We start from the raw sequence: 115,343 nt of genomic DNA on the forward strand, positions 1-115,343 counted from the left end.
TAATAGGCCTGAGGTGTAAGTGCAGTAATGTATTCAGCTGACAGGTACTAATAGGTCGAGGACTTGACCTAGAGATAGTTTTTTACGAAGTAAATGTCGAAGTTATATGCAATTTTGAGTGTGTAGAAACTATCGCGAAGGCGAAGTTAATATATACGAGTGTGATGAAGTTTTCTTCAAAACACGAGATCCAGTGATGATGGCGGAGGGGCCACACCTGTTCCCATACCGAACACAGAAGTAAAGTCCTCCAGCGTCGATGGTACTTGGCGGGTAGCTGCCTGGGAGAGTAGAACGTTGCTGGTTTTAAGAAAAGCTTAGTCATTTGACTAAGTTTTTTTTATGTTATAAAAGTAACTGGTAACTTTATATTATTATAATCATTGAATAAGATTTAATTTATTTGACACTCATCTATATTACCGATAGAATAATAATGACAGACTGTGCTCATATCTCATGAAATCAGGCTTCAATGAAAAACTCGGAGGAAACTATGGATCTTTTTGATCAGAAAAAAGAGAATAAATCTTTAACATCGCTTATTTTCGAGAAAATTCGTGAGGACATTCTCAATGGAAGATATGTGTCTGGTGACAAATTAGTTGAAATTAAATTAGCCGATGAACTTGGTGTTAGTAGAACGCCAGTTAGGGAAGCTCTAAAACAATTAGAACTTGATGGTCTTGTAGATAATATACCCAATAGAGGTGTTGTAGTAAAAGGAATCAGTAAAAAAGATATTGATGATATCCTAACAATTAGACTTTGTATCGAAGGATTGGTAGGACAATGGTCAGCGGAAAGAATCTTAGATCATGAAATTAAAGAGCTAGAAGAAATTTATGATTTGATGGAATTCTATTCACAAAAAGGTGATGTTGATAAAATTTTTGAACTTAATACTAAATTCCATGAAACTTTGTATCAAACTACAAAAAGTAGGTACTTAGAAGGTGTTCTTAATGATTTTCAGTTATTTATAAAAACTGCAAGAAATAGTTCTCTTAAATCTGAAGGTAGAATTGAAAGTGCATTGAAAGAGCACAAACAGATAGTTGAAGCACTAAAAAATCATGATGTTGAAGCGGCGAGAAATGCACTTGTTAATCATATTGCTAATTCTAATATGAATATAAAGAGCATTGTTCAATTAGAAGAAGAAAAACTAAAAAATGAAGCAAAGGTTTAAGATTTATATATGGAGGATTTATGTCTGAAGAAAGAAGACGTTTTATTGTAGAGAAGCTCTCTACAAGTGGAACGCCAATTATTGGTTCAGAATTAGCGGAAATGTATGATGTTACAAGACAAGTTATTGTTCAAGATATAGCAATAATAAGAGCTTCAGGAATTCCTGTGATTGCGACCTCAAGTGGTTATATGATACAAAGGCATCTAAGTTCAAATAAATTAATTCGTACTTTTGTTTCTAAGCATGAAGGCTTTGATCGAATGGAAGAAGAACTTTCTATTATTGTTGAGTATGGTGGCAGAATTATCGATGTTATTGTTGAACATCCCGTCTATGGAGAAATAGTTGGAACGCTTCATATTGAGAATCTAGAAGATATAGAAAGTTTTGTTCATAAAGTAAAATTATATGATGCTAAACCACTTTCGGTATTGACGAAAGGTGATCATATTCATACAATTGAAGTACCTAGTGAAAAAGTATTTCAATTGATTATGGAAGAACTGAAATTAAAAGGATTTGTAGATTAGTAAACGAGGAGTTTAAACTCCTTTTTTTACGGCACGTGCTGACAAGACACATGAATATTCATAACAGGAAGGTGACTATGAAAATCAGAAATTATTTAACTAAAACATTAAATGGTATGGCGTTAGGTTTATTTTCATCGTTGATTATTGGATTGATTTTAAAGCAAATTGGGGAATTAACAGGCATTGAGACTTTGATGAACTTTGGTAAGTTTGCTCAAGTATTGATGGGACCAGCGATTGGCGCGGCTGTTGCGTATAGTGTCAAAGCTTCGCCATTAGGTATATTTGCTTCAATGGTAGCTGGTGCAATAGGAGCGGGGAGTATCAAATTTTTAGAGACAGGACAAATGGCAATTGTTATTGGAGAACCAATGGGAGCATTTGTTTCTGGTTTAATTGCAGCTGAATTTTCAAAATTGATATCAGGTAAAACAAAAGTTGATATTGTGCTTGTACCTGCGGCTACAATTTTAGTTGGTGGACTAGTAGGGATATCTATTAGTCCTGTTATTGCACAAATGATGAAAGCACTAGGTCAAGTTATAAATACTGCTACTGAGTTGCAGCCAATTCCTATGGGAGTCATAGTTGCGGTATTAATGGGAATTATATTAACTTTACCAATCAGTAGTGCTGCGTTGGCAATATCTTTAGGACTATCTGGTATTGCAGGAGGTGCATCTTTAGTTGGGTGTTGTTGTAACATGATTGGTTTTGCTGCAATTAGTTATAGAGAGAATGGCTTAGGTGGTGCTATTGCTCAAGGTTTAGGCACATCTATGCTTCAGGTTCCTAACATAATTAAAAATCCAAAGATTTGGATTCCGCCGATTATTGCAAGTGCAATACTCGGTCCAATTAGCACAACTTTATTGAAAATGGAAAGTAATAGTGTGGGTGCCGGTATGGGAACTAGTGGTTTAGTTGGTCAATTTGGTGCATATGCTGAGATGGGAAGTAAAGTTAGTTCCACTTCGTTTTTTATTATGATCGCAGTGATGCATTTTATTTTACCAGCGCTCATATCGCTTGTAATCAGTGAATGGATGCGGAAAAAAGAGTGGATTAAGTTAGGTGATTTAAAATTAAATGAAAACAATTAGTTAAATAATAATTACTGAAATAAAAGAAGAAATTACTAAGCTATTGCTCAGTAATTTCTTCTTTTTATTACAAATATTCTAGCTTATAACAAAGGTTTTTAATTTGAAGGCTCTCTTATATCAACTGAAAAAGAACCATCATTATACTCAGTAAAGATTAAAATTGCACCTTGACTGATTCTTTCTAGATTTTTTTCAAAATCAATTTTATCTTGTGATAGCTTTTTTTGTAAATATAGTCCGTCTTCTACCATTTCTTCCAGTTCTATAAATTTTATATCCATAATACTTTGATAATCTTCTGATTTTGTAACGCGTGTAACAGTTATTTCTTCAATAGAATCATGATATTCGTCTAAGAAATCTAAGGGGTTATCTGTTGAATTTGAAAGATCTTCCATAGGAGTGCTGTCTTTATTCCAAAGGTTATCAAGGTATATTTGCGCTTTTTCATGGTCACTACGTTCCGTGCTTATAGGAAGATCAAAGATAAGATTGAGACCATTATAATTTTCGTTTGGAATAACAAGTCCAGTTGTTTGATCGTAATCAAAGGCATTAATATCATAGAATACAGATGAGATTACAACTAGGCTAAGTCCTCTATCCGCAAATATCTCAAGTTCATCACATTCAATTAGGTGATAGAGAATACCATCAGATACAATCTCATTGTAGCCGCCATTCATACTTGCAATATTGTATAACCAAGGCTTTTGCCCATTAATAAGTGGAGATATAAAGAAAGAATAATTATTAAAAGCCATATCATTTAATGCAGGGAAGTTTTCACTATCCATTTTAATTGCTACAACTGCATATGTTTTTAAAGTATCAAGTGTTTTATCTAAATTTGTCAGTTGATTACCAGAGATTAAACCAAGTAAAGAAACGGTAAATCCATTTTTTTGTTGCGTTTCATTTATAATTATAGCGTTATCACTAGTAAAAGCCTCTGCAAGAAGTGGAAAATCAAATTTATCAGCGACCTCTTCTGAGGATAAATACTGCCATGCTGCAAATGCAGAACCAGATAAAATTACAAATAGCATAATTGTAACAAATGAAATCCTAAACGTATGTCTGAGACCAGGCTTTTTATTTGGATTTTCCTTTGATGCAAGTTTTAATCTTAAATCTTGTAGGAGATCACTATCAGGCATAGCATTACTACTTAATGCATTTTTAAGTAGTATTTCTATTTTTTTATCTTTATTTTTCATGCTGAGTATCCTCCAGTTCTTTTTCGATAATTTTACGTGCTTTGAATAATCTGCTTTTGACTGTTCCAACAGGAATTTTCATAACTTTCGCAATTTCACCAACACTTAAATCAATTGTATAGTATAGAAGGATAGGGACTTTATATTTTTCAGGTAAGAGTGTAACTAAATGTCTCACCATATCAATCTCTTCTTGCTTAATAAAATCATTTTCAGTGTTTAATGTACTGATTATGTTATCTTGTACAGGTTCAAAAGGTGCGATTTTATTTCTTCGAGCATATTTTCGTTTGATACTTTTCCATAAATAGAGTGTTATACAAAATAGAAAACTTTGAGGATTATCTGATTGAAGCAGCTTAGTTTGTTGTTCAAAAGCACTCAAAAAAGTTTCTTGGAATAAATCATCAGCATCTTCTTTGGAATAAGTTAGACTTCGACAAAATTTGTATACAGGTGGACTGCACTTTTCCACTAATTTTGTAAAGCTGTACTGGGACTCAGATTGATCAATTTCTTCTTTAGACAATAGTTCCACATTAGCCTCCTTTTATAATCTCTTACAACAGTAAATAGTCATGAAATTATAAATGGTTCATTTTTTTATTACCTATAAAGAAGCACTCTATTTTCAAAATTGAATTTAAAAATAGAGTGCTTAGTGTAGATATGATTCTCATCATAAAAATTAATTGCAAATAGCCATTTCTTTAACTGTTTTTTATTGTTACTTTTTCTTCAAAACCGTTACAAATATCTCCTGAAGATTGATATACTACATCCGAAGGCTGTAACCGTGTTTTAAAACCAAATTTCTTACAACCGTTTGGATTATTAGGGTCCCATGTAATATAAAAGTATCTACATTTGCGACAATCAATACGTGTATAACTCAAAAAAATTCACTCCTTATCCACAGCTTTGAGTTTATTATATCACTTTTATTAATTCAATTGAAGAAATTGAAGTGATTGAACATAGTGAAAATGCATGTGTTTATGCTATAATGTAGTATACACAGAAAGATGGTGGTGCACAATTTGGATAAGTATAGTAAAATTGGTATTTTTGATTCAGGTTTAGGTGGTTTATCTGTCCTAAATACGTTAGAAGGTTTATTATCAAAAGAAGGATTTATCTATATAGGTGATTCTTTAAATGCTCCATATGGAACAAGATCAAAAGAGGAAGTATTTGAGTTATCAAAAAAAATTTGCGATGATTTAGTATCGAAAGATGTTAAAGCGATAGTTATTGCATGTAATACGGCAACTAGTGCTGCTGTATTAAAGCTTAGAGATATGTATGATATACCAATAGTTGGTATGGAACCAGCAGTTAAGCCAGCTTTAAGACAATCTGAAGGTCAAGTAGTTGTTCTCGCTACAGAAATGACATTAAAAGAGGAGAAGTTTTTAAAGTTAGTTGATCATATAGATGATGGATACCGTGTTGCAAAGATGCCTGCTCCTGAATGGGTTGATTGTGTAGAAAATCACTTACATGATGAAGATTTTGTTAAAAATTGTGTTGATAGTTTTTTAGATGAAAAACTACCTTCAGCTCAGAATCTAGTGCTTGGTTGTACTCATTTTATTTTTTTAAGTGACTATATAAAGAGGTATTACAATGACAAAATAGAGCTTTTCGATGGCAATATGGGTACTGCATTGCAATTGAAGAATACGCTAGAGAGTATGAAATTATTGCTTGATGAAGACATTTATCAAGCAAGTGAATTAGAGCGAATAGAAATTTATAATTCGAAATCAGATGAATATGTAGAAAAATCAAAAGATTTATTGAAGACATTAAAGAGAGGGAAATAAATGGATGCTAAGCTATTAGAGTTAGTTAACGAAAAGTTGAGACTTATTCTTGATGAAGCAGTTTTTGGAGAACAGTCAGAAAATATCTTTAAATTGCATTATGGAATTGATTGTAAAAGGTTGGAACCTAAAGCAATTTCAAAAGAAGTAAAGCTTCCAATGAAAAAGTTAAAAGTTGAACTGACTAAAATAGATAATCGTGTATTTAATATACTCAAAAAGCATGACTTGTTTGATGAGATGTACTCGTCAAAATAGAAAATGTTAGAAGAGTCTTATGATAAATTCAAAATCCTGCTTTCCTTTGCACATCATAGTACATTAGGATAGCAGGATTTATCTTTTATTTTTTTATGAAACTAAGAAGCTCTTGGATCCTATGAAGTCCCTCAATTACAAGTTCAATTTTAGTAGCATAGGAAATTCTAATATAATCATCATTTCCAAATGCAATACCTGGAACAACTGCAACTTGGTGTTCATCTAATAGTTGATTGCAAAAGGCAATTGAAAATGAATCGTGATTATTATAAAACTTTTTATATGCGCTGAGGTCAAGAAATAAGTAGAAAGCGCCTTGAGGATTTACATAACCAACATTTTCAAGCTGATTTAGTATAGGAAGAATAGTGTCCCGTCTATTTTTGTAAATGGATACCATATGTTTCATGTCTTCAGAACCTTCTTTTAAGGCACCATATCCAGCCCACTGTGCAATGGTACTTGGATGAGATATAAGATGACCTTGAAGTGTTGAGATGGCTTTTGATATCTCTATATTCGATGCAGTATAACCAAGTCTCCAACCGGTCATCGCAGCAGATTTAGAAAAGCCATTCACTAAAATAGTAATTTCCTTTGCTCGTTCAGATATTGATGGAATGGAAACAAAAGGATGATCATAACAGATACGTTCATATATTTCATCTGCCAATATAATTAGGTTATGATTAATACAAAATTCAATTAGAGGTTCTAACTCTTCTTTTGAATAAACTGCACCAGTAGGATTTGATGGATTATTAATAAGGACAATTTTAGTTCTATCAGTTATAGCTTCACTTAATTGCTTTACTGTGAGTTTAAAGTCATTTGATTTATCCGTTTGTACGATTATGGGAACACCATAGCATAGTTTAACCATTTCAGGGTAGCTTGTCCAATATGGAGCAGGAATAACGACTTCATCATATGGATCTAAAATAGCTGTTAGGGCATTTGTAATTGCATTCTTTGCACCTGATGATACGACGATTTCTGAAGTGCTATATTTAACATGATTTTCTAATTCTAATTTTTTAACTATGGAATCACGTAAAGGTATAAGGCCAGGAACCATATCGTATTTAGTTTTGTTGTGATCGATGGCCTCTTTCGCTGTGATTTTACCTGCGTTTGGCGTCATAAAATCTGGCTCACCAATGCTAAGATCAATTATTTCCTTTCCTTCGGATTTGAGCTTAGCAACTTTTGCGCTGATGTTGATTGTAAATGATGGTGTAATTGATTTTATTTTCTTTGAAACCATTGTTTCACCTATCTTTCATAGTATAATAAGAGTAAAATTTACAAATGCTTAATGAATGTAAACGTTGATTGTGTTAAAATTATTATAACAAGGAATTTAAAAAACTCAAGGACGAGGTATAAAATGTCTGTATTAGAATGGTTTTTTATTGGAGTGATCATTCTTTTTTTTATGGGAATTATGTTTTTTTCATTATCAGATTTGAAAAAAGATTTGATTTATTATAAAAAAAAGCAAAAAAATGTAAAACATATGAATCAATATCAAAAACAAAAAAAAATATCGAATAACACTTCAAAAAATATTTCCAAACCACATAAACATAAAAATGGTGATTAAATGAGCTTGATAGAAGCATTAGAAAAAATAAAATCGGAAAAATTGGTATCTTTTCATATGCCAGGACATAAAAATGGTAGGCTTGTCCCCAAAGAATTTATGGAGATATTGAAATATGATATAACTGAAATTCCAGGAGCGGACCATCTTCATGATGCAAATAATTGTATATTAGAGACAGAACAAAAAATTTCGAATTTATATAATAGTGAAATTTCAAAATTGCTTATAAATGGTAGTACTGTAGGCATATTAAGTATGATTATGGGCCTTACAAAAAAAGGAGATAAGGTCTTGGTTAATAGAAATGCACATAAGTCTATCTATAATGCGATTGAAATGAATGAACTTGAACCAATGTATATTTATCCAGAAGTAGACGATTTTTTAGGTATTCCAATAGATTTAAAACTTGACTCAATAGACGATGTTAAGATTTGTATATTAACCTATCCAACATATGAAGGTTTGTGTTATTCTATAGAGGAAATCATTGAAATGTGCCATAGTAGAGGGATTCCAGTAGTTGTTGATGAAGCCCATGGAGCACATTTATTCTTGCATAAAGAGGGACCTAAATCTGCTTTAGAATTGGGTGCAGATTTAGTTGTTCAAAGCTTTCATAAAACGTTGCCTACAATGACTCAAACAGCATGTATTCATATTTCTAAGAGAAATATATTGACTGGTTTTCAGCTCGACAGGTTGAACTGGTATCTGAAGTCACTTCAAAGTAGTAGTCCTTCTTATGTATTGATGGCTTCAATAGATGCTATGATAACATTAATTAAGTCAGATGGTACTCAATTGAGTGAATGTCTTGAAGTGAATATTAGTTCATTTTATAAGCGCGCAAGCTTACTTAAACATCTAAGGTTTATTAGGTTAAGTAATGGTGATGTAACTAAACTGCTGTTATCGATTCCTTGCGACGATTACGTTCCAGAGGTTTGGGACGGTAATATCATTTCTAAAATGCTTAGAGAAAATTATGGTATTCAGTCAGAGTATGATACTTCAACGCTTGTGTTATTCATGACGAGTATATCAAATTCTAAAGAAGATTTTGAGGCGTTAAATCTAGCACTGGAATTATTGGATCAATGGTTTGAGATTAATCTAGCTAATATGTCTGTTTATAAAGATCGACAAAAGTCACAGATTGATTTGATTGATATGAGCGATAAATACAATAGAGTGTATCATTCAATTAGCACTGAGAGTTCTTTTGTTTATAAAGCTTCTGATGCTGTTTTATTGAAATACAAGTTATGTAGCCTGGAAGAAGCAATTGGTGAAGTTTCTGCTGAATATATAACACCTTATCCACCTGGTATACCTATTTTAGTCCCAGGTGAACGCATTTCTAAATCAATAATTGAGATGATTCCAAAAGACGTTTGCAATGTGAAAATAATTGAAGAAACAATAAATGAAAAAATAGAGGTGTATAATGAATAATGTTAAACATGAAGTTTTAGAGTGGGTTCAAGCGATATTGATTACGCTTGTTATATTTTTGATTTACAACTTTTTCTTTGCAACAACAACAGTATATAATACGTCGATGTATCCAACTTTAGTAGAAAAAGATATGCTTTTTATGGTCAAACTAGGTAAAATTGAACAGGGAGATATCATTTCTTTTAAATCAGAGTTAACGCTTTCAAAATCAGATTATGAAAGTCTAAATGTGATTCAAAAGTTACTGCATAAAGAAGGCGAAAGAAAAAATTTGATTAAAAGAGTTATAGCTGGTCCCAATGATTCGATTGAGATTGAGAATGGTGTTGTAAAAGTTAATGGCGTCGTTATAGATGAACCTTACATTAGTACACCGACAAATAAAAACGTGGCATTACAGACTGTTCCAGAAGGTAAGTATTTTGTAATGGGAGATAACCGGAGTGTAAGTTACGATAGTCGTGATTTAGGATTTATTAGTCAAGATGATATTATTGGTAAAGTGATTTTCAGGTTTATGCCACTTAATAAAATTGGAAATGTGAATTAACGATTCAATTTGTGGTATAATTAAAGTAATAACAAATAATTAATGAACAGGAGGGAACTTATGAAACTGATCATTGCTATAGTGCATGATGAAGATGCACATTCACTTGTAAAAAAACTTACTGCTTCTGATTTTGGAGTAACTAAACTTGCATCAACTGGAGGCTTTCTTAAATCTGGGAATACAACACTAATCATAGGAATCCCTAAAGAGCGTGTTGATAACGCAATAAAAATTATAGAAGAAACATGTAAAACACGAAAAGAAATCACTACAACTACATCTCTGATGGGGGATAATAGTGTTATGGGGATGCCTTTAGAAATCTCTGTAGGCGGAGCGACAGTATTTGTCGTTGATGTTGAGAATTACTTGAAATTATAACTGAAGTTTGATTTAAAATTTTAAAATATTAATAGTAGGTTTAAATGAATAACGTTTTAGATTTTTTTGATGATGTCATAAAAAAAGGACATCTTTCGCACAGTTATCTTTTAGCTGGAACAGAAGATGTTGATATGGCAAAGACAATCGCACAGAGAATTTTATGCAAACAGGAACACACAGGTTGTGGTTCCTGTTCGTCATGTTTAAAGCTTGCATCGGATAATCATCCTGATTACATGATGATTACACCGGATGGTGCTTCTATTAAAAATGCACAGGTGGAAAGTTTCCAAGAGTTTGTCTATATAAGACCTTTTGAGAGCATTCACAAAATTATAATCTTTGATGATGCGCATTTAATGACAGACCGTGCTCAAAATAGGATTTTAAAAGTACTAGAAGAACCTCCCGCTTATGCAGTTTTTATTTTTTTAACGCATCAAGTAGAATCCATGTTAGATACGGTTAAATCAAGATGTCAAATTGTACAAGTGAAGGAAGACCAAGTTAAACTAGTTGATAGTGAGATGTCTGAAAAAGCGATAGAATTGATAAGAGGTATCGAGAAACAAGATGCTGGTCGTGTTTTAGAGTATGGGTCCTATCTTAAACAGATTAAACCGCAAATAAGTGAATTTTTGAATTTATTGTCTTCAATTTTAAGAGATATCATGATTTTTCGAGAAACAAGTAATTATCAATTGATTACTGTATCAAATTTATCTATACTAAACTATAAGGATTTGATTTTCAGAGTATCAAGTTCTTTATCACGAGGAAAAAACGTTGAGCTGATTGAGTTGATTGAAGAAGTTGACCAGAAGCTTAAGAGCAATATGAACTATGATTTGACAGTAGATAAACTGTTATTTAAATGTATAGAAAGGGAGGCATAAATGATCACAGTTGTAGGTGTGAGATTTAAAAAAGCCGGTAAAATATATTATTTTGATCCATTAGAAGTTCCTGTTAATCAGGGTGACCATGTAATTGTAGAGACAGCACGTGGGATTGAATATGGAGAATGTGTCATTGGCAGAAGAGAAATTTCTGAAGAACAGATTGTGAGTCCTCTTAAACCTGTACTTAGGGTTTCAACGGAGGAAGATGACGCTAATCATCAAAATAACAAAGTAAAAGCACAAGAGGCAATGAAAATTTGTCATGAAAAAATTAAAGTTCATGAATTAGATATGAAATTAATTGATGTGGAATATACATTTGACAATAATAAAGTGATTTTCTATTTTACGGCGGATGGTCGAATTGACTTTAGAGAGTTGGTTAAAGATTTAGCAGCAATTTTCAGAACTAGAATTGAACTTAGACAAATTGGTGTAAGAGATGAATCAAAAATGGTTAAGGGCTTAGGTCCTTGCGGTAGAGAAATTTGTTGTGGCAGCTGGTTAGGTGATTTTGCACCTGTATCAATCAAAATGGCCAAAGACCAAAATTTATCATTAAATCCTGTGAAAATTTCTGGCTTATGTGGTAGATTAATGTGTTGTCTTAAATATGAATATGACACTTATGTTCAAATTCGGGTTGGTATGCCGAACCGAGGTGATAAGGTTAAAACTCCTGATGGGATGGCAGTAGTTGTAGATACTAATATTTTACTTGAGCAAGTTAAAGTTAGACACATGGTTAAGGACAAGCAAAATGAGCTGAGCGAAGATATAGTTGCCTATACAAAGAGTGAAATAAAAGTTATTGAAGTGAATAGAAACGCAACTCAAGCGGCACCAATCGTTCCAGATGCTGGTCCAATTGATTATAAAGAGCTGAAAAAACTAGAAGATTAATGACAAAACGTTTTGGAGAAGATTCTTCAAAACGTTTTCTTTAAGTGGAGTTGAATAGGCGAGAGGTATAAATGGAAAATCTAAGTGAATTTATATATGAATATGAAAGAATTGATGACTTGCAATTAAATGGTCTTAGAATTATTCAAAACCCGAAGGGGTTTTGTTTTGGAATTGATGCTGTTCTTCTCAGTAATTTCGTAAAGATTAAACCAAAGGAAGTTGCTGTAGAATTTGGAACAGGTACTGGAATTGTACCAATTTTACTTGCAGGAAAAACCAAGTTTCAGAAAATACATGCTTTTGAAGTTCAAGCTGAAGTAGCTCATATGGCGACGAGAAGCGTAAAATTAAATGAACTCGAAGAGAAAATAGAGATAATACATGATAATTTAATAAATGTTTTTGATCATATTGCCCCTAGTAGCGTGGATGTCGTATTTACGAATCCTCCGTATATGTCAGGTAATGGCGGCATTAAAAATGATGATGTATTAAAAACAATTTCAAGACATGAAATAATGTGCAGTCTTGAAGATATTATTAAAAATGCATCTAAGCTCTTGAAATTTAGAGGTCGTTTTTATATGATTCACAGACCTAATCGAATGGTGGATATCCTTACGTTATGCAGGCAATATAAGCTTGAACCAAAGGAAATTCGGTTGATTCAGCCGTATAGTGATAAAAAACCTAATATATTTTTAGTGATGTGTTCCAAAGGTGGTCAATCTGATCTTAAATTTATGGATCCACTAATTGTTTATAACAAAGACGGTTCATATACAAATGAAATTTATGAAATTTATCAAAATGAAAAAATCACAGTATTTTCAGAAGATAGTAAAACACTATAGAGGAGGCATATCATGAATGGCAAATTGTTTTTGTGTGGTACACCAATTGGAAATCTAGAAGATATTACTTTTAGAGCACTGGAAACCATAAGAAATTGTGATGTTGTCTATGCTGAAGATACAAGGCATTCTTTGAAGTTGCTTAATCATTTCGAAATTTCAAAACCGCTTCGCAGTTACCATGAACACAATCAAAGTATTGCGGGGCCTGAAATTATTAACAAGCTTAAGCAAGGTGAACAAATCGTACTTGTTACAGATGCAGGTATGCCGGGTATATCAGATCCAGGTGAAGCATTAGTAAAGTTATGTATTGAACATGAGGTGCCTTTTGAAGTTGTTCCTGGTGTGACAGCTTTTTCTATGGCACTTGTAGGATCTGGATTATCTACTGAACGATTTGTATTTGAGGGTTTTTTAAGTCGAGATAAAAAGCAGAAAAAAGTAGTTTTGGAAAGAATTAAAAAGGATACGAGAACACTTATTTTTTATGAATCTCCTCATCGTTTTAAAGAGACAATCAAAGTAATCTTTGATATCTTTGGTGATAGAAATGCTGTAGTTGCAAGAGAATTAACAAAACGATACGAAGAATTCAATAGGGCAAAGTTATCAGATCTTATCACATATTATGAGACACATGACATAAGAGGTGAGATTGTGCTGATCATAGAAGGCTATGTAGAAACCGAAGAAGATCTTCAAACATATGATAAAAGCGAAACGATTAAGTCTCATGTACTCAGATATATGGATTCAGGAGTGGATAAAAAAGATGCTATGAAAAGAGTTGCGGTCGAAAGAGGCATAAAAAAAACAGAAGTATATGCAGCTTTGATTGAGTAAAATAAAAATCCCAGAAATTTAATTTCTGGGATTTGTTAATTACAATACTTTAATTTCATCTACACAAGCTGGGCAGATATTTTTACCTTTTACATTTTTAACACCCTTTGCTTGACCACAGAAGATGCAAGCTGGCTCGTACTTTTTAAGAATAATTGTTTCGCCTTCAGTGAAAATTTCAAGTGCATCTTTTTCACCAATTGTTAATGTTCTTCTTAGCTCGATTGGAATAACCACTCTACCAAGTTCATCAACTTTTCTAACAATACCTGTTGATTTCATAATAAGATACCTCCTAAGACATTTTATGACATTTCCATAGAATCATCATAGACTATCTATTTCCAATTGTCAACGGAAGTTCCAAAAAAAAGAAATACTGTAAACTTCAAAATATTATATTTAAACAATCATATTTAAACAATTAAATTAAAGTTGCTCCTCCCCTTGAGAAGTCTTGTCTTCAAAGGTTTCATTTACTTCATCAATTGTCTCTTTGATATCTTTCATCTTGCCACCAAAGTACTTGTCGTATAAAGCTTTTCCAATCGACATGGTGTGTAAGAATGAAGATAAACCACTAACAAAACTCTGGTTTTCTTTAATCGTGCCTGAAACAGACTCTGTAGTTCCTGCGATATTATCAATGGTAGTTCTAAACGATTGCACATCGTGTGCAACTTCTCCAGTGATAACTTCTATGTGCTTTGACAAATCTGGGACTACATTTAAAGTAGAATCAATGTTTTCACGATTCTCATCTATCACTTTGTTAACACTCTTTACAATTTTTAGTGCTCGTCTTAGAATTAAAATTAAGTAAACGAAAAGCGTAACCAAAGCGCCCCAAAGTACAAATAGTAATAAATCTTTAACCGTAATGACTAATTGATTGTCCATACTGCCTCCTAAGTACAAGATATTACAAATATTATACATCAAAAGACTTTGAAATCAAAGTTAAAGGGACTATCATATCAAAATTGATTGAATGAAAGTCCCTTTTTTAAAGTAATAATTATTAAATTGTACGAATATTATCTCACATTGAATTCTTGCTTGTTTATGGTGATTTTGTGAGCATCTATGAATAATGATGAATCGTTGATACTTACAGCAAAATTAGGGATCGACACAAATATTTCGTCATCAGCAGGGGCGTTTGCAGCAGAAAATTCTCCAAAACCATAATGGTCATAAGAAATTGTGTTGAGATTCTCGCCTTTGATCTGAAGATCGGTAGGTAAATCATGGTCGATATAATAAAATGCTTTTATATCTTCGAAAACTATTTCAGCAGCATCAGTAGCGTTTGCATTGCTGATTGCAACTGATATTTTATCAAAATCCATGTCAAAATGAATAGAATTAATGGTTCCTTTAGCATAGTTGTCTAATATGGGATGAAAACTATTTGACATTAAACACCTCTTTCGTATAAACGTTGAAAATCGACTATCTTCAAACTAGTATATTAATATCACATTATGATTAGGTAAGCAACACATTTTTTAAATGTTACAAATATTTTAGGTTGCACTTTTTTCGATGCTATGTTAGAATTTCAGTATTAAATAACAAAGGTGAAGATAGGAAGAGTAATTACTGAAGCATTTTTAGAGAGTTTGCGGTTGGTGAGAGCAAATATTGTGACAGTGGTGAAGATGGCCCTTGAACCGAAAATGTGAATTTATTTAGCATTTTCCGGATTTGTACACGTTAACGTACAGTTGATTGTTTGATCAACATGAGGAAATCATAGTGATGTGATTTTGAATTAGGGTGGTAACACGAACTGACTTCGTCCCTTTGAGGGTCGAGGTTTTTATATTTTTTGATAGGAGGAGATTTTTATGTCTAAGGGTACTTACTATGTAACAACACCGATTTATTATCCAAGTTCTAAACTCCATATTGGGCATACTTATACGACTGTAGCAGCAGATGCTATCGCAAGATATAAGCGTGTTACAGGATATGATGTTATGTTCTTAACAGGTACAGATGAGCATGGTCAAAAGATTCAAAATGTCGCTAAAGAAAAGGGACTTCATCCTAAAGAATTTTTAGATGGTGTAGTATCTGAAATTCAAAATTTATGGGAAACCATGGAGATTTCATATGATAAATTCATTCGTACAACAGATGATTATCATGAGAGACGTGTTTCAGAACTTTTTAAGATATTATATGATAAAGGTGATATATATAAAGGAGAGTACGAAGGTCTTTATTGTACACCGTGTGAGTCGTTTTGGACTGAGTCACAACTTAAAGATGGCAAATGTCCTGATTGTGGTAGAGCGGTTCAAAGTACAAAAGAAGAAGCTTATTTCTTTAAATTATCTAAATATCAAGATAGATTACTTGAACTATTTGAGTCAAATCCAGATATTTTAGAACCGAAATCTAGAATTAATGAAATGGTAAATAACTTTATAAAACCAGGATTAGAAGATTTATGCGTTTCTAGATCTACATTTGACTGGGGAATACCAGTACCAATAGATGAGAAACATGTCATTTATGTTTGGCTTGATGCACTTAGTAATTATATTACTGCACTTGGCTATCCTGAAGAAAAAGATGGAGATTTTGCTAAATATTGGCCAGCAGATGTCCACCTTGTGGGAAAAGAAATTGTTAGGTTCCATACAATTATTTGGTTTGCAATCTTAATGGCGTTGGATGTACCAGTGCCGAAAAAAGTTTTTGGTCACGGATGGATTTTACTAGAAGGTGGAAAAATGTCAAAATCTGTTGGTAATATCGTTGACCCTGTTGTCTTAATTGAAAGATATGGCGTAGATGCCCTTAAATATTTCTTGTTAAGAGAATATACTTTTGGACAGGACGGACTATTTACTAACGAAGTTTTACTCAATCGAATCAATGCAGACCTTGCCAATGATCTTGGCAATCTCGTTTCAAGATCAATTTCTATGGTTGAAAAATACCGCGGGGGTGTAGTGCCTGCTGCAAAAACAGCAACAGATTTTGATGAAGATTTGAAAAACATCGCTACTTCGGCTAGTAATCTTGTAGACAAGCGTCTAGATAATTTGGATTTTTCAAATGCGCTTGAAGAAATCTGGAAAGTTATCAGACGTACGAATAAATATATAGATGAAACGATGCCATGGGCGCTTGCTAAAGATGAAGCTAATGCAGGTGTTTTAGATAGTGTACTTTATAATTTAATTGAGAGTATCCGTATTATATCTGTATTAATCCAACCTTTTTTAATACACACTTCGAGAAGTATATGGAATCAAATTAATGTAAATGAAGGCGATGCAACTGCTTGGGATACTTCTGTAGAGTTTGGTATTTATCAGCCTGGTACAATAGTGAAGAAAGGTGAAGCCTTATTCCCTAGAATAGATATTAAAGTTGAACTTGAAGCTTTGGAAGCACTTGCTCGTGAAAATAATGCTGCACCTAAAATCACTTATGCACCAATTAAGCCGGAGATTACGATAGATGATTTTTCAAAAGTTGATTTAAGAGTTGCTAAGATTATAGCTTGCAAAGCGCACCCTAATGCTGATAAATTATTGATTTTATCATTAAAAGTGGGTGACGAGGAAAGGCAAGTTGTATCTGGAATAGCGAAGCATTTTAATCCAGATGAACTTATCGGAAAAGAAGTGATCATCGTTGCTAATTTAAAACCGGTAAAATTACGAGGAGAATTATCTCAAGGTATGATTTTAGCTGCAACCAGTGGCGAAAAACTTGCACTTGTAAGTGCAGAAATAGAAGATGGTAGTTCTGTTTCTTAAATTCTGATTAAATTGACTGAGAATACTCTGTACAGATGTGCAGGGTATTTCTTTTTTTATGAGAATAAGGCATAATATAAGAAGAGAAGTTATTTTTTATGGTATACAAAGGAGGCGCAACGTGTTTTTTGATTCACATTCACATATAGATGCAAGTCAATTTGACCACGATAGAGACTTAGTGATAAAAAGAGCTGAGCTCAATGGTGTAAAGTATATACTAAATCCCGGTGCGGATTTTGATTCAAGCGTTAATGCGGTAGCCCTAGCAGAAGAAAATGAATTTGTTTATGCAGCTGTAGGGATTCATCCACATGATGTGGAAACTATGGATGAGGTAATGCTAGATGCACTTGAAAAAATGACAGCGAGTCACAAAGTAAAAGCAATAGGTGAGATCGGGTTAGATTATTATAGGGATTTATCTCCTAGAGATCTTCAAAAAAAATGGTTTAGAAAACAACTTCAACTGGCAAAAAAACTTGATTTACCGGTGATAATTCATGATAGAGATGCAAATGAAGATGTCTTAACTATTTTAAAAGAAGAAAAGTCTTTTGATACAGGTGTTTTAATGCACTGTTATTCTGGTAGTAAAGAGCTCGCCATGCAATATATTAAACTTGGCGCGTATATTTCAATAGCTGGTCCAGTCACATACAAAAACGCGAGAAAAACAGTGGAAGTTGTCGAAGCTGTTCCACTTGATCGCTTAATGATTGAGACAGATGCACCTTATCTCACACCAGAACCCAACAGAGGTAAGAGAAATGAGCCTATGTTTGTAAAACACACATGCCAAAGAATGGCAGATATTAAAGGTCTGAGTTTAGAGGAGATGGCAGAGGCAACTTTAAATAATGCTAAGATGTTCTTTAAAATTACGGAGTAGATGTTATTATGTCATTTATTTGTGAGCGCATTAAAAATATATAAATATTGAATAGAAAAGAGAAAAAATGGAACGAGTAAAAGAGACGATTGTCGTTGAAGGAAAAGATGATGAAGCTGCAGTGAAAAAGGCAGTCCAATGCGAAATTATTATCACTAGAGGATTTGGTTTAAACGAGGGGATATTTAAACGAATTGAACATGCTGCCAAAACGACTGGCATTATCGTTTTTACTGATCCCGATTTTGCAGGTGAACGCATCAGAGAACGTATCGCTAAGAGGATTCCTAATTGCAAACATGCTTTTCTAAGTAGAGAAGACGCTGAGTATAAAGGTAATATTGGAATAGAAAATGCTACACCTGAAAGTATTATCGAAGCACTTGCAAAGGTGAGAACACTTAAAACGGTTAGCGAAATGATTTTTACAAAACAAGACTTATTTGAATTAGAACTTGAAGGGTATCCTCATTCAGCTCAACTGAGAAATAAACTTGGTAAAATTCTAGGAATAGGTTATTGTAACGCTAAGCAATTTTTAAATAGACTGAACCATTATGGTGTATCCAGACAAGAATTTATAGATGCGTATGAAATCTTGAGTTTAAGTATAAAAAAATAATAATGAAATATGAAAAGAGGCAAATATGGAGCGATTAACATCGCCAAGAACAATAAAATACATCATGGAGAAATATGGGTTTAGGTTTAGCAAAGGACTTGGACAAAATTTCATCATCGATGAGAATGTTTTAACACGTATTATTGAAGGCTCTGAAGTCACTAAAAATGATATGATTTTAGAAATCGGCCCTGGGATTGGTGTATTAACTGATGTGCTGTGTGAAAATGCTTCAAAAGTAGTTTCCGTCGAAATTGATAAATCGTTAATTCCGGTTTTAACAGAAACAGTAGGACATCATGAAAATTTAAAAGTAATCAATAGTGATGTGTTGAAAATAGATGTAAAAGCATTGATCGCGGAAGAATTTGGTGATGTAAAACCTAAATTAGTTGCCAATCTTCCTTATTATGTGACGACACCCATTATCATGATGTTTTTAGAAGAGCGTATCCCTATAAGTGATTTAGTAGTTATGATCCAAAAGGAAGTTGCAGATCGAATTGTAGCGAAGCCTTCTACCAAAGCTTATGGTGCTTTATCGGTAGTAGTACAATATTTTACAGAGCCTTCTATTGTGACGAGAGTATCAAGAGGGTCTTTTATGCCAATGCCCAATGTCGACTCAACAGTGATAAGGTTAAAAGTTAGAGATGTTTCTCCTGTACAATTGGAGGATGAAGCAATATTTTTCTTAACCATAAAAGATGCATTTGGCAAGAGAAGAAAAACGCTACTAAATGCATTATCTTCAGGTTTTTTAAAGATTAGTAAAGATCAAGCTAGAGAAGCACTTGAGATCGCAGCAATAAATGAAAATACTAGAGGTGAAGCTTTAGATATAAATACATTTGCTACGCTTGCAAATGCAATCTATAAAGTAAGAAATAAGGAAGAGAAATGAAATCAGTGATTAAAACACCAAGACTCACCTTGAGCGTATTAGATGCAAAGTGGTCAGAAAAAATATGCCAATATTATATAGACAATAGGGACTTTTTAGAGTCTTGGGAACCCTATAGGCATAATAGCTTTTATACTATTGATACACAAAAGATAGCATTAGAACTCGATTATCAAGGGATGATTAGAGGCGAGATGATAAGATTTTGGATTATTGAAGATGAAACTGAAGAAATTATAGGCTCAGTTGCACTTACAAATATAATTAAAGGCGTTTTCAAGTCTTGCTATCTTGGGTATAAGCTATCTAAGAAGCATATCAATCTAGGTTATATGACTGAATCGATACAAGCAGTTATAAATTATGCATTTGATGAGATGTATCTACATCGAATAGAAGCTAATATCATGCCCCGTAATTTTGCATCAATAAGAGTGGTTGAAAAATTAGGATTTGAATTTGAAGGCTGCTCAAAGCAATACCTTAAAATCAATGGAATATGGGAAGATCACAATCGATACGCTCTTTTAAATACAAGTTTGAGTGATTGACGATCTATGGAGGCAGAAAATGAATATAAAAATTGTTACAGATAGTGCATCTGACTTACCCAAAGCTGTGATAGATGCATCAAATGTAGAAGTATTGCCACTAATTGTTTATTTAGATGGAAAAGAATATTTAGACAATGTTACAATTGAACCAGATACTATTTATAATGCTATGAAAAAGGGAAGTGTTGTTAAAACAGCTCAAATCCCACTTGTATATTTTATAGAGAAATTTGAGAACTATGCACAAAGCGAAGATTATTACATTTATTTGGCCTTTTCTTCTGTACTTTCAGGGACTTACCAATCAGCAGTTTTGGCATATGAAGAAGTTAAAGAAAAATACCCTGAGTTTGAGATGACAATAATTGATACTAAGTGTGTCTCACTTGGTTTGGGTATAATTGTAGTAGAAGCGGCTAAAATGGCTGAAGATGGTGCAACGCTTGATGAAATATTAGATTATATACAAAAGACAACCTCGCATATGGTGCATGTTTTTTCTGTGGATGATATGGAATATTTGCTTAGAGGTGGTAGAGTAAGTCGCTCCCAAGCAATCATAGGTAATATACTTAATATTAAACCGATCCTCCATGTTCAAGAAGGCGCACTTGTTCCTTTTGATAAAGCCAAAGGTAAGAAAAAGCTTCTTTCTAAGTTGTATGAGTATATTGCAAATCGCGGAACTAAACTAGATCAACAAATTGTTGGGATAGCACATACTTTAAATGAAGAAGAAGCTTTAGAAGTAAAAACCCATTTTGAAACAGTATATGGAACACGTAAATTTATAATTACTCAACTTGGCTGTGCAGTTGGCGCGCACTGTGGACCAGGTATGATTACCATTTTCTTTAAAAGTGAAGTCTAATGAGTAGTATGAAATAATCTTATACTTATGTATAATAGAAACAAGCAATATGTGAATAAAATAAACTCTTATTTTAAGAAAGCTGATGGTGACTATAGTGAGAAAAGTAGAATATAATCATTTAGAAGAGGGCATGATTTTAGGAGCGCCTATAGTAGATGCTGAAGGAATAGTAGAATTATTAAGTAGAGGCACAAGATTGACTCAAAGACATATTGCATTGATCAGTAAGATGGGTTTGATGGATATCTATGTCCTTGATGATGAAAACGAGCCTTTTGAAGAAACCTCTTTAGATCTTGAAAAGATTATTAACACAGCTAAAGTCTCATCTAGCAATTTTGACATGAATAAACTTAAAAGTGATTTAGATGAGATCGAAGCTCAGATATATGAACCTACTATTCGTAGTGTGGTCAATCGAAATATGGAGATTCACGTTTTAACTGGTGAGGGCAATATTCCGATTGATGTAAAACATGAAAAGTCTATTTTAGATACCAAATCAGTTTTTAATAAAATTCGAGATGAAGGTGAATTGGATTTAGAGCGCATAAGACGTAATGTAGAAGAAACTTTACCAGATATGATCCGAAATAACGATGTCTTAATGAGACTTAATCAACTGAAAGAAAATGATGATTATACTTTTCAGCATTCAATTAGAGTTTCGATTTTAGCAACAATGATTGGCAAGTGGTTAGGGTATTCACATGTTGAACTGATTGAGTTAGGCGAAGCAGGTCTCTTGTTTGATATTGGCAAGTTAAATATCCCTGATTTTGTGCTTCAAAAGCCAACCAATGTAACCCTGGATGAGTATGAACTTATTAAAAAGCATGCTCAATTTGGATATAGTATTTTGTTAAAGACAAAAGGAATTTCATCGAACATTAAGTATGCAGCACTTCATCACCACGAAAGATTAGACGGTTCTGGTTATCCTCTTAGATTGGGTGAGAATCAAATTCATGATTTTGCTAAAATTATCATGGTATGTGATGTGTTTGATGCATTAATTACAGATCGACCATATAAAAAAGGAATTTCACCACTGCTCGCAGCTGATTATATCTTGTGGTCAAGTGGAAAATTGTTTGATTCAGAAGTTTGTTATGTATTCATCAAGCGACTTTCAGAATACTTCGTGGGAAAACACGTTAAATTATCAGACGGAAGAGAAGGAACCATCGTTTATGTGGATACTAACTATCCAACACGACCAACTGTTCAAGTTGGTGATTTGTTTGTTGACCTTATTAAGAATAGAGATTTAAACGTAGAAGTTTTGATGTAGGAGTTACTTTATTAAAAGATGCTTGACATCTTTGTGAAAATTATTTATACTTTACAATAATTAAACAAGAGCGTTGAATGGGTTAAGTAAAAGTATATGTGTGACATTAGAGACTGGATGTTTGGTGCAAATCCAGCACAGTATATTTTGAATTATGCCCCAGGAGCTATAGTGAGAAATCACTACGTACCAGGCGATAACTGGTTTGAGGTGCTGCTTATCTAAGTAGCATGAAGTAAGGTGGTAACACGGGTTCTCTCGTCCTTTGATGGGAGAGCCCTTTTATTTTTTGAAAAAATAGTAGAGGTGAGATGATGAAAAATATCTATGATGTATTAATGGAACGTGGCTACATTGAACAAGTGACACATGAAGAAGAAGTTAAAGAGTTACTCTCGAAGGAAAGTACAACTTTCTATATTGGTTTTGATCCAACTGCTGATAGTTTACATCTTGGTCATTTTATACAAATTATGGTCATGATGCACATGCAACGTGCTGGTCATAAGCCAATCGCTTTAATTGGTGGTGGTACTGCAAAAATTGGAGATCCTTCAGGCAAAACAGATATGAGAAAAATGCTTACACCAGAAGATATCGTAAGCAATGGTGAAGGGCTTAGAAAGCAAATGGAGAAGTACTTAGTATTAGATGGTAAGTCAGGCTATATCGCAAACAATGCTGTCTGGCTAGATGAGCTTCAGTACATTCCTTTTATTAGAGAAATTGGAAGTAAGTTTTCAGTGAATAGAATGCTTACGGCAGAATGTTTTAAACAACGCCTAGAAAAGGGATTGAGTTTTCTAGAATTTAATTACATGATTATGCAAGCTTATGATTTTCTTGAACTTGAAAGAAGACTTGATTGTCAGATGCAATTTGGAGGAAATGATCAATGGTCGAATATCATAGCTGGTGTAGATTTAGTTCGAAGAATGGACAGTAAACAAGTGTTTGGATTAACCTTTAAATTGCTTTTGACCAGTGATGGAAAGAAAATGGGAAAAACTGAGAAAGGTGCAATTTGGATCGATCCAGAGAAGACATCTCCATATGAGCTATTCCAATACCTAAGAAATGTTGAAGATGCAGATGTTGATAATTGTTTAAGACTTTTAACATTTTTACCTATGGATGAAGTGAGGCGTTTATCGGCACTTGAAGGGTCTGAAATCAATAAAGCAAAAGAAGTACTTGCTTTTGAGTTTACAAAAATCGTTCATGGTGAAGAAGAAGCAAATAAGGCTTTAGAAGCTGCCCGTGCTTTGTTCGCAGGTGGTGGAGAGTCATCCAATGTACCTTTTACTGAGATGAGTCGAAAAAAGTTTGTCGATGGAGTTTCTCTATTAGATTTACTTTTAGAAATTGGTCTAATCCCATCAAAAGGTGAAGGCAGAAGATTGGTTCAGCAAAATGGCATACATGTTCAAGATAAAGTTGTTGCTGATTTTGGCCTAGTTGTAGACTTAGCACAATTTGAAGATGATAAACTTATGATTAGAAAAGGCAAAAAAGTATTTCACAGAATACAGTTAATAGATTAAACTAGAATTAAGAAAACTTAAATAGTCTTACAATTCCAGTGAAAAAAATGATAAGATCGCTAGTAAAATGTTGCTATTTAAGGATTTTGAACTTAAAGTGTAAACTGTAAACACTGTGTTGGATCAATAAGGACAGGTGCGAGTTTGGAGGGTAAAATGGAGATTTGGGAAGCCATTGAACAAGAAATTTTCAAAAATGATCGATTAGACATCTATGAAAAGATGTGTTTGCTGGTTTTAATGAGTCAAGGAGAAGAAGCGCATTTAACCTCTATACAACTTGCAAATTATATGGGGTGTGGTTTAAATACAGCTAAACGTGCTTTTGATTCTCTGAGAATTAAAGGGTTTTTAGCGAAAGATTATGAAGGTGAAACACTAGTGCGAAGAGAGAGTAATGTTGTAAGAAATGAAGAAGCAATAGAAATTTCTCGACCAATTAATGAAGAGTCTGATGACTTTAAAGCAGGCTTTTTTAAACCAGTGGAAGATCATCCTGTTAATCGTGAAGATAAATCCAATAAGGAATCAAGTGACTTCAACCATTCATATTCTGAAAATCCTGAAGCTGATCGAAGACGACAAATGGCTGCTTATCTTCTTGGTGGAGATGATGAACCCAAGCAAGGGTTTGTGAGCAAAAAGGAATCGAATCAACCTTTAATTGATCAAGTGATTGATCTAATAGACGAAAAAATTAGTTTTAAAGAAGCAAATATAATTTTAGCTTTTGCATCTGGGGATATGGATAAAATTCGTAGAAAATATAAAGTTGCAAAGCAATCACAAGTAAGCGATACCATTAGCGTTTTGATCAATGAATTACAAAAAAAAGAGTCTACAGTAATTAAAAGCGAAGCGCAATCAGTAGAAAATACTCAAATTGATACAAATAGACTGCAAAAAATGCAAGCTTATCAAAATAGTAGGTTTAAACCTTGATGACCTTAAATAGCAAACGGGGAAAAAAGCGACTTTCAATGTTATTCATTTTATGCATAGTGCTTACACTTTCAGCATGTGGCGCTTCTGATTCAAAGGTTAACCCTAAAGTTGAAATTTCTTCGGAAGAAACATTGGAACTTGAAGTGCCAACACCAACTGAAGAAATGGACTTGGTAAGGGCAAGAGTTATGGAGGAAATGCGTGTTTTTGATGTGAATGTACATCATGAAGCCATCTATTCTGAAATTGAAAATTTGCCTGAAAGCCTTGATTCAGAAGAGCTGAAGAGAAAAATAAATGAAGCTGTATCCAGTTATATGGATGAATATTTTAAAGAAATTATTGGAAATATTCTATTGGAGTATAATGATACATACATGGCAGAAGACGTGGAAACCATTTTTGAAACTACCTCTCGATCCGCATTATATGAGTTAATTGTCCTATATGAGTATACTTTTTATGAAAATAACCGTTAAAAAAGCATAAAATGCCACTAAATTTAGCGAGCTTTTGACATCCGTCAAGCTCGCTTTTTTCATGGCTTTAGAGGCGAATTGGAACAATATGGGTTTTCGTTTGTATGATGTTGACAATACAATTGTGTGCATTTTAGCAACCGTATGTTCTAAATGACTAAATACAACGTTTTCAAGCGTGGTAAATAAAGGAAAAATCAAAAGCTGTTTAGTGGTTAACAACATAAGTTACATTTTCTTAATTGACAGTTCAAAAGCTTGTGATATAATTTGTAAGTCATGATGGAACATAGCGCATTTGCTATGTTCATATTATTTTTAAGAAAGGTTGAGATCATGAAGTCAATTAATAAGATTTTTTTAGGAGCCGCGGTATGTCTATTTATGGTTGTAGGTATACTGTGTATAAACCAAATTGAAGCGAATAAAAAAATAGAAGCTTATGAAAATCAAATTCAACAATTAAATGCGCAAATAAACTCTCAAGAAGAAGAAATAAATAATTTATCAACAATGCTAAAAGTTGCAAATCAAACATTAGAAAATCAAAAGCCAATGGTTGATGATTATATGGAAATTTCAAAATTCGTAGATTTTGATGCGATTGAATCACCACAACTTGAAAAGGCAAGAGAAATTTCAGAAGCAACTCCACTTGATTATGAAAGTGCATTGGTATTAGTTAAGTATGCGGATATGTATGATATTCCATATTCATTGGTGCTTGCGATTATCGATGTTGAGAGCAATTTCACTAAAGATTCAGTGGGTAGTTCACAGGATAGGGGTTATATGCAAATTATTCCTGTCACAGAAAAGTATTTAGCCACTCAATTTGGTGAAGAGCTGGGCTTGACCTATGATCCGGAGCGTATATTTGAACCAGAGTATAATTTAGCCTTGGGCATCAAATACTTGGATGAGCTTATGAATACGTATGGTGCAAACTATGATAGAATCCTATCGGCATACAATAGAGGTTCTGGAAATTTGAGTAAATACTATGAGGCTTATAAAACGTATAGTACATCGTATTCAAGAAAAGTTCTTAATAACGAAACACTCTATGTCGCTTTAAATGATTAATAAGAAATTAAGACGAAACAACCATATGAAGAGCTTTTACTGGCTCTTTTTTCTTTTTTTTGATACAATGAATTTACGAACATACGTTCACAAAGGATGACGATATGAACTCTCAAAAATTTCAAATATCAGTAAGAGGACTAGTGGAATTTGTTTATAGATCAGGTCATTTAGATATGCGGTTTCAAAGTAAATCTAAGATGGCAGATGGTATAAAAATTCATCAAAAAATTCAAAAATCACAAGGCATAGACTATCAAGCTGAAGTAACACTTCAAAAGAATATATTAATAGAGGATAATTCTGGATCCGTAGAACTTTTAGTTAATGGAAGAGCAGATGGCATTCTTGAAACAGATGAAGGTTTTATTATCGATGAAATCAAGGGTACTTCTCAGTTCCTTGAAGAAATAGAAGTGGATACGCACCCCCTTCATTGGGCTCAAGCTAAGATTTATGGTGCAATTTATTCCGAACAAAATGACTTAGAGGAAATTCAGATTCAACTTACTTATGCCCATTTTGAAAGCAATGAGATCAAACGGTTAAGACAGCGATTTACTAGGGATGAGTTGATGCAGTTTTTACATGACACTGTAAAACTTTATAAAAAATGGCTGTTTTTCAAAAGAGATTGGAAACTCAAGCGAGACTCAAGTCTGGATACACTTGAATTTCCTTTTGATAACTACAGAGCCGGCCAAAGACCACTTGCTGTATCTATCTATAACACGATTAAAGACGGTGGCGTGCTATACGCTGAAGCCCCGACCGGTACTGGAAAAACGATGTCTACTTTGTTTCCGAGTATTAAAAGTATGTCACAGGGCTTTGTAGATCGTATTTTCTATCTCTCCGCAAAGACAATAACCAAAGTAGTTGCAGAAGAAGCCATTGAACTACTTTATAGTTCATCTGCTGGAAAGATGAGGCTCAAAGCGTTAACCTTAACAGCTAAGGAAAAGATTTGCCTAAATGAAAAAGTGACTTGTTATCCTGAAAAATGTCCGTATGCTCTTTCATACTTTGATAAAAGCCTAGATGCACTTTGGGATATTATTGTAAATGAGCGTACATTTAATAAAGATATAATTATTAAGTATGCTGAGAAACATAAGGTATGCCCATATGAATTCTCCCTTGATTGTGCACTTTTTTCGGATGTTATTATCTGTGATTATAATTATGCCTTTGATCCTCGTGTGTACTTAAGGCGATTTTTTGAGTTCCCTACAGAAAACTATGTCTTTCTTGTTGATGAAGCTCACAATTTGGTAGATCGTGCGAGAACGATGTATTCAGCTGAAATTCACAAAGACAAATTCTTTGATGTGAAAAAGAAATTGCAAAAAAACGATAAATCAATTTCTAAAGCATTAGATGGAATTAACAAGATGTTTCTAAATGTACGCAAAAAATGTGATGAAAAAGGAATCTATGTTCATGACGATGAAATATCCGATGTGTATGAACAGGTTAAGAAGAGAGCTGCAGTTTTTGAAAAATGGTTATCAGAAAATCATCAAGCTGAATTTTATGATGATATCCTCGAACTTTATTTTGATATAATTGGTTACATGCGTATAAGTGAACTTTATGACCATGGTTATAGTTTTTATATGGTAGAAGGGGATAAACCCAGTACAGTGGTGAAACTTTTTAATGTTAATCCATCTTCACAACTAAAGAGGTTTATCGATAATTCAAAAGCTACGATTTTCTTTTCTGCAACACTGTCCCCTTTAAAGTATTACAGCACGCTGTTAACCGGTGAGATGGAACCAAAAGCTTTAGCGCTACCTTCGCCATTTGATACTAACAGAAGAAAGCTTATGTTTGCGACTGATGTTTCTGTTAAATTTAAAGATCGAACGGATGCAATTCCTAAAATTGTAGAATATATACATCAAATGGCCAGTGCTAAGTGTGGCAACTATATGGTTTTCTTTCCTTCTTATTCTTATATGCAACAAATCCATGAGCTGTTTCAAGCGCTTTATGGCTTCAAATATGATATAATAAGACAAAGACGTGAACTTAATGATGAAGAAAAAGCTGATTTTTTAAATGAGTTTGAACTTGGTGCAGCACGTCATACTTCGCTTGATTCACAGTCATTAATCGGATTTGCAGTACTAGGAGGTCATTTTTCTGAAGGCATCGATCTAAAAGGAGATCTATTAATTGGTGTGATGGTCATCGGTGTTGGATTACCGATGATTAGCTTTGAAAATAACCTTATTAAAAATTATTTCGATTATGAATTAAGTAATGGTTTTGAGTTTGCTTATCAATATCCTGGAGTAAACAAAGTGATGCAAAGTGCTGGTAGAGTTATCAGAAGTGAAGAAGATAGAGGTGTTGTAGTCCTAATAGATCAAAGGTATCAAACGCCTTATTATAGAAGGACACTACCGAGAGATTGGGGTAAATGTTTTACCGCTATTGATTCATTTGAAAAACAACTAAAAGTATTTTGGGAGGACTATTCATGAAAGTAAAAAAAGCAGTTATACCCGCAGCAGGTTTTGGTACGCGTTTTCTTCCGGCAACAAAATCCACACCGAAAGAAATGTTAACCATAGTTGATCGACCTGCGATTCATTATAATGTAGAAGAATTAATTGAAGCAGGCATTGAAGATATATTGATAATTATCGGTAGAAATAAAGAAGAAATAGCGAACTATTTTGATCGTTCGCCAGAACTTGAATTGTTTTTGAAAGAAAACGGAAAAGAAGAGTTATACGATCTTACTGAGCGGATTTCTAACATGGCGAATATCCATTATGTTAGACAAAAAGATGCACGCGGTCTAGGCCATGCAGTGCTTTGTGCGAAAACTTTTGTTGGCAATGAACCTTTTGCCTTGCTTTTAGGGGATGACTTGGTATATTCTTCAAAACCATGTATACAACAACTTGCGGAAATGTATGAGCAATATGAAAGTACAATTATAGGTGTCCAAGCTGTTGATAAAAATCAAGTTAACAAATATGGGATTATCGATGGTATGAAAGTCGGAGATAGTTTATATGAAGTTAAAGACCTTGTAGAGAAACCCAATGTTGAAGAAGCACCATCAAATATCGCAATTATGGGTAGGTATATCCTAACACCTGATATTTTTGAGATGATTGAAAATACAGAACCTGGAAAAGGGAATGAAATTCAACTTACCGATGCATTGAAGAAACTTAATGAACAGAAAGAAATCTATGCATATGAGTTTGAGGGCAAGAGATATGATACAGGGGATAAACTGGGTTATTTAATAGCCACTGTAGAGTATGCACTTAGAAATGAAGAATTATCAGAAGACTTTAGAGATTATCTTAAGAAATTATTATAAATAAAAAAGCTGCACAAGGTATAATATTCCTTGTGTAGCTTTTGTTTTAGTGTTAACTTGATTGTTTTATTCGCTTAATTTTTTAATTGCTAAAGTGAAGATATCTGTCATTTTATATAGATCATCAATTACAATGTATTCATCTTTTTGATGCATGGTATCTACTGCTCCTGGAAATAATGCGCCAAAAGCAACTGCATTGGGCATCGATCTAGCATAGGTGCCCCCACCAATAGTAATTGGTTTTGAATCTATATCACCTGTTTTCTCACGGTATACGTTCATGAGTGTTTCTACTAATGGATGCGATGGTGGAAAAAATAAAGGTGGTGCACATTTCCAATTTTTCATTTCTATATAGGTGCCTCTAACTGTGTTATCAATTCCAAGTTTAATCTTGAGTTCTTTCAATGTGATTGGATATCTGATGTTGATAGTAACTTTGCCAGAATTTTGATCCAAGTCGATCATGCCAAGATTGAGAACCAGTGCATTATATGCATCGTCTAATCCAACGCCCATATTTTTTCCATCTGTATCCATGCCAATGTGATTTGCCAAAAAACGGATGAAATTTGATTGGTCACCTATTTGAATGTCAATTAAGTCAAGCAGTCCAACCAACTGAGAGATGGCGTTGACACCTTTTTCTGGTGTTGAGCCATGTGCTGAAATACCATGCGATTTCAAGATGGTATATTCGCCTTCTTTTGTATAGTCAATATGTGCATTTCTAGTAGCATTGTATGCTTCAACGATTTCCTTGATAGGTTTTGTTTCAAGTAGTTTTGCTTCAGCGTAATCAGGAACCATATTTGGTGCATTACCACCTTTTAGTGAAAGGATTTCTATACCTCCGTCTGGATCTGCATCTTCAAAAGTGCGTTCTAGATCAAAAACAATGATACCCATTTCACCATGAATAACAGGAAAGTCAGCATCAGGACTAAAAGCCACACTTGGTTTTTCTTCTTTACTGAGATAATGTTTAATACAAGCACTGCCACTTTCTTCATTTGTTCCGAGAATTAGTCTTATTCGTTTCTTTGGAATGAAACCGGAATCTTTTAAAGTTTTCATGGCATATAAAGAAGCAATTGCAGGTCCTTTATTATCTAAAGTTCCTCTACCATACAGTTTGCCTTCACTGATTTCGCCACCGTAAGGGTTAAAAGTCCAGTTGTCTCCTTCTGGGACAACATCGAGATGGCATAGAACACCAATCATTTCTTTTCCTTCCCCAAATTCAATATAACCAGCATAGTTGTCAATATTTTTGGTTTTAAATCCCATTTTTTCGCCAAGCGCCAAAATATACTCTAGAGATTTTTGAATACCTTCACCAAAGGGCATATCACCTTTTGCTGGTTCTCTTACACTTTTGATTTTAATGAGTTCCTGAAGTGACTGAATCATACTATCTTTGTTTTGCTTTAGTGCTTGATCGTACATAATCTTGTGCCTCCCCTAAAAAATCAAATTTTATGAATCTATCTATAAATGTTGTAATGGAAATTTGTTTTGATATGACCTCATCTAAAGCAGATAACGCCAATACTGTTTCTGAAATGCCAAGTTCATAATGCGTAATAAATTCGTCGTATTTGCGATTCATCTTCAAGTTTTCGTTCTTGACATCTGGGAAACGCAAATTATCTAGATCATAATGTAAAATTTTGCTGATGCTATTTGTAAAAGGCAATTTATCAATAACACCTTTCACAAGTAAAGACTGAACTTTTAATAAGTCAAAGTGACCTTTACTGATAAATTTTGGTGGGATTTGAGCATCGTAACACAACGGTAAGATTTTTTCCCAAAGAGAAACAAAACCTATATGCAAAGTTTCATGAGAACAAGTCAATGAAGATACTTCTAGTGCATCAAATGTCAGGTGCCAATAGTTATAGAGACAAAGTGCATCTAAATCCATTTCTACGCGTTTGTGACTATCAGGCTTGGGGCCAAGTGCACAGATCAATGGATGACAATGAACATCTAAGATATAATGACTCATAAATCCACTGATATAGGCAATCCATTCTTGAGATGGATTATCTAGTAAAAGGGTAAGCATCTCAAAAAAAAGCCCTGCTATGTTTTCTTCATGAACTCTATTTCCCATGACTGAAAAGTGATGTTTAGTGAGCGGATTCATTTTGTTAATGTAGTAAAAAAAATCTGGGCCCTGTGAACCGAGTGCGTATAAGTTGTTTAAATCATCTGGCCATGTAACGAAAACAAGTTGTTTTTCGGCTAGTCTTTCCTTTGCTTTCAAAGCAGCAAAATGATGACTCCAAAAATCTGGCATAACATACCTCGCGATTAACAAATAGGTTTTCTTCTATTATACAATGCAAACGAGGTCAGATACAATGTAAGTTAAGTGATAATTATATTAAAGATGCGCCTTTTATACAAAGACTTGTCATAATATGTTTAAACAGATAAAATAAACATGCAACAATTCGGAATATAAAGTGAGGCAAGAAAATGGGTGCATATAGCGATAAAATTTTAAAAGATACAATCGACGCAGGAGAGTTAATTTACGCAGTTTTTAGTAATGTTAAAAAAGGCGTTGAAAAATCATTTATAAAATTAGATATTAAACCGGTTGAAATAAAAGGTGAAGTTCTCTATCAGTTAAGTTATCAATATGAACAAAAGGTTTTACATGAGAACTTAAATCAAGATGCATTACTGGCTAAAGTAGAGGCACTTTTAGGTGCTTATTTTAAACAAGCTCAAATTTTCACTGTTAAAGCGGATCTTCAGATCCTTTTTAATAAAAAGGGTGTTGGTACGGTTATTCAAAAAGTACCTACTAGATTTAAAGTCGACATCAGTCACAATAGGAAAAAGAATTACTTGATTCCCGAAGGTGTTCCTTGTGATTTTATGCAATTTCTAGGGGTAATGGATGAACACGGAAAAGTTGTGAAAAAGAGATATGATAAGTATAGACAGCTCAACAAATATCTTGAATTTGTTGAAGATGCTCTTCCATATCTTCCGGAAGTACCAACAATCATAGATTTTGGTTGTGGAAAAGCATATTTAACATTTGCACTTTACTATTATTTAGTGAAGATCAAGCAAAAAAAAGTAAAGATCATAGGGCTTGATCTGAAAGAAGATGTAATTGAATATTGTAGTCAAGTTGCAAGTACATTGAAATATGATGGGCTAAGTTTTCAAAAGGGTGATATCAAAGATTTCAGTATAACGGATCAAGTTGATATGGTTGTTTCGCTTCATGCGTGTGATACTGCTACTGATGAGGCGATTGCTAAAGCGGTAGGTTGGAATGCCAAAGTGATCTATGCTGTGCCTTGTTGCCAACATGAATTGTTTGGTCAATTAAATAATCCGACAATGATACCGCTCTTAAAGCACGGCATCGTTAAAGATAAACTAACGACAATTGTAACCGACACACTAAGAACATGTGCGTTAGAGGCAGTAGGTTATAATGTTCAAATGGTAGAATTCATCGATCTAGAACATACACCTAAAAATATATTGATTAGAGGTTTCTTAACACAAAAAACACATGAGCAGAAATGTGAAGATTACGCTAATTATAAGGCATTCAAAGAATCTTGGAGCGTAAAGCCTCGCATTGATGCAGTATTAAAAGGATATTTCCCAGTAAACACGAATGAAAAATGTTAACATTTAAAAATAATTCGGACATTTGTTGACATTACTATAGGAGTCTGTTAATATGACTATGGATAAAAATGTAGTAAGCTTTGCTTGTCAAAGTTAAATATAGCTTGAAGAGGAGTGTTTATATGTCAACAGTTGTAATCGTAGGTGCTCAATGGGGTGACGAGGGAAAAGGTAAAGTGATTGATTATCTTGCCAAAGAAGCAGATGTTGTTGTTAGGGGTCAAGGCGGAAACAATGCTGGCCATACAGTTGTTGTTGGTGATCAGAAGTATGCGCTACACCTTATACCTTCAGGAATTTTAAATGAAAATACTGTGAATGTGATTGGAAATGGCGTTGTATTTGACCCAGAAGGTTTTTTAAATGAAATAGAAGGCTTAAAAAACAAAGGAATTTCAATTGATTCAATCAAATTATCAGATAGAGCACATGTTGTTTTTCCATATCATAGAGAAATTGACCGTCTTGCAGAAGAAGCAAGAGGTGCGGATATGATTGGTACCACTAAGAAAGGTATCGGTCCAAGTTATATGGATAAAGTTGAGAGAAGCGGCATAAGGGTCTGTGACTTTGTAGATGAAGAAATCTTTGAAGGTATCTTTAGAAAACAAATAGCAGCAAAAAACAAAATCATCACAAAAATCTATAATGGAACTGCACTCGATGCAGACCAGATGGTTGCTAAGTATAAAACTTTTGCTAAGTTGATTAAGCCTTTTGTAACTGATACATCAGTTGTAGTTTACGATGCACTGCAAGAAGGCAAGAAAGTTTTACTTGAAGGTGCCCAAGGTACACTTCTTGATCTTGATTACGGTACTTATCCATATGTGACAAGTTCACATCCAACTTCAGGTGGATTTACAATTGGCTCTGGTATTGGTCCAAATCAAATTGGTGAAGTAGTAGGAATAACAAAAGCGTATACAACGCGTGTTGGAAAAGGTCCATTTGTAACTGAACTTGAAAATGAAACGGGCGATCGTATCAGGGTTGCTGGTCATGAGTTTGGTACAACAACTGGAAGACCTAGAAGATGTGGATGGTTAGACACTGTTATCGTGAAATATTCCGCAAGAGTAAACGGGATGACTTGTATCGCACTGATGCTACTTGATGTTTTAACTGGATTTGAAACAGTTAAGATATGTAAGGGGTATAAGTATGGAGAAGAAACAATTGTTAACTTCCCTGCAAGCCTCAATGTACTTGGAAAATGTGAACCTATTTATGAAGAGTTACCAGGCTGGACTGAAGATATTTCTGAGTGCACAAGTTATGATGCGCTTCCTGAGAATGCGAAAGCATACATTGAAAAAATTGAAGTATTAACGGGAATACCAGTTAAAATAATATCTGTAGGTCCAAAACGTTCACAAACGATTATTAGAGGTAATATTTATTAATTAGGTGAATGATAAAAAAGAGTGATTATAATGGGTTTAGAAGTCGATACTTCGTATGTCCACTATAATCACTCTTTTTTAATGTTCCCAGCGTATATCAGGACCATAAAATTTTAACATTTGATAATGACCTTTTAATCTGGAATCTATACGATCGTTGTAAAAACTTACGATTTCAGACAACTTTATATTGGTAGAGATAATAGTGCTTTTTTCTTTTAAGATTCTAGAATTGATGATGTTGTAAAACTCACTTATGGTAAAGGTGTTTGCTGATTCAGTACCTAAATCATCAATGATTAATAAATCAACTTCAAAAAGTTGTTCATACGCCATTTGAATAAAAGGATTGTTTTTATCTGTGAACGTTTTCTTTTCAAGTATATTAATGATTGAAAACGGCGTCTGATATATAACGGAATATCCCTTATCGAGCAAAGACTTTGCGATACAGTTACACATAAAGGTTTTACCAAGTCCACTAGAACCAAAAAACAACATGTTTTTACCATTTGGAAAAGTAGATACGAAAGATTCTGCTTCAGAAAGAATACGCATCATATTTTCTCTTTGAGACAATTTTTCTTTCGGAAGAATTTGAGTGGAAAAAACATCTAATTTGAATTGGTCAAAATTTTGTTTTTCAAGTTGCTGTTCAATACCTGACATTTCGTAGGCTTTGCTGATAAGTTTCTGAGTAAAGCAAGAACATCTCATGTTGTCTTTTGTAAATCCGGTATCTTTACATTTTTTGCAGTTGTACTGAATATCAAGATAGTCAGCTGGTATATTGTGATCTGTTAGTAAAACTGCTTTTTCACTTTTTAGTCCATCAAGCTGTTGTTTGAGGTTGGATAATAAAGCTTCGGTATTTCTAGGTGACTTTAAAATATGTTTACTAATATCCGCACTTAGTTGGCTCATTTGTAAGTCTATCTGAGCAAGGCGAGGAATTTTATCATACAGTAGTTGTTTGCGGTATTTTCGGTCTGCTTTGTTTTTATCTTGAACCCTGCGATAGGCCTCCAATATATCATGATAAGTATTATTCATTGTTGACCTCCTTTATTTTTTTCTGCCGAGTAGAATTTGTTCTAACTCCTCCTCAGAATAAGTGTTTTCTTTTTCAATAGTAAAGTTTTTTCTCTTGTTGGGTTTAGATTCGCTTTTCTCTGGAGTAGCTTTACTTGAACTATATGCTTCAAATGTAAGGTTTCCAGATTGAAACTGTGTAGTTAACACTTTATCGATAAAGTTAAAGTTGATATTAAGTGTTTTTTTGGATAGATCTAAGACAATTTGCATAAGTTGGCTTTTTTCAAAACCATATTGATCTAACCATTTATCCATAAAATCTTTTTCAGCTTGATTAGGTTGTCTAAAACCGATACCTAACATTTTTAAAATATCCTTATAAAGGGATTGGCGTTCTTCGGAAGCGTTTAGCCATGTATCGATAGCTTCAATAGAGTTAAGCCCCTGATCTAGCCATTGTAACAAAGTTGACTTTACAAGTTTCAGACTTCTTATACCTCTATCTTTATAGCAATGTGAAAAGGCTTTACATATAATCTGAGGATTACGTGTGTAATGTTCGTAATAATCACCAATTTCGCGATAGTCCTTATAAGTTAGAGGATGACCGATGATTGTTTCAATCTCTTTGGTTAGTTTTTGAAAGGATTCATTTTCAGATTTAAATGTGTTGTTAGGTTCTTTTGGTTTTTGTTTTGCCTTGCTTGAAGTGTTATTTTTGTGAACATAGTTGTTATCAATATATAGTCCACGTAACGATAGAAATTCTATATCATAATCTGCGCTTTCCTCATGTGGATGTTTGTTAACAAGACCGAGTTTTTCCCAATAGTTCCATGCCTCGTGAACATCTTGAACAGGAAGCGAGAGCATACTTGCTAATGTACGGTTATCATAGTGAAATTTTGTATTTTCATCACGAGAAAACAATTGTGCCAAAAGATATATTTTAACAAAAGTACCACTTGCTGATGGCATGAAATCGGTTATGAAAATATTTTCTATGTTTAATTCGCCCAAATCAAAATCAGGCGTTTTTTTATAAAAACCCATTAAATCACCTCATATTTCTGTGTACATTCAGTACAAATTATTATAACATTGTTTCAAGTGATGTTTTAGTCAAATTTTGGACTTGGTAAAAAAGTCCTATAAAAAGTGTGGCAAATTAAATTTTTTTTAAACAAAAACATACAATATGTAGATGAAATGGTGTAAAATAGCCTTAGATATTGTATTTACAAGATGTGAGAAAGTTAAAAATAAAATTTTTAATTTATAATTTGTTTATCTTATGCTATAATTAAGAAGGTATTTTTAACTAAGGGTTAGAACCATTGAAATAGCCATTACTAAAGGAGTATAGGATGGGGAAAAAAAGACAAAGTGTTTCGAATAAGCACGTTTATAAGAAACCCAATGCGAAATACTATGTGAAAAACGACTCCAAGAAAGAGAGAGTTGGAGAAAACGCGGCTAAAGTAATTGCCGTCGCTTTGTATCCGTTTTTTTACGTAGGCGGTAAGGTTAACGGGCTTGTAAAAGGCGAAAAGACTCAATTTCAGACAGGTTCAAATCGTAAACACAATAATAAATCACAGCAGTTAAATATAAAAACGAATAAGTTAGAACCTATGATTCAGAAAGTGAAAGCATCTACTCAAAAGAGTATGTCTTTTATTAAACCTTATAGGTATTATGTAGCTGGAGCGGCAGCGTTGGTAGCGATATCAGTTGTTGGCTTTAATGCAATTGATGCAATGGGAGCTGAAAAAGAAGCTATAATTGAACCAACAACACAACATATGGTTTCAATTCCTAAAAGTGAAGTTGCTTCTGAAGAAACAAATGTTTCGACAAATGCAGTTGCTAGCTTAGATGCTGGTCAAACTGAAGTTGTATCAGCACCAGAATTTAAAGTTTTAAATTTTGCTTCGGTTAAAGCGTATCAGCTTACAGTAAACAATAAAGTTATAGGTAACTTTAAAACAGAAGAAGAAGCAAACCAGGTAATTGAAAATTTAAAAGCGATGTTTACGAATGTTGAAGGATCTGTAATCAAAGATATTTATTTTTCAGAGGATGTAAAAGTTGAAGTGGGTCAAATTGACATCATGGACTTTACAGCATATGACAATGTCGATGATACATTAGCTTATATTGTAAAAGGAACAAAAGAAGAGAAGAAACACGTTGTTCAAAAAGGTGAAAACTACTGGGTAATTGCTCAATATTATGGAATTTCACCATATGATTTAGAAAAAGCTAACCCGGATGTTAAAGCAGAAACGATACAAATTGGACAGGAAATTAGCTTAGTTGTACCAAAACCACTGATTAGTGTTTGTACTGTAGAAGAAGCAACATATAATGATGCGATAGCATTTGAAGTTCAATATGAAAATTCAAGTTCGCTTTATAAAGGTGAAACTAAAACAAAAGTTAATGGCGTTTACGGTGAGAGAGCTGTTGTCGCTGAAGTTATAAAAGAAAATGGTCGTGAGATTGGAAGAACAGTTCTAACTGAACAAGTTGTCTCTGAACCTCAAACCAAAGTAGTTTATAAAGGAACTAAAGATCCACCTCCTAAAATGGGATCAGGTATACTTAAGTATCCAGCCGCTTCAAGAGGAATCATTACATCAGAATTTGGCGTATGGAGATCTTATAGAAGACATACCGGGATTGACGTTGCTATGAGTGTAGGATCTAGTATCAAAGCAGCAGATGGTGGTGTTGTCACTTATGCTGGTTATTCAAGTTCGTATGGCAATTATATTATTATCGATCACGGTGGTAATATGACAACGTTATATGCTCACAATAGCAAACTATTAGTAAGTAAAGGTGAGAAAATATATCAAGGTCAAACAATCGCATATAGTGGAAACACTGGAAATAGTACTGGTCCACATCTTCATTTCGAAGTGAGAATCAATGGTGTACCACAAAATCCAAGAAATTATGTTAATTTTTAATGATAAAGCGAGTCTAAGACTCGCTTTTTTTTTATTTTTCAGATAGAATAAGTATGATGTCATATCTATAACTATTGAATAATAGATTAATTTAGTTGACTGGGGAGGCAATATAATGAATAAGAAAATACTTGTTGTCGAAGATGAAAAGCCAATATCAGATATAATAAAATTTAATTTAATTAAAGAAGGTTATGAAATAGAGACTGCTTATGATGGTGAAGAAGCACTTAAAAAAGTATATCAATTTCAACCTGACTTAGTATTGCTTGATGTTATGCTTCCAAAATTAGATGGATTTCAGGTTTGCAGACGTATAAGAGAGTCTTTTAATATGCCGATTATTATGCTAACTGCTAAAGAAGAAGAAGTTGATAAAGTGCTGGGATTTGAGTTAGGAGCTGATGATTATATCACAAAACCTTTCGGTATGCGTGAGCTTGTTGCACGTGTTAAAGCTAATATCAGGCGACTTTCTTTTGCAGATACAGATTCAAGTGGTAATAATGTAATCTATGCTGGTAAATTGACGATAGATTTGGATCGTTATGAAGTCTTAAAAGAAGAAAAGACAATTGAATTAACACTTAGAGAATTTGAACTCTTAAAATTCCTAGCGACTCAAGCAAACCAAATATTCACAAGAGAGCAACTGCTCAAGGATGTTTGGGGGTATGAGTATTTTGGTGATATAAGGACTGTAGATGTTACAGTAAGAAGACTTAGAGAAAAAGTTGAAGATGATTCAAGCGAACCAACTTATATTATGACTAAGAGAGGCGTAGGATATTATTTTAAACGCAATTAGTGGAGGCTTATGTTAAGAAGCATTCGATCTAGGTTCACAATCATATATTTTTTGCTTGTGTTTATTGCGATGATCATTGCTGGTATATTTATCGTACAATCACTTGAAGACTATAATTTAAATGTTGTATCTAAAAGGCTTGATGATATTTCACAGATTATGATGTCAGAGCTTGCTAAAGTAGAAACAGATGATTTATCCGAAGTAAAGGTTGAGCTTCAAGAAACTTTAGACAGGCATGTAGATATAGGTCTCAGAGAAGAGATGTTTATCATAGATAGCAAGACGCATGATATCATAGCCACCAGTACTGAAAATATCAATAGAGATGTCACCGAGATACTAAACGATAATTTAGTGATAGAAGGCCTAATAGGGAACACAATTGAGAAAAATATAGAATTAAGCCAATCCGTTAAAACCAAGGATAAAGTCTATCCAATTTTCAAAAATAATAAACAACTTGGCGTTATCTACCTTAGATATGATTTAAATGATATTTATGAATCTATCAGCATGGCGCGGATGATTATTTTTAGAGCGATTGTAACGTCTCTTTTGGTGACTATTGTTATCGGATTTATTATTTCAAAGAGCATAACGGACCCAATCAATGAAGTGACGAAAAAAGCGACTTTACTAGCTGAGGGAGATTTTAATCAATTTGTTGAGATTAAATCTGAAGATGAGATTGGGACGCTTTCAAGTACATTTAACTTTCTAGCAGGAGAGTTAAAGCGAGGCATAAGTGAAATTACAAGAGAAAAAAGCAAATTAGAAGCAATCATTAATTATATGGAAGATGGATTGATTGCGATCAATGCTGAAGGTAAAATAATACATTCTAATCCTAAAGCGATCAAAATGCTTGCTAATGAGGATCAGTTTGATGATGATCTTATAGGCGATTTGTTGTCGATTTACAATTCTGGAAGAGTTGAATCTGGAGTTGGTACTAAAACCATCACTGCCAAAGGACTTGTTCTGAAGGTTAATTTCGCTCCCTTTTTAGATGAAGAATCAAATAGAGTAGGCATTGTTTTTGTACTACAAGACATTACAGAAGCGCAGAAGTTAGAAAATATGCGCCGGGAATTTGTAGCTAATGTTTCTCATGAGCTGAAAACCCCGATTACGAGTATAAAGAGTTATACAGAAACCATACTAGAGGGGCGAGTTGATGATCCTGAGCTTCAAAAGGTTTTTCTAGAAGTAGTCAACACAGAAGCGGATAGAATGTCACGCCTCGTAAGTGATTTGCTAGAACTTAGTAATTTTGACTCGAACTCCACTAAGATAAAAAAAAGCGTCCAAAATTTAGATGTGTTAATAGACAATTGTATCTTAAAACTACAAGTTACTGCTGATCAGAAAAAGCAGGTATTTACTAAACATTACAGTATACCTCCGATTGTGGCGAATATTGATAAAGACAAGATAGAGCAAGTGATATTAAATATTTTATCAAATGCAATTAAATACTCGGTTGAAGCTGGGACCATAGATATAGAATTACGACTTGGTGAAGATGAAACAGAGTTTGATATTGTCATAAGGGATACTGGTATGGGGATTCCTGACGAGGATTTAGGCAGAATTTTTGAACGCTTCTACCGTGTAGATAAGGCTAGAACACGAGCGCATGGAGGTACAGGACTTGGACTTTCCATTGCAAAAGAAATTGTAGAAGCACATCAGGGAAGAATTCGTATTGAATCGGAAGTGAATTATGGTACGAAAGTTACAATTTGTCTCCCTTTTGATATGAAAAATGTGTAATGTCATTTTAAAAACCGTGTAATGGTATTGTAACACGAGGTGTGTATAATAATAGTGTGGGTTGTTGTAACCCTAAATTTTGTTTTTTGGAGGCAGCGTATGTTACGCAAAAGTGTAGGCTTATTATTGGCTATGATTATAATTATAAGTGGTCAAATGGGATTTGCAGTATCTAATCATCCAGTGGATTCTAGCCAAATCATCATTGCAGAACCAACATCAGAAAGAATAACCAATGATAAACAGATTTTCGTTACTGTTAACATTACAAATGTTATGGTAATAGATCATCCTATTACGATGTCTTTGGTAAGAATAGAGAATAGGCTCCCTTTTGCAGATGCGTTAGGAGAAGATTTAAATGTTTCGTTTATGAAACTGTCTTCAAATGCTGCAGGTGATATTGACCGTAGTTTGCTTTACAATACAACCTATAGTACAACGGCTCCTGAATATTCAGAGGGTTATGTTAAAGAAACTCAAGTGATTAATCGGTTTTTTGAATTAAAAGATTTGATTTTGGCACATAATTACGAGATTGCCACAATTAATAAAAAATACCGCTTTGATTTAATCGTGGGAAATACAGTTGAAATTGCAAAGTTAACACCGGAAGTAGACGATTTATTTAAACAATGGACAAAGCTTAAAGCAAATATTGCTGAGTATAAAAAAGAGTACGTTCAGTTACAACTCCAGTACTCAAAATATTTTGAAAATCAGATTATGGTCGATAAAATTAGCAACTTAAGTTTTTATAAAATTATTGGTAAATTGCCAAATGGTACTTATAAAATTAGATTTTTAGATGATGTTTCTCAATTGATAAAAGAGTTTACCTTTGAAGTAGTGGATAAAGAGAATACTATCCAGTTGATTGATCCTATGGCTACAAAAGCAAACTAGAAAGGAAACATAAGCTATATGAATGTGGTTAAGGAACGGATGAAAACTGTTCTGCTTATTACTTTAGTTTTATCCTCACTGTTTTTAACTCAAGTCAATTTGTTTGATGGGCTTTTAATTAGTGAAGGGGTAACTGAGGAAATAGAAGTGCATTCCACAAAACTATCAATGTATATTAACCCCCAAAGTTATTTTGTTAGCTTTGGGGGTCTATCATATACAAAAGTATATGATTTAAAAATGCAAGATAATTTGTGGTCTGAAATAAGACCTTTTATTTTGAGCAGTTTTTTAAACTATGAATCGATTGAAGAGATCGATCGAGAAGATTACATCAAGGCATTTTCGGATCGTAGTTTACTCGTGAGGATGCCTGTTGACTTGTCGGTTTCACAATTTTATAGTATATTTTCTGATAAAGTTTTATCTGATGGAGTTGCAGATATTACACCTAGAGAATTCTTGCTAAGAGAGGGTAATGTACGCTCTCTATATGTATTTGATGCACTAAGTTCAAAATACTACTTGATGAAGCACAAAACGATGCAACATGATGTTGGTGCATTAATAGATGCTGTTAGAAATATAGAGATTGTAGATTACCGAAAATTAAGTGATCGTTTTAGTTTGTCTAGTACTTTAGAAGGTGAAGATGATAAACTAAATTATGAGCTAATCCCTTACCAATATGATTTTATTGTTTCAGGAATAAAAGTTCAAAATGAAGTGAGAATGGATGATACCTATTTTAATCAAGATGTATCATCCATTTCTGGGGCTGTATTTGGAAATCGATTGGATTTTGTTAAGAAACTTAAAGATGTAAACGATTCAATAGTTTTGATGTATGGTTATGGAGACAAATCTTTGACGGTCTCAAGAACGGGAAATATTGCTTATAGACAAAAATTTAATCCTCAAAATTCAAAGTCTTTGACTTTTAAAGAAGCATTTTCTATAGCTGCAGGCAAACTTGAAAACTTTGGTTTGATGCCTGAAGGGATATATTTATCAAATTATGAATATGATCAAAGCTCAAAGACATATACGTTTAATTTCAACTACAAGTTAAACTCGTTATCAATAGCCGAACTTGATCAAAGTCTAGATCCAATAAAAATTAAAGTAAAGGAAAACCAAGTTATTGCAGTTGATAAAAATATAAAAAGTTTTGCTGGTGAATATACACCTGAGAAATTTATGAATTCAGGACGTATGTTTACAATTGATGAGTGTATCACCAATAATATTGTTGAAATCAATGTCTACTACTTACAAGACAATGGTATACAAGATAGTACGTTGGAAAAATACAAGTATTATTATAAAATTGTAAGTGAAATCAAAAGTATTGATTTGAAATATTTTGAAGAATCAGATGGGAATGATTCGTATATGATTCCAGTTTGGGAAGTTAAAATTAGCAATAGAGTTTATTTGTTTAATGCATATGATGGCAAACTTATAAAAACCTATATTAAATGAGTTGAAAAGAGGTAATATGGATTGGCCAAAAATTAAAACCATCTTGATTATAGTTCTTGTTTTAACAAACCTTATGTTGGGATATACGTATATTCGTGAGCAGCAAAGATTTGAAGTTGAGCGTGAAAACAATCTTGACGATGTGCTGCAGCTGTATGAAGTCAAAGGGATTGGTGTTATACCTCAAAAGTTAAAATTTCCCAAATCAATCAAATCCGTAAATATAGAATATATGACATTTGATCTATCATATGTTGCTTCTTTTTTAGGAAGTGACTATAGTTTTGATGGTAATTTTTTTGTAAGTGAAGATCACAGTTTATATCTTGACGATACACATCTGTTATATGCAGATAAGGCGCATTATAATCGTGTCGTACAAGATGAGCTACCAAGTTTGGTACAATTTGACGTTGTTTCAGATGAAACAATGAGGTCAAACATGAAGATTGAGATTGATACTTTTTTAGAGCGCGTAAATTATGAGCTTGCTTATACAGATTATGAAGTTTTAAAATTAGGTGAATATACACTGGTTAAGCTTTATCAGAAACAAGATGAGATGTTATTTGCAGAGTCAAAAACACTTATATGGTTTTACAATGACGAAATTGTTGGTTTCAGAGGTGAGAATGATGTGAAGATCACAGCGACTCCTGGAATTAAGTATGATATAATCTCTGTAGATAGAATCTTATACGGCCTACTTCCAAAATTAAAAAGTGGAAATGTTATAAAAAACATTTCATTAATCTATAAGTTGAATGATGAAAGTCTTTTAGTTTCAGATTTAATTTTAGGAGAAGCATTACCATATTATCAAATTACTTTAAGTGATGGAGAAAAATTTCATCTAAGAGCCGTTAACGAAATTATGAATTAGTTTGAGGAATTTATGCCATTATCATTTTGTTCTTTAGCCAGTGGTAGTTCTGGCAATTGTCAGTTCATAGAATCTGAAAATACACGATTACTTGTAGATGCAGGTATGAGTGGTAAATATATTAAATTATCATTGGAAACGATAAATGTAAAAATCGAATCGATTGATGGAATATTATTGACTCATGAACACGCAGATCATATTAGTGGTCTGGGTGTTTTGATGCGTAAATTTAAAATTCCTGCCTACATTACTTATAAGACCTGGGAAGCTGTTTCTAGTAAGATAGGAGAAGTTTCACCTGATTTGCTACATCTATATGAAACAATCGATGATATAGTTATAGGAGATATACGCGTTAAAGGCACTAAAATCACGCATGATGCAGTTGATCCGCTTTGCTATACATTTACCCACGATGATTGTAAAATAGGTATAGCGACGGATTTAGGCGCGATTACTGATGATGTTATCGAGCAATTCAAGGATTGTGATCTTTTGATGATTGAATCCAATCATGATATTGAGATGCTAAAAGTAGGTCCTTATCCGATGTATCTAAAAAGACGAATTTTAAGTGAGCTTGGACATTTGAGCAATGAAGATGCAGGCTATATTGCAAAAGAAATCGTAAGGTATGGCACTGCTAAGAATATCTTGCTCGCCCATTTAAGTAAAGACAACAACTTTCCTGATTTAGCATTTGAGACTGTTAGAGGAATTCTTGAAGCTGATGATATTATCGTCGGTACAGATGTGAATTTAGATTTAACCTATCGTGATAAAGTTGGAAAGCTATATAGAATTATCAAAGAGAGGTGATTGACTATGAAAAAATGGATTAAAATAGTACTACTGCTTTTAGCTTTCATAGTTTCAATACCATCTTTTGCAGAGGTAGATGTTGATGAACTAGCTCACAGAATCAATGTTGAAATGGTGAATCACAATGTACCAGGTGCAATGGTAACTATCGTAAAGGACGGAAAGCTATATTATAAAAATGCATTTGGTGAAGCTAATATATATTCGAAAATACCGATGAATACTGAAATGACAATTGTTCAAACGGGTTCTATCTCTAAAGTATTAACCACTTATGCACTTTTGACGCTATTAGAAGAAAAAGGAATAGATGTAAATGCTTCAATAATGCCTTATCTACCTGATTACCTTAAGAGCAATAAGTATATCTCAACATTAACGTTTAAAAATTTATTAACCCATACGACGGGCCTTGCGATGTTGAAGGCAGATTCAGCAACACTAGAAGACCCGATAAAAAGTATCAGTTTAAACTTTGGTGAACAAGCAGAATCTTTTTTTGATAAATATAAGCTTAAGCCCATTATTGAAAAAGATAATTATACGATTTTTTCAAATGTAGGTTATATTTTATCTGGTGTTTTACTCGAGTCAATATCGGGTGAGAGATATGAGTATTACATGGCTAAAAATGTGCTCGAAACGCTCAAAATGAATTTTTCTAGTGATATTTTACTTAATAAAACTATAGAAGGTACAACCCTTATGCAAGGGTATTCTGTGTATGGCGGAAAAAGAACGCCAACTTCTCCTTTTAAAACTAAATTTTTGGCTTCCGATGACTTTTTAACGACAACAGATGACATGACACAATTGATGAAGTTTTTGACATCTAAAAATTTACCTAAAGACATATATGATGCTATGTTTACAAGGCAAGTTGCCAATAATGCGCTTGTTTCAGGGAGAAGTTTTGGGTTTACAGTCGTACATTATGGAGATTATGATGCTTATATCCATGATGGGGGCATACCAGGTTCCAATTCAAGATTGTTGTTTATACCTGAACTGAAATTAGGACTTTTTATAACTTATAATTCAAATGATCTACAGGCAAGAGAAAGTATTACAAATGCTGTCTTAAGTAATATAATTGAAGATTTGGATCAAAAAGATACTTTTCAACCGTTCATAATTGATGATTTATCCAAGTTTGAAGGCGCGTATTCACCAATTAATGCATCTGATGAAACTTTGGAAAAATTGACAAGAATAATTCATCAAATACGAATTAGCAATAATACAGGTGGATTAAAAATATCGGGAGATAATTATGTCCCTATTAGTGATACAGTATTTTATAGTGAAGCAACTGACAACTATGCTGAATTTAAAACAGATCCAAATGGTCAATTAGAGTACTTGATAATTGGAAATACAATTTATGTGAGGACACCTTTTTTCCAAAGCGTAATTTTAGAAGCAGCGCTACTTGTGCTAATGGGTATCTGTAATTTGATTGCACTACTATTGCTACTTTTTAGATGGAACAATATGAAAGTGAATAGGATTCATGATACACCTAGGATGGTATTGTTACTTCATAGTCTTTCGATTACAGGAGTACTTGTGTTTATCTTTATTATTTCAACTTCATATGATATTTGGGATATAATCTATGGGATTAACACAGCCGTAAAAGGGACTAGACTTTTTGGTATATTAACGTTACTTTTGTCAGTACCAACTTTATTAATGATCAATAGAGCAAAACAAGATTACAGATGGTCAAACTTTATGATCAGTGTATATCAATTGCAGTTGATTCTTGGTGTATTTTTAGTAATCTGGATGTTTATATATCATTTAATTTAGGACTTTATCCATTTTCTGTGGATAACCTGTGCATAAGTCCTGAGATATCCACATTTTATCCAAAATCAATTATGAAAAGCATTGTGAAAATTGCTTAAAAGCTTTGATTTTACTGAAAAATGTTATACACAGTATTGTGTATACAATATAAGGTAGGTCTAGAGAATTATCATAATAGGAGGAACGATAATGGGACTTAAAAAATATGAAGGATTAATTATTGATACTCATAATGACACAATGATGAAGGCAGTTGATCCAGTTACTCAAGTTCCTTGTATTGATATTGGTCAAGATACAAATTTTAATATTGATTTGACGAAGATGGAAAAAGGGAATGTCAACATCGCATACTTTGCTGCTTTTACAGAGGACTATGGAGACGTTGAAACCAATAACCACAGAATCCTCGCTTCTATAAATGCACTTTTTCATGTTGAAAAAATGAATCCAGGTCGATTTGCCGTAGCAAAAAGTTTTTCACAAATGATGCATGATATAACTTTGGGGAAAAGAATTGGTGTTGCCACTATAGAAGGTGCCTATTCTATTAATGCTGCTAATATGGCTGGTTTGATGAAGCAATATGCTGATCTACATGTAAAAGCGATTGCACCTGTCTGGAATCATTCTAATTTACTAGGTGAAGGTACTTATAGTAAATTTGTGGATGAAACAGACTCAAGTAATGGTTTAACCACACTTGGTGAGGCATTTGTTAAAACTATGAGTGAACTGAATATGATGGTTGATGTATCACATATGAATGAAGCGACATTTTGGGATGTTGTTAAACATACTAAAAGGCCGATTATCGCAAGTCATTCTGGTGCCTCGGGAATTAAATCACATCTTCGTAATTTAAAGGACGACCAGCTTTTAGCAATAAGAAATACGGGTGGTGTGGTTAATGTTGTGTTCTGTCGTTATTTTTTAGGGGATGAATTTGCTGATCTCTCCGTGCTAATTGATCACATTGAATATATAGCGGCACTAATCGGGGATGAACATGTTGGTTTAGGTTCAGATTTTGATGGTGCGACTATGCCTGTTAAACTTGAAGATATCTCAAGAGTACCTGAAATCATAACAGGTCTAAGGGAAAGAAATTTTAGTGAAAATGCGATAGCAAATATTATGGGTAATAATAATTTGAGGTTGCTTAAGTCTTTTGATACACAAGACCAAAATAGAAAAAGATTAGAGCTGTTAACAGTACCAGTGATTTTAAGCAATGCACAAACCATCGAATGGTCCTTGGATTCGGATATGGTGGGAATTATTACTGAAAGCATAACCTTTCTTTGGGATGGGATTTTATTGAAATGCCACTACAATGATTTGGATAAAAAAATAGTTGCACAGAGCAACTTCATAATTAAACAAAGATACCATGTAGCAACGATAGAATTTAAAGATCAAGAAAATAATATTTATTTTTGTACATCTATATCTGAACTTAAGTAATCAATCAGCTGCTCAGCCAGCTGTTTTTTTATGCTGATTTCTGCTGAAAGATGAGTTAGCATTTCCTTAGCACTCTCTTTAGTAAGTGATTTGGGAATGACTTCGAGTAAGGATTCTCTAATTGCACCTTGGATTTTAATGAAGCTTTCATAATACTCAGGATCATTCTTAATAGCATTAAGTATAATTGTTGTATCGGGTATTGAAAATGCACGCTTTAAATGATAAACAAGTACTAAATCACATATTGTTTCATGAGAATACTTTTTTTTATCAGGTGCATTAATTAAGTTTGATTTTACGTAATTGTTAACCATCGTTTTTGTAAAGACAGCATCTTCATTTTGACGCTTTAAATCTCCAAGGGTGTGATCAAAGTATTCTAAAAGTTGATCCATATACAGGTTAATATTGGGTATTTGAGTCCCTATTGGATTTTTAAATGAAATAAGTGAATCAATTGTTTTCATAAGATCTCCTTATATTTTTATCTAATTATATCATTTTATAAAGTTTTTATAAAGAGGTATTGAAATGATTCGAATCAAGTGATATCATGTAGATACAACGATAAGTGGTATTTAATACTATGTCAAATAAATTGTGTATCTTAGATAACTTTAAGGAGAAAAATATGAGAGAACCTATCAATACAATAACCCATTTCATCGGTGTTTTTCTTGCGCTAATAGGACTTGGTGTCATGATTACAAATTCGATAATTAAAAATAATATGAACTATTTAGTCGGTGGTATAATTTTTGGAGTTAGTATGATTATGCTGTACAGTGCATCAACTATTTATCATTGGTATGTGGGTAAAGACTCTAAAATACTAAAGTTAAGAAAACTAGATCATGCCATGATATTTGTCTTAATTGCCGGGACCTATACACCTATATGCTTGACGGCTTTAAAAGGGACTCTAGGATATGTATTACTTATACTTGTTTGGGCGCTTGCAATTATTGGTACAATATCTAAAGTGATGTTCATCAACATGCCAAGGTGGCTATCAGCAGGGATGTATTTGTTTCTAGGTTGGTTAAGTATATTTTTTATAGTGCCTTTATTCAAAGCCTTACCGACAGGTGGATTTGTATGGTTGGTTACGGGAGGTATTCTATATACTATTGGATCAGTATTTTATGCTTTTAAACCTAAACTCAATATAGCTGGATTTGGATTTCACGAGATTTTCCATCTATTTATTTTGGCAGGTAGTTCGGCGCATTTTATACTTGTAAACCAATATATATTTAATATGTAGTCAATCTGAGTTATTAGTGGAATTGAGGAAAGCACTTTGGCATACTGTAAAAGGTATGCCAGGGTGCTTTAATTGTATGTAAAATATAAAATGAAATAGTATAATTGGCATGAAAATTGCGTGCAATTTATTTGTAATACATCGTGCAATTTTTATAGAATTCATAATTTTTGCGTGATATAATTGTTAAAACTCTTAAGTAGAATGGAGGTCGCTGTGGTTGAAGATAGAAAAGTAACAATGATAATGGAGAAGCATCTTGAGGCCATAGACTTAGCTTTGAATAGTATGGTCAGTGCGCAATATGATCATGAGAGTATTCATATGTTCAGAGAAAGCATTCGACAGTTTAGAGCATTGATGTATTTTTTTATGCCTAATATTAGGCCAAGTGATTATAGAAAGATTGAGCAAATCTCAAAAAAATATTTCATGATGACATCACTAATTAGAGAAATCGATGTATTTGAAATTGGCTATAAAGAGAATATGAATGAAGCAGCACTTGAAAAGTTAAAAGAAATAAAAGAGCCTTTAATGATAAATCTAATTAATGATTTAAATGAAACAAATGCTTTTAAATTTCAACAATTAAAAATCGTGATAAAGCCATTTCAAGAAAGTGAAAAAAAGGGAAATTGCTTGATGAAAAGACAATGTGATTTATTGCGTGTTTTTATCAACAGAGAAGAAGAACAATTTGGTGAAGAAAAATATATACATGCGAAGCGAATGTTGGCAAAAAAATTAATATACATTCATAATATACTTTTACCAAATGACCCTAAATTAGAGATGATCAACAAAGAGCTTGATTTGTTTCAAATCATGGCCAAACAAGTTCACGATGCATGCGTTAATCTTAGATTTATTGGACATTATCAATTTGATGATCAAGAGTTAGTAACGAAAATCGTACATGATCATGCACTATTTACAGCTCAAGCAGCAGATCAATACAACACCACGTGTAATGTAATTGAACAATTTTTAGAAAAATAAAAGCGCCTTATAGGCGCTTATTATTTTTCGTTTTCATCTACCCACTCTTTGGCATTTTCAACAGCTGCCTCTGATGGTAAATTAATATGTGTGTCTTTTTCATATTTTTTTGCATCAGCCCAAGCTTCAGTTTGACTAGAACCTAGCTTCGCTTTGTCTTTTTCTAAATTAGCTTTCATATAATCCTCCTTTGATGTACTGTTAATAAAAATATACCCAAACATTTTTGGTTTAAACGAGAATCTTTATCATCTATAATGCCATCTATTTTAACCCCAAAAATATGTTATACTATGTTTATATGACTGATTTTTGGACAAGGAATAAAATATGACTTTTTTGACTGAACTACTTAAGATATTATCAGCAGAATTTAAAACAGCTTTTATAGCAGCTTTACCAGTTATAGAATTAAGGGGCGCTATTCCATTTGGTATTTCATTTGGTTTATCGCCATTTCATGCTTTTGTTGTTAGTTTTATTGGTAGCATGATACCTGTACCGATACTTTTACTTGGTATTAGACCCGTATTTAGATTTATTAGCCAACTTCCAAAGCTTAAGAGATTTGTTGACCATATTAGTGTAAAAAGTATTAGAAAAAGTACTAATATTAAGAAATATGGGTTTTGGGGGTTATTGATATTTGTTGCGATACCACTTCCAGGTACTGGTGTATGGAGTGGCACCCTTGCAGCAGTTTTGCTTGATATTCGATTTAAAATAGCTTTTCCTGCTATTTTAATTGGGAATTTTATAGCAGGTATACTTATAATGACTTTAAGTAATGGTATTTTAAATGTATTTATGTAAAAGAGGGGAAGGCAATTAACGTGGTAAAGCAAGATACGTATGATTCGGGAAGTAAAGCAGCGCGTTATGAACGCATTGCACTAGATATTGCTTATAGCATACTCAATGAAGAGTGGAAAATAGGCGAGATGATCAAGGGAAGGTCTACACTATCGGGTAAATATAGCGTGTCACCTGAAACGATAAGAAGGGCACTTAAATTACTTGAAGAACTAAACGTTGTAGAAGTGGTTGAAAAAAAGGGGATTTTAATAAAATCCAGAACGGCAGCGGATGCATTTATAAAAGAAAATCATTCTAAAGATCGCGTCCTTTCCATGAGAGAAGACATTGCAAAAATGATACAAGAAAAAAGAGCAATAGAAGATACCATGATTGAAACACTGGATACTTTAATTGAACAAGCACTTATTATGAAACATGTAGGAATTATACATCCCTTGGAATTTAAAGTAACTGAATCCAGTTATCTAATTGGTAAGTCAATTGGTGAAGTGAAGTTTTGGGAACATACTGGCGCTACTATAATTGGTATAAATAGGACGGGACAGTTGCTCCTATCTCCAGGACCTAAGTTGGTTTTTTTTGCTGGAGATATAGTGTTTTACGTCGGAAATGCTACTGAAAACAGTGAAAGAGTAGAAAAATATGTCAATAAGAAGGTTGGGGAATGATGATACTCGAATTGTCATTTGGATTACTTGAGCGACTTGGTTTGATTGTCATATTCGCATTTATAATGTCGAAGACAATGTTCTTCAAAAAATATGTTGTCAGTGATTCGCCTAGTTTAGCTGAGAAAGTCTTATATGGTCTCTTTTGGGGGTTGCTTGGAATTTTAATGACTTTACTTGGTACACCTGTGTCAGGGGGCGTTGCAAATTCAAGGACAATTCCTGTTTTACTCTCAGGTATCATAGGCGGCCCTTTTGTAGGTGTTATTTCGGGTTTGATTGCAGGACTACATAGGATGTTTTTTTTCCAAGGCGGAGATTTGACTGCGTTTTCTTGTGGTGTATCTACTGTGATTGCAGGCGTTATTGGAGGCTACTCTAAGGCAAAATTAGATTCAAAGAAAAGTAAATATTTTTATGGATTTTTATTGGGTATTTTTGTTGAAGTGATCCAAATGGCTTTGATTTTGATCCTTGCAAGGCCCTTTGAAGAAGCATATGCGTTAGTGGAAATCATCTTTTTACCAATGACGTTTCTCAATGCGCTTGGAATTGGGATGTTTCTACTTTTCATCCAGCAAATATATGATGAAAATGAAAATGCTTCTGCAAGAATGGCTCATCTTTCGTTACAAATTGCAAATAGTACGTTACAGTTTTTAAGAAAAGGTTTAAATGAAGCATCTGCAAAGGCAGTTGCTCAAATCATATACAAGTTGACAGATTATGATGCAGTTGCAATTACTAATAATGATCAAATATTATCTCATATTGGTGTTGGTGAAGACCATCATATTGTTGGTGGTCATATTTGGACTGAAAAAACAAGAAAATCGATTGAATTGGGTGAAATACAATTCGGACAAAATAGATCTGAAATTGGTTGTAGTGAGTCACATTGTAAATTAAGTTCTGTCATCGTAGTTCCGCTTAAGGTTAATGAAAAGGCTATTGGTACTTTGAAAGTGTACCGTATCAGAGAAAATACAGTGTTAAAAACAGATATCGAACTTGTTAAAGGTCTTGGTGCTTTGTTTTCAACGCAATTAGAACTTGGACTAGTTGAGAAACAAAAATCCTTAAGGGCAAAAGCTGAACTCAATGCACTTAGAGCTCAAATAAAACCACATTTTTTGTTTAACGCTTTAAATGCAATTATGTCCTTAACTAGAACTGATCCGGATAAGGCGAGACTATTACTACAAGAATTAAGCATTGTCCTTAGAAACGGTTTTAAAAACAATGAGCCATTTGTTCCTTTAAGCGAAGAATTAAGATTTATCGAAGCTTATTTAAACATTGAAAATGCTAGATTTCCAGATAAACTGAAGGTTGAAATGTATATTGAAGATGGAATTGACTTGCTGTTACCACCTTTAATATTACAACCTCTTGTTGAAAATGCTGTCAAGCATGGTATTCAGAAGAAGCAGGGGGTAGGAACACTGAAGCTAAATATACATCGAGTTGAAAACGACGTCCAGTTTAGTGTTATAGATGATGGTGTTGGTATGTCCTCTCAAAATCAAGATGATCATCATAAAGATGTTGAAAAAAACAAAGGAATTGGACTTGCAAATGTAAAAGAACGACTAATGAGTATATATAATAGAGAGTTAACAATAGAAACTTCTAAAGACAAAGGCACCGCAATAACTTTTACAATTCCGGGACAAGCTAGGAATTAAAGTCAAATTTTTGAGGGGTAGATGTGATTAAGATCGTAATTGTTGATGATGAACAGCTAGCAATTCAAGAGCTCACATATATTTTAAGTAAGGTTAGTTATGTCGAAATCATTGGTTCTTTTACCGATTCAAAAAAGGCGCTTCAGTTTGTTTTGATGGAAGAGGCGGATGTTGTTTTTCTAGATATAAATATGCCTGTATTAAATGGGATTCAGTTTACAGATCAATTAAGGCAGTATGGGATCAGAACTCAGGTTATTTTTGCTACTGCATATGACGATTATGCAATTAAAGCTTTTGATCAAAATGCACTAGACTATATTTTAAAACCATATGAACCTGAAAGAATTTATCGGTCTCTTCTTAAAGTAAAGAGAAATATTGCACCCGAAAATCCAATAGAGCTTGAAAAAGCAAAGTATAATATGACTAAGTACCCTGTTTGGCGTGGGGACAAAATGCTCTTGGTGGATATAGATGATATCTTATATTGTGAAGTTGAGAATAATACAGTTACGCTTCATACGTCTTTGGATGTTTTTGAACTAAAGGATTGCCTAGCAGATTTAGAAGAGCAACTGCCAAGTGATAAGTTTTTTAGAACACATCGCTCCTATTTAGTGAACTTGTCTAAGATTATAGAAGTAAGCCCTTATTTTAACAACACATTAATTATTAGGTTAGAAAAGTGCAAATCTGAAATCCCAGTAAGTCGAAAATATTTAAAGCATTTTAAAAGTGTTTTGAATATTAAATGATGATTTATGTATTTTAGAAGCATATTTTTGTATTTCAACTCTAAATGTGATTAAAAACCAAAAAAAGTGATACCATGAGATGATTCTAAATTAAGAATAGGGGGAATCTACAATGGTATCTTTTTTATTGTCACTTTTTGCATTATTATTGGGGTATCTATTATACTCAAAGGTAGTTGAAAGAATTTTTGGTATTAACGATGGCACTGAAACACCTGCTAAATCAAAAGCAGATGGTGTCGATTATGTTGAAATGGATTGGAAACGTGTATTTTTGATTCAGTTCCTGAATATAGCGGGACTAGGTCCGATTTTTGGGGCTATAGCAGGGGCTTTATGGGGGCCGGTGGCATTTATTTGGATTGTTCTTGGTTCGATATTTGCAGGTGCAACACATGATTACTTTTCAGGAATGCTATCTGTTAGACATCAAGGAGAGACAATTGGTGAGATTGTCGGCAGATATCTTGGTGTAAGTGCAAAAGCAGTTATGAGAGTCTTCTCAGTCGTATTGCTTGTTCTTGTAGGTGTTGTATTTATCAGTGGACCTGCAGGGCTTTTGGAAACAATGACAGGTATTAATAAGTATTATTTCTTAGGAATTATTATTCTCTATTATATCTTCGCAACTATTTTACCAATTGATAAAATCATCGGTAAAGTTTATCCAATATTTGGTGCAGCACTTATTATCATGGGTGTTGGAATCATGGGTGGAATTCTTATAGGTGGGTATCATATTCCAGAAATTACACTTCAAAATTTTCATCCAGCAGGAAAATCAATTTTTCCATTTTTATTTATAACAATTGCTTGTGGTGCTATTAGCGGATTCCACGCAACGCAATCACCTATTATGGCAAGATGTCTTAAGAGTGAAAAAGAAGGTCGTCGTGTTTTTTATGGTGCTATGATTGCCGAAGGTGTAATTGCACTGATCTGGGCTGCTGCTGCAATGAGTTTTTATGGCAGCACTGAGGCACTTGCGGCTGCAGGACCTGCTGCAGTTGTCGTCAATGATATATCAACAACATTGCTTGGCGCGTTTGGTGGAATACTTGCAGTTTTAGGTGTTGTTGCAGCACCAATTACTTCAGGTGATACTGCATTTAGAAGTGCAAGACTAGTAATAGCTGATGCTATGAATTTTAAACAAGACAAGTTAATGTCAAGATTTGTAATTGCAATCCCTTTGTTTGCAGTGGGAATAGCGCTTTGCTTCATTGATTTCACTATAATCTGGAGATATTTTGCTTGGTCGAATCAAACTTTAGCAACAATTGTACTTTGGACTTCAGCGACTTATCTATACAAAACTGGAAAACCTCACTGGATTACATCTTTACCTGCAACTTTTATGACAGCAGTTGTAACAACATACATCATTGTTGCGCCGGAAGGACTTAAAATGTCTGAATCAATTGGCATACCTGTAGGAATTGTGGCTGCTATTGTTTCATTTGCTTTCTTCTTATATAAGGCTACTTCATTTGCTAAAAATGAAACCGTTGGTAAAGAAGCGTAAAATTAACAATGCTATAACTATAATATAATAAAAAAGCTATCTCAGATGTGATATGATGCATCAAATGAGATAGCTTTTTTTATGATGTTATATCTTTCTTATAATTCCTAAAGGTGTTTGCTCGTGATCTTGACCAAGTGGATTGTCTTTTAGAATTCTAACGACAAGTTCTTTATTAATAGAAGCGTGAGATACGCCTAAGATTGCACCACTTAGGTCATTGATATCAACAACCGCTACTTTAACGCCATCTAGCGCCTCACTGATTTCTAGTGCTACTTGGTCAGGTTTATCTGGTCCCAAAACGACATACTCGTTGTAAGGCGGCAGTGTGTTGGGTGTGGGCCCATCTATAGAGGATGCTTTATAGCCAGCAATATCATAGAATACACCACGTTTACCAAATATTTTAGTGACTGCACTGGCAGCAGATGCAAATAATATCCTTGGTATACCACATTCACGCAGTGCCATTTCCATGGTTTCGGGCATACCGAGACCTATACCAGCAGGTGTTTTTGTTACATATTTCGCCAAAAGTGTCGCCAAAGGTCTAGGAGTAATGTCCTTTATGGGAATTGCTCTTCCTTGTGTAATGCCAACGATTTTTTCTGTAACAAAAAGGATATCATTTGGCATAAGCTCAGAATGCGCATACTTTTTAATCACTTCAATGAGTTGATCATCTCTCATAACTACGTGAGTCTTGATCGGAATTCTTAAATATTTAGTACCTTCTATTGTCACTTCAGGATGCTTAACCCTTCTTGCGTTTTGCTCGCTCATGAATACCTCCAAATGCACGGCAGTGCTTAGTTTACAATATATTATATCACCACTTTGAGAAGACTGAAATAGAAATACTAACAACCTTGTTGACTTGCATGAGTTGTTAGGGTATAATTGTAACAACTTACATAATGGGGCAAGTTGTCAGACAAACAGAATAGCCCAACAGCACTGAATTAGAAAGGAGGACTTTTTATGATTTTAGAACAAGGTTATATTATTAAGAGAAAAGCCACTATCAGGCAAGAAGAAAGTTATACGATGAGATTAGTTGAAGCAAAAGAGATCAATGCGATCATGAATTTACAACACAAGGTATACGAAGGTCTTCCTAATAAACAAGTGTTGTATAAAGATACAAGGCAAGAAATGTTAGAAGATTTATCAAATGGTGCAATGGTTATAGGTGTATATAATTCACAAGAACAATTGATATCATATAGATATATAAGTTTTCCAGGTCATTCTCTTAAAAATTTAGGAAATGATATACACTTAGATAACTCGGAACTTGATCGGGTTGTTCATTTGGAGACTACCTTAGTTAGTCCTGATTATAGAGGAAATAAACTTCAAGCAATTACACTTTCAAAGGCTATCGAATTAATAAAGCCTCTGGAGATGAAACATCTAATTTGCACGGTTTCTCCATATAATTTATTTAGTTTATATAATATTATGTCTGCGGGACTTAATATAAAGTCTCTCAAACGAAAGTATGCGAGTAAAGAATTAGATGGTATGTGGCGGTTTATTTTACACAAAGACATGTCAAAATCATTTAGTATTGAGAACTCGGAGTTGAAAATGCTTAAGATGGATAAAATTTTTGAACAAAAGAATTTGATTGAAAAAGGATATGTCGGATATAACTTAATTAAGGATTCTCAAATGATTCAATATTCTTTAAGCCAATAATTTCTCATATAAGTTCATATATTCCTCCATTTATTTAAACTTACATTGATTACAATGTAAGTTTTTTTTATTTAGTCACAACTACCTTGTGACAGAATCTTCGGGCTCGATGTCCGAAGATTTTATTATTTGTGGTATATACAGATTTAAGTCAACCATTTACACTTTTAAAAGCACTTGGTATTATATTATTATGTCTTAGTAGATGAAGAGGAAATGATGAGAATTAATAATTATATTAGCGCATCAGGCTTTTGTTCTCGTAGGGAAGCAGATGCACTTATTATTGCAAAAAAAGTTAAGATCAATGGGCGGTTAGCTGAAATTGGTAGTCAAGTAAAAGAGAAAGATCGTGTTGAAGTTAATGGTAAGCGAATAGAGCAAAAAAAGAAGCATGTTTATATAATGCTAAATAAGCCTATAGGTGTTGTTTGTACAACAGAAGGAAAGATCAGAAACAATATTGTCGACTTTGTTGGTTATAAAGAGCGTATATTTCCTATTGGTCGTTTGGACAAAGATTCTGAGGGGCTCATACTTCTAACCAGTGATGGTAGTATTGTCAACGAAATACTAAGAGAAGAAAATCAACATGATAAAGAATACCAAGTAATTGTGAATAAAGCTATTACTTCTGATTTTTTAAATCAAATGAGTGAAGGTGTTACGATTTTTAACCCTGTAAAGAAAAAGCATGAAAAAACAAAGCCATGTACTCTCAATAAAATCGATGAGAAAAAATTTTCTATTGTTTTGTCTCAAGGGCTAAATCGTCAGATTAGACGAATGTGTGAAGCATTAGGCTATCAAGTTGTCGGGTTAAAGCGTGTAAGAATAATGCATATTAAACTGGGTAAATTAAAAACTGGGATGTGGCGTGAACTTTCTGAAGCTGAACTAAATGGGCTCGTTAAAAAGAAAGAAAAATCCGCTAAGAAGTAGCGACTTGACAAAGACTAAGGACATGATATAATTTATGCAAATGCAAATCAGTTGCATTTGTAAAATTGTATCTTTTTTTTGGAGGAAATAATGAACTTTAATAGAAAATTAGCGATATTAACCTTAGCTGTTATGTTATTTACTTTAACAGCTTGTCAAAATGATGATAAGATTGAGGCACAAAGAACAACTAACAATATAATTCACGTTGTTACCACACTATTTCCACAATATGATTTTGCAAGAACACTTGGAAATGAAGATGTCGACGTTAGTTTATTGTTGCCACCAGGTGTTGAATCACATTCCTTCGAGCCAACACCTCAAGATGTGTTGGCTATATTGAATTCAGATATATTCATCTATACGAGTTTAGAGATGGAACCATGGGTAAGTGAAGTGTTAAAAAACGTAGATGAGACTAAAACCACTGTTATTGATGCAAGTGTTGGCATTGATATGATCGCTTCTGATCATGAGCATGAAGACGATCATGATTTAGTTGAAGAACATGATGAGGATCACTCTGAGGATGCTGTCGATCCACATTATTGGTTAGATCCCAATAATGCGATCCATATGGTTAAAACAATTTCAGAGGCATTGATTCAAAAGTTGCCTAGTCAAGAAACTCAGATAAAGGCGCGTCAAAATACATTAATTAATGCTCTAGAAAATTTGGATGCAGATATTATTAGGGCGTTTGAAAATACTGATTCAAAGACGATATTAACAGGTGGGCACTTTGCTTTTGGTTATTTTGCTCATAGATATGGTCTTGAAAGTCAATCGCCTTATGCTGGTTTTTCACCGGATGCAGAGCCGACACCACAACGCATTGCAGCACTAATGAAAACTATAAAAGAAACAAAAGCGAAGGCAATTTATTATGAAGAGCTAATTGATCCTAGAGTTGCTAAGATTATATCAGAAGAAACAGGTGTAAAAATGCTATTGCTGCATGGTGCGCACAATTTGTCTAAACAAGAAATAGAAGAAGGTGTTACTTATATTGAAATTATGGAAGGTAACTTAGAGCGACTTAAGGAAGGGTTGGGGTATCATGAATCAACAAATTGAAGTTAGTAATTTAATCGTAAGATATGGTCATCACCTGGTCCTAGATCGGGTAACATTTAGCATAAAAAAAGGTGACTATATTGGGTTAGTTGGTGCAAATGGTTCTGGTAAAACTACCCTTGTTAAGGCATTGCTAGGTTTAGTACCAATTGAACAAGGTATAATAAAATTTGAGAATTCTACATTGAAAAAGGGTTATCTTCCACAAATCGCTTTGACTAACGATAGTCTTTTTCCTGCTGAAGTAAAAGAAATCGTGGGGATTGGCCTACTTAGTGATAAAAAACGGCCTAAAATTATAAATAAAGAGGATCAAAAAAAGATAGATGATATTCTTGAAAGACTCAATATAATGCCACTAAAAAACAAACGTATTGGAGATCTTTCAGGAGGACAACAACAAAGAGTTTTATTAGCAAGGGCAATGGTGAATAAACCAGAAGTTCTTATCTTAGATGAACCTACCAGTGCACTTGATCCTCGTGTTAGGGAAGATTTTTACAAACTGATCCACGAGATTAATACCATCGATGGTACAACGATTGTTTTGGTATCACATGATTTAGGTAGTGTTCAGAAGTATGCTAAAAAGATGCTTGTGTTAGATCGAGAGGTCGTGTTTTACGATGAGGTTTCCAAATTCACTTCTTCATTTGGACATGATCATTTTCATTTAGATGGGGAGGCTTAGATGCATATTATTAATTTAATGTCAGAAGCACTCCAGTACGGATTTATGCAGAGAGCTATTTTGGTAGGTGTTTTAATCGCTATATGCAGTGCGCTTTTAGGGATATTTTTAGTACTTAAGAAATTTTCGATGATTGGCGACGGTTTAGCGCATGTAAGTTTTGCAACAGTGGCCATAGCACTTTTACTTAATACATCACCTTTATTTGTTTCGATTCCAGTAGTAATTGTGGCATCGCTTGCTATCTTAAGGCTTAATGAAAAAGCAAATTTGCATGGAGATGCTGCAATTGGCCTTATATCATCATTTTCAGTTGCATTTGGCGTGTTAATTGCAAGTGTTTCTCAAGGTTTTAATGTCGATTTATTTAGTTTTCTATTTGGCAGTATTCTGCTTATCAGTCAAAGTGATGTGTGGCTCTCACTTATACTAGCTACAGTAGTGATTATAACGGTTGTTTATTTTTATAATGATTTATTTGCAATTACGCACGATGAATCTTTTGCAAGTGTAATGGGAATCAATACTAAACGGATGAATAGTTTGATAGCAGTTTTAACTGCAGTGACTATAGTTCTTGGAATCCGTGTTGTTGGAACGATGCTGATCTCTAGCATGATTATTTTTCCAACTGTGACTGCACTGCAAATTTCAAAGAGTTTCAAGTCAACCATATTGATTTCTGCGATTGTTTCTGTAGCATCTGTTTTAATCGGTGTAATAGGATCTTTTGTTTTTAACTTACCATCAGGCGCAAGTATTGTGATGGTAAATGCCATGTTCTTTCTTATAGCACTGATTATAAAGCGGCTTAGATAGGAGGTAGTGATGAATCAAAAGGTGAGTGAAATATTTAAATCAAATAAAATCAAAAATACAATCCAGAGACAAAGAGTATATGAGTATCTCATTACTTGTAAAGAACCCATTACTGCGGACAATTTGTATATTGAATTATCTAAAGACAAATCATTTAACGACGTCATCAATATGTCAACGATCTATAGAATTTTAGAATTATTCGTAAAACACAATTTAGTTTTAAAAAATTCATTTGGAAATGATCACAGAGCTACTTTTGAAATCAATTTAAGAGAACATAAGCATCATTTAATCTGTGTTGAGTGCAATAAAATTACAGCGATTAAAGGATGCCCACTAAAAACTTATGAAAAAGACTTAGGTGATTTAACGCACTTCAAAATATTAGAACATAGACTTGAAATATTTGGTGTATGTCCGAGCTGCCAAAGTGGTAAGGGAGAACATCATTAGTGGTATGAATCATATATTTAAATGTTAACGTAAAAGAGCAATATTGAAGTGTATTTTTAGTTAGGAACTAAGAAAACGCATCAATATTGCTCTTGTTTTAATTTTTGAATTTTATGGATTAATAATTATGGCGTAATAAAATCCTGGGTAAAGTAATTGACAAACTCTCCACCGATATAAACGCCGACACCAAGGTACTCAATTGAACGAAGTAAATTATCGCGATGACCAGGTGAGTTAACCCACCCTGAATGCGCAGAAAATGCACTTGTATAGCCTGCTGCAATGTTTTCAGCAGCATAGTGATAATCGATACCATCGGCTAAAATTCGGTCAAATGGTGTATAACCACTTGGGTTGGTATGGCTGAAAAAGCTACGATCTGACATATCTTGACTGTGTTTTCTTGCAACGTCAGCAAGTGGTTCATGCCATTTTAAAATATCTTGATCATGTGCAACTCTGAAAACATTAGCGAGATCAAAGATTGTTTTTTCATACGAAATTCTGAGTGGAGTTGATGCAGTACCGTATTGACTTTTTAGAGATTGTTCAACATTATAATCGATTATTTTGACGGAAAATAGTTTTCCAGCATCTGCAGTATCAAAATAGGCAGTTATATATGCGTTATTGCTTAAATAAGTAGCAGTTTCATCTGAATTGTATTGTAGATACTGAACATTTCCCTTTTGAATGAATTTTAAAGGTTCACCTAAGAGTGCAGTGGTTTTTGATTTTGTAAAATCAATTGCAAAACCATTTTTTGATTTTAATAAATCAGATGAGGTATACAGTGCGACTACTTTACCATTTTGAATTCCAACTTGATAATAATTTTTATAATTATTGTGGTAAACCAGCCATTTGAAACCATACTCGCTAATATCTTCGCGAACAGGTTGGCCATATTTTTTTATCACCCATTCATAGGAATCGCCGATCTCAATATTGTTTACTGCAAAAGCAGTCGTTTGAGTAAGTGAAGGATCATCGGTAGTTGTAGCAATAATTCCTAGCTCAACCAATAATTTATAGGAAACTACTGCCGCTTGTGCGCGACTTGCATTTTCTTTAGGACCAAAAGTTGAATTGGGAAATCCTCCAATAATACCTAGAGCTACTGATGCGACTGATTGATCATAATATTGTGATGATACCGTGTCAAAATCTGTAAGTGTTTGGAGTGCAGCTTGTTTTTGAGTTTCAGTGACTGTTTTGCCTCGGCTATAAAAAGCATTTACGATAATACTCGCCATTTCTTCACGGCTGATGTTTTGGTTTAGGTTTTTCTCCGTAATACCACCATACTCATCTTCGCCTATTAAACCAGCTGATAGTGCTACTTCTGCAAATGGTGCTCCCCAATACTCGTTTGCATTTACTGAGCGTACAGAAAGCTTTAAAGCATTGACAGTAATTGCGACAAATTCAATACGCGTTATATTACTATTAGGCTTAAAAGTGCCATTGGGGTAACCTGCAATTACACCAAGGGGTTGAATTGTGTCTATATATGTCTGAGCCCAGTGTCCCTCTACATCGCCAAATGCAGCCCCGTAAGATAGATTTGGAAAAGCAGAAAGGGTCAGAGATAAACAAATGACAAGTGCAATTGTCAATATATTAATTTTTTTTCGTAGCATAGTAACTCCCTAAAATGTTTGAATTTTCAGTAAACAAAAGTTTACAATGATAGTTTTCTTCTACTTTATTATACGATAGATGGATTACTTTTGTATTACAATTCGATAAAGAATAGAAAACAAATTAAAAAAGCAAAAAACGAAAAACGCTTTTTGCCATCTTAAATAATTCATTATAATGATTCTGATATACTTGTCAATTCTTCGACCATGCCATAAATTGCTTCTATATTTTGAGTGAGAGAATTGAGTATAAGCATAATTTCATCAGACAAGCCAGTAAGAATATCAGTTTCGTTGTTAAGTGATTCACTGTCAGCTAAGATAGAACGGGTCATATCTGAGATAGAAATTACAGAATCGTTGCTTTGTTTTGAGAGTTTGCTTATTTCTTCAGCCACTACAGCAAAACCTCTACCTTGTTCACCGATGCGGGCAGATTCAATAGCCGCATTTATACCAAGCATATTGCTTTTTTTAGAAATATTTTGGATCATAGAAGTAAAACTGTTGATTTCACCAATTTTTTTGTTGAAGTTATGTGTTAATTCTGCAAGTTGGTTAGAAAAAACTGAAAATTGATCTGCTTTCTTTGAGATATCTCTCGTTGAGTCTGTTATGTCGGACACATTACTGCTAAGCTCTTTTGCCATATTTTTAAGTAACTCTTGTTTTTCAGTACTTTCGCCAATAAAAAGACTACCAACTACTTCTTGTGTTTTAGGGTCAATTAAAGGAATTGCGGTTCCAATATAAGGTGTGCCAAAAAGTGTTACGTCTACAATAGAAGTTTGTTTTTGGCGTAATGTCATCGCTTTTTCAACCAGTGAACCAGGCTTTACAGGATCTCCAGGTTTGACGTGATGATTTAGTTCTTTGCCTTTTGCATAATATACGTACTCATGTAAATCAGTTACAGCAATTGCAGTGTCCCTAATGACTAAGGATTGAATTGTTGGAGCAAATTCAATCATCTGAGTTAGTTGTGGAATTGTATGCATACCCCATCTCCTTCTTTTGTAAAGTCATTAGATATATTAATGCAAGTTTTATGCCATTAAATTTAATACTAAATAAGCAACTAACCTTGGTTTAAATAGCAGATTTTAAGTGGATTCAATACCCGTATGAATGATCGCAGAACGTTGAAATGTATATAAATCACAAAAGTGTAATGTTAAATTTACACTAAAGACATATATGTGCAAAAAGTGTAAACAAAAGTTGCATAATTGCTTTTTTAAAACTGAAATATTTAGTTGTCCGAAAGATATGTGTTTGCTATAATTAATTAGATTTACACAAAAATTAGAAAGTATATAAACTGAGGAAACGACAATGGATGATAGACATAGTGATTTAACCACTGGTTCAATACTTCGTGGACTAGTAATGATGGCAATTCCTATTATGGGAACAAGCTTTATACAAATGGCGTATAATTTAACGGATATGATCTGGATTGGGTTTCTAGGCTCGAACGCAGTTGCTGCTGTAGGGATTGCAGGTTTTTTTGTTTGGTTATCACAAGCATTTGTTTTTTTAGGAAAAACGGGAACAGAGATAAAAGTTGCTCAAGCAACTGGCGCGAAGTTGAATGAACGTGCAGAAGAAATTGGAAGAGCAGGGATACACATCACAGTCGTAATCGCATTAATTTACAGTACATTTATACTTTTGTTGAGAGTTCCAATTATTAGTTTCTTTAATACCAATAACGCAACTGTTGAGAAGATGGCGATTAGCTATTTGGTAATTGTTATAGCAGGGTTGATTTTTGCATTTTGTAATCAAGTTTTTACAGGCATATTTAACGGGAGAGGTAATAGTCGATTGCCTTTTAAATTCAATGCTATTGGTTTATTAATCAACATGATTTTAGACCCAATTTTAATAAATGGTATAGGACCATTTCCCGATATGGGTGTTGCAGGAGCTGCAGTAGCTACTGTTTTTGCCCAAATGGTTGTATTCTCAATATTTATTTACAATATTAGATTTAAACATGTTCTTTTTAAGCATTTTCAGTTTTTTAAAAAATCGAAATTAGATGATATAAAGGCAATCATGCAAATGGGTTTTCCACCTGCCCTTCAAAGTGCATTATTTACCTTAATCTCGATTGTAATTGCTAGGATAATTGCAGCCTATGGGCCTTTGCCTATAGCGGTACAGAAAGTAGGGTCACAGATCGAGTCACTTACTTGGATGACTGCATTGGGATTCTCTGTAGCACTTGGTAGTTTTGTGGGGCAAAATTATGGTGCTAAGCAATATAAACGCGTTATTACTGGGTATAGAACAGCAATGAAGGTCGCTTTTGCAATTGGACTCTTTAATACCTTTTTATTGTTTTTTGGAGCCAAATGGTTATTTATGATTTTTATTAGAGAACCTGAAGCGATTGCGTTAGGTGTGAATTACCTTAAAATACTAGCTTTATCTCAGCTTTTTATGTGTATTGAGATTACAAGCTCTGGTGCTTTCAATGGTATAGGAAGAACAGAACCTGCTGCAATCATCAGCATTTTGTTTAACTTGATGCGCATTCCATTGGCCTTATATTTTAGTCAAATGACATTCTTAGGTTTAAATGGCATCTGGTGGAGTATAACGATAACGAGTGTGTTTAAAGGTGTAATCATTTATGTATGGTTTGAGATGATTATAAGAAAGAGAAATGAGTTTTCACTTTAATAAATTAAAGATTATTTGTAAATTTTTTATTAACAAAACTAAAATTGCCTATGACTATACAATCGTAAGATATCCCCAAAACACTTGATTTTTAAATCGTTGAGGCGTATGATTAACTTTGTCCGGGTTTTGACGTGACAAATCAATGAATAGGAAGTGTGTAGAGGTATGCAATTTCAGCTAATTTTGGCAATAGGCGTTTTTATAGTAACTTATTTACTAATAATGTCTGAAAAAATGAATCGAACCGCTGTTGCTATGGTAGGCGCTTTTCTAATGGTTGTCCTCAATATTGAAGGTCAAGAAAGAGCGTTACATTATGTTGATTTTAATACCATTGGTTTGTTAGTTGGCATGATGATTATTGTCAACATTATGAAAAAGAGTGGTATTTTTCAATACGTAGCAATTAAAGCAGCGAAGATTGCAAAAGGTGATCCGTGGAAAATTATTCTCTATTTTTGTACGATCACTGCGTTTTCTTCAGCGTTACTAGATAATGTCACAACGGTTTTGTTAATCGTACCAGTGACTTTAGTTATTACAGATACCCTAGATTTAAATCCAATTCCATTTCTTGTTCCAGAAATATTGATTGCTAATATAGGCGGAACAGCAACTCTAATTGGTGATCCACCCAACATTATGATTGGTAGTGCAACGGGGTTAGGATTCTTAGATTTCGTTGTTGCACTTGGACCTGTTGTAGTTGTTATATTTTTTATCACCATGGTGATTTTTAAATACGGCTATAAAATGCACTATGTTGCAACTGATGAAAATAAAATGAAAATACTAAGACTTGATGAAAAAAAAGCGATTAAAGATCCGATTTTGATGAAAAAAAGTATCGGTGTTCTTTTAATGACAGTACTTGGATTTGTATTACATCAATCAATGGGGTACGAATCAGCCACAATTGCATTGTTTGCAGCTTCAGTATTACTTTTGATAAGCAAATGTGATGTGGAGGATATCTTTATAGAGATTGAATGGGCGACAATATTCTTCTTCTTAGCACTTTTTATACTAGTAGGAGCGCTAGAAGAAGTAGGTGTTATGGAGTATCTAGCATCAAAATTACTTACCGTTACAGGTGGCAATATGACGATGACTATGATTGTAATCTTATGGGTTTCGGCAATTGCATCTTCGGTTCTTGATAATATTCCTTTTGTAGCAACCATGATTCCATTGATTAAAAACTATGGCGTCATGTCTGGACTAGATGTAACACCTCTTTGGTGGGCACTTGCGCTAGGAGCTTGTCTCGGCGGAAATGGAACACTTGTTGGTGCATCTGCCAATGTAATTGTCTCAGGTTTACTTGCAAGACATGGTCAAAAGTTGTCTTTTGGATATTATTTCAAAATAGGTTTTCCACTGATGATTGTTTCAATAGCTATTTCAACGGTTTATCTTGTAGTCTTTATCATATAAGGAGGAGTCTATATGCGCAAAATGATGAATGCAGAAATTATGGAGCATGATATCAAATTAAGACAAATGGGTGCAGATGTTTATGTCATTAACTCAAAGATGTGTTTTGTTGTATTTTTAGTTGAAAATACAGAAATTGCATATGTATATAATATCAATAAAAAAGGGAGATACTTTTTAGAAAGAATCAAACCTTATCCGTTAGCACTACGTGAGTTTGACAGAGAAGAAGATGTCATCAATATTATTGAAATTGATCTTGAACAGTTTAAAAATGCAACACATAGTCATAATATAGATTCCTTCATAGAAATCAATCAGAATTTCAACCGATCAATTCGAAAATTTGAGGATTTGTTCTTATATTTTAATGTACCCAAAGAAACTGCTGATGCAATCAAAAGTCGATTAACAGAAATTGATGAGATCATTGATGCTGCAAAAGAAACTTCTGATCGAATTTACTTTAAGAAGAATCCAGATAATCTATAGTCTGTAGAGATTGTTTCATATCATTAAAATATCTATTAATAAAAAGTATGATATTGTTAACACCGATTTTATTGTATTTCCAAGCGGTATGTGGTATTTTTAAGGCATACTTTTGAAGATTACTTTTCATAAACGCATTGGTAGGGAGTACATAGATGACCGTAGAACAATTTAGAAAGTTAAGCCCAAATCATTTTACACCCGTTGATATTATTCTTGAATGGCAACGAGATGATATTAAACTGCACTGTGGTGAGTCTGATAAAAACAAAGTGACTTGGTGTAATAATTCACTTTTTCAAGCAGATGAGAGCGTAGATATAATTGTACTAAGCGAAATTGAGAATAGTCAAATCGACGTTTCTCAAATCCTAAAAGAATCACGAAGAACGCTTAAGAAAAATGGTAGAATTTTTGTTTCAGTGGGATCATTCTCAGGATTGAATCCATTTGGTAGACTAAAAAGCAAGTATAAAATTAATCAATTTATGGAACTTTTAGAGGTTTTGGTATCAGATCTAAATTTACTAATTGATAAGAATTATATTTTAGAAGGTGATCAAGTCTATTTGGAGCTTGTAAAGCTAGAAAGTGACTATATAAAGAAAAGAATCGTAATCTAAGGCTGTTGTGACAGCCTTTTTTTTATGTTAAAATTTTGATACTAAGTACATAAGCTTATGATGAGGAGTGAAAAATGTATAAACATAAAAATTTAGTGAGATTCATAATGTTGATATTCACTTTGCTCATGGTATTATCGGGATGTGAGTTGAAAAAAAACAATATAGAAGGACAAATAATTGAGTCACAACCAACGAATGAATCACTGCAAAAGTACAATGAAGATGTGGTTTCTATCACATGTGCTTCTTCAGAGGGCTTGGCGTCATATTCTCTTACTAAACTTTTATATGAACAGCCTATGTTGCTTGAAGATGTAGTAATTGACTATACTTTATACAATGATCTTCCTAAATTAAAAGAAGCTTTATCTTCAAGCGAACCTTCAATAGCTGTACTGCCTTTTACGCTTGCTATTGAAGTCCTTTCAAAGTCGGAAGATTACAGACTCTTAGGTGTTGTAAAGGGAAATAATCATGTGATTTTAGGTATAAAATCGTTAACAGATGTGAAAGGCAATGCAATAAAGGTTTATGATCCATCAGGGTTTAAAGGCTTATATTCATCTTCTATAAAGAGATTAACACATGATCTAGCCTTAAAAGGCATGGTGCTTGATAGGGATTATACTTTATCTTATGTCGATAAAATGGAAGATATGGTACAAACACAAACAAATCAACTGTTAATGATAGAAGAAGTATATCTCGGTTATGAAGAGTTTGACGCTTTTAGTTCATATGTAACATTAGATGAAGTTGAAGACTATCAACTTGCTGTAATTATATTAAATGCAACAGATGAAGTTTATCCAGAGTTAGCATCGTCATTTGAAAATACTTTTTATAAGTCATGTCTATGGTTAAGTGCTTATCCAGAGCGAGCTGTTGCATATGCGAATCAGCTTAATACGACACAAACGAATATGCCTGTTAGATCCATGTACTATTTTGCAGCTTATCGAAGTACAGGGCAAATCATTCAAATGCTAGATTGGTTAGGTTATCGACAAGAAATTAAGGATTCTGTAGAAAAATGGGTATATGAAACTCAATAGGAGGTGTTATGGAATCTTTTGAACTGCTATACAAATGGAAAATTGTCGATTGCGATAAAACGGCGACAGTAGATACAATATTCATAGAATTTGAGAAACGAATGGCTGAACATGGTATTCGCACAAAAGTTGAAAAATGTTCTGATGGTTTTGGGTTTGAACTTTCAGTTCCGCTTAAAGATTATGATGTTGCCTATGGTATATACTCTGGAGAAGTGCATAGTATCATTGATAAACCTGGGGAAATTTATCATGTGTTTGAAGATGACTTAACATTTAAGAATAGTGCACTTTATGATGATCCATATAAAGGAATATTTAAGTACAATCGATTAAGAAATTATTTGTTTATTGCACTTGTATTGGTCATTATGTTGTTTATTTTTAAATTTGTTAAAATTCCGTGAATTCGTTAAAAAATTAAATTATCTTATTGGACTTTTTAACAATAAGTGTTAAAATGTTGTCATGGGGATAGTTTATTTTTTTTGTATTGCAGAGTTAAATTATTAACAAACGGAGGGAAAAAAATGACATTTGAAATGACCAATGAAGACCTCATGATGCGTGAACTGTTCAGAAAGTTTACACTCAACGAGGTAGAACCAATCGCTGCGGAAATCGATGACTTAGAAAGATTTCCAGAAGAGACTGTTAAAAAAATGGCAAACCTTGGCATGATGGGCATCCCATTTCCAAGAGAGTACGGCGGCGCAGGTGGTACTTACTGGCAGTACATCAACCTTGTCGAAGAACTAGCTGTGGCATGTGGCACAACATCAGTTGTACTATCAGCTCACACATCACTTTGTGCAGCACCAATCTATGAATTTGGTACAGAGGAACAAAAACAAAAATACCTCGTGCCACTTGCAAAAGGCGAAAAATTAGGCGCGTTTGGACTTACTGAACCAAATGCAGGCACAGATGCATCAGGTCAACAAACAACAGCAGTTAAAGATGGCGATCACTATATTTTAAATGGCAGTAAAATCTTTATTACAAATGCAGGTTATGCTGACACTTATATCGTAATTGCTATGACTGACCGTTCTGCTGGCTTACGTGGTATTTCTGCTTTTATCGTTGAAGCTACAACTCCAGGATTTTCAATTGGTAAGAAAGAAGCAAAAATGGGCATCAGAGGCTCAAGTACTTGTGAGCTTATATTTGAAGATTGCAAAATTCCAGTTGAGAACATGTTAGGTGGAGAAGGCAAAGGCTTTAAAATTGCTATGATGACACTTGATGGTGGTAGAATAGGTATTGCAGCACAAGCACTTGGTATTGCTCAAGGTGCTTATAATGAAACTGTTAAATATGTAAAAGAAAGAAAACAATTTGGAAAACCAATTTCCGCATTCCAAAATACCCAATTTCAAATCGCAGATATGAAAACCAAAATTGAAGCAGCAAGACTTTTGGTATATAATGCCGTGGATAAAAAGTCTAAGAAATTGCCATATGCACAAGAAGCTGCAATGGCTAAACTTTATGCTTCTGAAGTAGCTATGGAAGTGACAACTAAGGCTGTTCAACTTCATGGTGGCTATGGTTATACACGTGAATATCCTGTTGAGAGAATGATGAGAGATGCTAAGATCACTGAAATCTATGAAGGTACAAGTGAAGTTCAAAGAATGGTAATCTCATCTTCAGAGTTGAAATAGTCCAAATAGGGCAGAAGTATAATGGAGGGAAAACGATGAAAATTGTTGTATGTATAAAACAAGTTCCTGATACCAATGAAGTTCGATTGGATCCAAAAACAGGAACCTTAATAAGAGATGGTGTACCAAGTATCATTAACCCTGATGACAAAGCAGGTCTAGAGGCAGCTCTTAGATTGAAAGATGAGTATGGCGCTCATATCACTGTTGTTACTATGGGACCACCACAAGCTAAGATAGCATTACAAGAAGCATATGCAATGGGTGCTGACAGAGTGATCTTGCTTACAGATAGAGCTTTCGCTGGCGCAGATACACTTGCAACTTCAACAACTATTGCTGCAGCACTTAAAAAAATTGATTTTGATTTAGTAATCACTGGTAGACAAGCAATTGATGGAGATACTGCACAAGTTGGACCTCAAATTGCTGAGCACTTAGATTTACCACAAATTTCGTATGTTTCTGCATTTGAACATCATGAAAATCATGCAATTGTTAAGAGAAGTTTTGAAGATGGTTTCCAAAAAATAAAAGTATTGTACCCTTGCTTAATCACTGCATTAAGTGAACTTAATGAAGCGAGATATATGTCAATTAAAGGGTTACTTGATGCGCACAGAGTTCTTGAGATTGAAACATGGGGATTTGCAGACATTGATACTGATATCGCACGTATGGGTCTAAAAGGATCACCAACAAAAGTTAAAAAATCATTTACTAAAGGTGCAAAACAAGCAGGTAAAATTGTTGAAGGCACGCCAAAAGAGTTGGCAATTGCAATTGTAGACAAATTACACGAGAAATTTATTATTTAGGAGGCTCACATGAATATAAATGATTATAAAGGCGTTCTCGTCTATGTAGAGCAACGCTTTGGCGAGGTGCAAAATGTCTCTCTTGAACTTTTAGGAAAAGGGAGAAAAATTGCTGATGAGTTAGGGGTTCATGTTGTTGCCGCACTTATTGGTAAAGATATAGAAAAGCATAGTAAATTATTGGTTGAATATGGTGCTGATAAAGTGTTAGTGATGCAAGACGATAATTTGGAACTTTACTCAACTGAACCTTATACACAAGCTATGGTTCAAGCTGTTAATTCCGAGATGCCAGAAATTGTTTTATTTGGCGCGACTTCTATCGGTAGAGATTTAGCACCTAGAGTTTCTGCAAGATTACTAACAGGTCTTACAGCTGATTGTACCTCTTTAGATATATCAGAAGATAGAATGCTTTTAATGACACGTCCAGCTTTTGGTGGCAACATCATGGCGACAATTGTAAGCCCGGATCATAGACCACAAATGTCTACCGTTCGCCCAGGTGTAATGACAAAAATGGAACGTGATCACAATAGAACAGGTGAAATTGTAAATTATCCTGTGAAAATTGAAAGAAATAAGAACTTTATAGAAGTTCTGTCATTTGAAAAAGAAACAGAAGAGAAACAAGATATACAAGAAGCAACAGTGCTTGTTTCAGGAGGTCGTGGTATTGGTTCGAAAGACAACTTTGGACTACTGTATGATCTTGCTGATGAACTAAATGGTTTGGTATCAGCTTCTAGAGCGGCTGTTGATAGCGGTTGGATGGATCATGACCGTCAAGTTGGTCAAACGGGTAAAACCGTTAGACCGAATTTATATATTGCTTGTGGTATTTCAGGCGCGATCCAACACGTTGCTGGTATGGAAGAAGCTGAACTTATTATTGCAGTAAATAAAGATAAAGGTGCAAAAATATTTGAAGTTGCTGATTTAGGCATTGTAGGTGATGTTCAAAAGGTATTGCCTTTTGTGATTGAAGAGATTAAAAAGATCAATTTGACTAAGAAAGTAGAAAATTAATAGAGGATCATAAGTATTCTTACCGTTTTCTAATCTAAGGCTAACGCTTTTTATATGAACATGCGTTATGATGGACTTAGAAAAAAAGACAGAGGTCTTGGATAGATGGAGGTAGATTATGATTTTTGCATTGATAGTTATGGCGATTATCGCCAAGGTTTTGTTAGGAAAAGGTTATACATTTGAAAAAATGTTGCCCTATTTATTAGTAGGTGGAATTGTTGCATATTTCATACCACTGGGAGCAATTATTGCTTTACCATTTAAAATTGTTGGATCTGTGTTTGGTGCAGTGTTCGGAGGACTTGGTGGAGCGATAGGAGGTATTGGCGGTGCATTTGGAGGAATCCTTGGTGGTTTCTTTGGATTAATCGGTGGTGTTCTTGGAGCTGTTTTTGGTATGATTGGCCTGGTAATCGGGATTGTCTTTGGTGCAATTGGAATTGTTTTTGGAATAATATCAGTTGTTCTGATTCCACTTTTGATCATCTTCGTAGTTGTAAAATTAGTGAGATGATCTTCATAAGTAATATGTTTATGGTATTCCTCAAATTATAGTAATATAAAAAAGCCTACACTGTCCTGTGTAGGCTTTATTTTTATTTAGGTGCAACATCAACCACGAGTCTTGCAGGAGATTTTAGGTTAAACACTTTATATTGGCTTGCATTTTTAAGACTAATATCGATTTGAACGGATTCGTTTGGACCTGAAAGAGAGAATTTTACAGATTCAATATTTGGACTGCCAGCTAAGTCAATCGGACTTGTACTTGCATACGCATCCATAGCACCACTTAAAATAATTGTGATTTTCTTTCCATCTGATGAGATGTTTGCAGTGTAAGTGGTAATTTCGTCAACAGTATCTACTGGTGAGCCGCCTATCCATTTGTAAAGATCAAATACAATTCTATCAAAATCATTATGGTTACCATAACGTGCAGTACCGACATCTTGTCCTGTCAAACTCTTACCACCAGTGAAAGTACCACTTGTTATAAACCCAGAGTAATCAAAAGGTTCTGCCTCAGTAGTGGGAGCAGTTGTGCCTTGCGTCGTACTCAGTGTAGTTGCTTGAGTTGTCTCTTCTGTAGATGCTTGAGTAGTTCCTTCATCCGTAGTCGTACCAGTATAAGATTCTGAAGTTACACCTAGAGAATCGATATACCACTCGGCACTATCTAAGACAATATGGAAATCCCAGGTGGTCAAGGTTTGTGTTTGTTCACCTTGAATGAGGCGATTTAGAACAGTCTCAACCGTAAACGTCGCATCTGAATCGTTAATCTCAGATTGTGTTAGGCTAGATGAAACGATAGATTCTAGGTTGCCTTCGCTTGCAAAGGTTGTTAATACGTTGAGTGCTTCTTGCGAACTTTTAAATAAAGTGAGAATGTTGAGGTTGCCTTTATTTACAAATTCAGGAAGGTAATCGTAAAAAGCGTTCACAGGTACAAGCGGCGCTTCACTCCCTAAATTGACAACAAACTCAGTTGTAGGTTCTATAGTTTCAGTAGTTTCAGCAGTTTCTGTTGATGCAACTGTAGTTGCTTGATCTTGATCACTTTGGTATTTCCAAGGCAACTTAATTAACCCCGATTTAAATATTAGGAGCATGATAATCAAAACTACAATAACTGCAAAGATTACTTTTAAACTGTATTGTGGTGGTTCATTTGAATCCTTTGATGTGGTAGAACCTTGTGGCGTTCTCACTCTACCTTGTTGTTGTGAGGGTGGAGTAGCCGGTGCTTGTTCCTGTGAGGGTTGTCTTTTTTTGTGTAACATACGTTCTACTGTGGCAACATCAAGATGGTCTTCATCGTTACTACCTGTGGTATCTTCATCTAATCCAAACAAACTTTTAAGTGCTGAATCTAACTCTTCATCATTTTCGTCCTCAGCAAATCTCTTTTTTGGAGGTGGATTTTGAATAGGTAAATCGTATCCGCAGATTTTACATTGTTTTGAGTCATCTGAGTTTTCAAAGCTACAATTTGGACATTTCATAAGGACTCCTTTCGCGTTATATATCTAGAGGAAAATCTAAAACAAAGGTTGTGCCTTCGTCAACATTGCTTTCAACGGTGATTTTCCCTTCATGTCTTTCAGTTAGTTGTTTTACAATTGCAAGTCCAAGTCCTGAACCACCTTTCTCTTTCTGATCTTTTACTTTGTTAACCATGAAAAAGGGATCAAATATACTAGCAAGAACATCTTGTGGAATGCCATCACCATCATCTTGAATCGCGATCTGGAGATGATAATTAACAACTTTTGTACGTACTTCTATTTTAGTGTGTGCATATTTTTTAGCATTACCAATAAGGTTCTCTAAAATCTGGTTAAAACGATATGGGTCAACATTGATAAATGTTGAAATAAATGGTTTGTATAATATAAGATCTATGTTTGAGTATTTAAACTCGTCAACTTTGTGATCAAAATAGCTGGCTAGTATTTTCCCGGAATTCACGCGTTCAAGGTTGAGTGTAAACTCACCTAATTCTTGCTTAGTATACACAGATAAATCATCTATCAAATGGTTAAGGTGATCAGCTTTTTCTGCAATTGTACTGAGGTATTTTTCATAAGTTTCCTGATCCTTAACGATGCCATCTTGAATTGCTTCAACATAGCCTTTTATTGATGTTAATGGTGTCCTCAGGTCATGTGTGATACTAGCAATTAGCCTCTTTCGTCTTTTTTCAATCTCATGTTGTTCTAAAATAGTATCTCTTAATCTGACACGCATTTTATCAAATTCATTACAAAAGTCACCAATTTCGTTATCGGCTTTGTATTGAATAGGATAGTTGAGATTCCCTGATTTTATATGCTCAGCAGCACGTTTCATTGCAAAAATTGGGTCGAAGATATATTTGTTGATGAGAAGAACCAATATCATAAAAAAAACGATAACAATTACCATGAAAACAGCTAACCACAAATAAGGGTTTTTAATTAATGTTGTATGTTCATTGATACGAATATCAAAGTTGGCAAACAAAAACATCATCAATACAGTGGTGATTAAGGTCATTCCTATCATAAATAAAATGATAAGACCCCTTAATGTAAATTTATTTTGTTTCATATGCTAACCTTTGAACTTATAGCCAATTCCCCAAACCGTTTCAATGTATTCAGGGTTTGAAGGATCAAGCTCGATTTTTTCTCTGATTTTTCTCATGTGAACGGTTACTGTATTGATATCGCCAAATTCATTGTAACCCCATATTTCATCAAATATTTTTTCTCTTGAAAGCGCCTGGTTTTTATTGAGCATAAGGTAATGAAGAATTTCAAATTCTTTCACAGAAAAAGCGACTTGCTCACCTTTTACTGAGACTGTTCTCGCCTTAACATCTATTTCAAGTTCTTTGATGGTTAAAGTGTCGCTATGTGGTGTTCCAGAAAGGACATTTACACGTCTGAACTGAGACTGTATCTTAGCGATGAGCACTCTTGGACTAAAAGGTTTTTCAATATAATCATCAGCGCCTAAACCAAGAGCAAGAATTTTATCAGTATCTTCTTTCTTTGAACTGATCATAATAATCGGGATATTTGATTCAGAACGAATTTTTCTACAAAGTTCAAAACCGTCTATTTTTGGTAAAATTATATCTAAAAGAGCTAGTTGAGGTTGTTCACTTTCATACTTCATTAATGCTTCTTCCCCATCAGATGCAGTTACAGCAATGTAACCTGAAGCGTTGACATAGTCTCTTATCAATGTTTGGATTTGTAAATCATCTTCTACAATTAGTACTTTTTCCATGTTCAAGTTCCCCCTTTTGGACTTTTCAAGAAAATAAAACGAATGAGTACATTATTTTTTAATACCTTTAAGATCTGCTGTAGACAAGATGTTGATGTCATTAGAACGCGTAAGCGCCTCTTTTCTTCTATAGCCTCTATAAGCTGCATCTATCATAGCTTTGAGCATCTCTTTAAAACTTTTACCAGTTGCTTCCCATAGATAAAAGGAAAGTGAACCTGGAACAGTATTAAATTCGTTAATATAAGCGAGTTGAGTTTCTTTCTCTATCATAAAATCAATACGTGTTACGCCTGCGCAGTCTAGGGCGATAAAAGCTTCTGCTGCCATGCGCTCGATTTCCCTTTTCATCTCAGTAGTTAGGTTAGCTGGGATTTGTCTTTTGGCAGCAGACATTCCTTTAGAACTACGCTCTCCGACATACTTATCTTCATAGGTTAAAAAATCATTACTTGAGATGGGTTCTTCACAAACGGACAACTCAAGTTTTTCGCTGTCTCCTAAAACGGAGATATTGATTTCTCTCATCCCGACTAGCATTTTTTCAACTAAAATTCGCGGTGAAAAAAATCTTGCAAAATCAATAGCTTCAATTAATTCAAAGCGATTTTTAGCGGATTTGATTCCGACACTTGAACCGATGTCAGCGGGTTTAACAATCATTGGATAAGGTAATTTTTTTTCTAAATCTTCTATGATATCACTTTGGTAATTTAGCCAGTGATGTGCATAAAACCATTCACCATCAACCACCCGAATACCTGAACTTTGAAGAAATAACTTAGAAGCAATTTTATCCATTGTAATAGATGCTGAGAGTACATTGCAACCAACATAAGGTATGTCAAGATGTTCAAGCAGACCTTGTAAACTACCGTCTTCACCACCTGTGCCATGAATGATTGGGAACGCAAGATCAATATGATCTACAAGTGCTTTATGAAATTGTCTAATTGGATCTTCAATTAAATAAGCATTTCTGTTCCCTTTAACAAGTTGGATACGCGTACTATTTTCTAACACTTTTTTAAGATCTTTAAAATGTTCAACTTCTAGCAAATAATCACCAGTATACCATCTGTTTTGTTTCGAGATATAAATAGGAACCAATTTATAGCCATCCATAGCAAGGAGTTGAGCTATTGCTTGTTGAGCAGATATGATGGAGACTTCATGTTCAACACTTGTTCCTCCAAAAAATACACCGACATTTATCATATGGACTCCTTATTCGTTAAAAGTATCTGGTAAATCATTTTCGATTAAAACTACGTCATTTAATGCAACGATTTCATGCAATTTATTGAAACCGTCTTTGATGCTACTTGCAATATAAATTCTCTGAGAAGGATAGGCTTTTTCGGCAAGACCATCTTGGATAGGAGCAGTTTGTTTTTTCCCAACGAGAATTACATAATCACAGGCATCGGCGATGGCAATTCCAAAACTCTTGTTTAGATCGTATGCCTGATCCCCGAGCTCAATCATACCTGGTGTAATAACAATTTTCTTATTTCCCTCAAAATTTTTAAGAACTTCAAGTGCCATTTTAGACCCAACAGGGTTAGAATTGAATGCGTCATCTAAGATAGTATACTGGTCGTTGACTCTACGTGTTGATAGACGATGTTTAACAGGTGTCAAATCTGCTGTCATAGTACCTAATCTTTCAAAAGAAACACCAAGAGATAAACTAATAGCGATTCCGGCTAGTACGTTTGACAGGTTATGACGACCGAGTAGTTTGGTATTTAGCCTAAGTTTTTTACCGGTTTTGTTTTGTACAAGTGTAAAACTTGACCCCGATGCACCAATACTAGTTGCTTCGATATAATAGTCAGGCGTCAAAGTCGTTTGATCATTAACTGAATATCGAACTGAAGTTACGTCATCTCTCAGCTTGATATTTCTTATATTTTCATCATCAATATTAACGAAAGCCGTTCCGTTAGGCTGCAAGTACTTAAACAATTCACCTTTAGTCAATATTACATTTTCAAATGTTTTAAATGTATCCAAATGTTGCGGTCCAATTGAAGTGATAACCCCATAGTGTGGTTTAACAAAGTCACAAAGCTCTTTGATATCGCCGACTTCTTTCGCGCCCATCTCGGCAATGAGAATTTGATGTGTGGGTTTTAAATGTTCGCGAATAGTACGTGTTAACCCCATCTTTGTATTAAAACTCTCTGGGGTCATAAGGACATTGAAATCCTTTGAAAGCATAGTGTATAGTACGTTTTTTGTGCTCGTTTTACCATAACTACCTGTCACACCAATTACTGTGAGATTAGGGTTCTCTGAGAGCAATCTTAGCGCGTCTTTGTAATAATAATTGTTAACCATACCTTCAATAGGCTTGTTAATTGTATTCGCTAGATAAATGAGCACAAAACTCATTGGGTAAATAACAACCCCATAAATTGCGATGCTCCAGTTTGGCAAAAACATCATACCAAAAGCAGTTATTGCTAATAATATAAGTGATGTGGTCAACATTCTTTTTACACGCGGCGTATAAACACATTTTTTCTTCGCAGGATAAGCCTTAACAATTAGTAAATAAAAGTAACCGTTAAGTGTCAATGCAGCTAATCCAAAAATTTGAAGTGGTAATACATCTGTTACAAAGACTAATATTATTCCTAAAAGATAAATCAGTTCATAAGGTTTAAGTAATTTCTGTCTCGCTTTAGGAAGGTATTGGTTCATATAGTATCCGTATTGTTGAAACTTATGAACATCAGAAAAATTTTTGATAAAGGTTAAGCCCGTTATCATAAGCAATCCAAGCGCTTTTAATAGCATCTATTTGCCTCCAAGAAAGGTATTTATTATTGTTAAAAATCGAGCGGGCTGTTCCAAATAAGAGAAATGGCCAGCACCTTCAAAAACTACAAGGCCAGAATCTGGAATTAAAGAATCCATCAGTTTAGCATCTTCTAGTGGTGTGGAAGTATCTTCATCTCCCCAGATCAATAAAACTGGACATGTGATCTTAGGAAGTAAGTTCCTTAAATCTTCATTTACGACTTTGCTTAAAACTTGTTTCATTATTGGTGATGCTTGTTTGTAATCGCTACTAGAGTAAATTTCTCTATAAGCATCAAGTGGTTCTTTAAGTAACCATTTAAAAAATGGCAAAGAAGCAACTGTTTTGAAAAGTTTGTAACCGTAAACACGTAAATAATATGATTTTTTTCGCTTAGGCTTTATACCAGCACTGTTTACTAATACGATTTGATGAATCGGTAGTATTTGACTGAGTTTGATGGATACCCTTCCCCCAAACGAATGACCGAGTAAAGTAGGGTTTTTAATGCCAAGAGCTTCTATAAAAGTAGAAGTCATCTTAGCATAATCATCTAAGTTCCAAGGTGATAGTGGCTCCGTTGAATCGCCAAACCCGGGGAAGTCTAACATTGTGACATCATAATATTTTGACAAATTTTCAAACAGGGCTGTAAAAGTGTCTACAGACGTACCCCAACCATGCAGTAAAACCAAAGGTTTACCCGTGCCTTTTCTCATATAATTTATCTTTAAATTTTCATATTCATATATTGACATTATTTTAACCTCTTTTGAGCATTATTCTTATTTTATCATAAAAACACATGGTAATTATACTTGATTTAAGCCGTAGTAAAATAAATTTAATAAAGGAAAAAAGAAAGTGCATGTTATAATGTCAATAGAATATAATTGAAAGCAGTGTTTCTACATAGGAACCTTGAATTAACGAAGTGGAGGTAAGAGATGCATAATAAAAATAAAAGCCTAATAAGCAAAGCAATGGTGCTGCTACTCACCATAATTATAATTGGAAATGGTAGTATAGCAATGGCAGTAAGTGATGTACCTTCAAGTTTTTGGGCAAATACGCAAGTAAATTCAGTAGTTGACCAAGATCTTATGCCGCTATATACAGGTGATAACTTTAAACCGGATTCAATTGTCACAAATCTTGAAGTTGTAACAGCAATCTATAAAACCGTTAAAGCAGCTGGTTTATTAGATAATGTACAGATGGGAACAATCACAACAAAATATGAAGCAGATCTTAAAACGATTGGGATTCCTCAAATGCTGGCGCCGTATGACTCGGACGTTTATCCGGCACTAGCATACGCCCTTGAATATAATATATTGACACTTGATGAAGTTAAAGTATTTGTGAGTGGGTCTACACTAACAAATGTTAAGAAAGTAAATGCTGCGGTATTGATTTCAAAAGCACTAAATGTTTACAAGCAAGAGAACTTAAACAAAATAATCTTGTTGAGTTATAAAGATTCTGCGGAAATTTCGCTTAGTGCAATTAAATATGTTAATTTTCTAATAGAACAAGGCATTATTTCTAATAAGGGTGACAATGAAGGTAAATTTAATCCTAATAGCACAATCAATAGAACTTTACTTGCCATTATGATTGACGGGCTTAGCAAAGAACTTACTGAGGGCAGTGTAACTCAACCATCAACAGAAACTTCAACTGAAGATGAAACTGAAGATGGCTCAGGTGATTCTGGAACTGTAGTCTTTGAAACTGAAAAAATAGTAAAAGGTACAGTTAAAACAGTTAATGATGGAGATTTTTCTGTAACAGTTACTACAACTGCTGGAAGAGATGAAACTTATATACTAGATGAAGCTCAAGTTGCAGTTTTGGGTACGCTTGGTTCTTTTAACAATATTACACTAGGTGTAAATATCGTATTAACTGTTAAAAATGGCGTTGTTACAAAAGCGGAGTTAGATAAGAAGTTGCTCACAATAGAAGGTAATGTCGTTCAATTAACAGATTATATTGGGGTTTCACAAAATAGACGTTCACTTAAAGTTGCAGTAAGTGATAAATCCAACGAGTTTAGAAGTGTATATGACGATACCATTGTAACTATAAATGGTTTGCCATCTAAAGCAACAGATTTATCACCTGGTGATAAAGTCATTGTATTATATGAAGGCTTTGATGCTAAAAGGATTATCGCATACTCAGAAAACTATGAGTTCTATGGCATACTTGATAATAACTTAGAGACTAAAACAGGTAGTGATGTTGTGATTACGATGGAGTCTGGCAATGTATTTAAAGGATCAACAAAGACTATCGTTAATTATGTGGGTAGTAATGCAAGTTATAAAAAAGGTGACATTGTAAAGGCAACACTTAAATTTGGAGAAATCGTTAAACTAGAGTGGATCGGTCAAGCGAAAACTGTAGTTGGTAAAATTTCAGGCATAAATATTAAGAAAAACTCTGAACTCACGCTGACGCTGACTACTGGAAAAGATGAAACTTATGGTTTTGCAACAAAAGCGAAATTGTTAAACGAAACAGGAGACAATAACATCACAATCTATGATTTGCGATTGGATCAAGAGGTTACAATTGATATAGGTATCGGTGGAATCACTAAAATGCAGTTGGGTAGAAAAATAATTGCTGAGCCAACTGCGATAAAAGCGACTATATCACAAGTTGTAGATTCGTCAAATGTTTTACTTGTTACAGATGAGAATAACCGCCAACGCACAATAACTTTCCCTGTAGGAAGTATTTATAAAGCAACGAACTTCAAAGCTGGAATGGTTGTTTTTATAGAAGGAAAAGCAATAGCTGACACTATATTTGAAGTGATAAAAATTACCGTTCAATCAGAGTAATTTTCTGTTGACTTATCAAAAGAGAGTCTATATACTATGTAAGTATTGTTAATTGAATCGGTATAGTGACACCCGTAGGGGTGGCTACTTGAACCTATGGAACAAGAGTGATTAGTCATCCTGTTGGGGACTTTCTCACTCTTTTTTTTTAGGTATAGAGCGAAAACCTGAGGTGTTTGTGTTTGTATCTATTTGCATGAAACTACCACATAAAATACTGACAGGGAAGATTATAGTGTATAGGCGAAAGGAGCTTTCAATGAGTACTAAGTATATTTTTGTAACTGGCGGTGTTGTTTCTTCACTAGGTAAAGGAATTACAGCTGCATCGCTTGGACAGTTGTTAAAGGCAAGAGGATTAAAAGTTACAATTCAAAAGTTTGACCCATATATCAATGTTGATCCTGGAACGATGAGTCCTTATCAACATGGTGAAGTTTTTGTGACTGACGATGGTGCAGAAACGGATCTGGATCTTGGTCATTATGAGCGTTTTATTGATATAAACCTCTCCAAAAACAGCAATGTGACTACAGGTAAAATATACTGGTCAGTTCTTACGAAAGAACGTCGAGGTGATTATTTAGGAGCGACTATTCAAGTTATTCCTCATATCACTAATGAAATTAAAGATAGGTTGATGCGTTCTGCAAAGGAAACAAATGCAGATGTAGTAATCACTGAAATAGGTGGAACGGTTGGAGATATAGAATCTTTACCTTTTTTAGAGGCAATTAGACAAATGAAGTATGATGTTGGTGCAGAAAACGTGATGTATATTCATCTTACTTTATTACCATACCTTGCAAAAGCTGGAGAGATTAAAACTAAACCAACACAGCACTCAGTTAAAGAACTTAGAGAAATCGGTATACAACCTGACCTCATAGTTTGTAGAACAGAAAAAGAAATATCTCAAGATATGAAAGAAAAGATTGCACTTTTCTGTAGTGTTGGGCCTAAAAATGTAATCCAAAACCTTGATGCAGATTCGCTCTACTCAGTACCGCTTACACTTGAAGAAGAAGGACTTGCAGATAAAGTTTGTGATTTCTTCAAAATTGAAAATATAAAACCAGATTTATCAGAGTGGATTAATATCGTTAATATTGAGAAAAACCTTAAACAGTCTGTAAAAATTGCACTTGTAGGTAAATATGTTGAACTTAGAGATGCATATCTATCAGTAGCAGAAGCACTTAAACATGCAGGGCTTGCAAATGAAGTTGCAGTTGATATCGACTGGGTACATTCTGAAAATCTCGATGAAGAAAATGTTGCTGAAGTATTAAAAGATTGTGATGGGATCTTAGTGCCAGGTGGATTTGGATTTAGAGGTGTAGAAGGTAAGATTATCGCAACTGAGTATGCAAGAAAAAACAACATCCCGTTTTTCGGTGTTTGTCTTGGTATGCAGATGGCAGTGGTAGAATTTGCGAGAAATATTCTAGGATATAAAGAAGCTCATAGTGCTGAACTTAACGGACTAACACCTACACCTGTAATAGATTTGATGCCTGAGCAACATGATATTGAAGATATGGGTGGCACAATGCGACTTGGTCTTTATCCATGTAAATTAAAACAAGGTACACTTGCATATGCAGCATATGGTGAAGAACTCATATACGAAAGACATAGACATAGATATGAATTCAATAACACTTACCGTGAAGAATTTTTATCAAATGGATTTATTTTAAGTGGTTTGTCTCCAGATGAAAGACTTGTTGAAATTATTGAAGTGCCTAATCATCCTTGGTTTTTAGCAGTTCAGTTCCATCCAGAGTTTAAATCAAGACCAACACATGCACATCCACTATTTAGAGATTTTATCAAAGCATCAAAAGAAAATAGACTTAAAAAATAACAGATGAATAAGAGGCAGGCAATTGTTTTAATAGGTTTTTGTAATAACCTAAGGAGACAGTTGACCTGCCTCTTTTACTCAACTACAATAGAGATGAGGGAAACTATTTTAGGAGGGATATAAAATGTCAGAAAAAGCTATGATTAGAATGCGTATGAGTATGCATGATGCACACTACGGTGGCAATTTAGTGGATGGCGCAAAAATGCTCAATCTTTTTGGTGATGTTGCAACAGAACTGCTTATTCGCCAGGATGGTGATGAGGGGTTATTTGCAGCATATGAAAAAGTTGAATTTTTAGCACCTGTTTATGCTGGTGATTACATCGAAGCAGTGGGCGAGATTACGCATGTTGGCAATTCATCTAGAAAAATGGTTTTTGAAGCTAGAAAAGTTATTATTCCAAGACCAGAGATCAATGAATCTGCATGTGATGTTTTGGATGAACCTGTAGTGGTTTGTAGAGCGGTTGGAACATGCGTTGTTCCAAAAGATAAACAGAGAAAGTAAGGCGGAGGACATTATGGAAAAGTTGATTATTACTGCTGCCCTAACAGGTGCAGAAGTGACGAGAGCACAACAACCTAATCTACCTCTTACGCCTGAAGAAATCGCAGTTGATGCCCTCGCTTGTTATGAGGCAGGTGCTTCTATTGTTCATATCCATGCAAGGGACACAGAGGGAAATCCAACACAAGATGCACAAGTATATAAAGAGATAAAAGATAAAATTGCAGAAAAATGTAATATCATTTTTCAACCGTCAACCGGTGGTGCAGTATGGCATACGCCTGAACAAAGACTTCAACCAGTAGATTTAGCACCAGAAATGGCGACGCTTAGTTGTGGTACTTGCAACTTTGGCGCAGATGTATTTATGAATTCAGAAGAATATATGGAGAAATTTGCAAAGAAGATGATGGAAGTTGGTGTAAAGCCTGAAATAGAAGTGTTTGAGCGAGGCATGATTGAAAATGCAAAGACGCTCGTGAAAAAAGGACTACTAAAAACACCACTTCATGTAGATTTTGTGCTTGGAGTACCAGGTGCATGTCCAGGGACACCAGAAGACTTAATGTATATGGTAAGGCAACTACCGGAGGATTGGACATGGACAGTTGCTGGTATTGGTAGATCTGAACTTCCGCTTGCTGTGATGGCAATTATACTCGGTGGTCATGTAAGGGTAGGTTTCGAGGATAATGTGTATTATGGTAAGGGAAGACTTGCAAAATCAAATGCAGAGTTAGTTGAGCGTATCGTGAGGATTGCTAAAGAGATGGGCCGTGAAATAGCGACTCCAGACGAAGCTAGAGCGATTTTAGGTCTTAAATAGAACCTAAATAAAAGCTTAATAGCGCCTTAATACTTTGATTGACTGAAATTGTGCGTATGATGAGGTTAAAATATAAAATCCAAGCCGTAAAGTATCTTTTACAGCTTGGATTTTTAATTTTTGATCGGATTAAAGAAACTATATGAGCGCATTAATGTTAAAAAGGTAAAAATTCAACAGTGCTGAAAAGTTCGTAATAAGCACTTCTATTGAGATTGAAAAATGAAGTAGTACCATCTCCTTGTTTAATATCATCAACAATAGAAGAAATATACCATTTGCCATTGATATAAGTTTCTACCCAATAACTTATGCCTTCTTCAGAGATACCTCTTGAAATCCTCGCAGGAATATCAACGGATCTTAATAAGCTTGTATAGAGGATACAGAGTTCTATAGCGTTGGCATTTTTAAGTTCTGTTAATTCCACTGCATTATATAAACCTTCTGGATTGACGGTTTCGCTTAGAGCATAATGCGTCGCAATAAAGGTGTAGAGTGCTTTTGATTTTGTATATTGATTGGTTAAATTATAGGTTAAACTATTCGAGATATTATAGATTGTGGTGTTATCGTAATTAACGTACTCAGACGGCAATAGATATTTAATCTCATCACTAGAAGTGTTGAGCACACTAAATTTCATAACAGTCTTATTGGCATCTAAGTCAAAGTTCATCATAATAGCTTTAGCGACCATTTCTTCTAAAGAAGGTAGCGAAGGTAACGGTGTATCTGGATCTTGTATTTCTGGATCTTGAGTATCGGCTTGCTCTTCTTCATCATTTTCAGTAGGGATAGCAGCGTTTTCATCTATTATATTTTCCGTAGTATCATCAGCTATTACCGTTATATTGTGCTTACCTAGCCCAAATGGTGTATAGATTTTTGTGGCGAATTCACCGTCTGTAATAGGAACGTAGTATTCAGTTTCATTGTCATCTTTTGATACGATAATGTGAAAACCTTTTATGTTTTGATCTATATCAATTGTACCGTTAAAGCTAAACATGTTTTGGATAGGCATATTGGAATAAATTTCGGATTTCAAGCGCATGTTAAGGTCGTAAAAGATTGGCAGTTCTGTATAATGTTCTAAATTTTCGTTGATGGACAATTTTGTAATTGCAAAAGTACTTGCAATTGAATCTAAAATTTCTATGCTTTCTGTTTGATTGTTGGAGCTTGGATATGACCCCATCAATACATAACCATTATTTTGTTCGAAAAAAATGTAGACGGCATATTGTGTGGTTACGCCTTCATCTGTAATGTCGTAATGAAGTACATCAGCGATATATTCCCCCATTTTATAAGTGCTATTTGTTGAAATGTGAACATTTTCATCATATTGAAAACGCAAATCAGAAAGTATAGATTCAGTGAGTATCGCTCTAGAATATTGCTTTGTCAAAGGGTATATTCGTGCTTCCAAATGATAGGTTTCAAAAGGATCTTCAACGCCATAACTTTGGGATGTTTCTTCAAGTTTGTTCCAATATTCTGGAACGTAGAAGCTAATTCCCCAATTGGCAAGGTTTATTCTCTTGAAATGACGTAGGCCGATCTGTTGATACTCAAGCAAATTTTCTCTATAATCTATAGAAAGTGTGTTGGTTTCTATACTAGTAGAATAATTCATCTCTAGTGTTTTTGCAGCAAAAGAAGCTGGTATGAAAAGTTCGCCTTTATAGATCATTGCGCTGACACTCATGTTTTTTGGTTTTCCGTTGACATATGCAACTTGAGAATTTGGAACGAATTTAACAAAGATGTTGTCTCGATAACTGACCACTTCGCCAGTTTTTTCAAACCAAAAGACTTGAGTTCCCAATTTTTCGCAAAGTCCCCTTGCGCTAACCATAATCTCTCCGTTTAAAATAAAAGGGTTAATTTCAAAATTAATCGTTTGCTCAGCAAGAAATATCGTTCCTGTCTCTAGAGGTTCTCCCATAGATGGAGAAGCAAAGGAGAGCGCCGAAACGGAAAAGAAAGTGATACATAAAAATATTATGAGAAGTAGAGTTTTTTTATAAATCATCATTTTATCCACCATTTGATTCAAAATTGAAAGTGTGTTAGTATGAAGCAGTAAAGCGTACTTTCATCTATAATGAATATATCATAAAATGATCGATTTTGATTTACATTTCTATAACAATTACACATAATATCTCGTCTGATTTTATATGACTATCCCAATAATTAAATGAATTAATTACATTAAAATAAAATACACTTGAATTTGAGTGTTTATTTGCTATGAAAATGCAAATAGTACTGATTCGGAGGAAAAAATGGAAATAAGAACCTTGCAACAAAAAAAAGTTGCTGATCTAAGAGAAATCGCAAAGGTCATGGGATTTGAAGGCATCTCAAAATTAAAGAAAGATGAATTAATTGACTTGATCATCAATGGAAATTCTTCGATATCAAATGAAAGTGACCCTGCCCAAGAGATCCCTTTTGTATATGACGACGATGATTTTGACGATGAAGAAGAAAGTCAAGATGATGAAGAAGATGAAAATGACGATGAGAGCGATGATATAGAATCAGATGCTATTGACAAAGGCACTTCAGGTGGTGGCGTAGATGGTGGTTCAGAGAACCCTGAAACAGTTAATACTGTTTTAAATGATAATATATCTGAAAAAACAGGATCAGAGCGAGAGAACACAAGACGTAAAAATGAGCAAGCGGTACAAGAAGTTGAAGGCGTGCTAGAGATAATGGAACAAGGTTATGGCTTTTTAAGATTTGAAAATTTTTTGTCGAGTGAACAAGATGTTTATGTTTCGAACTCACAGATTAGAAAGTTTTCAATGAGAACTGGAGATAAAATTCTTGGTTCAACAAGAGCACCAAATGCTGGTGAACGTTTTAAAGCCTTATTATTTGTAAAATCGATTAATGGAATGAGACCACAGTCAGGAGTAAGACGGCCTAGGTTTGATGATTTAACACCACTTTATCCTAACGAGCGATTTAGGCTCACGGGGGATCATAAAGACCATGCTATGCGTATTATAGATATTGTGTCACCAATAGGCAAAGGTCAAAGAGGGTTAATAGTAGCACCACCTAAATCGGGAAAGACGATCCTACTTCAGAAGATTGCTAAATCTATTTCAAAAAATTATCCTGATGTAGAACTGATTGTTTTGCTTATCGATGAAAGACCTGAAGAAGTAACGGATATGAAACGTTCTATTGATGCAGATGTTATCTATAGTACTTTTGATGAATTACCATCTCATCATGTAAAAGTTGCTGAGATGGTGCTCCATAGAGCAAAAGCTTTGGTCGAACAGCGGAAAGATGTTGTGATATTACTAGACAGTATCACACGTCTTGCAAGGGCATACAATTTGGTGATGCCTTCAAGTGGGAAAACACTGTCTGGTGGTCTAGATCCTAGTGCGCTGCATAGACCGAAACGTTTTTTTGGAGCTGCTAGAAATGTGCAAGAGGGTGGTTCGTTGACTATACTTGCTACAGCACTTGTTGAAACGGGTTCTAGGATGGATGATGTTATCTTTGAGGAGTTTAAGGGAACTGGAAATATGGAGCTCTTACTTGATCGAAAATTATCTGAAAAAAGAATATTTCCTTCAATAGATATTCGAAAATCAGGTACAAGAAGAGAAGAATTAATATTAAATTCTGAAGAGCTTGAAGCTATATGGAAAATCAGACGTAACCTAGATAGATACAATAACAGCGAGATCATTGAAAAATTTATAGACACACTTCTTTCGACGAAAGATAATGAAACTTTTTTCAAAATCATCAACAAGGATTAAAATATTACTGAATTGTCATTGAAGTTTTAGAATATATGTGTTACAATGATAAGGCTTGAAATTTGATTATCGTAAATTGATATAAATTAATAAGGAGAGAGGTGAACACCATGAAACAATCAATTCATCCAGATTACAAACAAATCGATGTACATTGCGCATGTGGCAATAACTTTAAGACTGGATCAACAAAGGACGAAATTAGAATTGAAATTTGTTCAGAATGTCATCCGTTTTTCACTGGAACTGCTAAGTCAGTTGAACGTGGCGGTAGAGCTGAGAAATTCAAGGAAAAATATAATCTTAAATAAGTTGCTTGTAATTAGGTTAGGATGGGGTAATCCTAGCCTTTTTTGTTTTTAGGAGAAGAGAATGTCAAAGTTATATTTCAGATACGGCGCTATGAATTGTGGAAAATCAACAGCATTGATGCAAGTGATGCATAACTATGAAGAACGCGGGATGCAAGCTATGATTATAAAGCCTTTTACAGATACTAAAGGCGGAGATCAAGTGGTATCTAGACTTGGAATCGCGAAAAAAGTAGACCTTCTAATTAAACCTGAAGAAAACGTAATTGAAGCAGTTAATATATGGAAACAAGCGCATGGAAGCATTCAATGCATATTAGTAGATGAAGTTCAATTCTTAAAGTCAGACCAAATTGATCAACTTTTTGAAATAGCAGTAACGGGTCATATCCCAGTGATTTGTTATGGACTTAGAACTGATTTTTCTATGAAAGGCTTTGAAGGTTCACAGAGGCTGTTACTCTTAGCACATAGCTTAGAGGAACTTAAAACAATATGTCGTTGTGGTAGAAAAGCGATACTCAATGGACGTAAAATTAATGGAGAATTTGTATTTGAGGGCGAACAAGTAGCTATTGATGGCGAAAACCAAGTCGAATATGAATCGCTTTGTGCCAATTGTTACTTTGAGTACAAAGAAATGAAGGTGAGAAAATGAGTGAATATAAACCGGTAAAACCTAATTCTATTGGTGGTCAAGCGCTGATCGAAGGCGTAATGATGCGTGGAAAGGACAAAATTTCCATAGCAGTAAGAAAACCAGATGGTGAAATTGAAGTTAAAATAGATGAGATTAAAAAAGGTAAAAATAACGGGTTTTTAAAATTGCCAATCATTAGAGGGGTTGTTGCACTGATTTCTTCAATGATCGTAGGTGTAAAAGCACTTACTTATTCAGCTGAATTTTTCGTAGAGGGTGATGAAGAAGCAGAAAAAGGCAAGTTTGAAACATGGCTTTATAGCAAGTTTGGTAAAAAAGCAGATGATATTATATTGGCTTTTTCAATTTTGTTTGCTTTTGTTTTTGCGATGTTATTATTTGGTGCTGTTCCAACTGCAATTGTAAGCTTTCTTCGAAAAGTAATTGAGAGCAATATGCTTTTAAGTGCAATTGAAGGAATAATGAAAATAGTTATTTTTGTCGTTTATATATTGGTGATTTCTCAAATGAAAGATATCAAAAGAGTGTTTCAGTACCATGGTGCTGAGCATAAAACGATTCATTGCTACGAAAGTGGCAAAGATGTTACTGTAGAAAATGCAAGAGGATTTTCTACGCTTCATCCAAGATGTGGTACGAGTTTTATCTTCTTTGTGCTTATGATCAGTATTATCATCTTTACATTTATCAGTTGGGAAAATGTGGTGACACGTTTACTTACTAAGTTGATTTTGTTTCCAATCGTGGCGGGCTTATCTTTTGAGATGATTCGGTTAGCAGGTAGATCAAATCATCCAATTGTTCGTGCGTTAAGTTATCCTGGGTTGATGATGCAAAAAATCACTACCAATGAACCTGACGATAAGCAACTTGAAGTTGCAATTGTTGCTTTCAAAAGCGTTTTAGATGAGTCCGATCCGGATTCTGCTTGCTTTTAGATATTATGATGACTTTATATGGCAAGCAGAAAGAAATTGAAAATAAACTTAATACTGTAACAAATGCATGGTTATATGAAGCCAAAACTATATTATGCCATGTGTTAGAGATGGAACCAATTGAGCTTGTTTTATCTAAAAACAAGATGCTTTCAAATGATGAAGTTGAGAAAATCGATGCAATGATTAAAGGTAGGCTGCAAAGAATTCCGCTTCAATATCTCACTAAGAATCAAGGTTTTTATGGTTTGGATTTTTATGTGGATGAACATGTTTTAATCCCAAGACCGGAGACTGAGGTTTTGGTTGAGAAAGTGCTTAAATACGCAAAGACTCTAAATAGCAAAGAAGAATTAACTATACTTGATATTGGCGTTGGCAGTGGGGCTATATCTATAGCAATTGCCAAACGTTTAGATAAAGGGCATGTAACGGGCATAGACATCTCTGAACAAGCGCTTAATGTTGCAGTGGTAAATGCCAAAACACATGGCGTTGAAGATAAAGTGACTTTTTTCAAAAGTGATCTTTTTGAAAATGTAACGAAGTGTTATGATATTATCGTTTCTAATCCACCCTATATTCCGGTACCAGATTTATCGACACTTGAACCGGAAGTAGCTGATCATGAACCCCATCTTGCACTGTTTGGTGGAGAAGATGGCTTGGATTTTTATCGAAGACTTATTCCAGAAGCAGTAGTTTTTTTAAATGAAAGTGGTATACTTTTTTTAGAAGCAGGTCATGATCAATTTGAAGCAATAGAAAAATTATTTGAAATATCGGGCTTTAAAGAGGTTAATCATTTTGAAGATTTAAATGGTATTCCTCGATTTATATATGGTAAAAGGTAACTAATGGAGGTTGTTAACATGTTTGACAAGTTAGAGTTTATAGAGGAAAAATATGAGGAACTTGGCTTAAAACTTTCTGATCCTGAAGTCATCAATGATCAAAAGTTGTGGCAAAGATTGATGAAAGAGCACTCTGAACTTTCAAGTATCGTGATGAAGTACAGAGAGTATAAAGAAGTTAAACAAGGGATTGCAGAAGCGCGTGAAATGATCGAAGAAGGCGACGACGATATAAAAGAACTTGCAAAGTTGGAACTCTCTGAGCTTGAGGGCAAAGTAGATGATCTTGAGATGGAAGTTAAAAAGCTGTTATTACCTAAAGATCCAAATGATGAAAGAGATGTAATACTAGAAGTGCGTGCAGGTGCTGGTGGCGATGAAGCTGGTTTGTTTGCATCAGAGCTTTTAAGATTATACATTAGATATGCTGAGCGTAAGAGATGGAAGGTAGAACTTTTAAATACCAACGAAACAGGTGTTGGTGGTATAAAAGAAGCATCAGTTCTAATCAAAGGAAATGGCGCTTATTCTAAACTAAAATACGAGAGTGGCACACATCGTGTTCAGAGGATTCCTCAAACTGAGTCAGGTGGAAGGATACACACATCTACTGCAACTGTAGCTGTACTTCCTGAAGTTGATGATGTAGAAGTAGACATTAAGCAAAATGATCTTAGAATTGATGTTTTTAGATCATCTGGTAATGGTGGACAGTCTGTAAATACAACTGACTCTGCTGTAAGAATTACACATCTTCCTTCTGGATTAGTGGTAAGTTGTCAAGATGGTAAATCGCAACTCTCCAATAAAGAAAAAGCAATGCAAGTTTTGAAAGCTAGACTTTATGAACTTGAGCTTAATAAGCAAAATGAAGAAATCGCTGAGCAAAGAAGAAGTCAAGTTGGTACTGGAGATAGAAGTGCAAAAATCAGAACCTATAACTTCCCACAAGCAAGAATTACAGATCATAGAATCCCTATAACAATCTACAAATTAGACAGTTATATGCAAGGTGAAATTGATGAGATGATCGACGAACTTAATACATTCTTCCAAACAGAGGCGCTAAAAGCTTTAGAGGAAGTGTAAAATCAGTTAAAATTTTAGGCTCAGTTAAAGCATAGTTGCTTTATCAGGGCTTTTATTTTGTGAATTTTTAATTAAAGGATGATTTATATGCACCAATGCGATATATTAAGGAAGAACAGTTTATACATTTTGTGAATAAGATGGTGGTGAATAGATGAAAGAGACATTAATTGTAACTATAAATGGAAGTGAAACAAATGAAGAACTAAACAAGTTGTTAATAAAACCTTCTGAGATTCTTGCTTCAGGTGGAACTGTAGCATTTCCCACGGAAACGGTTTATGGGTTAGGGGCAAGTGCATTATCAGAAGAAGCGGTGAATAGCATCTATATGGCCAAAGGAAGACCATCGGATAATCCTCTAATTGTTCATATTGCAAATGTTGAATCTCTGAATCTTCTGGTAAGTGAAGTTAAACCTTATGCCAAGTTACTGATGGCTGCACTTTGGCCAGGGCCAATTACTTTTATTTTCTCAAAAAAACCAGAAATCAGTTCAAAAGTATGCGGCGGCCTCGACACTATAGCAGTAAGGATGCCTGCACATAAAGTTGCGCTTGAACTTATAAGGATGTCAAAAAAACCGATAGCGGCACCATCGGCAAACTTGTCTGGAAAACCGAGCCCTACATCGGGACGTGCCGTAATCGATGATATGAGTGGTAGAGTTGACTGTATTATAGTAGGCGAAAATTCTGAAGTTGGACTTGAATCTACTGTACTTGATGTTACTGGAGATATACCTATGATCTTGAGGCCAGGAAAAGTAACAAGAGAACGAATTGTTGAACTTGTGGGGGCATGCGAGATGGACGTAGCAATTAGTGGAGATAAAATAGATGATTCTGGGGTTGCAAAATCACCAGGTATGAAATATAAGCATTATGCACCAGAAGCTGATATGGAAGTTTTTGTAGGCAGTTCTTCAGATATTGTGAGGTCACTTTATGAAAAGACAAGAAATATATTAGATGATCCCAAAACAAAAGTTGGCATAATGACTTTTCTTGAAGAAGCCATGGTGATAGACAATATGCTTCGTGGACACGATTGTTTAAATGGCCGATATGAGTGGATTGATGTAGGTTCTTCAAAAGAGCAAACAGATTATGCTGGAAAGTTATTTGAAAATCTAAGGACTTTTGATGCTTTAGGTTGTACGCATATACTTGCACGTGGTGTTGATGAAATAGGGCTCGGTGTAGCTATTATGAATAGGCTAAAAAAAGCCTCTGATGGGAAAGTAACGAGAATTTAATTTGCTTTTTAAGGACATTAATTTTATAATGTACTAGGAATTTTAACATTAGAAAAGGAGGTTGCAAATGAGAGTTGCGGTTGGCTCAGACCATGGCGGATTTAATCTAAGACTTGTCATTAAGGCACATTTGATTGAGAGGGGCTATGAGGTTGTAGATTTTGGCGTTGAATGCAAAGAATCCTGTGATTATCCGGATTATGCACTCAAGGTTGCCAGTGCGATCACATCGGGAGATTGTGAGCTTGGCGTTTTAGTATGTGGGACAGGGCTTGGCATTTCCATAGCAGCCAACAAAGTAAGGGGAATAATCGCTGCTCCTGTAAGCGATACGTTTAGTGCTGAAATGGCTAGAAAGCATAATAATGCTAACATTATTGCGCTTGGAGAGCGCGTGGTGGGAGAAGGATTGGCACTTAAAATAATTGACTCTTTTTTTGATGCATCATTTGAAGGTGGAAGACACGAAGGTCGAGTTGACAAAATTAGAGCGATTGAATTAAATAACTTATAAGGGGTGCAATATGAGTAAAGTATTTGAAATGAACCATCCATTAATCCAACATAAACTTAGTTTAATTAGAGATAAAAACACGGGTTCAAAAGAATTTAGAGAATTAGTTAAAGAAGTTTCTATGCTTTTAGCGTTTGAAGTTACAAGAGATTTATCACTTGAAGACGTAGAGATTGAGACACCAATTTGTAAAATGACGACGAAGATGCTTTCAGGTAGAAAACTTGGAATTATCCCTATTTTAAGAGCAGGTCTTGGTATGGTTGATGGCTTTTTAAACCTTCTTCCTGCTGCAAAAGTTGGTCACATTGGTTTATATAGAGATCCTGAAACGCTTAAGCCAGTAGAGTATTACTGTAAATTACCAACAGATATCAATGAAAGAGATTTAATTGTTGTTGATCCGATGCTCGCAACAGGTGGATCGGCAAGTGCTGCTATCGAGTTCCTTAAAGACAGAGGCGCAACGAGTATCAAACTCGTGTGTTTGATTGGTTGTCCTGAGGGAATCGCTGCAGTTCAAGATGCACATCCAGATGTAAATATCTACATCGCAAAAATTGACGAGAAATTAAATGATCATGCATATATCGTTCCAGGACTAGGGGACGCAGGAGACCGTTTATTCGGTACGAAATAATAGAGGTGTATTAATGTATATTCCAGCAATCATCGCAGGCTTAATCAGTTTTATCATGACGCCTTTTGTTATCAAGATGGCACATAAACTTGGAGCAGTTGACGTCCCAAAGGACGACCGAAGGATGCATAAAAAGCCTATGCCACTATGGGGTGGCGTCGCTATTTTTACCGGTTTTTTTGTGAGCATGTTTTTATTTTCGAATATTGCCACGACGAAGCTTATCGGTTTGTTTATTGCATCGTGTGTTGTTTTGGTGACGGGTATGATAGATGATATAAAACCATTAGGTGCTAAGAGCAAGCTGTTAATGCAAATTATCGCTGCATTTATCTTAGTTAAGTCGGGATTTGAGATTAACTTCTTTACAAACTTCTTTGGGAAAACGGATTTTATTTTTCTAGCGAATTTTGCTGTTCCGATTTCGATCATCTGGATTGTAGGTGTGACCAACACGGTAAATCTTATAGATGGATTAGATGGCCTAGCAGCAGGTATTTCTGCGATTGCTGCTGTTACATTAAGTTATATTGCAATTTTAAATCACCAATATGATGCCGCAATGATTACTTTGATTTTAGCGGGGAGTTCAATTGGATTCCTACCTTATAATTTTAACCCTGCAAAGATCTTTATGGGGGATGCAGGGGCTCTGTTCCTTGGACTGGTACTTGCTGCTATTTCCATTGACGGTGCTTTAAAAAGTGCCACCGCGATTACGGTAGTCGTTCCCATATTGGCACTTGGCGTTCCTATTTTTGATACTGCATTTGCTATTTTAAGAAGACTGATTAACAAAAGACCAATTATGGAAGCAGATAAAGGACATCTACATCACCGTCTGATGTCAATTGGACTTGGTCAGAAAAAAGCAGTACTTTCTATGTATTTAATCAGTGCTTTATTAGGTGCTGGTGCAATAGCGCTACTCAAACAGAGCTGGTTACATGCGATTATTCTTTTAGGGCTTGCAGCGGTTGTGGTTTTTATACCGATCAATCGATCGCTTTTGATGCAAAAAAAGAATGATTTGGAGTAAATGAAGGCGAATAGGCGGGTAGTAATAGAGTAATCAAAAGCCTTCGACATGTTCGAGGGCTTTTTAAATAGGAGGAATATTATGAAAGTTATGACTTTGTTTGGAACAAGACCTGAGGCTATTAAAATGGCGCCACTTGTAAAAGCACTTGAAATGGACCCTGAAATAGAATCTGTGGTATGCGTTACTGCACAGCATAGAGAAATGCTCGATCAAGTCTTGGAACTTTTTGAAATAAAACCAAATTATGATCTCAATATTATGAAGTCTGGTCAGTCGTTAAGTGAAATAACGTCGAGAGTTTTACTAGGTGTTGAAGAAGTAATTAAGAAAGAAATGCCCGATATAGTTTTAGTTCATGGGGATACATCCACAACTTTATCCGGTGCCATGGCTGCTTTTTATCAACAAATTCCAGTAGGACACGTAGAAGCTGGACTTAGGAGTGGCAACAAGTATAGCCCATATCCAGAGGAAGTAAATAGGCTTTTAACTTCAAGACTTGCAGAAATTCATTTTGCTGCAACGCAAGGAAATGTTGATAATTTGCTGAAAGAGGGTATTAATGCACAGACAATTGTTAAAACGGGCAATACAGTTATTGATGCACTTAAAAGTGTAATTGATGATGCGTATGTTTTTGAAGATGAGCGTTTGAACCAAATTGACTATGATCATAAAAAAGTAGTACTATTAACGGCTCATAGACGAGAAAATCTTGGCAAACCGATGGAGAATATCTTTGGTGCAATTAGGAAACTAGTTGAAGATTTTGAAGAGGTTGTCTTGATATTCCCGTGGCATTTAAACCCTGCGGTTAGGCACGTTGCCCAAAAATACTTGGGTGGACATGAACGTATACTTTTAATTGAACCCCTTGAGTATGAAGCTTTTGCTAATTTACAGGGAAAATCGTACCTAATTATGACGGATTCTGGTGGCATCCAAGAAGAAGCCCCATCTTTAGGTAAACCTGTCGTTGTGCTTAGAACTGAAACTGAAAGACCGGAAGCAGTAGCTGCTGGAACCGTTGCTGTTGCAGGTGTAGAGTTTGAAGATGTTTATGATGTGACCCAAACTTTGATTTCTGATCCGAATGCGTATGCTAAGATGGCAGGTGCTGTAAACCCTTATGGCGATGGATATGCTTGTGAGCGAATTGTATCTGCACTTAAAGTTTGGAAAAAAAGTAAAGAGAATTAACAAAGTGTTTAGCCCCTATGTTAAAATGTGATATAATTAGTGGTATTGTTTTAATATAATCAATTGGATGAGGAGTAGGAATATGTCAGGTTGGAATAAATCCAGTAAAAGCATATTACAGAACTTAGCTTTAATCTCACAAGTAGGCATTATGATGCTTGTGCCGATTTTTGGCGGTGTTTTGTTAGGTGCATTTTTGGATCGTTTCTTTAAAACTGGAGGCATATTCCTTATTATTTTTGTGCTTGTTGGTGTTGGCACTTCTTTTAGAAATTTATATATGTTATCTATCAGACAGACAAGAGATTATACTGACAGTGAAAAACCATCCACTTATGTGAATAATTATGAGAAGAAGCTTAAAGAAGAGAAGCGCGACAAAGCGCATAAATAAACAACAAAATGACTGAAAATTCATAATAGTGTAAACAAAAAGAGGAATTATCAAAATCTTTTTTAAGTGGTATAATTATGAACATGAGTAGTTAGGATGAAAGACAAGGTGAATTTATGAACGCTTTAAAGCAAACAAAATGGATGGTCATTAAGTGGCTAGTGATATTGAATCTAGTATTTGTGGGACTTGGTTTTTTGTTTTTAAAAGAACCAGTAGCATTTGCACTTGGTCTGGTTTTTGGTTCTGCAATAAGCGGACTTAATTTTTTCGAACTTGCGAACACGCTGAATCGTGCTGTGAGCATGCCACCTGATAAGGCACAAGGTTTTACAACTGTAAAATATTTTATTAGATATATAGTGACAGCAGTGGTGATATATGTCTCCATTGTCGCACCTTATATAAATGTGTTGGGTACAATCTTAGGCCTTGTAATCATCAAGATTGTCATTTTAGGGAGTAATTTGCTAAGTGACAAGAACTATTTCAGAAATATTTTTAGAAGAAAGGAGGATGAATCTAGTGGGCAGTGAAGGTTTTGGACCACGTATCGTTTTTACGCTACGGGATTTACCGTTTGTTGGTGACATACCAGTTTCAGAGACAGTGACAGTGACTTGGATGATCATATTCGTGCTTTTAGTTTTTTCAATTGTTGCAACACGCAATATGAAAAGGGAAGCAAAAGGACTTCAACTTGTCGTTGAACAAATAGTATCTGTCGTCAATAACCTCACGAAGCAAAACATGGGTGAAAGAAACTACATGTGGGCACCATTTGTTGGAACACTTTTATTTTTTATCGGGATTTCCAACATCATTGGTTTATTAGGGTTTAGACCCCCAACTGGGGACCTCAACACAACCATGTGTTTGTCCATCACAACTTTTGTGTTGACACAGTTTTTTGGTGTTAAAAGCAAAGGACTTGGTGGGTATGGGAAAGGATTTCTTCAACCAATGCCTTTTTTATTACCGCTTAACATCATCGGTGAGCTAGCAAATCCAGTTTCTCTTGGTTTCCGTCTTTTTGGAAATATCACTGCTGGTATTATCATTATGTCGCTTCTTTATGGCGCACTTGGTAGTTTAACTGATTCGTTATTCGGATTGGCAGTTCCATTATTTCAAGTGGGGGTTCCTGCAGTTTTCCATATCTATTTTGATATGTTTGCGGGACTATTACAATCGTTTATTTTTACAATGTTAACAATGGTATTTATTTCAGGCGCAATGGAATAAGATACAACTTAGAGGGGTGAACTCATGGAAAGTAGCAATTTTATAGTAGATTTTCTAAATTGGCTAATGAGTTTTGAACCTAAGGCAATTGTTCTTGCGGCCTCTGCAATCGGTGCTGGTTTTGCTATGATTGCAGGAATCGGTCCTGGGATTGGACAAGGTTATGCAGCTGGTAAAGGTGCAGAAGCGGTGTCTAGAAATCCCAAAGCTCTTCGCGAAACAACTATGGTTATGCTCTTAGGTGCTGCTGTTGCAGAAACCTCTGGTATATTGGCACTTGTTGTTGCACTGATTATGTTGTTTGGTAATCCACTTGTTAATCTCGATGGAAATGCCTTTATAATCATGGCTTCTGCAATGGGTGCAGGTCTTGCAATGATCGCAGGTATAGGACCTGGTATCGGTCAAGGTTATGCTGCTGGTAAAGGTACAGAAGCAACTGGAAAGAGACCAAAGATGCAATCGCAAATAGTTAGAACAATGCTTGTTGGTCAAGCTGTTGCACAAACAACGGGTATATATGCACTTGTAATTGCACTTGTGTTATTATTTGCAAACCCGTTATTGAATTTATAGCTAATTAGGATTTTCAAAGTTTAGTAAATGAATTTATGATTATTCAATATCAAGGAGGAACATATTTATGGAAACTTTAATTACAGGAAAAGCTCTTATTCTTGCTTGTTCAGCAATTGGTGCAGGTCTTGCGATGATCGCAGGTATAGGACCTGGTATTGGTCAAGGTTTTGCTGCTGGTAAAGGTGCTGAAGCAGTTGGTAGACAACCAGAATCACAAGGCGATATCGTTAGAACTATGCTACTTGGTGCTGCTGTTGCAGAAACAACTGGTATCTACGGTCTAGTTATCGCGTTAATCTTATTATTTGCTAATCCACTAGTAAACATGCTCTAATTATAAGAATCAAATGGGAGGTATTTCATGAGTATAGATATGGTAACCTCAAGTCTTAGATTTGGACTTGTGGAGCTAAACTGGACCTTTGTATTCCAGCTGATCAATACACTCATCCTATTCTTGATTCTCAAAAAATTCCTTTTTGTCCCAGTTACAACTTTTATGAAAAAACGTGAAGACGAAATCAAAGATCAAATCCAGGCAGCTAAAGACCTAGATGAGGATGCGCAAAAGCTTAAAGCTCAGTATGAGTTGAAACTAACTCATGCCGATGAAGAAGGCAAAGAAATTATCAAAAAATATACGCATCGCGCTGAAAACAGAGCTTTTGAAATCGTAAAAACAGCTGAGGCAGAAGTGGATACTATGAAGCTCAATGCACATAGAGAGCTTGAGAGAGAGAGAGTTAAAGCGGTAAATGAGTTGAAGGGTCAGATTTCTGAGCTTACGATACTAGCAGCTTCAAAAGTGGTTGAAAAAGACCTAAATGAAGCAGATCACAAGGAACTTATCAACAAGTTCATCAGTGAAGTAGGTGAGACGCAATGGCAGAATTAGTAAGCAAAACCTATTCAGAGGCAATTTTTGAAATTGCACTTGAGGATGGACGCTTAGAGGCTATTCAAAATGAATTTGAATTCGTCGTTGCCACATTAAAGGAATATCCAGAGTTCTACGAAATTTTAAAAACACCAAAAATCAATGGTACTGAGAAAAAAGTAGTTTTAGTTGAAACTTTTGGTGAGCACGTATCACAAACACTGCTCAATTTCTTGAAAATTATCATCGACAAGAAAAGAGGAACTGACATACTGGATATTAAGGTAGACTTTGATGCACGCGTTGACGAATATAACGGCGTTGCCAAAGCAACGGTGGAATCGGTGGTTCCACTTTCAGAAGAACAGCTTAAAACGTTAAATCATAATCTCACAAAGTTAACTGGCAAAGAAGTTGTCATTAGCACCATGATTAATCCAGAACTCTTAGGAGGCCTTGTGATTAAATTGGGAGATAAAGTTATAGATGGATCGGTTAAATTTAAGCTTGAAGGTATGCTCGAAGGTTTAGCTCAAATAATTATTTAAGTAGGAGTGTGTTAGACATGAATCTAAGACCAGAAGAAATTAGTTCTGTGATTAAAGCACAGATTAAGAAATATGAGTCTAAGCTTCAGGTAGAGGATACTGGTACTGTCCTTCAAGTTGGCGATGGTATCGCAAGAGTCCATGGTCTTCAAAATTGTATGTCAGGAGAGCTTCTTGAGTTTCCTTTTGAAGTTTACGGCATGGTACTTAACTTGGAAGAAGATAGTGTTGGTGTTGTTTTATTTGGCTCAGACGAAAAAATCAAAGAAGGCGATCTCGTTAAGAGAACGCAGCGTGTTGTTGAAGTTCCAGTTGGGGAAGAGATGTTTGGTCGCGTCGTTAACTCTTTAGGTCAACCACTTGATGGTAAAGGCCCTATCGCGACAACTAAATTTAGACCCATTGAAGCGAAAGCATCAGGCGTTATCGATAGAAAATCAGTTACACAACCGTTACAAACTGGAATAAAAGCGATTGACTCTATGATCCCTATTGGTAGAGGACAACGTGAATTAATTATCGGCGATAGACAGACAGGTAAAACTGCTATTGCAATTGATACAATCCTTAATCAAAAACATACAGATGTTTACTGTATCTATGTAGCAATTGGACAAAAGAACTCTACAGTTGCTCAGATCGTTAAGCAATTAGAAGATCTTGGTGCTATGGAATATACATGTGTTGTATCAGCAACGGCTGCTGATCCTGCACCACTTCAATATATTGCACCTTATGCTGGTGTAACTATTGCAGAAGAACTTATGTATAACGGCAAACATGTCTTAATCATCTACGATGATTTGTCCAAGCATGCTGTGGCTTACCGTGCCATGTCCTTGCTTCTAAGGAGACCACCAGGACGTGAAGCGTACCCTGGAGATGTATTCTACCTTCACAGTAGACTACTTGAGCGTGCTGCTAAGCTCAGTGATAAATTAGGTGGTGGTTCTATCACTGCACTTCCAATTATTGAGACACAAGCAGGCGACGTTTCAGCGTACATTCCAACCAATGTTATCTCTATCACAGACGGTCAAATTTATCTTGAATCTGAACTGTTCTTCTCTGGTCAAAGACCAGCGGTTAATGCGGGGATCTCAGTATCACGTGTTGGTGGTGCTGCTCAGATTAAGGCGATGAAGAAAGTTGCATCAAAAATCAAACTTGAACTTGCTCAGTACAGAGAGCTTGCTGCTTTTGCTCAGTTTGGTTCAGAACTTGATAAAGATACAAAAGCGACACTTGATCATGGTGAAAGGTTAATGATGATGTTAAAGCAACTTCAATATAAACCTGTCCCAGTTGAAGAGCAAGTTATGGCGATTTATGCGATTGTTAATCGATATATGACAGATATTCCAGTTAAAGATATCTCTAGATTTGAAGGAGAATTCTTGGAGTTTATGGCAGTTAACTATCCAGAAGTTGGTACTAGTATCGCTGAAAAAGGTGAGCTTACACCTGAGTTTGAAGATAAACTCAAAAGTGCAATTGGTGAATTTAAAGCGGGCTTTGTAGTAGAGTAAGCTTCCTTATAGGAGGGATAAACATGGCAAGTAGTACACGTGATATTAAACGTAAAATACGAAGTGTCAATAGCACCATGCAAATCACCAAAGCCTTTGAGTTAGTTTCTACTGCAAAATTGAAACGTGCGAGAGATCGAATGGATATCACGAAACCATACTTTGATACAATTCAAACTGCCGTTCACGATATTTTAAGTGCAGATAAAAGTATCAAAAGTAAATTTGTGTCTTCTGGACATGGTGTAAAACCGCTTTATATTGTTGTAACTTCTGACAGAGGATTATGTGGTGGTTATAACATTAACGCAATTAAAAAAGCCATTGAAAATGTGACTTCTAAAGAAGATGCGAAGTTTTTCGCCGTTGGTAAGAAGGCATATGACACGCTTAGACAAAATGGATTTAATGTCATTGATAGTTTTCTATATATCTCTGAAAAACCAGAATTTTTGCATGCGGCGCAGATTGCAAAATCTGCAACAAGTTTGCTTGAAAAAGGTGAAATTGACTCAATTCATTTGGTTTACACACGTTTTGTAAGTACAATTTCTCAAGAGGCAACTGATTTGTTGCTATTGCCTATAGAAAGACCTGCTGCATCTGAAAGTGCTCAGGCAACAGAATTTGTTAATTATGAACCTTCTGCTGAAGAAGTTTTAAAATATATCATCCCTAAATATGTAGAAAGTACAATTTATGGTGGTATGATTGAGTCTTCCGCTTCTGAACAAGCGGCTAGAAGAATTGCGATGGAAAATGCGTCTGACAATGCTGAAGATATCATAGATGATTTAACACTATACTTCAACAGAGCAAGACAAGCAGCAATCACGCAAGAAATTTCTGAAATAGTTGGTGGTGCAGAAGCACTAAAATAATTTTGAAAGGAAGTGGAAGAGTATGGATCAAACGATTGGAAAAATCGTGCAAATCATTGGACCTGTACTCGATATTAGATTTGAAGCGGACCAGCTTCCTAATATTCATGATGCTGTAACAATTGATTTTAATGATATTCATGTTGTCGCTGAAGTTATGCAACATACTGGTGACAATACTGTAAGAACGATAGCAATGAGTTCAACAGATGGATTGATAAGAGGAATTGACGCAGTATCTACAGGCGCACCTATCTCTGTCCCAGTCGGAAAACCGACGCTAGGCAGACTCATAAACGTCCTTGGTGAAACCATAGATGAGCAAGGACAAATTGAAAAATCAGAGGCTGAATTTTGGCCGATTCATAGAGAAGCACCAGTTTTTATAGAACAAGGCACAAGTGCTGAGATGCTAGAAACTGGTATAAAAGTTGTTGACTTGATAGCACCATATTCTAAAGGTGGTAAAGTTGGTCTTTTCGGTGGTGCAGGTGTTGGTAAAACAGTTATTATTCAGGAACTTATTAACAACATTGCAACGAACCATGGTGGTCTCTCTGTATTTGCCGGTGTTGGCGAGCGTACTAGAGAGGGTAATGACCTTTACCATGAGATGAAAGAATCAGGCGTTATTGACAAGACAACACTTGTATTCGGTCAAATGAATGAGCCACCTGGAGCAAGGATGCGTGTTGCTTTAACTGGACTAACAATGGCTGAATACTTCCGTGATCAAGAAGGAAAAGACGTTCTTTTGTTCATTGATAATATCTTTAGATTTACTCAAGCTGGTTCTGAGGTTTCTGCACTTCTTGGACGTATGCCAAGTGCGGTTGGTTACCAACCAACGCTTGCTACAGATATGGGAGCACTTCAAGAGAGAATCACTTCAACAACTAAAGGTTCAATCACATCTGTTCAAGCCGTTTATGTACCAGCGGATGACTTAACTGACCCGGCACCAGCAACGACATTCTCGCATCTTGATGCAACGACTGTTTTATCGAGAAAAATTTCAGAGCTTGGAATCTATCCTGCGGTTGACCCGCTAGATTCTACTTCTAGAATTTTAACGCCAGATGTCGTTGGTAATGAGCACTATGCAGTTGCGCGTGAAGTGCAAGAAATTCTTCAAAGATACAATGAGCTTCAAGATATCATCGCTATCTTAGGTATGGATGAATTATCTGATGTAGACAAGCTTGTCGTAAGCCGTGCTAGAAAAATCCAAAGATTCCTTTCACAACCGTTTAACGTAGCTGAACAATTTACTGGTTTCAAAGGTGTATATGTTCCTGTAAAAGAAACTGTAAGAAGCTTCAGAGAAATACTTGACGGGCTACATGATGACATCCCAGAACAGTTCTTCTTATTCTGTGGTGGTATTGATGACGTTGTTGAAAAGTATAAAAAAAGTAAAGAGCAATAGGGGGTGAACTGATGGGCAAAAAATTCAAGCTTGATGTTGTTACACCTGATCGTGTTTTCTTTGAAGAAGAAACGGATATGGTGATTGTCAAAACAACAGAAGGCGACATCGGAATTTTATATGACCACGAACCTCTGGTTGCACCTCTTCGAATTGGTAGTATGCGTGTTCGAATGGAAGATCAAACTTTCAAATGGGCTGCATGTTCAGCAGGATTTCTAACTGTAAGTGGAGATCATGTTACTGTTGTTGTCGATTCGGCAGAATGGGTTGACGAAATTGACATGGAGCGTGCACTTGAAGCGAAGCGTCGTGCTGAGACACGTATCCAAGAAGGTCCTGAAAAAGGAACTGACTTAGTGAGAGCGAGAGCTGCACTTGAACGTGCGATTAATCGTATCAAACTTAGAGAAGTACGTTAATCATAACTAAGGGATCGTTTTATTAGTATTCCATATATCGACTATAAAGATGAGAGTTACAGATGTAGCTCTCATTTTTTTTAGTGAAAAACAAAGGCTGTAAGGACAAACATCCTCCCGCAGGATCAAAAAAGACCCAGTTTGATGGAAAAAGTGCAAATGTAAAGGAAATTTAATAAAAAAATCTCAAATAAACTTTAAAAAAAACAAAAAAGTATAGATAGTGCCCTTTTTTTTATATATAATAATAAATGACTATAAACTGTTTAAACCGGTTTACTAAATTGAGTTGTGAATAATGCAATTACTTTATATAGAGTATCACATTTTTTTCATTCACGAATAGGAGGATACTATTGGCTAAGTTACTTGTAGAAAAAAGCGAACCACTAAGAGGTTCGGTTAAAATAAAAGGGGCAAAAAACTCTGTTTTAAAACTAATGGCAGCATCTATATTGGCTGAAGATACATGTACAATTGAGAGCGTTCCAGAGTTACTTGATGTGGAGGTTATGATCACTTTACTAGAAGCACTTGGTTTATCTGTGGACTACGATCGTGAAAAAGAAATTTTAGAGATTCACCCTGCTAAGGAACTTAAATGTGAGGCGCCTTATGAATTAATTCAGAAGATGAGAGCGTCTTTTTTAGTGATGGGTCCATTACTTGCGAAAAAACGTATTGCAAAAGTATCCATGCCTGGTGGTTGTGATATTGGTGCAAGACCAATTGATTTACATTTAAAAGGATTTCAAGCGCTTGGCGCAGAAGTGACACTTGGTCATGGTTATATAGAAGCAAAAGCTGAAAATGGTTTAGTTGGAAGTGAAGTATATCTCGATTTTCCTAGCGTTGGTGCAACAGAGAATATCATGATGGCAGCGACGATGGCTAAGGGACAGACTTTAATTCAAAATGCAGCGAAAGAACCTGAGATTATAGATCTAGCTAATTTTCTAAATGAAATGGGGGCCAATGTAAAAGGTGCTGGAACAGATACAATTCGTGTTGTAGGAGTTGAATCTCTTAAGGGTACACGTCATCAGACAATTCCTGATAGAATTATCGCTGCAACATATATGGTTGCTGCGGCACTTACTCAAGGTGATATTACCATCGAAAATGTTGTATCAAGTCACGTTAAGCCTATAACTGCAAAACTTAGAGAAATGGGTGTTACTGTAGAAGATGATGATGATAGAATTAGAGTATATACTACTGGTCCAATTAAGGCTGTTGACTTGATGACACTACCGTATCCTGGTTTTCCAACTGATGTTCAAGCACAGTTTATGGCACTTTTAGCAGTATCTGAAGGCACGAGTGTGATTACAGAGACTGTCTTTGAAAATCGTTTTAGGCATGTCGCAGAGATTAACCGTATGGGCGCAAATGTAAAAATTGAAGGCCATAGTGCCGTAATTCAAGGTGTTAAAGTATTACAAGGTGCGCAAGTAAAAGCAACTGACTTACGCGCAGGTGCAGCACTGGTACTTTCTGGACTTATTGCTGATGGCACCACTGAAATCGATGAAATATACCATATAGATCGTGGCTATCCACAAATCGAGAAAGATTTGGTCAGTTTAGGTGCGAGAATTAGGAGAATAGAAGATTAATCATATCCAAAAGTTGATGATGAATTGTAGTAGACTATAGTTATGGAAGGTGGAACTAGGATGGGCATTTTTGGTGTTGGTGCAGAAATTGGAATAGATTTGGGTACTGCCAGTGTTTTGGTGTACATAAAAGGTAAAGGCATCGTCTTAAGAGAACCTTCGGTAGTAGCAATTGATAAAAATACGGATAGAGTACTTGCTGTAGGAAATGAAGCAAGAAAAATGCTTGGTAGAACACCTGGAAATATCATTGCTATTAGACCCCTTAAAGATGGTGTAATCTCAGATTATGATGTTACTGAGAGAATGCTAAGATATTTTATCAATAAAACATGTGGAAAAAGAAGACTTTTCAAACCTAAAATTATCATTTGTGTGCCTAGTGGTGTAACTGAAGTTGAAAAACGTGCAGTGTTAGATGCAACGATGGAAGCTGGTGGTGGAAAGACTTTTCTAATAGAAGAACCTATTGCTGCAGCTATCGGAGCTGGTCTTGATATTACTAAGCCCGATGGTAATATGGTCATTGACATCGGTGGTGGTACATCTGATATAGCTGTGATTTCACTTGGCGGCATTGTCGTGAGTGCATCAATTAAAGTTGCTGGAGATAAATTTGATGAGTCTATAATCAAATATATGCGTAAAAAGCACAATTTGTTAATTGGTGAGAGAACAGCAGAAGAGCTAAAAATCAATGTGGGTACAGCATATCCAAGAACAAAAGCAATCAAGATGGATTGCCGTGGTAGAGATTTAATCACTGGACTTCCAAAAAATATATCTATTTCAAGTGAAGAAATGCTTGAAGCACTTCAAGAAGTAGTAAACGCTGTAGCAGATGCTGTTCATTCAGTCCTTGAAAAAACACCTCCAGAGTTAGCTTCTGATATCAGTTCAAGAGGTATTGTGATGACAGGTGGTGGTTCCTTATTACACGGTCTCAACAAGCTAATTGAGAAAAGAACAGGAATTCCGACTTATATTGCAGATGATGCTGTAAGCTGTGTAGCTAAAGGTACGGGTATGAGTTTAGAACATTTGGACATTTTAGAAAAAAATATGATGACATCTGCAAGGAAAAAATACCTTTAAGAAGATTAATAGGTAATGATCATAATAAATCCAATAAGTTAGTTGCAATTGAATTTTTCAGTTGTGCTAACTTATTTTTTTTGCCTATAATGCGATCATTCTTTAACAAAGTAAGACTTGAGATTTTGTCAGACTATTAAAAACTCATAGTGGTTGAATTATTTAGCTAGCTATGTTATAGTGAGGTTGGTTTTGTGACAATACAACTGTATATACACTAAGGGTTGAGGTGAATATGGAACAAGATTTTAAGAACATAAAAGAAGAAATACTAAAATTAAAAAGCGAAAAAAACGCAGTTATTTTGGCGCATCATTATCAAAGTATGGCGGTAAAGGAGATCTCAGATTACGTTGGTGACTCACTTGAACTGTCTAAAATAGCAGCAAATATTGACGCTAATTATGTGGTTTTTTGTGGTGTACATTTCATGGCAGAATCCGCTAAAATACTGTCACCAGAGAAACGTATTTTTTTACCAAATATCGAGGCGGGATGTCCTATGGCTGATATGGTGACGCGAGAGAAACTCGAAGAGATGAAAGCTGAATTTCCAGAAGCAAAAGTTGTCTCATATGTAAATTCTTCAGCTGAGGTTAAGTCTATTAGTGATATTTGTTGCACTTCATCAAATGCAGTGAAAATTGTGAATAGTATAGATGCAAAAGAAATCATATTTGTACCTGATCAAAATTTGGGTGCGTATGTAAGCAGTCTTTGTCCAGATAAGACAATTCATTTATGGAGAGGATTTTGCCCGACACATCATCGTGTGAGTAAGTTCGATGTGGAAAGTGTTCGTCTAAAATATCCTAATGCGAAATTATATGTTCATCCTGAATGTCGTCCAGAAGTTTTGGAGTTTGCAGACTTCATTGGTAGTACAGCTCAGATTATTAAAGCATGTGAAACAAGTGAGGAACACACTTTTATAATTGGAACTGAACAAGGTGTTGTTGATTCTTTATCTGTTGCGCTTCCTGATAAAAAATTCTATATAATGGACGCGTCAATGGTTTGTAAAAATATGAAAAGGACACGTTTGTCAGATGTACTTTTATCGCTTAAAGAGGAGTACGGTGAGATTGAAGTTGACGAAAAAGTAGCTGTTAATGCAAGAAAAGCAATTTTTGATATGATTGAAAGGTCGTAAAGATGAAAGAAGATCTGCAATATGATGTTATTATTATTGGTTGTGGTCTAGCGGGCATTTATTGTGCCTTAAATTTGGATGTTTCATTAAAAGTTGCACTAATTGCGGAAGGCCATATAGAGGATACCAATAGTTATTTAGCTCAAGGAGGAATCGCTGCAGCGATTTCGCCACTTGATTCTTGGCAGTGGCATTATGAAGATACCATGAGTTGTGGACATTACGAATCTGACCCTGACGCTTTGAGAAAAATGACAATGAATGCCACTTTAGAGGTTCAAAATCTTGAATCTTTAGGGGTTGTCTTTGACCATCATGACGATCAAAGTTATATGTTAGGAATGGAAGGTGCCCACCGGTTACCAAGAATTCTTAGAATCGGAGACTATACGGGTAAAGCGGTAATGGAGTCTTTGTGGCAAGTGGCTAGAAACAGAGAAAACATCCACATAATCAACCAATTTTTTGCATATGAAGTAGTTTCAAGTCCTACAAATGCTAGTCATGTTTATGGAATATACTGTGATGAACTTGTGGTTTTAAGTTCATTAACATTAGTATATGCAACTGGCGGTATGGGACATTTATACCATAGAACGAGCAATAACAAAACCGTAAATGGGGATGGCATTGCAATGGCAATTAAACAAGGTATTGTAACGCGTCAATTACCACTAATTCAGTTTCATCCAACAGTTTTTTTTAACTTAAAAGGTGATCAAGAGGGGTTTTTAATTTCTGAAGCAGTTAGGGGTGATAGCGCGCTGCTGCTCAACGAAAAAAGAGAGCGTTTTATGCGCAAATATCACTCATTATTGGAACTTGCACCGAGAGATGTTGTATCTAGTGCAATTTTAAATGAGTTATCAAAGCAATCTGAACCCAATGTATGGCTCGATGTAAGGCATATTGGTAACACTAAAATGGAAAAAAGATTTCCTACCATTTATAAGTATTGTAGGGAAAGAGGAATAAACCTTGACTATGATTTAATCCCTGTTGCACCAGGTGCACATTATTCAATGGGAGGAATTGCGGTAGATCCATTTGGAAAAACAAATATTGATGGTGTTTATGCTGTTGGTGAATGTGCAAGTACCAAAGTGCATGGCAAAAATCGCCTTGCAAGTAATTCTTTATTAGAAGCATTGGTTTTCTCAAAAATAACAGCAAAGGAAATTAGCAGAATGAAATCTAGTCACGAAAAAGTGATTCAAATTCATTCAACTACATCAAAACAAATACCACACTATCAAGTTGAACTAAGAACACTATCAGTCTGGATGGATGAGAATATGGGAATCGTAAAAAATTATCCCGAAATAATGAGAATGAAAAAAGAAATTCAAGCTATAATTGATGAACCTGAAGAGTTTGTAAGTATTAATATAGAGGATATTAAACGTAACAATGCGCTTATTGTGATGAATGAAATGTTAACTCAAGCGTTACAGGAGAAAGAGGATGAATGATAATTTGAAAGTAAAAGATATAATTCTTAAAGCTCTAAAAGAAGATAAAGAGACGTATGATGTGACTTCTGAATGGTTATTTGACAATCAAGAACGTTCTCGTGCAAGATTAATCGCAAAAGAAGAGGGCATTTTATCAGGTATAGATGTTTTTAAAGATGTCTTTAAAGTAATCGATGATTCTATTGTTGTGAGTAGCGCTTTGAAAGAGGGGGAATCTATAACAAAAGGTCAAGTTATTGCAGAAATAGAGGGTTCGACAAAGGGGATTTTGTATGGTGAGAGAACTGCACTTAATATACTACAAAGGATGTGTGGAATAGCCACGCTTACAAATGCATGCGTGAAAGAAGTTCAAAATACTAAAGTAAAAATCGTAGACACAAGAAAAACTGCACCTGGACTTAGGATACTTGATAAGATAGCGGTAAGGGCGGGTGGTGGTTTTAATCATCGCTTTAACTTATCAGATGGTGTACTCATAAAAGACAATCATATTAAAGCCTGCGGGAGTATTTCAGAAGCGATTAAGCGTGTAAAAAGCCATGCGCCGCACACACTTAAAGTAGAAATTGAAGTGGAAAGTGTAAGTGAATTTTTGGAAGCGATGAATGCAAAAGCAGATATTGTCATGCTTGATAATATGACTTTAGAAGATATGAAAGAGTGTGTAAGACTTAACCAAAGTAACTGTACTTTAGAAGCTAGCGGGAACATGAAATTAGATAGGTTACACGCGGTTGCAGGTACAGGGGTGGATGTCATTTCAATAGGGGGGCTAACACATTCGGTAAAAGCGCTTGATATAAGTTTGCGATTTGAGTAAGTTTACATTATAAAATAATTGATGTTATAATATGGTAGACTCGGATTACTTTTCGTAGCAATATGAACTATGCTTTGACATATTTGTTTCGTTCAATAATTGAGTTGAATTTGATAAATGGAGGAATGATATGGTCATACTTTATTCTGAAAGGTTATTGATACGGGACTACATAGAATCGGATTTTGAATCATTTTATGCGTTAATCACTGACAAAGATGTGATGAAGTGGATGCCCGATTCCTATTCGGATGATAAAGATGAGGCAAAGCGGATGCTATATGAATCAATTATTGAATCTAAACTAGAAAAACGCAAGAAATTCTACTTTGCCATTACCGATCAACTCAATGGCGACTATATCGGAGAAATCGGATTTAGTGTGTTACACCACACAGAAGAGGGAGCTGTAGTTAATTTGGGTTATTTTATTGGACAATCTTATTGGCATCAAGGCATAGTAACTGAGGCGATTGGTCGAGTTATTGATTATATATTCAATACTTTATCTGTTATCAAGATTGAAGCAAGCTGTAGTAGCTTAAATTTAGGAAGCATTGCTGTACTTGAGAAAAATAATATGATAAGAGAGTCTTATAGAATTAAAAGTATGGCGCTTGATGGTGAACTTCATGATCGGATTGATTTTAGAATGCTGAGATCAGAATGGCAAATCTAAAAAAGTATAAAAAAATATAACGCTTTTAGCTTGGAAAAGATGGTTTGTTATTATACAAACAATCTTTTTTCAACTTAAAGGTGTTTTTTTTGCAAAAAAAATTTCAGCATCATTTTAAGCTGAAAGCGTTGTAAACACTGATATAAAAAAAGCGGAATGACACGTACGGACGGTCATTCCAAAAATGAGGAAATTGAAATTAATAAAGGGTATGGTATTTTAACCACTTAAAATATACCACATCAGCAGTTAAAGGTCAATCGAAACGCAGCAAAATCAAGCGTTTGAGCTATAGGAATATCTGATAGTTTACTATTTAACAATTATCAAATCGAGGATATAAAAGCTAAAGTATTTTGAAGAAACATCCGATAAACTTTGTGAACGAAATTTGGAGGCTACTATGGTAAAAGGACTTTATATCGGTGCATCAAGTATGATCACCAATATCAATAAAATGGATGTCATCGGAAATAACCTGGCAAATGTAAACACTACAGGGTTTAAGAAAGACCGTGTTCAAGTGGAATCTTTTAATGCGAGATTGTTAACCCGAATCAACGGCTCAATGTACCCAATTGAATCTGGAAGCGGTAAAGTTACACAGACACAGTCTGGCGAGGAAATTACTGCTACTACAGATAATGGTTATTTTAGAGTTCAGACTGAAAATGGCATCAACTATAGTAAAAGTCTAATTTTCTTTAAAGATACTGATGGTTACCTTAGAACTATAAAGAAAAACATTGGTGGCACTTTTGACAATCTTAAAGGAGACTTAGTGATTGGTAAAAACGGCCCTATAAATATAGGCGAAGATGAGTATACACTAGATGAAGCTGGCAATATACTTGTTGGTGGAACGGTTAAAGATCAGTTACTTATGAGTATTAATCCCAATGATGTAGGGACAATTAGTGCAGGAATTAAAGGCTATTATGTAATGACTGATTACGATCAAGGGCAGCTAGAGGCGACAAATAGTCCATTTGATTTGGCAATTAGAGGAGAAGGTTTTTTCTCTGTAAGCACCAGCAAAGGTGATTATTATACTAGAGATGGCGTATTCACAATCAATAATGCCAATGAATTAGTTGATTTAAATGGCGCAAAGTTACTCGGACTCGATGGACCGATAACAATTAACGGAAGCAATTTTGCTGTCAATGAATTCGGAGAAGTGATTCAAGATGGTGAAATTACAGATAAAATTAAAATGACGGCATTTTCAAATGTTGGTGATATATACAAAGTGGGCACGAGTTATTATTTAGAACAACCCAATATGACAGGTGAACGAATAGAATTTGAAGGCGAAATAGTTCAGGGGTATCGTGAACAATCTAACACTGATGCGGTTACTGAGATGATTTCTCTAATTGAAATGAATAGAAACTATGAAACAAGCCAAAAGGTTATTACAACAATTGATGATATGATTGGTAAATGTGTAACTGAACTTGGTAGAGTCTAGGAGGCTAAATTATGAAAGCAATGTGGTCAGCTGCATCAGGTATGAAAAACCTTCAGTTAAAAATTGATACCATTTCAAATAACCTTGCCAATGTAAATACAGCTGGTTTTAAAAACCAACGTGTTGAGTTTAAGGATATTATGTATGAAAGATTGGATTCAAGTGAGAAGTTAGTTGATGAGGGAAGACCAG

The 115,343-nt window shown here is 34.7% G+C and carries 116 protein-coding genes, 1 rRNA gene and 2 other annotated features (1 of these 119 running past the window's edge); of the genes, 95 read left to right on the top strand and 22 right to left on the bottom strand.

Annotated elements, in window-relative coordinates; translation table 11 throughout:
* Nucleotides 1-189: 189 nt before the first annotated feature.
* The 4 genes from rrf to QE109_RS09870 all read left to right on the top strand — a co-directional run bounded on the left by rrf (nucleotide 190) and on the right by QE109_RS09870 (nucleotide 2,831).
* Nucleotides 190-306, top strand: a 5S ribosomal RNA gene (gene rrf, locus QE109_RS09855).
* A 190-nt stretch (nucleotides 307-496) separates the two neighbouring features.
* The gene (locus QE109_RS09860; RefSeq protein WP_281094301.1) at nucleotides 497-1,192 is read left to right on the top strand and encodes a GntR family transcriptional regulator; all 696 of its coding nucleotides are present in this window, start codon (nucleotides 497-499) and stop codon (nucleotides 1,190-1,192) included.
* A 20-nt stretch (nucleotides 1,193-1,212) separates the two neighbouring features.
* A complete protein-coding gene (locus tag QE109_RS09865) occupies nucleotides 1,213-1,725 on the top strand; it encodes a transcription repressor NadR (protein ID WP_281094302.1) in 513 nt (170 codons plus the stop codon).
* 77 nt (nucleotides 1,726-1,802) lie between these two features.
* Entirely contained in the window at nucleotides 1,803-2,831 is a 1,029-nt protein-coding gene (locus QE109_RS09870; RefSeq protein ID WP_281094303.1) for a PTS transporter subunit IIC, read from the top strand.
* A 98-nt stretch (nucleotides 2,832-2,929) separates the two neighbouring features.
* Here the strand turns inward: QE109_RS09870 and QE109_RS09875 are convergent, their stop codons facing one another.
* Together QE109_RS09875 and QE109_RS09880 are read right to left on the bottom strand one after the other, a co-directional pair.
* Entirely contained in the window at nucleotides 2,930-4,054 is a 1,125-nt protein-coding gene (locus tag QE109_RS09875; protein ID WP_281094304.1) for a hypothetical protein, read from the bottom strand.
* Complete coding sequence (locus tag QE109_RS09880) at nucleotides 4,044-4,592, bottom strand: RNA polymerase sigma factor (protein ID WP_281094305.1); 549 nt, start codon at nucleotides 4,590-4,592, stop codon at nucleotides 4,044-4,046. The genes QE109_RS09875 and QE109_RS09880 overlap by 11 nt, the downstream gene beginning before the upstream one ends.
* Nucleotides 4,593-5,094: 502 nt before the next feature.
* On the opposite strand from QE109_RS09880, the gene murI reads away from it, so the two are divergent.
* Complete coding sequence (gene murI, locus QE109_RS09885; RefSeq protein ID WP_281094306.1) at nucleotides 5,095-5,883, top strand: glutamate racemase; 789 nt, start codon at nucleotides 5,095-5,097, stop codon at nucleotides 5,881-5,883.
* Nucleotides 5,884-6,141 carry a hypothetical protein gene (locus QE109_RS09890; RefSeq protein WP_281094307.1) on the top strand — a complete coding sequence of 86 codons (258 nt, stop codon included), beginning with the start codon at nucleotides 5,884-5,886 and terminating at the stop codon, nucleotides 6,139-6,141.
* A gap of 85 nt (nucleotides 6,142-6,226) precedes the next feature.
* On the opposite strand, the gene QE109_RS09895 is transcribed toward QE109_RS09890, so the two are convergent.
* A complete protein-coding gene (locus tag QE109_RS09895) occupies nucleotides 6,227-7,411 on the bottom strand; it encodes a pyridoxal phosphate-dependent aminotransferase (protein WP_281094308.1) in 1,185 nt (394 codons plus the stop codon).
* Nucleotides 7,412-7,534: 123 nt separating this feature from the next.
* Here QE109_RS09895 and QE109_RS09900 point away from each other — a divergent pair, with 123 nt between their 5' ends.
* From QE109_RS09900 to rsmI, 8 genes are all read left to right on the top strand, one after another.
* The gene (locus QE109_RS09900; RefSeq protein WP_281094309.1) at nucleotides 7,535-7,750 is read left to right on the top strand and encodes a hypothetical protein; all 216 of its coding nucleotides are present in this window, start codon (nucleotides 7,535-7,537) and stop codon (nucleotides 7,748-7,750) included.
* The gene (locus QE109_RS09905) at nucleotides 7,751-9,211 is read left to right on the top strand and encodes an aminotransferase class I/II-fold pyridoxal phosphate-dependent enzyme (protein WP_281094310.1); all 1,461 of its coding nucleotides are present in this window, start codon (nucleotides 7,751-7,753) and stop codon (nucleotides 9,209-9,211) included.
* Nucleotides 9,204-9,764, top strand: a complete 561-nt coding sequence (lepB, locus tag QE109_RS09910) for a signal peptidase I (RefSeq protein ID WP_281094311.1) — start codon at nucleotides 9,204-9,206, stop codon at nucleotides 9,762-9,764. Before QE109_RS09905 ends, lepB begins: the two co-directional genes overlap by 8 nt.
* A gap of 60 nt (nucleotides 9,765-9,824) precedes the next feature.
* The gene (locus QE109_RS09915) at nucleotides 9,825-10,148 is read left to right on the top strand and encodes a cyclic-di-AMP receptor (protein ID WP_281094312.1); all 324 of its coding nucleotides are present in this window, start codon (nucleotides 9,825-9,827) and stop codon (nucleotides 10,146-10,148) included.
* 44 nt (nucleotides 10,149-10,192) lie between these two features.
* Nucleotides 10,193-11,047 (top strand): DNA polymerase III subunit, encoded by an 855-nt coding sequence (locus tag QE109_RS09920; RefSeq protein WP_281094313.1) that lies wholly within the window; start codon nucleotides 10,193-10,195, stop codon nucleotides 11,045-11,047.
* A complete protein-coding gene (locus QE109_RS09925) occupies nucleotides 11,048-11,956 on the top strand; it encodes a PSP1 domain-containing protein (protein ID WP_281094314.1) in 909 nt (302 codons plus the stop codon).
* Between the two features lie 71 nt (nucleotides 11,957-12,027).
* Nucleotides 12,028-12,813, top strand: a complete 786-nt coding sequence (locus QE109_RS09930; RefSeq protein WP_281094315.1) for a tRNA1(Val) (adenine(37)-N6)-methyltransferase — start codon at nucleotides 12,028-12,030, stop codon at nucleotides 12,811-12,813.
* 12 nt (nucleotides 12,814-12,825) lie between these two features.
* On the top strand, nucleotides 12,826-13,659 hold the full coding sequence (gene rsmI / locus QE109_RS09935) for a 16S rRNA (cytidine(1402)-2'-O)-methyltransferase (protein WP_281094316.1): 834 nt from the start codon (nucleotides 12,826-12,828) through the stop codon (nucleotides 13,657-13,659).
* 39 nt (nucleotides 13,660-13,698) lie between these two features.
* On the opposite strand, the gene QE109_RS09940 is transcribed toward rsmI, so the two are convergent.
* The 3 genes from QE109_RS09940 to QE109_RS09950 all read right to left on the bottom strand — a co-directional run bounded on the left by QE109_RS09940 (nucleotide 13,699) and on the right by QE109_RS09950 (nucleotide 15,080).
* Complete coding sequence (locus QE109_RS09940; protein ID WP_281094317.1) at nucleotides 13,699-13,941, bottom strand: AbrB/MazE/SpoVT family DNA-binding domain-containing protein; 243 nt, start codon at nucleotides 13,939-13,941, stop codon at nucleotides 13,699-13,701.
* A 147-nt stretch (nucleotides 13,942-14,088) separates the two neighbouring features.
* Nucleotides 14,089-14,559, bottom strand: a complete 471-nt coding sequence (locus QE109_RS09945; protein WP_281094318.1) for a hypothetical protein — start codon at nucleotides 14,557-14,559, stop codon at nucleotides 14,089-14,091.
* A 137-nt stretch (nucleotides 14,560-14,696) separates the two neighbouring features.
* Nucleotides 14,697-15,080: a YxiG family protein gene (locus tag QE109_RS09950; RefSeq protein WP_281094319.1), complete on the bottom strand. Its 384-nt coding sequence runs from the start codon at nucleotides 15,078-15,080 to the stop codon at nucleotides 14,697-14,699.
* Between the two features lie 156 nt (nucleotides 15,081-15,236).
* Nucleotides 15,237-15,471, top strand: a binding site (T-box leader).
* A 41-nt stretch (nucleotides 15,472-15,512) separates the two neighbouring features.
* Here QE109_RS09950 and metG point away from each other — a divergent pair.
* The 13 genes from metG (at nucleotide 15,513) to galU (ending at nucleotide 29,990) form a co-directional block, all read left to right on the top strand.
* The gene (gene metG / locus QE109_RS09955; protein WP_281094320.1) at nucleotides 15,513-17,444 is read left to right on the top strand and encodes a methionine--tRNA ligase; all 1,932 of its coding nucleotides are present in this window, start codon (nucleotides 15,513-15,515) and stop codon (nucleotides 17,442-17,444) included.
* A 121-nt stretch (nucleotides 17,445-17,565) separates the two neighbouring features.
* Nucleotides 17,566-18,336: a TatD family hydrolase gene (locus QE109_RS09960; protein ID WP_281094321.1), complete on the top strand. Its 771-nt coding sequence runs from the start codon at nucleotides 17,566-17,568 to the stop codon at nucleotides 18,334-18,336.
* Between the two features lie 67 nt (nucleotides 18,337-18,403).
* On the top strand, nucleotides 18,404-18,958 hold the full coding sequence (gene rnmV, locus QE109_RS09965; protein WP_281094322.1) for a ribonuclease M5: 555 nt from the start codon (nucleotides 18,404-18,406) through the stop codon (nucleotides 18,956-18,958).
* Between the two features lie 25 nt (nucleotides 18,959-18,983).
* Complete coding sequence (gene rsmA / locus QE109_RS09970) at nucleotides 18,984-19,862, top strand: 16S rRNA (adenine(1518)-N(6)/adenine(1519)-N(6))-dimethyltransferase RsmA (protein ID WP_281094323.1); 879 nt, start codon at nucleotides 18,984-18,986, stop codon at nucleotides 19,860-19,862.
* Nucleotides 19,859-20,413 (top strand): GNAT family N-acetyltransferase, encoded by a 555-nt coding sequence (locus QE109_RS09975; RefSeq protein WP_281094324.1) that lies wholly within the window; start codon nucleotides 19,859-19,861, stop codon nucleotides 20,411-20,413. The genes rsmA and QE109_RS09975 overlap by 4 nt, the downstream gene beginning before the upstream one ends.
* 19 nt (nucleotides 20,414-20,432) lie before the next feature.
* The gene (locus QE109_RS09980; RefSeq protein WP_281094325.1) at nucleotides 20,433-21,287 is read left to right on the top strand and encodes a DegV family protein; all 855 of its coding nucleotides are present in this window, start codon (nucleotides 20,433-20,435) and stop codon (nucleotides 21,285-21,287) included.
* 97 nt (nucleotides 21,288-21,384) lie between these two features.
* Entirely contained in the window at nucleotides 21,385-22,584 is a 1,200-nt protein-coding gene (locus tag QE109_RS09985) for an HD-GYP domain-containing protein (protein ID WP_281094326.1), read from the top strand.
* Nucleotides 22,585-22,648: 64 nt separating this feature from the next.
* Nucleotides 22,649-22,853, top strand: a binding site (T-box leader).
* A 45-nt stretch (nucleotides 22,854-22,898) separates the two neighbouring features.
* Entirely contained in the window at nucleotides 22,899-24,128 is a 1,230-nt protein-coding gene (gene tyrS, locus QE109_RS09990; protein ID WP_281094547.1) for a tyrosine--tRNA ligase, read from the top strand.
* Nucleotides 24,129-24,284: 156 nt separating this feature from the next.
* A complete protein-coding gene (locus tag QE109_RS09995) occupies nucleotides 24,285-25,070 on the top strand; it encodes a hypothetical protein (protein WP_281094327.1) in 786 nt (261 codons plus the stop codon).
* Nucleotides 25,071-25,108: 38 nt separating this feature from the next.
* Nucleotides 25,109-25,552 (top strand): peptidylprolyl isomerase PrsA family protein, encoded by a 444-nt coding sequence (locus tag QE109_RS10000; protein WP_281094328.1) that lies wholly within the window; start codon nucleotides 25,109-25,111, stop codon nucleotides 25,550-25,552.
* Nucleotides 25,553-25,888: 336 nt separating this feature from the next.
* Nucleotides 25,889-26,638: a lytic transglycosylase domain-containing protein gene (locus tag QE109_RS10005; RefSeq protein WP_281094329.1), complete on the top strand. Its 750-nt coding sequence runs from the start codon at nucleotides 25,889-25,891 to the stop codon at nucleotides 26,636-26,638.
* 104 nt (nucleotides 26,639-26,742) lie between these two features.
* Nucleotides 26,743-29,133, top strand: coding sequence for an ATP-dependent DNA helicase (locus QE109_RS10010; RefSeq protein WP_281094330.1), 2,391 nt, complete (start codon nucleotides 26,743-26,745; stop codon nucleotides 29,131-29,133).
* Entirely contained in the window at nucleotides 29,130-29,990 is an 861-nt protein-coding gene (gene galU, locus QE109_RS10015) for a UTP--glucose-1-phosphate uridylyltransferase GalU (protein WP_281094331.1), read from the top strand. The genes QE109_RS10010 and galU overlap by 4 nt, the downstream gene beginning before the upstream one ends.
* Nucleotides 29,991-30,056: 66 nt before the next feature.
* On the opposite strand, the gene pepV is transcribed toward galU, so the two are convergent.
* Nucleotides 30,057-31,442, bottom strand: coding sequence for a dipeptidase PepV (gene pepV / locus QE109_RS10020; protein WP_281094332.1), 1,386 nt, complete (start codon nucleotides 31,440-31,442; stop codon nucleotides 30,057-30,059).
* Nucleotides 31,408-32,301: a zinc dependent phospholipase C family protein gene (locus QE109_RS10025; protein ID WP_281094333.1), complete on the bottom strand. Its 894-nt coding sequence runs from the start codon at nucleotides 32,299-32,301 to the stop codon at nucleotides 31,408-31,410. The genes pepV and QE109_RS10025 overlap by 35 nt, the downstream gene beginning before the upstream one ends.
* Before the next feature lie 182 nt (nucleotides 32,302-32,483).
* On the opposite strand from QE109_RS10025, the gene QE109_RS10030 reads away from it, so the two are divergent.
* A complete protein-coding gene (locus QE109_RS10030) occupies nucleotides 32,484-33,668 on the top strand; it encodes a class I SAM-dependent methyltransferase (protein WP_281094334.1) in 1,185 nt (394 codons plus the stop codon).
* Between the two features lie 122 nt (nucleotides 33,669-33,790).
* Nucleotides 33,791-35,074, top strand: coding sequence for an adenylosuccinate synthase (locus tag QE109_RS10035; RefSeq protein ID WP_281094335.1), 1,284 nt, complete (start codon nucleotides 33,791-33,793; stop codon nucleotides 35,072-35,074).
* Between the two features lie 78 nt (nucleotides 35,075-35,152).
* On the opposite strand, the gene QE109_RS10040 is transcribed toward QE109_RS10035, so the two are convergent.
* Both QE109_RS10040 and QE109_RS10045 read right to left on the bottom strand, forming a co-directional pair.
* Nucleotides 35,153-36,127, bottom strand: coding sequence for an ATP-binding protein (locus tag QE109_RS10040; protein ID WP_281094336.1), 975 nt, complete (start codon nucleotides 36,125-36,127; stop codon nucleotides 35,153-35,155).
* 12 nt (nucleotides 36,128-36,139) lie between these two features.
* Nucleotides 36,140-37,162, bottom strand: a complete 1,023-nt coding sequence (locus tag QE109_RS10045; protein WP_281094337.1) for a DnaD domain-containing protein — start codon at nucleotides 37,160-37,162, stop codon at nucleotides 36,140-36,142.
* Between the two features lie 314 nt (nucleotides 37,163-37,476).
* Between QE109_RS10045 and QE109_RS10050 the strand changes: the two genes are divergently transcribed.
* The 9 genes from QE109_RS10050 to QE109_RS10090 all read left to right on the top strand — a co-directional run bounded on the left by QE109_RS10050 (nucleotide 37,477) and on the right by QE109_RS10090 (nucleotide 49,055).
* On the top strand, nucleotides 37,477-39,087 hold the full coding sequence (locus QE109_RS10050) for a M23 family metallopeptidase (RefSeq protein ID WP_281094338.1): 1,611 nt from the start codon (nucleotides 37,477-37,479) through the stop codon (nucleotides 39,085-39,087).
* 115 nt (nucleotides 39,088-39,202) lie between these two features.
* Nucleotides 39,203-39,895: a response regulator YycF gene (gene yycF, locus QE109_RS10055; protein ID WP_281094340.1), complete on the top strand. Its 693-nt coding sequence runs from the start codon at nucleotides 39,203-39,205 to the stop codon at nucleotides 39,893-39,895.
* Nucleotides 39,896-39,904: 9 nt separating this feature from the next.
* Nucleotides 39,905-41,674 (top strand): ATP-binding protein, encoded by a 1,770-nt coding sequence (locus QE109_RS10060; RefSeq protein WP_281094341.1) that lies wholly within the window; start codon nucleotides 39,905-39,907, stop codon nucleotides 41,672-41,674.
* 99 nt (nucleotides 41,675-41,773) lie between these two features.
* Entirely contained in the window at nucleotides 41,774-42,580 is an 807-nt protein-coding gene (locus QE109_RS10065; RefSeq protein WP_281094342.1) for a hypothetical protein, read from the top strand.
* Between the two features lie 18 nt (nucleotides 42,581-42,598).
* Nucleotides 42,599-44,065 (top strand): hypothetical protein, encoded by a 1,467-nt coding sequence (locus tag QE109_RS10070; RefSeq protein WP_281094343.1) that lies wholly within the window; start codon nucleotides 42,599-42,601, stop codon nucleotides 44,063-44,065.
* A gap of 16 nt (nucleotides 44,066-44,081) precedes the next feature.
* On the top strand, nucleotides 44,082-44,948 hold the full coding sequence (locus tag QE109_RS10075; RefSeq protein ID WP_281094344.1) for a two-component system regulatory protein YycI: 867 nt from the start codon (nucleotides 44,082-44,084) through the stop codon (nucleotides 44,946-44,948).
* A gap of 12 nt (nucleotides 44,949-44,960) precedes the next feature.
* Entirely contained in the window at nucleotides 44,961-45,770 is an 810-nt protein-coding gene (locus QE109_RS10080; RefSeq protein ID WP_281094345.1) for an MBL fold metallo-hydrolase, read from the top strand.
* Between the two features lie 6 nt (nucleotides 45,771-45,776).
* On the top strand, nucleotides 45,777-47,588 hold the full coding sequence (locus QE109_RS10085; protein WP_281094346.1) for a serine hydrolase domain-containing protein: 1,812 nt from the start codon (nucleotides 45,777-45,779) through the stop codon (nucleotides 47,586-47,588).
* A gap of 189 nt (nucleotides 47,589-47,777) precedes the next feature.
* Nucleotides 47,778-49,055: a dipeptidase gene (locus QE109_RS10090; RefSeq protein ID WP_281094347.1), complete on the top strand. Its 1,278-nt coding sequence runs from the start codon at nucleotides 47,778-47,780 to the stop codon at nucleotides 49,053-49,055.
* On the opposite strand, the gene QE109_RS10095 is transcribed toward QE109_RS10090, so the two are convergent.
* Nucleotides 49,022-49,525, bottom strand: a complete 504-nt coding sequence (locus QE109_RS10095; protein WP_281094348.1) for a DUF1836 domain-containing protein — start codon at nucleotides 49,523-49,525, stop codon at nucleotides 49,022-49,024. The two genes, QE109_RS10090 and QE109_RS10095, sit on opposite strands and share 34 nt — an antisense overlap.
* 164 nt (nucleotides 49,526-49,689) lie before the next feature.
* Here QE109_RS10095 and trhA point away from each other — a divergent pair, with 164 nt between their 5' ends.
* Nucleotides 49,690-50,325: a PAQR family membrane homeostasis protein TrhA gene (gene trhA, locus QE109_RS10100; RefSeq protein WP_281094349.1), complete on the top strand. Its 636-nt coding sequence runs from the start codon at nucleotides 49,690-49,692 to the stop codon at nucleotides 50,323-50,325.
* A 216-nt stretch (nucleotides 50,326-50,541) separates the two neighbouring features.
* Complete coding sequence (locus tag QE109_RS10105; RefSeq protein ID WP_281094350.1) at nucleotides 50,542-51,327, top strand: CHAD domain-containing protein; 786 nt, start codon at nucleotides 50,542-50,544, stop codon at nucleotides 51,325-51,327.
* A gap of 20 nt (nucleotides 51,328-51,347) precedes the next feature.
* Here QE109_RS10105 and QE109_RS10110 read toward each other — a convergent pair whose 3' ends face one another.
* Nucleotides 51,348-51,506, bottom strand: coding sequence for a CDIF630_02480 family spore surface protein (locus QE109_RS10110; RefSeq protein WP_281094352.1), 159 nt, complete (start codon nucleotides 51,504-51,506; stop codon nucleotides 51,348-51,350).
* A gap of 151 nt (nucleotides 51,507-51,657) precedes the next feature.
* Here QE109_RS10110 and QE109_RS10115 point away from each other — a divergent pair, with 151 nt between their 5' ends.
* The 5 genes from QE109_RS10115 to QE109_RS10135 all read left to right on the top strand — a co-directional run bounded on the left by QE109_RS10115 (nucleotide 51,658) and on the right by QE109_RS10135 (nucleotide 56,785).
* Complete coding sequence (locus QE109_RS10115) at nucleotides 51,658-52,140, top strand: COG2426 family protein (protein ID WP_281094353.1); 483 nt, start codon at nucleotides 51,658-51,660, stop codon at nucleotides 52,138-52,140.
* Between the two features lie 20 nt (nucleotides 52,141-52,160).
* On the top strand, nucleotides 52,161-52,814 hold the full coding sequence (locus QE109_RS10120; protein ID WP_281094354.1) for a TrkA C-terminal domain-containing protein: 654 nt from the start codon (nucleotides 52,161-52,163) through the stop codon (nucleotides 52,812-52,814).
* Nucleotides 52,811-54,502: a LytS/YhcK type 5TM receptor domain-containing protein gene (locus QE109_RS10125; protein ID WP_281094355.1), complete on the top strand. Its 1,692-nt coding sequence runs from the start codon at nucleotides 52,811-52,813 to the stop codon at nucleotides 54,500-54,502. The genes QE109_RS10120 and QE109_RS10125 overlap by 4 nt, the downstream gene beginning before the upstream one ends.
* A gap of 23 nt (nucleotides 54,503-54,525) precedes the next feature.
* Entirely contained in the window at nucleotides 54,526-55,260 is a 735-nt protein-coding gene (locus QE109_RS10130; RefSeq protein ID WP_281094356.1) for a LytR/AlgR family response regulator transcription factor, read from the top strand.
* 112 nt (nucleotides 55,261-55,372) lie between these two features.
* Nucleotides 55,373-56,785 carry a carbon starvation CstA family protein gene (locus QE109_RS10135; protein ID WP_281094357.1) on the top strand — a complete coding sequence of 471 codons (1,413 nt, stop codon included), beginning with the start codon at nucleotides 55,373-55,375 and terminating at the stop codon, nucleotides 56,783-56,785.
* Between the two features lie 87 nt (nucleotides 56,786-56,872).
* On the opposite strand, the gene QE109_RS10140 is transcribed toward QE109_RS10135, so the two are convergent.
* On the bottom strand, nucleotides 56,873-57,571 hold the full coding sequence (locus QE109_RS10140) for a coenzyme F420-0:L-glutamate ligase (protein ID WP_281094358.1): 699 nt from the start codon (nucleotides 57,569-57,571) through the stop codon (nucleotides 56,873-56,875).
* A 198-nt stretch (nucleotides 57,572-57,769) separates the two neighbouring features.
* Here QE109_RS10140 and QE109_RS10145 point away from each other — a divergent pair, with 198 nt between their 5' ends.
* From QE109_RS10145 to QE109_RS10170, 6 genes are all read left to right on the top strand, one after another.
* Nucleotides 57,770-58,492, top strand: coding sequence for a hypothetical protein (locus QE109_RS10145; protein ID WP_281094359.1), 723 nt, complete (start codon nucleotides 57,770-57,772; stop codon nucleotides 58,490-58,492).
* A 219-nt stretch (nucleotides 58,493-58,711) separates the two neighbouring features.
* A complete protein-coding gene (locus QE109_RS10150) occupies nucleotides 58,712-59,434 on the top strand; it encodes a pseudouridine synthase (protein ID WP_281094360.1) in 723 nt (240 codons plus the stop codon).
* Nucleotides 59,435-59,524: 90 nt separating this feature from the next.
* A complete protein-coding gene (locus QE109_RS10155; protein WP_281094361.1) occupies nucleotides 59,525-60,514 on the top strand; it encodes a metal ABC transporter solute-binding protein, Zn/Mn family in 990 nt (329 codons plus the stop codon).
* A complete protein-coding gene (locus QE109_RS10160; RefSeq protein ID WP_281094362.1) occupies nucleotides 60,498-61,205 on the top strand; it encodes a metal ABC transporter ATP-binding protein in 708 nt (235 codons plus the stop codon). The genes QE109_RS10155 and QE109_RS10160 overlap by 17 nt, the downstream gene beginning before the upstream one ends.
* A complete protein-coding gene (locus QE109_RS10165; RefSeq protein ID WP_281094363.1) occupies nucleotides 61,206-62,024 on the top strand; it encodes a metal ABC transporter permease in 819 nt (272 codons plus the stop codon).
* Between the two features lie 9 nt (nucleotides 62,025-62,033).
* Nucleotides 62,034-62,480 (top strand): Fur family transcriptional regulator, encoded by a 447-nt coding sequence (locus QE109_RS10170; RefSeq protein ID WP_281094364.1) that lies wholly within the window; start codon nucleotides 62,034-62,036, stop codon nucleotides 62,478-62,480.
* 125 nt (nucleotides 62,481-62,605) lie between these two features.
* Here the strand turns inward: QE109_RS10170 and QE109_RS10175 are convergent, their stop codons facing one another.
* Together QE109_RS10175 and QE109_RS10180 are read right to left on the bottom strand one after the other, a co-directional pair.
* Nucleotides 62,606-64,126, bottom strand: a complete 1,521-nt coding sequence (locus QE109_RS10175) for a CAP-associated domain-containing protein (protein WP_281094365.1) — start codon at nucleotides 64,124-64,126, stop codon at nucleotides 62,606-62,608.
* A gap of 173 nt (nucleotides 64,127-64,299) precedes the next feature.
* The gene (locus QE109_RS10180) at nucleotides 64,300-65,127 is read right to left on the bottom strand and encodes a methyl-accepting chemotaxis protein (RefSeq protein ID WP_281094367.1); all 828 of its coding nucleotides are present in this window, start codon (nucleotides 65,125-65,127) and stop codon (nucleotides 64,300-64,302) included.
* A 337-nt stretch (nucleotides 65,128-65,464) separates the two neighbouring features.
* Between QE109_RS10180 and QE109_RS10185 the strand changes: the two genes are divergently transcribed.
* From QE109_RS10185 to QE109_RS10230, 10 genes are all read left to right on the top strand, one after another.
* Nucleotides 65,465-66,823 (top strand): MATE family efflux transporter, encoded by a 1,359-nt coding sequence (locus QE109_RS10185; RefSeq protein ID WP_281094368.1) that lies wholly within the window; start codon nucleotides 65,465-65,467, stop codon nucleotides 66,821-66,823.
* 168 nt (nucleotides 66,824-66,991) lie between these two features.
* Nucleotides 66,992-68,263 carry an ArsB/NhaD family transporter gene (locus QE109_RS10190; protein WP_281094369.1) on the top strand — a complete coding sequence of 424 codons (1,272 nt, stop codon included), beginning with the start codon at nucleotides 66,992-66,994 and terminating at the stop codon, nucleotides 68,261-68,263.
* Nucleotides 68,264-68,275: 12 nt separating this feature from the next.
* Entirely contained in the window at nucleotides 68,276-68,755 is a 480-nt protein-coding gene (locus QE109_RS10195) for a hypothetical protein (protein WP_281094370.1), read from the top strand.
* 155 nt (nucleotides 68,756-68,910) lie between these two features.
* Nucleotides 68,911-69,378 (top strand): methyltransferase domain-containing protein, encoded by a 468-nt coding sequence (locus tag QE109_RS10200; RefSeq protein ID WP_281094371.1) that lies wholly within the window; start codon nucleotides 68,911-68,913, stop codon nucleotides 69,376-69,378.
* Between the two features lie 74 nt (nucleotides 69,379-69,452).
* A complete protein-coding gene (locus QE109_RS10205) occupies nucleotides 69,453-70,436 on the top strand; it encodes a hypothetical protein (RefSeq protein ID WP_281094372.1) in 984 nt (327 codons plus the stop codon).
* 8 nt (nucleotides 70,437-70,444) lie between these two features.
* Complete coding sequence (locus QE109_RS10210; RefSeq protein ID WP_281094373.1) at nucleotides 70,445-70,843, top strand: hypothetical protein; 399 nt, start codon at nucleotides 70,445-70,447, stop codon at nucleotides 70,841-70,843.
* 123 nt (nucleotides 70,844-70,966) lie between these two features.
* Nucleotides 70,967-72,106, top strand: coding sequence for an acyl-CoA dehydrogenase (locus tag QE109_RS10215; RefSeq protein WP_281094374.1), 1,140 nt, complete (start codon nucleotides 70,967-70,969; stop codon nucleotides 72,104-72,106).
* 35 nt (nucleotides 72,107-72,141) lie between these two features.
* Nucleotides 72,142-72,924 carry an electron transfer flavoprotein subunit beta/FixA family protein gene (locus QE109_RS10220; protein ID WP_281094375.1) on the top strand — a complete coding sequence of 261 codons (783 nt, stop codon included), beginning with the start codon at nucleotides 72,142-72,144 and terminating at the stop codon, nucleotides 72,922-72,924.
* Between the two features lie 9 nt (nucleotides 72,925-72,933).
* Complete coding sequence (locus tag QE109_RS10225; protein WP_281094376.1) at nucleotides 72,934-73,953, top strand: electron transfer flavoprotein subunit alpha/FixB family protein; 1,020 nt, start codon at nucleotides 72,934-72,936, stop codon at nucleotides 73,951-73,953.
* Nucleotides 73,954-74,071: 118 nt separating this feature from the next.
* Complete coding sequence (locus QE109_RS10230) at nucleotides 74,072-74,470, top strand: hypothetical protein (protein WP_281094377.1); 399 nt, start codon at nucleotides 74,072-74,074, stop codon at nucleotides 74,468-74,470.
* A gap of 82 nt (nucleotides 74,471-74,552) precedes the next feature.
* On the opposite strand, the gene QE109_RS10235 is transcribed toward QE109_RS10230, so the two are convergent.
* From QE109_RS10235 to QE109_RS10260, 6 genes are read right to left on the bottom strand one after another with little or no spacing between them, the layout of a single operon-like run.
* Entirely contained in the window at nucleotides 74,553-75,965 is a 1,413-nt protein-coding gene (locus tag QE109_RS10235) for a zinc ribbon domain-containing protein (RefSeq protein WP_281094378.1), read from the bottom strand.
* 16 nt (nucleotides 75,966-75,981) lie between these two features.
* Nucleotides 75,982-77,052, bottom strand: a complete 1,071-nt coding sequence (locus tag QE109_RS10240) for a sensor histidine kinase (RefSeq protein ID WP_281094379.1) — start codon at nucleotides 77,050-77,052, stop codon at nucleotides 75,982-75,984.
* Nucleotides 77,053-77,055: 3 nt separating this feature from the next.
* The gene (locus QE109_RS10245) at nucleotides 77,056-77,739 is read right to left on the bottom strand and encodes a response regulator transcription factor (RefSeq protein ID WP_281094380.1); all 684 of its coding nucleotides are present in this window, start codon (nucleotides 77,737-77,739) and stop codon (nucleotides 77,056-77,058) included.
* Nucleotides 77,740-77,790: 51 nt separating this feature from the next.
* A complete protein-coding gene (locus tag QE109_RS10250) occupies nucleotides 77,791-78,957 on the bottom strand; it encodes a D-alanine--D-alanine ligase family protein (RefSeq protein ID WP_281094381.1) in 1,167 nt (388 codons plus the stop codon).
* A 9-nt stretch (nucleotides 78,958-78,966) separates the two neighbouring features.
* Entirely contained in the window at nucleotides 78,967-80,547 is a 1,581-nt protein-coding gene (locus QE109_RS10255; RefSeq protein WP_281094382.1) for a Mur ligase family protein, read from the bottom strand.
* Nucleotides 80,548-81,309, bottom strand: coding sequence for an alpha/beta fold hydrolase (locus QE109_RS10260; RefSeq protein ID WP_281094383.1), 762 nt, complete (start codon nucleotides 81,307-81,309; stop codon nucleotides 80,548-80,550). It abuts the gene before it with no gap.
* Between the two features lie 189 nt (nucleotides 81,310-81,498).
* Here QE109_RS10260 and QE109_RS10265 point away from each other — a divergent pair, with 189 nt between their 5' ends.
* From QE109_RS10265 to kce, 4 genes are all read left to right on the top strand, one after another.
* Nucleotides 81,499-83,409, top strand: a complete 1,911-nt coding sequence (locus QE109_RS10265; protein ID WP_281094384.1) for an S-layer homology domain-containing protein — start codon at nucleotides 81,499-81,501, stop codon at nucleotides 83,407-83,409.
* 259 nt (nucleotides 83,410-83,668) lie between these two features.
* Nucleotides 83,669-85,279, top strand: a complete 1,611-nt coding sequence (locus QE109_RS10270; RefSeq protein WP_281094385.1) for a CTP synthase — start codon at nucleotides 83,669-83,671, stop codon at nucleotides 85,277-85,279.
* A gap of 124 nt (nucleotides 85,280-85,403) precedes the next feature.
* Nucleotides 85,404-85,790 carry a 3-aminobutyryl-CoA ammonia lyase gene (gene kal, locus QE109_RS10275; protein WP_281094386.1) on the top strand — a complete coding sequence of 129 codons (387 nt, stop codon included), beginning with the start codon at nucleotides 85,404-85,406 and terminating at the stop codon, nucleotides 85,788-85,790.
* Between the two features lie 13 nt (nucleotides 85,791-85,803).
* Complete coding sequence (gene kce, locus QE109_RS10280; protein ID WP_281094387.1) at nucleotides 85,804-86,616, top strand: 3-keto-5-aminohexanoate cleavage enzyme; 813 nt, start codon at nucleotides 85,804-85,806, stop codon at nucleotides 86,614-86,616.
* 157 nt (nucleotides 86,617-86,773) lie between these two features.
* Here kce and QE109_RS10285 read toward each other — a convergent pair whose 3' ends face one another.
* Nucleotides 86,774-88,660, bottom strand: coding sequence for a stalk domain-containing protein (locus tag QE109_RS10285; protein WP_281094388.1), 1,887 nt, complete (start codon nucleotides 88,658-88,660; stop codon nucleotides 86,774-86,776).
* A 253-nt stretch (nucleotides 88,661-88,913) separates the two neighbouring features.
* Between QE109_RS10285 and rho the strand changes: the two genes are divergently transcribed.
* From rho to flgG, 30 genes are all read left to right on the top strand, one after another.
* Nucleotides 88,914-90,422 (top strand): transcription termination factor Rho, encoded by a 1,509-nt coding sequence (rho, locus tag QE109_RS10290; protein ID WP_281094389.1) that lies wholly within the window; start codon nucleotides 88,914-88,916, stop codon nucleotides 90,420-90,422.
* 110 nt (nucleotides 90,423-90,532) lie between these two features.
* Nucleotides 90,533-90,733, top strand: a complete 201-nt coding sequence (rpmE, locus tag QE109_RS10295; RefSeq protein ID WP_281094390.1) for a 50S ribosomal protein L31 — start codon at nucleotides 90,533-90,535, stop codon at nucleotides 90,731-90,733.
* A 61-nt stretch (nucleotides 90,734-90,794) separates the two neighbouring features.
* Nucleotides 90,795-91,391 carry a thymidine kinase gene (locus tag QE109_RS10300; RefSeq protein WP_281094391.1) on the top strand — a complete coding sequence of 199 codons (597 nt, stop codon included), beginning with the start codon at nucleotides 90,795-90,797 and terminating at the stop codon, nucleotides 91,389-91,391.
* Nucleotides 91,388-92,332, top strand: a complete 945-nt coding sequence (locus tag QE109_RS10305; RefSeq protein WP_281094392.1) for a DUF1385 domain-containing protein — start codon at nucleotides 91,388-91,390, stop codon at nucleotides 92,330-92,332. The genes QE109_RS10300 and QE109_RS10305 overlap by 4 nt, the downstream gene beginning before the upstream one ends.
* A 5-nt stretch (nucleotides 92,333-92,337) precedes the next feature.
* Nucleotides 92,338-93,186: a peptide chain release factor N(5)-glutamine methyltransferase gene (prmC, locus tag QE109_RS10310; RefSeq protein WP_281094393.1), complete on the top strand. Its 849-nt coding sequence runs from the start codon at nucleotides 92,338-92,340 to the stop codon at nucleotides 93,184-93,186.
* A gap of 18 nt (nucleotides 93,187-93,204) precedes the next feature.
* On the top strand, nucleotides 93,205-94,275 hold the full coding sequence (gene prfA, locus QE109_RS10315) for a peptide chain release factor 1 (RefSeq protein WP_281094394.1): 1,071 nt from the start codon (nucleotides 93,205-93,207) through the stop codon (nucleotides 94,273-94,275).
* A 154-nt stretch (nucleotides 94,276-94,429) separates the two neighbouring features.
* Entirely contained in the window at nucleotides 94,430-95,533 is a 1,104-nt protein-coding gene (locus tag QE109_RS10320; protein ID WP_281094395.1) for an L-threonylcarbamoyladenylate synthase, read from the top strand.
* A gap of 67 nt (nucleotides 95,534-95,600) precedes the next feature.
* Nucleotides 95,601-96,047, top strand: a complete 447-nt coding sequence (gene rpiB / locus QE109_RS10325; protein ID WP_281094396.1) for a ribose 5-phosphate isomerase B — start codon at nucleotides 95,601-95,603, stop codon at nucleotides 96,045-96,047.
* 10 nt (nucleotides 96,048-96,057) lie between these two features.
* Complete coding sequence (gene upp / locus QE109_RS10330) at nucleotides 96,058-96,687, top strand: uracil phosphoribosyltransferase (protein WP_281094397.1); 630 nt, start codon at nucleotides 96,058-96,060, stop codon at nucleotides 96,685-96,687.
* Nucleotides 96,688-96,700: 13 nt separating this feature from the next.
* Nucleotides 96,701-97,726, top strand: a complete 1,026-nt coding sequence (locus tag QE109_RS10335; RefSeq protein ID WP_281094398.1) for an MraY family glycosyltransferase — start codon at nucleotides 96,701-96,703, stop codon at nucleotides 97,724-97,726.
* Nucleotides 97,727-97,807: 81 nt separating this feature from the next.
* Complete coding sequence (wecB, locus tag QE109_RS10340; protein ID WP_281094400.1) at nucleotides 97,808-98,929, top strand: non-hydrolyzing UDP-N-acetylglucosamine 2-epimerase; 1,122 nt, start codon at nucleotides 97,808-97,810, stop codon at nucleotides 98,927-98,929.
* Nucleotides 98,930-99,011: 82 nt separating this feature from the next.
* A complete protein-coding gene (locus tag QE109_RS10345) occupies nucleotides 99,012-99,323 on the top strand; it encodes an AtpZ/AtpI family protein (protein ID WP_281094401.1) in 312 nt (103 codons plus the stop codon).
* A 116-nt stretch (nucleotides 99,324-99,439) separates the two neighbouring features.
* Nucleotides 99,440-99,859 carry an ATP synthase subunit I gene (locus tag QE109_RS10350; protein WP_281094402.1) on the top strand — a complete coding sequence of 140 codons (420 nt, stop codon included), beginning with the start codon at nucleotides 99,440-99,442 and terminating at the stop codon, nucleotides 99,857-99,859.
* A complete protein-coding gene (gene atpB, locus QE109_RS10355; protein WP_281094403.1) occupies nucleotides 99,840-100,568 on the top strand; it encodes a F0F1 ATP synthase subunit A in 729 nt (242 codons plus the stop codon). Before QE109_RS10350 ends, atpB begins: the two co-directional genes overlap by 20 nt.
* A gap of 24 nt (nucleotides 100,569-100,592) precedes the next feature.
* Nucleotides 100,593-101,144, top strand: coding sequence for an ATP synthase F0 subunit C (gene atpE / locus QE109_RS17755; RefSeq protein ID WP_281094404.1), 552 nt, complete (start codon nucleotides 100,593-100,595; stop codon nucleotides 101,142-101,144).
* Nucleotides 101,145-101,211: 67 nt separating this feature from the next.
* On the top strand, nucleotides 101,212-101,481 hold the full coding sequence (atpE, locus tag QE109_RS10365) for an ATP synthase F0 subunit C (RefSeq protein ID WP_281094405.1): 270 nt from the start codon (nucleotides 101,212-101,214) through the stop codon (nucleotides 101,479-101,481).
* 27 nt (nucleotides 101,482-101,508) lie between these two features.
* Nucleotides 101,509-102,042: a F0F1 ATP synthase subunit B gene (gene atpF / locus QE109_RS10370; protein WP_281094406.1), complete on the top strand. Its 534-nt coding sequence runs from the start codon at nucleotides 101,509-101,511 to the stop codon at nucleotides 102,040-102,042.
* Nucleotides 102,030-102,572: a F0F1 ATP synthase subunit delta gene (locus tag QE109_RS10375; protein WP_281094407.1), complete on the top strand. Its 543-nt coding sequence runs from the start codon at nucleotides 102,030-102,032 to the stop codon at nucleotides 102,570-102,572. Before atpF ends, QE109_RS10375 begins: the two co-directional genes overlap by 13 nt.
* A gap of 17 nt (nucleotides 102,573-102,589) precedes the next feature.
* Entirely contained in the window at nucleotides 102,590-104,101 is a 1,512-nt protein-coding gene (atpA, locus tag QE109_RS10380; RefSeq protein ID WP_281094408.1) for a F0F1 ATP synthase subunit alpha, read from the top strand.
* A 23-nt stretch (nucleotides 104,102-104,124) separates the two neighbouring features.
* Nucleotides 104,125-104,982 (top strand): ATP synthase F1 subunit gamma, encoded by an 858-nt coding sequence (gene atpG / locus QE109_RS10385; protein WP_281094409.1) that lies wholly within the window; start codon nucleotides 104,125-104,127, stop codon nucleotides 104,980-104,982.
* A gap of 22 nt (nucleotides 104,983-105,004) precedes the next feature.
* The gene (gene atpD / locus QE109_RS10390) at nucleotides 105,005-106,411 is read left to right on the top strand and encodes a F0F1 ATP synthase subunit beta (RefSeq protein ID WP_281094410.1); all 1,407 of its coding nucleotides are present in this window, start codon (nucleotides 105,005-105,007) and stop codon (nucleotides 106,409-106,411) included.
* A gap of 11 nt (nucleotides 106,412-106,422) precedes the next feature.
* Nucleotides 106,423-106,833, top strand: coding sequence for a F0F1 ATP synthase subunit epsilon (locus tag QE109_RS10395; protein WP_281094411.1), 411 nt, complete (start codon nucleotides 106,423-106,425; stop codon nucleotides 106,831-106,833).
* A 356-nt stretch (nucleotides 106,834-107,189) separates the two neighbouring features.
* On the top strand, nucleotides 107,190-108,452 hold the full coding sequence (murA, locus tag QE109_RS10400) for a UDP-N-acetylglucosamine 1-carboxyvinyltransferase (RefSeq protein ID WP_281094412.1): 1,263 nt from the start codon (nucleotides 107,190-107,192) through the stop codon (nucleotides 108,450-108,452).
* Between the two features lie 60 nt (nucleotides 108,453-108,512).
* Nucleotides 108,513-109,547, top strand: coding sequence for a rod shape-determining protein (gene mreB, locus QE109_RS10405; protein ID WP_342637129.1), 1,035 nt, complete (start codon nucleotides 108,513-108,515; stop codon nucleotides 109,545-109,547).
* 235 nt (nucleotides 109,548-109,782) lie between these two features.
* Nucleotides 109,783-110,700 carry a quinolinate synthase NadA gene (nadA, locus tag QE109_RS10410; protein WP_281094413.1) on the top strand — a complete coding sequence of 306 codons (918 nt, stop codon included), beginning with the start codon at nucleotides 109,783-109,785 and terminating at the stop codon, nucleotides 110,698-110,700.
* Nucleotides 110,701-110,702: 2 nt separating this feature from the next.
* Nucleotides 110,703-112,172 (top strand): L-aspartate oxidase, encoded by a 1,470-nt coding sequence (locus tag QE109_RS10415; RefSeq protein WP_281094414.1) that lies wholly within the window; start codon nucleotides 110,703-110,705, stop codon nucleotides 112,170-112,172.
* The gene (nadC, locus tag QE109_RS10420; protein WP_281094415.1) at nucleotides 112,165-112,998 is read left to right on the top strand and encodes a carboxylating nicotinate-nucleotide diphosphorylase; all 834 of its coding nucleotides are present in this window, start codon (nucleotides 112,165-112,167) and stop codon (nucleotides 112,996-112,998) included. The genes QE109_RS10415 and nadC overlap by 8 nt, the downstream gene beginning before the upstream one ends.
* A 130-nt stretch (nucleotides 112,999-113,128) precedes the next feature.
* Nucleotides 113,129-113,677 carry a GNAT family N-acetyltransferase gene (locus QE109_RS10425; RefSeq protein WP_281094416.1) on the top strand — a complete coding sequence of 183 codons (549 nt, stop codon included), beginning with the start codon at nucleotides 113,129-113,131 and terminating at the stop codon, nucleotides 113,675-113,677.
* A 403-nt stretch (nucleotides 113,678-114,080) separates the two neighbouring features.
* Nucleotides 114,081-115,151 carry a flagellar hook-basal body protein gene (locus tag QE109_RS10430; protein WP_281094417.1) on the top strand — a complete coding sequence of 357 codons (1,071 nt, stop codon included), beginning with the start codon at nucleotides 114,081-114,083 and terminating at the stop codon, nucleotides 115,149-115,151.
* A gap of 11 nt (nucleotides 115,152-115,162) precedes the next feature.
* A protein-coding gene (gene flgG, locus QE109_RS10435) for a flagellar basal-body rod protein FlgG (RefSeq protein WP_281094418.1) crosses the window boundary here: on the top strand, nucleotides 115,163-115,343 show its start. The gene runs 614 nt beyond the window's last position; the window shows 181 of its 795 coding nt (coding positions 1-181); the start codon lies at nucleotides 115,163-115,165; the stop codon falls past the right edge of the window.

Source organism: Fusibacter bizertensis, from assembly GCF_029914245.1.
GTDB classification, from domain to species: Bacteria; Bacillota; Clostridia; order Peptostreptococcales; family Acidaminobacteraceae; genus Fusibacter_C; species Fusibacter_C bizertensis.

Coding starts and splice junctions, on each gene's coding strand:
- QE109_RS09860 (WP_281094301.1), top strand. CDS start 497: ATGGATCTTTTTGATCAGAAAAAAGAGAATAAATCTTTAACATCGCTT.
- QE109_RS09865 (WP_281094302.1), top strand. CDS start 1,213: ATGTCTGAAGAAAGAAGACGTTTTATTGTAGAGAAGCTCTCTACAAGT.
- QE109_RS09870 (WP_281094303.1), top strand. CDS start 1,803: ATGAAAATCAGAAATTATTTAACTAAAACATTAAATGGTATGGCGTTA.
- QE109_RS09875 (WP_281094304.1), bottom strand. CDS start 4,054: ATGAAAAATAAAGATAAAAAAATAGAAATACTACTTAAAAATGCATTA.
- QE109_RS09890 (WP_281094307.1), top strand. CDS start 5,884: ATGGATGCTAAGCTATTAGAGTTAGTTAACGAAAAGTTGAGACTTATT.
- QE109_RS09895 (WP_281094308.1), bottom strand. CDS start 7,411: ATGGTTTCAAAGAAAATAAAATCAATTACACCATCATTTACAATCAAC.
- QE109_RS09900 (WP_281094309.1), top strand. CDS start 7,535: ATGTCTGTATTAGAATGGTTTTTTATTGGAGTGATCATTCTTTTTTTT.
- QE109_RS09905 (WP_281094310.1), top strand. CDS start 7,751: ATGAGCTTGATAGAAGCATTAGAAAAAATAAAATCGGAAAAATTGGTA.
- lepB (WP_281094311.1), top strand. CDS start 9,204: ATGAATAATGTTAAACATGAAGTTTTAGAGTGGGTTCAAGCGATATTG.
- QE109_RS09915 (WP_281094312.1), top strand. CDS start 9,825: ATGAAACTGATCATTGCTATAGTGCATGATGAAGATGCACATTCACTT.
- QE109_RS09920 (WP_281094313.1), top strand. CDS start 10,193: ATGAATAACGTTTTAGATTTTTTTGATGATGTCATAAAAAAAGGACAT.
- QE109_RS09925 (WP_281094314.1), top strand. CDS start 11,048: ATGATCACAGTTGTAGGTGTGAGATTTAAAAAAGCCGGTAAAATATAT.
- QE109_RS09930 (WP_281094315.1), top strand. CDS start 12,028: ATGGAAAATCTAAGTGAATTTATATATGAATATGAAAGAATTGATGAC.
- rsmI (WP_281094316.1), top strand. CDS start 12,826: ATGAATGGCAAATTGTTTTTGTGTGGTACACCAATTGGAAATCTAGAA.
- QE109_RS09940 (WP_281094317.1), bottom strand. CDS start 13,941: ATGAAATCAACAGGTATTGTTAGAAAAGTTGATGAACTTGGTAGAGTG.
- QE109_RS09945 (WP_281094318.1), bottom strand. CDS start 14,559: ATGGACAATCAATTAGTCATTACGGTTAAAGATTTATTACTATTTGTA.
- QE109_RS09950 (WP_281094319.1), bottom strand. CDS start 15,080: ATGTCAAATAGTTTTCATCCCATATTAGACAACTATGCTAAAGGAACC.
- metG (WP_281094320.1), top strand. CDS start 15,513: ATGTCTAAGGGTACTTACTATGTAACAACACCGATTTATTATCCAAGT.
- rnmV (WP_281094322.1), top strand. CDS start 18,404: ATGGAACGAGTAAAAGAGACGATTGTCGTTGAAGGAAAAGATGATGAA.
- rsmA (WP_281094323.1), top strand. CDS start 18,984: ATGGAGCGATTAACATCGCCAAGAACAATAAAATACATCATGGAGAAA.
- QE109_RS09975 (WP_281094324.1), top strand. CDS start 19,859: ATGAAATCAGTGATTAAAACACCAAGACTCACCTTGAGCGTATTAGAT.
- QE109_RS09980 (WP_281094325.1), top strand. CDS start 20,433: ATGAATATAAAAATTGTTACAGATAGTGCATCTGACTTACCCAAAGCT.
- tyrS (WP_281094547.1), top strand. CDS start 22,899: ATGAAAAATATCTATGATGTATTAATGGAACGTGGCTACATTGAACAA.
- QE109_RS09995 (WP_281094327.1), top strand. CDS start 24,285: ATGGAGATTTGGGAAGCCATTGAACAAGAAATTTTCAAAAATGATCGA.
- QE109_RS10000 (WP_281094328.1), top strand. CDS start 25,109: ATGTTATTCATTTTATGCATAGTGCTTACACTTTCAGCATGTGGCGCT.
- QE109_RS10005 (WP_281094329.1), top strand. CDS start 25,889: ATGAAGTCAATTAATAAGATTTTTTTAGGAGCCGCGGTATGTCTATTT.
- QE109_RS10010 (WP_281094330.1), top strand. CDS start 26,743: ATGAACTCTCAAAAATTTCAAATATCAGTAAGAGGACTAGTGGAATTT.
- galU (WP_281094331.1), top strand. CDS start 29,130: ATGAAAGTAAAAAAAGCAGTTATACCCGCAGCAGGTTTTGGTACGCGT.
- pepV (WP_281094332.1), bottom strand. CDS start 31,442: ATGTACGATCAAGCACTAAAGCAAAACAAAGATAGTATGATTCAGTCA.
- QE109_RS10025 (WP_281094333.1), bottom strand. CDS start 32,301: ATGCCAGATTTTTGGAGTCATCATTTTGCTGCTTTGAAAGCAAAGGAA.
- QE109_RS10030 (WP_281094334.1), top strand. CDS start 32,484: ATGGGTGCATATAGCGATAAAATTTTAAAAGATACAATCGACGCAGGA.
- QE109_RS10035 (WP_281094335.1), top strand. CDS start 33,791: ATGTCAACAGTTGTAATCGTAGGTGCTCAATGGGGTGACGAGGGAAAA.
- QE109_RS10040 (WP_281094336.1), bottom strand. CDS start 36,127: ATGAATAATACTTATCATGATATATTGGAGGCCTATCGCAGGGTTCAA.
- QE109_RS10045 (WP_281094337.1), bottom strand. CDS start 37,162: ATGGGTTTTTATAAAAAAACGCCTGATTTTGATTTGGGCGAATTAAAC.
- QE109_RS10050 (WP_281094338.1), top strand. CDS start 37,477: ATGGGGAAAAAAAGACAAAGTGTTTCGAATAAGCACGTTTATAAGAAA.
- yycF (WP_281094340.1), top strand. CDS start 39,203: ATGAATAAGAAAATACTTGTTGTCGAAGATGAAAAGCCAATATCAGAT.
- QE109_RS10060 (WP_281094341.1), top strand. CDS start 39,905: ATGTTAAGAAGCATTCGATCTAGGTTCACAATCATATATTTTTTGCTT.
- QE109_RS10065 (WP_281094342.1), top strand. CDS start 41,774: ATGTTACGCAAAAGTGTAGGCTTATTATTGGCTATGATTATAATTATA.
- QE109_RS10070 (WP_281094343.1), top strand. CDS start 42,599: ATGAATGTGGTTAAGGAACGGATGAAAACTGTTCTGCTTATTACTTTA.
- QE109_RS10075 (WP_281094344.1), top strand. CDS start 44,082: ATGGATTGGCCAAAAATTAAAACCATCTTGATTATAGTTCTTGTTTTA.
- QE109_RS10080 (WP_281094345.1), top strand. CDS start 44,961: ATGCCATTATCATTTTGTTCTTTAGCCAGTGGTAGTTCTGGCAATTGT.
- QE109_RS10085 (WP_281094346.1), top strand. CDS start 45,777: ATGAAAAAATGGATTAAAATAGTACTACTGCTTTTAGCTTTCATAGTT.
- QE109_RS10090 (WP_281094347.1), top strand. CDS start 47,778: ATGGGACTTAAAAAATATGAAGGATTAATTATTGATACTCATAATGAC.
- QE109_RS10095 (WP_281094348.1), bottom strand. CDS start 49,525: ATGAAAACAATTGATTCACTTATTTCATTTAAAAATCCAATAGGGACT.
- trhA (WP_281094349.1), top strand. CDS start 49,690: ATGAGAGAACCTATCAATACAATAACCCATTTCATCGGTGTTTTTCTT.
- QE109_RS10110 (WP_281094352.1), bottom strand. CDS start 51,506: ATGAAAGCTAATTTAGAAAAAGACAAAGCGAAGCTAGGTTCTAGTCAA.
- QE109_RS10115 (WP_281094353.1), top strand. CDS start 51,658: ATGACTTTTTTGACTGAACTACTTAAGATATTATCAGCAGAATTTAAA.
- QE109_RS10125 (WP_281094355.1), top strand. CDS start 52,811: ATGATGATACTCGAATTGTCATTTGGATTACTTGAGCGACTTGGTTTG.
- QE109_RS10135 (WP_281094357.1), top strand. CDS start 55,373: ATGGTATCTTTTTTATTGTCACTTTTTGCATTATTATTGGGGTATCTA.
- QE109_RS10140 (WP_281094358.1), bottom strand. CDS start 57,571: ATGAGCGAGCAAAACGCAAGAAGGGTTAAGCATCCTGAAGTGACAATA.
- QE109_RS10145 (WP_281094359.1), top strand. CDS start 57,770: ATGATTTTAGAACAAGGTTATATTATTAAGAGAAAAGCCACTATCAGG.
- QE109_RS10150 (WP_281094360.1), top strand. CDS start 58,712: ATGAGAATTAATAATTATATTAGCGCATCAGGCTTTTGTTCTCGTAGG.
- QE109_RS10155 (WP_281094361.1), top strand. CDS start 59,525: ATGAACTTTAATAGAAAATTAGCGATATTAACCTTAGCTGTTATGTTA.
- QE109_RS10160 (WP_281094362.1), top strand. CDS start 60,498: ATGAATCAACAAATTGAAGTTAGTAATTTAATCGTAAGATATGGTCAT.
- QE109_RS10165 (WP_281094363.1), top strand. CDS start 61,206: ATGCATATTATTAATTTAATGTCAGAAGCACTCCAGTACGGATTTATG.
- QE109_RS10170 (WP_281094364.1), top strand. CDS start 62,034: ATGAATCAAAAGGTGAGTGAAATATTTAAATCAAATAAAATCAAAAAT.
- QE109_RS10175 (WP_281094365.1), bottom strand. CDS start 64,126: ATGCTACGAAAAAAAATTAATATATTGACAATTGCACTTGTCATTTGT.
- QE109_RS10180 (WP_281094367.1), bottom strand. CDS start 65,127: ATGCATACAATTCCACAACTAACTCAGATGATTGAATTTGCTCCAACA.
- QE109_RS10185 (WP_281094368.1), top strand. CDS start 65,465: ATGGATGATAGACATAGTGATTTAACCACTGGTTCAATACTTCGTGGA.
- QE109_RS10190 (WP_281094369.1), top strand. CDS start 66,992: ATGCAATTTCAGCTAATTTTGGCAATAGGCGTTTTTATAGTAACTTAT.
- QE109_RS10195 (WP_281094370.1), top strand. CDS start 68,276: ATGCGCAAAATGATGAATGCAGAAATTATGGAGCATGATATCAAATTA.
- QE109_RS10200 (WP_281094371.1), top strand. CDS start 68,911: ATGACCGTAGAACAATTTAGAAAGTTAAGCCCAAATCATTTTACACCC.
- QE109_RS10205 (WP_281094372.1), top strand. CDS start 69,453: ATGTATAAACATAAAAATTTAGTGAGATTCATAATGTTGATATTCACT.
- QE109_RS10210 (WP_281094373.1), top strand. CDS start 70,445: ATGGAATCTTTTGAACTGCTATACAAATGGAAAATTGTCGATTGCGAT.
- QE109_RS10215 (WP_281094374.1), top strand. CDS start 70,967: ATGACATTTGAAATGACCAATGAAGACCTCATGATGCGTGAACTGTTC.
- QE109_RS10220 (WP_281094375.1), top strand. CDS start 72,142: ATGAAAATTGTTGTATGTATAAAACAAGTTCCTGATACCAATGAAGTT.
- QE109_RS10225 (WP_281094376.1), top strand. CDS start 72,934: ATGAATATAAATGATTATAAAGGCGTTCTCGTCTATGTAGAGCAACGC.
- QE109_RS10230 (WP_281094377.1), top strand. CDS start 74,072: ATGATTTTTGCATTGATAGTTATGGCGATTATCGCCAAGGTTTTGTTA.
- QE109_RS10235 (WP_281094378.1), bottom strand. CDS start 75,965: ATGAAATGTCCAAATTGTAGCTTTGAAAACTCAGATGACTCAAAACAA.
- QE109_RS10240 (WP_281094379.1), bottom strand. CDS start 77,052: ATGAAACAAAATAAATTTACATTAAGGGGTCTTATCATTTTATTTATG.
- QE109_RS10245 (WP_281094380.1), bottom strand. CDS start 77,739: ATGGAAAAAGTACTAATTGTAGAAGATGATTTACAAATCCAAACATTG.
- QE109_RS10250 (WP_281094381.1), bottom strand. CDS start 78,957: ATGATAAATGTCGGTGTATTTTTTGGAGGAACAAGTGTTGAACATGAA.
- QE109_RS10255 (WP_281094382.1), bottom strand. CDS start 80,547: ATGCTATTAAAAGCGCTTGGATTGCTTATGATAACGGGCTTAACCTTT.
- QE109_RS10260 (WP_281094383.1), bottom strand. CDS start 81,309: ATGTCAATATATGAATATGAAAATTTAAAGATAAATTATATGAGAAAA.
- QE109_RS10265 (WP_281094384.1), top strand. CDS start 81,499: ATGCATAATAAAAATAAAAGCCTAATAAGCAAAGCAATGGTGCTGCTA.
- QE109_RS10270 (WP_281094385.1), top strand. CDS start 83,669: ATGAGTACTAAGTATATTTTTGTAACTGGCGGTGTTGTTTCTTCACTA.
- kal (WP_281094386.1), top strand. CDS start 85,404: ATGTCAGAAAAAGCTATGATTAGAATGCGTATGAGTATGCATGATGCA.
- kce (WP_281094387.1), top strand. CDS start 85,804: ATGGAAAAGTTGATTATTACTGCTGCCCTAACAGGTGCAGAAGTGACG.
- QE109_RS10285 (WP_281094388.1), bottom strand. CDS start 88,660: ATGATGATTTATAAAAAAACTCTACTTCTCATAATATTTTTATGTATC.
- rho (WP_281094389.1), top strand. CDS start 88,914: ATGGAAATAAGAACCTTGCAACAAAAAAAAGTTGCTGATCTAAGAGAA.
- rpmE (WP_281094390.1), top strand. CDS start 90,533: ATGAAACAATCAATTCATCCAGATTACAAACAAATCGATGTACATTGC.
- QE109_RS10300 (WP_281094391.1), top strand. CDS start 90,795: ATGTCAAAGTTATATTTCAGATACGGCGCTATGAATTGTGGAAAATCA.
- QE109_RS10305 (WP_281094392.1), top strand. CDS start 91,388: ATGAGTGAATATAAACCGGTAAAACCTAATTCTATTGGTGGTCAAGCG.
- prmC (WP_281094393.1), top strand. CDS start 92,338: ATGATGACTTTATATGGCAAGCAGAAAGAAATTGAAAATAAACTTAAT.
- prfA (WP_281094394.1), top strand. CDS start 93,205: ATGTTTGACAAGTTAGAGTTTATAGAGGAAAAATATGAGGAACTTGGC.
- QE109_RS10320 (WP_281094395.1), top strand. CDS start 94,430: ATGAAAGAGACATTAATTGTAACTATAAATGGAAGTGAAACAAATGAA.
- rpiB (WP_281094396.1), top strand. CDS start 95,601: ATGAGAGTTGCGGTTGGCTCAGACCATGGCGGATTTAATCTAAGACTT.
- upp (WP_281094397.1), top strand. CDS start 96,058: ATGAGTAAAGTATTTGAAATGAACCATCCATTAATCCAACATAAACTT.
- QE109_RS10335 (WP_281094398.1), top strand. CDS start 96,701: ATGTATATTCCAGCAATCATCGCAGGCTTAATCAGTTTTATCATGACG.
- wecB (WP_281094400.1), top strand. CDS start 97,808: ATGAAAGTTATGACTTTGTTTGGAACAAGACCTGAGGCTATTAAAATG.
- QE109_RS10345 (WP_281094401.1), top strand. CDS start 99,012: ATGTCAGGTTGGAATAAATCCAGTAAAAGCATATTACAGAACTTAGCT.
- QE109_RS10350 (WP_281094402.1), top strand. CDS start 99,440: ATGAACGCTTTAAAGCAAACAAAATGGATGGTCATTAAGTGGCTAGTG.
- atpB (WP_281094403.1), top strand. CDS start 99,840: ATGAATCTAGTGGGCAGTGAAGGTTTTGGACCACGTATCGTTTTTACG.
- atpE (WP_281094404.1), top strand. CDS start 100,593: ATGGAAAGTAGCAATTTTATAGTAGATTTTCTAAATTGGCTAATGAGT.
- atpE (WP_281094405.1), top strand. CDS start 101,212: ATGGAAACTTTAATTACAGGAAAAGCTCTTATTCTTGCTTGTTCAGCA.
- atpF (WP_281094406.1), top strand. CDS start 101,509: ATGAGTATAGATATGGTAACCTCAAGTCTTAGATTTGGACTTGTGGAG.
- QE109_RS10375 (WP_281094407.1), top strand. CDS start 102,030: ATGGCAGAATTAGTAAGCAAAACCTATTCAGAGGCAATTTTTGAAATT.
- atpA (WP_281094408.1), top strand. CDS start 102,590: ATGAATCTAAGACCAGAAGAAATTAGTTCTGTGATTAAAGCACAGATT.
- atpG (WP_281094409.1), top strand. CDS start 104,125: ATGGCAAGTAGTACACGTGATATTAAACGTAAAATACGAAGTGTCAAT.
- atpD (WP_281094410.1), top strand. CDS start 105,005: ATGGATCAAACGATTGGAAAAATCGTGCAAATCATTGGACCTGTACTC.
- QE109_RS10395 (WP_281094411.1), top strand. CDS start 106,423: ATGGGCAAAAAATTCAAGCTTGATGTTGTTACACCTGATCGTGTTTTC.
- mreB (WP_342637129.1), top strand. CDS start 108,513: ATGGGCATTTTTGGTGTTGGTGCAGAAATTGGAATAGATTTGGGTACT.
- nadA (WP_281094413.1), top strand. CDS start 109,783: ATGGAACAAGATTTTAAGAACATAAAAGAAGAAATACTAAAATTAAAA.
- QE109_RS10415 (WP_281094414.1), top strand. CDS start 110,703: ATGAAAGAAGATCTGCAATATGATGTTATTATTATTGGTTGTGGTCTA.
- nadC (WP_281094415.1), top strand. CDS start 112,165: ATGAATGATAATTTGAAAGTAAAAGATATAATTCTTAAAGCTCTAAAA.
- QE109_RS10425 (WP_281094416.1), top strand. CDS start 113,129: ATGGTCATACTTTATTCTGAAAGGTTATTGATACGGGACTACATAGAA.
- QE109_RS10430 (WP_281094417.1), top strand. CDS start 114,081: ATGGTAAAAGGACTTTATATCGGTGCATCAAGTATGATCACCAATATC.